Below are 106,811 nucleotides of genomic sequence, written 5' to 3'. Positions count from 1 at the left end.
TCCCTACTGCTGCCTCCCGTAGGAGTCTGGGCCGTGTCTCAGTCCCAGTGTGGCCGTTCACCCTCTCAGGTCGGCTACGCATCGTCGCCTTGGTGGGCCGTTACCCCACCAACTAGCTAATGCGCCGCAGGCCCATCCCTTAGTGACAGATTGCTCCGCCTTTCATTCTCCCGCCATGCAGCAGAAGAAATTATCCGGTATTAGCTACCGTTTCCGGTAGTTATCCCAGTCCAAGGGGCAGGTTGCCTACGTGTTACTCACCCGTCCGCCGCTAAGCTAATCAGGAGCAAGCTCCCTCATAACTCCGCTCGACTTGCATGTATTAGGCACGCCGCCAGCGTTCGTCCTGAGCCAGGATCAAACTCTCCAATAAGGTATTGAAAGAGCGATAGCTCATTTTGAAACTGACGAGAATAAATTCTCATTTTTGGAATCACCGAGGTGATTTCCGATACTCACTCGTTGTTCAGTTTTCAAAGATCAACCTTCGTAATCTTTCATGGCCGTTTAGCGACCAGAATTAGATTATATCTCATTTCTTTCGGTGTGGCAAGAACTATTTTTTTCCTTAAGTTCTTCCTTCTGAATCGAAACTTCGTTTCATCCAAACCGCTTCAATGCGGCCGGAATAATAATATATCACGTATTCAAATTATGATGCAAGCTATAAATATTACCATCCGTCGTTTTATTTATTTCAACGACCGGACAGTTAATATATCATGTTGCTCAACAATTGTGCAATATATAAGTTTTTCCATAACAAACCTTGTTTCATTCATGATTGATCTTCTGTGTTTCCACGTGTTGCTGATTTCAATTCTATTTGATTGTACTATCCATCTTCAAGCGATTCGCTTATATCGTCTTAGGTCTCATGAAAATCGTCCGATACAATTGCTTTAAAATAGCTCTCCCTAAAAGGCATGTCACTTATATGTTCTCGAGCGTATTTTAGTTTCCCTTCAATTGTAAGCTTCTTCATCACTATCAAAGAAAAGCTTCTCCTTTATTCATAAATTATTTAGCATCCTAAACAAATCATTTGCCGGAGCACTCTCTCAACAATTAAACAATAATAAGGATGACATCCTCATTGCTTCAAATGCTCCTCCTTCTCATCAATTTAACCTGAAGAATTCACGGTACCAGTTTCCCTATCTTCATAATGTATACTTTTCCATAAAAATAACCTATAGGAATAAGACACTGAGGCCTCATTTCCTACAGGTTATTATCTCTAAGCCCTTTATTTATCGCTTCGCCTTATAAAATTCATGATACCGCTTCATGAGCGACCTTTTCTCCATGCGCGACCACATAACTGCGGCTAATCCCCAGCTCCTTTCGTCTCCCTCTATGACAATATCGCTCTCGGAGCCAACTGTAGACGCACCATGTAGATTTATAGCTTTGACTCTGTTGACTCAACAGCATATTTTTGGCAACACTCAAGTTATTTATAGTTATTATATTATTAAAACTGACTCTTCCAAACATTTAGAAAATTCATTATTTTAAACAATTTAATAAATCCATCATTAAATCTTGATCAGATATTTTTATTGAATTGCACTTGTCAATAATTTTGTGTATTAAGCGGTTATCATAAGTAAGATTATATTTTATAGCCAAATTTCGTAATATAATTGAATTTTTAATTATCACATCATTTCTTTCCTTCAATTCGAGAATTACTTTATTATCAAAAATATTTAATTTAAATAAATAACCCAAGCGAATCCTCATCATGACCTTCTGATCATATATTATATGAAAAGGCCTTAAGTCAAGTTTATTCTCCTTGCAAAAAACATCAATAATATAATCATAAAAATTTAAGCCATATAAATTATCTCTATTATAACTTGCACATGAAAATTCAAACTTCTTTAAACTATCTCTGCAATTTATATAATCCTCAATAAACGTTTTCAATAGATTAATATTGAAAATATAATTAAAATCTTGATATTTATAAAGATTGATTAGATAATCAATGCCCTCAATACTTTTATTAATCTCTTCATAGCTTGCTGTTTCCCTTACATATTTACCGTTATCATAAAAATCTGAAATATATATCAATTCTTTTTCGTTATCAAAACCATATATAAATGTTGTATGTATAAAATGTTCTTTTTCGAAACTCAAGGAACATCTTAAGTAGAAATTGTCAAGGCACGCATCTAAATAATATCCCTGGTTTATTTGATATTCTATATAATCTGTAAATTTAACAAAATGTGCTGTAGTTTGGTTGTTTCTTAACCAGCCAAAAAATGGACAAGAGTACCCAGGAATAATGTAATTATCTGTATCCGCCTGTTCATAAAAATCTGCCCGTGTCATAGGATGATATGGCCTAATTGTTAATTGTAAATATCGATCGCATAGCCAGGGGAGTACTTTATCCTCATTTACCCATAAAAAAGACAATATGTTAGCGATATGTGGGAATGATGTTATTGGAGGATATGTAACTGGGAGAATAGTTTTCATAGTCTACTTCCTTTACTTAAGAGTAGTCATCCTAAAATTAATATCGCAATAACAAAGCGCTCAATGTTTTTCCTGAAAAATAGGGGCTCCTCCAAATAATAAAAATCGTGAATATTTCATCTTGCACATCCCCCAAAACTGAAAACAACAACTATAACAAAGTTTCAGCATCATCCTTTTCTAGATTTATTTTTTTACCTGATAAGCTTCGTGTTCTTGCAAATCCTGATATAAACGCAAGGCTAAACTTACAAATCAGTAATATAGTACCACAAGAATGTCAAGACATATTGTCGAATCATGGATATGATTGCATTTATTTCATCCTATCAACTACCTCTTGGCGAGATAGATATATATTGTTCTTTAGTTTATTACTAAAAAAAACGAGGATTCTCCTTTAATTTGAGAGTATTAAGTTCCTAAAGTCCAATGCTATAATCCGGGCTAGAAGGAGGTGAGTGTCTAGCAAATATGTAAGCGCTTTATAACAAAACTCGCTGAAGGAGATGTATTAATGAGGAAATCGTTTAAGCAGGTTGTTTCCGGGTTACTCGCAACGGCCTTGCTTCTTCCGATCGGCTTGATGGCTCCGGCAGTCAACGCAGCAGATCTGGCGGCAGCTAACTCGAAAACTGTATATCAGGAAACATTTAAGGATGTACAATCGCTAAATGACGACACAGATATAACCCAATCAGGCAGTCCAAACCTGACGATTGTAAATGGCAAGACGTTTGATGGAAATAGCGATGGAGCAGCTTTATATGTAAATACCCGCTCCAATCAATGGGATGGCGTAGATATCGCCTTCGGAGATATGGGCTTGAAAGTTGGCCAGGAGTATACTGTAACCGCTTCCGTATATGTTGATGATAATGCTAACCCGCCAGCAGCCGGCAAAGCCGTCCTGGAAGTTGTAAGCAATAAAGGTTCAACGGACCCTGACAAAAAAGAGAGTTACACCGGAATCGGCTCCTCTGATTTCAAAGCGGGGCAAGGCATCACACTATCCGCCGCTCTTTCCGTTACCAGTGTTGAGCACACAGCGCTGCGAATCAAGTCTGATGATGCAGGTAACAAGGTTCCCTTCTACATTGGAGAAATCACTGTCACCCAGGCAGAAGCACCTGCCCAGACTACTGAAGTCCTTAATCAAAGTTTTGAGGACGGAAACACCGGTGGTTGGAGTAAGCTGGGTTGGGGATCCAACGGTATCACTTCGGTCGTTGACGAACTAGCCTCCCATGGCACGAAATCATTAAAGTTTTCCAATCGGGCCGATGAAAAAGCAGTTCCTGCTCTCGTGCTGACTGACAAGATGAAATCCGACCGTAAGTACGACATTTCCCTTAAGGTTAGACTCGGTTCAGGTGAAGGCATTTTCCATCTTGGTTCCAAGATTGATTCCGATTTAGCAACCAACAAGTATCCTTGGATCATCGGCGACCATAAAGTAAACGCTTCAGATTGGACGTTATTTGAAACGAAAGGCTATGAAATTCCATCTCAAACCAAGGAAGTCATTATTTTTGTTGAACCATCGGGCAATACTTTGACCTCGGACATATACATTGATGAAGTCATCATCACCGATGTGACCCCTGGCCAAACCTCACCGGAGGTTGTAGATAAGACAGGCATCTCTGCAGACTTTGAGAATGGCTTAGATGGCTTCGTTCCCCGGAATGGCAAAGAAACTGTGAAGCTTTCCCCAGATGCTAACCATACGCCTAACGGAAAACAAGGCTTGATTGTTACTACTACTGCACAATATGATGCAGCCTTAGTTAGTGCTACCGGAAAAATGGCAAAGAATCACGAATATGAGCTGTCAGCTTGGGTGAAAATGGCGCCTGGTGAAGCGCCTACAACGCTTCGCATTAGTGTTCAGTATGCTGACAGCGGTTTTGCGAACGTTTCACAAAATGCAACCGTTACCAATTCAGAATGGGTAGAGCTCAAAGGCAAATATACACTCACCACTACTCCAACGGTACTCAATGCTTATATTGAGACAGCAAACGACGACGGCGGCAATCGTACCTTCTACTTAGATGACTTTGTTCTGAAATATTTGGGGCCAGTAGCTGCGGCACCTCCAATTCAAGAAAATCTCCCTAACCTCAAAGACCTTTATAAGGATGAATTCCTGATCGGTAACATTGTTAACCCGGCTACCTTTGACGAGACCAGACTCAAGCTTCTGACGAAGCACCACAATGTCGTTACGTTCGAGAATGATATGAAGCCGGATTATGCTTATGATACCAACAGACAATTTGATTTCACCGCAGAAGATGCTCTGGTTAAACGGGTACAGGACGCAAACCTGGACCTTGTCGGTCACGTACTTGTCTGGCATGCACAGTCACCTTCATGGCTGCATACCGCTGCTGATGGTAAACCATTGAGTCGCGAAGAAGCTCTGGTTAATCTGAGAACACATGTCAAAACCGTAGTAGAGCACTTCGGTGACCAAGTCATTTCCTGGGACGTTGTCAACGAAGCCATGAACGACAACCCGGCTAACCCGACAGACTGGAAGAATGCTCTCCGCAATTCCGGCTGGTTACAGGCTATTGGCCCTGACTTCATTGAGGAAGCATTCCTTGCGGCAAAGGAAGTCATTGACAGTAACGGCTGGGATATCAAGCTTTACTATAACGATTACAACGATGACAACCAGAATAAATCTACAGCCATCTACAGCATGGTGAAAGAAATCAATGAGAAGTACGCCGCAGCTCATCCGGGTAAAAAGCTCATTGACGGAATCGGCATGCAGTCCCACTACAATTTGGGTACTAGACTGGACAATGTAAAATCGTCGCTCGAGCGTTTCATTTCTTTGGGTGTAGAAATCAGTGTTACAGAATTGGATATCATGGCAGGCACCAACTCTACAATCACAGCAAAAGAAGCGAAGCAGCAGGCATATCTATTTGCCCAATTGATGGATCTCTACAAGAAGAACAGCGAGCATATTGCGCGTGTCACCTACTGGGGATTAAATGACAGCACCAGTTGGAGAGCCGAGCAGAATCCAACCTTGTTCGACAAGGATTTTCAAGCAAAAGAGGCGTTCTACGCGGTCACTGACCCTGAAAAGTTCATAGCGGAAAACCCGCCGAAAGAGCTTGAATACAAGCAATCCAGCGCTTATTATGGAACACCTGCAATCGACGGCTCCGTAGACAGCGTATGGAGCAACGCTCCTGAAATGAAACTGGAGACGAAGCAAATCGCCTGGTCAGGCGCTACTGGAACCGCCAAAGCACTCTGGGATGACAACAATCTGTATGTGTTGGTGCAAGTCAAAGACGATAAGCTCGATAAATCCAACCCGAATGCCTGGGAGCAGGATTCCGTCGAAGTGTTCGTCGATGAAAACAATGGGAAAACCTCTTCTTTCCAAGACGATGATGGGCAATATAGAGTGAATTTCGAGAACGCGGCTTCCTTTAATCCTGAGGAAATTGCTGCAGGCTTCGAATCAAAAGTCTCTGTTTCCGGTACCAACTACACGGTTGAAATGAAAATCCCTTTCAAAAAAGCTAAACCTGCGAACAACGCCAAAATTGGCTTCGACGCGCAAATCAATGATGCTAAAGACGGCAGCCGGATCAGTGCAAACGCATGGAACGATGCATCCGGTCAAGGATACCAAGACCCTTCCGTATTCGGAGAATTAACTCTGACTGGCAAACCTTCTCCAGGCAATAACAATGGCGGAGACAGCGGCGGAACCGGTACTCCGCCATCTGGCACGGTCCAGAATAACAACGGTGTGGTATCCATTCAGCCTGCTGTAAAATTCGAGAACGGAACAGCTACAGCAACCGTTTCGAGCGCCAGCCTGAATAAAGCGATCGACCAGACTTCTCCAGGTGCGAATGGCAAAAAACAGGTTGCAATCGAGATACCGAAGCAAGTAAATGCGCAATCCTATGTAGTACAATTGCCTGCTTCACACCTGCAAAGCAACAGCAATATCGAGTTTATACTTAAGACGGACAATGCTGAACTTATTATTCCGTCGAATATGCTGTCTAATATGACAGGGCAAGCAGATCAAGTATCCATTCAGATGAACAAAATCCCGGGGGATAGCTTGAATACAGAAGTTCGCGGAAAAGTGGGCAGCCGTCCGATTATCGAACTTAGTGTAAAAGCCGGCGACAAAGTTATTGCTTGGAATAACCCTGCGGCCCCTGTAACAGTATCCATTCCGTATACAGCTGCGGCACAGGAGCTTGCCAATGCAGATCAAATCGTGATCCTAACCATTGACAGCCAAGGGCAGGCAACAGCTGTACCAAGCGGACGCTATGATGCGAAGAGCGGTTCGGTTGTATTCAAAACAACTCATTTCAGCACCTATGCTGTAGCCTACGTAACCCCTTCCTTTACTGACATGCAAAATATACAGTGGGCGAAACAAGCCGTTGAAGCAATGGCTGCACGCGGCGTAATCACGGGAATCTCTGAGGATAGCTTCGCACCCGCGGCTTCTATCACGAGAGCAGACTTTATTACCTTGCTTGTCAGAGCGCTTGAATTGAAAGGTTCCAGCACGAATGCGGCTACCTTCAGTGATGTACAGCCTACGGCTTACTATGCGCAAGCTGTAGCTATTGCACGGGAGCTCGGAATTGCATCAGGATTTGAGGACAATACCTTCAAACCGGGCAGCAGCATTACCCGTCAAGATATGATGGTTCTTACAGCAAAAGCCCTGAAAGCAGCCGGTAAGCCATCTGCCGGAAGCGGAAATCTGGCTTCTTATTCCGATGCAGCAAGCCTTTCCACTTACGCCATAGACAGTGCAGCTTTCCTTATAGGAAGCGGAATCGTCAATGGCAAGAACGATAAAATTGCACCAGCCGATTCATTGACCCGCGCTGAAGCAGCAATGATTCTTTATCGGATCTGGAAGATGTAGAAATGAAATATTAAACAGCTGATACAAAAGACTGCCTCCGTCATAAGCAGACGGAGGCAGTTTCTCTTTACATATAACAATCTCCCGCTGAGTCCGCTCTTCAGCGCCGGTATCGAGCCCGAACCGTCCAACAACGAATTCCTTCACCCGGTCATCCAATATTTGCTTGGTTTCTTTGGGTTACCACTAATCCTTATCAGTGTCTTTATTTTGAACAAAGTTCGAGAGATTTTGAGTTTCTAAACAAAAAAATAAATAACCTGCAGGATCGAGACATTTAATGTCTCATTCCTGCAAGCAAATGTCCTACTCACCGCTTCGCCTTATAAAACTCATGATAAAGCTTCATCAGCGCCCTTTTCTCAATCCGCGACACGTAGCTCCGCGAAATCCCCAGTTCCTTCGCAATCTCTCGCTGCGTCCGCTCCTCTCCGCCGGTGTCCAGGCCGAAGCGGCCGATCACCACCTCTTTTTCCCGGTCATCGAGGATATCAAGGTTGCGGTAAATCTTGCTCTTCTCGATCTTCAGATCGACTTCCTTTATGACATCATCCGTCTCGGAGCCAAGGATATCGATCAGGGTAATTTCATTACCTTCCTTGTCTGTCCCAATCGGATCGTGGAGAGACACGTCTTTCCGGGTTTTTTTTAGGCTGCGTAAATGCATCAGGATTTCGTTTTCGATACATCGGGCCGCGAAAGTGGCGAGCTTCGTGCCCTTGTTCGGGCGATAGCTCTCGATCGCCTTGATCAGCCCGATGGTGCCGATGGAGATGAGGTCCTCCATGTCTTCGCCGGTGTTGTCGAATTTTTTGACTATGTGCGCGACTAAGCGGAGATTATGCTCAATCAGCAAATTACGGGCTTTGGCATCCCCCTCAGCCATCAGCTCTAAGTATTTGCTTTCATCTTGTTCGGACAGAGGCTGGGGAAAAGCATTGTTTCTGACATACGATACGAGCAGCGTAAGCTCCTTGATTAACAACGCAATGGTGCTAATGATTCCCGGCAATTGGCGACACCTCCCGCACATGTACAATGAAACCGGCCAGTAATGAGAACTACGGGTTCATGGTCCTTTTATTGTATGTAGGCGATCGCCCTGAAGTGCTTGGACGCCGGAAATAGGTACAAACCCATGAGGTTTTTATCCTCTGCTCCCAGGCAACACAAATCCCCGGCAGCCCTCCACAACTCGTGGAACGGCTCGCCGGGGATATGTTTATCTATACAGCTGTTCAGCTATACGCAAGCTGTTCCGGATTAACGGAACTGGCCTGCATCAATAGCGGCTTGCTTTTCGTCGAGAATTTCCTGATAGCCTGCATCCAGGAAGGTCTGCTTGGCTTCCTGATAAGTAGCGTCGAATTCAGCTTCCGGAGCCAGTACAGTCTTCACGTACAGATCCTGGAACAGGGAGTTCAGGTCGGCTTTGTACTCGTTGACCTTCTCCAGCACGGTAGTGAACATGGCGTCAGGTGTACGGAATTCAGCGGTCTCATTGTAGTACTTCACCATATCATCAGCCAGATATTCATAGCCCGCCGGTGACCAGTTGCGCAGGTTGGCTTTGAGTGTCTTGTCGGCATCCGGATACTGTGCAATCTCCGTTACGAGTGCCCAGTAGTCTTTGTTGTTGTTCAGGGCCAGGACAGACTCGCCTTTATAGTCAGGGTTCTTAACAGCGATGCCTTCTGCATCAAGCGTGTAGTTCTCGCCTTCCACACCGTTCTGGAATTTGAACAGGTTCTCCGGCTGGCTCAGCCATTCGAGGTACATCCATACCGCAGCGCGCTCTTCGGCAGAAGTCTCATAGTTGATGCCCATGATGAAGCCAAACGGCCAGTAGGCGCGTCCTTGCGGCTTGTTGCCTTCCGGAACCAGAGCGTAAGGAGGCATTACGGCAAATTCAGCATCCGGATTGTTAGCCAGTGTTGCTGCGAAGACATCTGTATTGTTGGTCAGATAGAATCCGTAGTTGCCTGTTTTGCCGGCGACGAACTCTGCCTTGATCTTGTTGTCATCGCTGCGCAGATAGAATTCTTTATCCACAATGCCGTTGTTGTACTGATAGTTCAGGTTGCGCAGGAAGCGTTCGGAATCTGCAGTGGTGAAATCGGCAACGCTTAGATCGGAGTAAAGTGCACGGTACTCCGCATCAATAGGCCATTCACGGAAAGCATACGTATAGTTGAAGCTGTCTTTGATCAGGTTGCCGCCGGTTACACCGAGTCCGGCTTCCTTCCATTTCAGCAGCATTTCATTATACTTCTCCAGGGAAGTCAGGTCTTCCATCTTCATGCCGACCTTCTCCACCCAGTCTTTACGGATGATGTTCACGAAATTATCCGCTTCCGGACGTGCAGCAAAGAAGAAGATGTTCTCATCGTCGACCGTACCGTACTGCTTGATCGTTTCACCCATATTTGCCCAGTAAGTTGGAGCATAATTTTCTATTTCTGCATAGTTAAGCGGCTGCATAACATCTTCACCGTAATAAGTAAGCGCTTGAGGCATGTCGTAGTGGAAAATAATATCCGGTGCCTTATGCGACGCCAGCAGCTGCTCATAGTCCGTCACTTCGCTGGTGCGGGTAATCGGCACATAGTTGACTTCGATGTTGTATTTGTCCCCGAATTCGGACTGCACCCAGCGGGTGTAATAGTTGTCGGTTACATTCCAGCCCTCGAACGCACGCTCATAGACCGGAATATCAATCTTCACCTTCTCTTTGAAGCCCTGCGAATAATCGGCGAAGCCGCCTTCAGCCGTCTGGTTGTTGTTTGCTGCAGGCGTGTTCGAATTTGCCGCCTCTTTATTGTTGTTGCCGCCGGAGCATCCGGCCAGCATGCCGGCCGTCATGACCGAGGCCATCATTAATGAAACAAAACCCTTTTTGTTCATTGTAATTCCCCCATTTTTTTAATTTTCGGAGATAGTAATGCTGCTTGCAGAACCTGGACTATTCTTTGACTGCCCCGAGCATTACGCCCTGAACAAAGTATTTCTGGACGAATGGATAGATGCAGAGAATAGGCAGAGTGGCAAATACGACAACGGATGCTTTTAATACCTCAGGGTTACTCAGTTGAACTGTGGTGGCTTCCATCTGGAAGCTTTCCGTCGCCTGGATAACCAGGTAATACAGCTTAAGCTGCAGCGGCCGAAGCTCGGTCGCATGCTTGATATAGAACAAGGCATCCTGATAAGCATTCCAGCGGCCAACCGCGTAGAAGAGCGACAGGGTGGCGATAATCGGTTTGGAGAGCGGAATAACGATGCTCCACAGAATCCGGAAATGTCCTGCGCCGTCAATGCGTGCAGATTCTTCCAGACTCACCGGAATACTGCTTGTCAGTGAAGTCTTCATAATCAGCAGGTTAAAGACACTGAACGAGAGCGGCAGAACGAGTGACCATATGGTATCGAGCAGCCCTAGATTGTTAATGTTCATATAGTCCGGGATGATCCCGCCACTGAAGTACATCGTGAACAGGAAGATAAAGGTGATGACTCTCCGGCCCTTGAACTGCGCTCTGGACAACGGATAAGCTGCACAGATGGTCAGAATCATACCCAGAATGGTGAACAGCACGGTCACGATAACTGATACGTAGAGCGAACGGAGAATACTGGCATCCGCAAAAATTTTCTTATAGGCTTCAATCGTAAAGCCTTCCGGCCACAGAAACACCTTATTGGCGATAACAAAGGAGTCCGAGCTTAATGATTTCGCCACGACATGCAGGAAGGGCAGCAAGCAAATCAGCGAGAATATCACAATAACAATGCGGATCAGCAATTCCCAAATATCCGGACGATTCTTACTTAATGCGGCAGAGTTGCCGGTTGATGCTTTCATGGTTTCGCTCCTTTCTAAAGTATTCCATCCTCGCCGAGCTTTTTAGCCACGCGATCCGCCGTTATTACAAGAATTATACCGATAACGGATTGGAATAACCCCACCGCCGTCGCCCGGCTAAAGTTGCCGGATTCAATCCCCCAGCGGTATACCAGAACCGGTATGGTCGTTGTAAATTCTGTAGTGGCTTTGTTCTGCAAGGCATAGATACGTTCGAAGGAGCCCTCCATGATTTTGCCCAGGTTCATAATCAGCAGCGTGACAATCGTCGCACGGATCGAAGGCAGCGTAATATTCCATACCTTTCTCCAGCGTCCGGCTCCGTCTACGGTGGCCGCTTCATATAGTTCAGGGTTGATACCGCTCATAGCTGCCAGATAGATAATCGTTCCCCAGCCCATACTGTTCCACACGCCGATGGCCAGATAACTGATCAGCCAGTTGGTATCCTCTTGAAGGAACGGTATCCTGTTGCCGCCCATTAATTCAATGACATTATTGACTACACCGCTTCCTTCACTAAGAAGCTGGTAGGCAATCGCCCCGATAATGACCCAGGACAAGAAGTGCGGCAGATACAGCAGGGTTTGATTCGCTCGTTTGAATTTGACACTCTTAACTTCATTCAGCATCAAGGCCAGGATGATTGGCATCGTGAAGCTGAATATGAGATCAAGAACGTTGAGCAGCAGCGTATTGCGGATTGCCCGGGTGAAATCAGGCTTGGAGAAAATCTCCTGAAACATTTGGAACCCGACCCATTCGCTGCCCCAGAAGCCTCTGGCAATTTTGTAATCCTTAAAAGCGATTACAAGTCCGGTCATCGGCAAGTATTTGAATACGATTACAAAAGCCAGCGGAATAGCTACCAGCAAATACAGTTGCCAGTCCCGCTTTAAAAAGTACAGTGGCCCCTCTTGCTTTCTTAATAGAGCATTGTGATTGGTCTTTGAAGCGTTTGCAACTTTCATAATCTCACCTCCTACACCACTAAGTTTCTCGGTGCCGATTGCGTCAACCGGCTTGAGTTCTATGCTATCCGGAGTGGGAGATTTTGAAAACCATGAGTAATGCTGCTCTCTATCAAAACTGACAAGAATGCGGTTTCATAGGCTTTTTAAGCAACTCAATGATCATTTCTGATAGGTGAAAACGTTTTATTTAATAGTTAAGCACTACCGCAGCCCGGTCATGAGCAGATCTAAGCATTCTTACTCTTGGCTGTTTTGTAACCACTCGGGGGCATCCCCTCATATTTGCGGAAGAAGCGGTTAAAGCTCTGCACATTATAATAACCAACCTCGGCGGCAATTTGTTTAATCGTCAGATCGGTATCCAGCAGCAGTTCCTTGGCTTTCTCAATACGCAGCTGATTGAGGTAATCAATCATGCTTTTTCCGGTCAGCTCATATACGACCTTACGCATATAAGAGTAGCTGATGCCAAATTCCTGGGACATATCCTTGAGCACAATTTCCTCTCGGTAATGATCCTTCAGATATTGAATGATTCGTTCGCCATGATTGATCTCGGTGGTGCTATGATCCAGATTCTGCACAATTTCCCGGAAAATATTGCGCAGGTACTCCTCCAGCTCATCCAGCGTATCCATTCCGGCCAAAATGGTGTATATATCGCCTTTGCCCATAATCATTCTGCCAGTGGCAATGTGGTTCTCGCGCAGATGCTTAATGGTCGCCCCCATCAGCTGATGATAAATAAACATAATATTATCGTAGGAAATATTCTTCTCCACGCTGATCAGGCAGCGGATCGTCTCAAGCTCCTTATAAATTCCGTCCAGATCACCGGCATCGAGAAAGTTCAGAATCCGCCGCTCGTTGCTCTCAGTATCGATATATTTACGGCTGTGCTCTTCTTCATCCCGCCAGTACATAATGCTTCCCGCACCATTGATAATCCGCTGTTTGATTAATTCCATGGCTTCGAACAGCCGCTCGGCAACCATTTCAGGTGCATCCGCCACATCGCTGACTCCAATGGTGACTGTGTGTTCAAGGAGTGCATAAGACTCATCCCGGATTTTTTCCAGCGCCTGATGAATCAGCTCATGCTTATCTTCCTGCTCCTCCTGGACAAAATTCAGCACAATGACCATACAACCGTCGGTATGGTAGACAGAATGGGCTATAATTCCCTCTGGAAAGAGACTTTCGTATTTCGTGTTCAGCAGATACCGGTGATAGCTGCGTGTTTCCACATTGGTATTGCCGACATATCTTCTGTACTGGTCAATGGAGACAACAACAACTCTGTAATACATCTCCGGAAACATCTCTGCTAGCCGGGGCGGAATCTCCCCGCGCAGCAGACGGTGCACAGCAAAGCTCCGGGTATCCTGTTCGCGCTCCTGCAGCAGCTGGAACAAGCCTTCCTCTTCTTCCTGCATCCGTTTAAACGCTGAGTTCAGGAAGGCAAGCTCATTTTTACCCGCCACGTCCAAGTTGCTCTTTGAACGTATCGTCTGCACCAGCTGCCGGAGCGGTCTGGACAGCCAGGTCGCAAGAATAACAGCGAGTACAGTTCCCAGCAGAATAATGGCTCCGGTAAGCAAAATAATGTTCCCCTGCATTTCCCTGGATTCGCTCATCAGCTCATCCATCGAGCTCCAGCTGACATTCCACCAGCCGGACAATGCCGAGCGGCTCCAAGCGTAGACCATCCGTTTGCCGTCCAGCTCATGGAATACATAGCCCTCATCTGCTCCCTGGGTCAGCAATTCCTTGACGTAGGGCAGCTTAAAGCCGTCCGTAAGCAGCAGCGACTTGTCACTGTATGAAATCACTTTACCGTCCGGGCCCAAAAGCAGGGACCTGCTGTCCGCAACCTCTGCGGTATCCAAATATTTACCGACCTGACTCTCTTCCATATTAACAACGATTAATCCGCTTGTCGGAGACGAAAGGCGGTTCAGCGGATAGACATAGGATACGACATGCTCACCCGTCTCCAGCATGCGGGGGACCCATACCCCGCTGATCCCTCTCTGGTCGGCGAGCGCCTCCGTGGTCCATTCGATGGGCTCATACCGTTCCAGCGTAGTGACCCCATTATTTGTAGAAATGACATAATCCGAATCATTCAGATAAAAGTATGAGGAATTGACGCCATCCACCCGGCGGTTCAGGTTCCTCAGCTCATCCAGTACAGACAGAGCCTTGCTGACATTGTTGTAGCTGGAGTTCAGTTCGTTGTAGGTCTCGAAGCTGCGGATGCTTTCGAACACATTGGTTGCCGCCAGACGCGCTGTATCCTGCGCGAGGTTTGCAAGCGCATTCTCATTTAACTTGCGGTTGGCGTTCAGTCCGGCCAGCGAGGACTCTCCGATCGCCTTCTCCGAGTTCTCAATGATCTGCGCACCGCTGTACCACGTCAGAATGGCAGTCGGTATGGCCATGATACAGAACAGGATCAAGGCCAGCTGTAGCATCATCGGTATTTTCTTCATGGTTCTCCCCCTATTGTCTCTGTAAACGTTACCAACATAAACAGAGAAGCCGCGCACGCAGCGGGCTTCTCTAGGAATAACCTTCAAAAATCACTGAAGAGTAACTTGCTGCGCGTGTTGTGTGTATCTATGAAAGTGTAGGTCTATATATGTTGAACCTCTGAAATTCACATAAGCTTTGGTCGTACTGCGGGGAATGTTTGGACTTTCGGCCGCTGTTGTCCCCAGATTTCATAATTCAAACCGCTTTTAGCGGTTGAAATCCGGTGACAAAGGCGGACGCTATCGCTCCTGCAGTTCCAAACTCCCCCTCCGCACTCCCATCTTTTTGTGTGGTTCTTCTGTTCAACTTATATAGGTTGAGGGAATGTTCGGGACGGCCCATCGTCCGCCCCCGCTTGTTGTTATAATAACATAAATTATAGTTGTCAGTCCTGTCATTTGCTCACATTTTGTCGAACATCGCATGTAATGCCTCACAACCCTGTGCGGCGGGAATAAAGGATTCACCACAGTGTCACAGGAGCAAGAACATTTATGTAGTAAATTTTTCCTAGAGCTGCTAGACTGTAATCTGTCATTTATTATCAGTTTGTTAGATTCGGAGGAAAATATGAAAACAGCCAAATGGATCGTCGTGCTAATGATCCCTTTTCTGCTGGCCGGCTGCGTCTCACAAGGAAAGTATGATGCACTGGAGAAGGAGAAGGCCGATCTTTCCGCCAAACTTGCCACAGCAACGGCGGATCTGGACAGCACAAAGAAGAAGGCGGAGGAACAGGCCGCGCAATTAGCCGAGCTTACTCAACTACGTACTGAAAACGAGCAGCTAAAAGAGAATCTGGACTTGTACCGGAAGGAAGCAAGCCCGGCTGCGGCAGACACAAGCAATTATAATACAACAGCCGAGGAGGAATACATCAGCAACCTGATTGAGGTGTATGACTTCCAGGCCAAGTATTACGATTCGCTCCTGGACGGCAAGGTGCCGGGCGTCACCTTCAAAATCAAAAATAAAGGAAACAAGAGTCTCGGGGAAATTGAGTTGACCGTATATTTCAAGGATGCGAATGGCAACAACATCGCCGAGGAGAGCTATACCCCGGTAAACGAGATGGATTTCGATTATCCGGAACTGAAGCCGAACTATACGTTCCAGCTCGATAACGACCGGTTTTATACTGCCAAAACGGTGCCAAAGGAATGGAAAGCAGGCGCAGCCGAAATTAAAGTGACCTCTATCAAGTTCAAAGACGAATAACGATCAGACTGCCATTAATACACTGGGGGATTTTATAATGAAGAAAACATTGGCGCTGCTGCTCACAGCGCTCCTGCTTGTAACGGGAGTATTCTTGCCATATGGAACGGGACAGGCAGCAGCCGCAAAGGCACCCGTTTACACAGAGCTGGCGACTTTTATCGACGGAAAGCTTCAAACTTCACCTGTCAAATCACTGCTTGCGAACGGCTCCACCTATATTCCGGTAAAGCTCGCACAGCAGATCCCGGGAATCACCGCCGACACTTCGGCAGGTGTCACCTTAACCGGCGGCAAGGGAGCCGCCAAGCTGGATGCAACCAATTCGATCCTCTACAAGAACTCGAATTATGTGTCCTTCAAGACACTGCTGAAGATCGGTAATCTGGAAGGCAAATACGCGTCAAGCGCTGAAGCGATATTCTTGTGGACGACCGAAGAAGGCAAGACCAAGAGCAACGCTACACTGTCCAGCATCAGCAAGCTGCCGGGAACGATGGGCCTTGCCGTAGGGAAGAAGGTATATGTGTTCGGCTTCCCGGATTACAGCTGGGTTCTTGATGTGGACTATGACGGAGGGTCCACCATGGTGTTTACACTTCAGCATATGGACGGCACCATCTGGACGCTGGATGATCCGGTGTATGGTACAGAGTCTCTTTATACGGATGCTTACCTGCAAGGCCTGAAGAGCACTTATTACGGCCTCACGGCTTGGGTCAACAATTCGATTATTGAAGACAGCCCGTTCACGAACATGGAGAAGGTAACCCTTCTCAACGTGTTGCCGGATCCGGATCACAGTGCTGTGAAAGTTCAGGTTCGCCGGGCCAACGGCGAGGAATTTTATATGACAACCGATCCAGAGGGCGATATTGAAGAAGAGATCGACCAGTACTTCTATTTCAAGAATCCCCGGACCGTATATAAAATCAGCGACAAGATGTGGAAAGCGATTCAGGAGGAGCGCGTCGTGGTAGGAATGAGCTTTGAGGAAGTATACTTTGCCTGGGGCGAGCCGGACCGCACCAACGATTCACTGGGCCTCGTTGTGTACGGCAATACCTATTTGTACTTCCGGAATGACAAGCTGGCTACTATTCTGTAAAGAATGAAGGGCATGTCCCAAAATAGTTGTTGACACTGCCTTGGACAGCTCACCGGGAAGAAATGCATATAGAATAACCAGAGCAGCGGCTCTCCGGTCAATGGAGGACCGCTGTTTTGCTCTTTTCGACTACCGCAGATTGCTTTAGCAGATTGTGGGCAAGGGTTCGGTCATATGTCCCAGCCAAGGGCTGATTCGTCAAGCGTTGAGTTACTACGAGTACTCTAGATAAAAATGGGAAATAGAGGCCGCTGAGTCCGTTAAAGTACGTATCGGCGGGTTTTTATCTCCGGAACTTTAAATGAGGCCCTCCGCAGCATGCTACTCCATTTTTCTTGCAATTAGATGGCTAAACACCGCAATCTCCCTGTACGGGCTTCGACTGCCCAATCCGAACTCCAGATCCTTCATCTGTTCATGCCAAGCTTCATCCTGCTTAAGCTCATTGTCCGTGATATATCCGTATACATTATGTATGCCGTAATGCCCGGTGACCTCATACCCCGCCTCCCGCAGCCATTCTGTCAGCCGGTCACAGGAATACACCGTGATATCCGTGCCGATAATGCCGCTGTACTCTTTGCCACTGTCCATACCGGCCAGTGCTTCAGCCGGTTGCTTAAGCACAACGGCTCTCTTCAGCACCTTGGCCGCCGGATTGTGGGCGATCAGGGACAAGTAGCCTCCGGCTTCCTGACAGCTGCCGATCAAGCGGATAAAGGCTGCCGGGTCATCCACATACTCCAGAATGTTATGGCTGAAGATCCAGTCGTAAGTCTCTAGCTCTTCTGCCGCCGCTTCCAGGGATGCGTTAATATAGCGGACGGACTGCCCACCCGCCGCAGCATGCTCCAGCAGGTCCGCCGTTGGTTCAAGGCCCGTTACCCGGTGCCCCCGTCTACTGTACTCATTGCTGGAAATCCCGAACCCGCAGCCTGCATCGAGCAAGGTCCCCCCCGTGTCATTCATTACTTCGTCAATCTGGTGCCACGCCGTCTCGTAGAACAGGCGCCCCCAGGGCATCCGGGTGTAATGTAAATAAGCTGCCTGTGAATTGGAAAATGCGGCGATACGGTCCATGCTATTCAGCCCTTTCTTCTCTGCTTTCAAGATACTTCCAGTATAAGGCTAATGCTGAACCGTACCAGGGATTCATATCACCAAAGAATGGACAGATGTGACTATTCAGCCCAATCTGCTAAATCTACTCTATGTTCACACCCGTCATTCCAACCGGCTGCTTCCGCTTGCCGAACAGGTTCCACATGCTCCAGACCGAAATCCGGTTCATCTTCGAGACCGCTTCGACAATGGGTATATCCATCGGGCAGACCTCCTGGCAGGCCAACGATTTAGAGCAGCCTTCGTAGACCCGCTTGGTGTACTGCTTCTTGTAGGCTTTGTTCTCGCTCATTAAAGTCAGGTTAAGCGCCGACATCGCCGTCGGCATGCCTGTGAAGGCCTCGCCCAGGCTATAATTCGCGCAGGCCTCCAGACAGCTGCCGCACATCAGGCACTGCGATACTTCATATTGCAGCGGCAGATTGACGGGACGGACCTTGGCCGGGGCTTCCAGCCACAACTTCATCTCCTTCATCGCCTCGAACATCTCACTGCGGTCCACGACTAGATCGCAAACAACCGGGAATTTGCTGAGCGCCTGAATGCGGATCTCGGGCTGCTCCTGCACCAGCTCATCGCAGAACATCTGGCAGGACAAGCCCGGCCGGTCATTGACCACCATGGCGCAGGCTCCGCATAGCCCCTGCTCACAGCTGCATTCCCACTCAATGGGGCGCTCGCCCCCTTTCGCGGAAGCCGCTATGTCCCCGTTGATGGCATCGATCATTGTTGCGACGGACACATGCCTTTCTCCGCTATATTCAAAGCTCTGCCAGTACGGCTCTTTATCGGCATTCTCCTGCCGCCTGATGTTCACTTTGATACTCACTGCCCACCGGCCCCTCTCTTTGGTAGCATGACATTCTGAATTTGTATGGCATTAGTGAACGTATTCACCATTATCCAAAATCCACCGCAATCCCGCCGCCCGCAACCCGTGCATTGGTCGGCTTCTTGAACTGGCGGTCGTTCTTCTCGCTGTAATCGGTACGCTGGTGTGCGCCACGGCTCTCCTTGCGCTCCAGTGCGCTCTCCACCATCGCCTTGGCCAGCAGCAGATTGGCATACAGCGTGCGGTCCTCGTAATAACTGTAGGGATGCCGCGCCTCCGCAGCACGCTGCTCCAGCTCAGCAATCCGCTTGCGGGCAGCCAGCAGCTCCCGTTCCTTGCGGTAAATGCCCATGGACCCGTACATCAGGCTGGACAGCTCGCGGCGGACTGCCGTGTAATCGGACAGCGGCGAAGGCGCCGTCCCCTTCCAGCGCTCCAGTTCGCCCGCCGCAGCCGCAAGTGCTCTACGTCCGGCTACATCCGCCACTGCACTGCCGATCCCGGTTACCGCCCCGGCGCTTTGCGCCGCTACCACTCCGCCGCACACTGCGCCAAGCAGCGAATTGCCGCCCAGCCGGTTCGCGCCGTGATACTGGGCCGAGCATTCGCCCGCAGCGAACAGCCTGGCGATATTCGTCCGGTGGTGCTTATCCGTCTTGATGCCGCCCATGAAGTAGTGAATACCCGGGGCAACCGGAATGGGCTCTTCATACGGATTAAGGTTCAGATACGTCCGGCAAATACTGACTACCTCATCCAGCTGCGAATCAATGACCGCCTTCGGCAAATGGGAAATATCCAGATACACCGTCTGTCCGCCGTTAATCCCAAGCTTCAGCTCATTGCAGACCTTGTAGATGCTCTGGCTGACGACATCCCGAGGCATCAGTGCACCGCGTTCCGGATACCACTCCTCCATAAAGTACCAGGGCTGCCCGTCCCTTAACACATATAGTCTGCCGCCCACGCCGCGGGCCGCCTCTGTAATGAGCATCTGCTTCGTAGCGGTATGAACAGTGGTCGGATGATACTGGATCATCTCCAGATTGGCGAACTCCACACCTTGCGACAGCAGGGCTCCGGCGGCATAACCGTCATTGAGGCGGGAGCCCGTTGTATGGCCGAAGACCCCGTTGGGTCCGCCCACCGCCATAATGACGGCATCCGCCGTAATGCTGCGCAGAGCCTGGGTGCGCTCCTCGATGATGACGGCGCCGGCGCACTGCGCCCCTTCCAGGATCAAGGAATGGAAGCGCCAGCCGGTCAGCCGCTCGATCGTGCCGTCTGCTTCATATTTGCGGCAGCCGGCAATCACCGCCGCCATAATCTGCTTGCCGGTGCGCGCGCCGGCATAAGCCGTGCGCTTCTTCTTTTGCCCGCCGAAATTCCGCAGGTCGACCCGGCCCGCTTCGTCCCGGGTGAAGTTCACACCGAGCTCCGCCAGCCAGTGGACAAGCTCCGGGGCCATCCGCACCAGATTGTCGGCTGCCTCGGGATCATTCAGATAACTTCCGCCCTGCATCGTGTCCACAAAATGCTGCTCAACCGAGTCATCCTCGCCCTTCGTATTCAGAGCGGCGTTGATGCCGCCCATAGCCATAACAGACTGGGAGCGCTCGGCATACGCGGGCGAGACCAGCGTTACCGCAGCCCCCTGCATCGCCAGCTTCAAAGCAGCCGTCAACCCGGACAGCCCGCTGCCGAGGATTACAATCTTGTTCATGAAATGTTAACACTCCTCTCGTTGTTCGTTTCCCTTCAGGCCTCCGGATTACGCTGTCCAGAATACGATCTGGGATACCATGTAGACCACCAGAATCAAACCCAGAACAATGTGCGTGCGGCGCATCAGCTTCGGATAATTCTCGCGCTTCTTGACCGCTCCCATCGAGATGAAGTGCTTCGGTACACTGACCGCCATATGCAGGCCGACGATCAGTACGAAGCCGAACTCCACCGCCACATAAAGGATGCTGAAGAGCGTGCCCTGAAACGTCTGGGATTTATCCAGCTCGATGACGAGGATGTGAAACAACAGAAAGATGCCGGTAAAGATGCCGGAAGCCGACTGGAGAACCAGGCTCATGTTGAGCTGCGGATACTGCTTGGCCTTCTTGTCCCGTTGACGGTTCTTCACCATCAGCGTGAGTGCGAATACCATATGGATCGACATCGTGATCGACAGAACGCCGCCGATAGTCATATGAATAAAGCTGTAAGGCATCAGTCCAAGGTAATAAATGCAGGCCACAATTAAATGGGCCAGAAACAGCACCGTGCTGAGTGCGCCGAAGATGGCGACGATTTTCTTCATAATGCCGACTCCTTAGTGAGTGAGAATTGAGCCCTAGCCGCTCTCCCTGTCGATATGCACAATGATTTCATGCAGCGATAGCTGCTGCAGCCTTACCGGGACCGGCCGGCCGGTACAGACCGCCAGCTTGTATTGCTCCCGGATGTGGCAGCGCTGAAAGTAAGGGGAGACGCTGTCCTTGGCGTTAAGCGTAACGGAGGGCCCGTCGATGCTGAAGTAAAAAGAATTGAGCGGCATGTAAAGCCCCACTCCGAGATATTTGACATAGCTCTCTTTCAAGGTCCAGAAATCATACAGAGCGTTCATCCGCTGGCCGAACTCGCGTGAGAGAATATAGCTGTACTCCCGGATATGAAAAAATTGCTCCGCCAGCACCATGTCGATATTCTGCACCTGCTCCACGTCGATTCCGATGGCCTGGCGGTCCAGGCCGCAGGCAACCAGGCTGCCGGAATGCGAGACATTGTAATGCAAGTCCCCGTCCCCCTGCACAAAAGGCTTGCCGTAGGGGTTCCGGCCGATTTCAATATCCCGCATCCGCATGCCGGTGCGCTTCGCAATCATATACCGTGACAGCGCCTCGCCGTAGACGGTCCTGCGGCGGTCGGCCTCGCGTACATATTGTTCCGCCTCTTCCCGCTTGCCGGGAGCGCAGGCCCCAAGAAGCTTCTCATACAGGTCTCCGCCGGTCTCTTCATTAATATCCATATAGTAAACATCAATCATCAGCCGCTTTCCGTCCTTTAGCCGTGATGTCAGGCAAGATTGCGGAATTTCTTCTCGCGCTTGCTCGTAATCCAGATGGCGGCCAGGAGAATGACCACCGCCATGACGCCCAGCAGAACCGTCTTGCCCGAGATGCTGGCCAGGCTCATCCCCTGCTGCAAATCCAGAATGCAGGCCATCGCCCAACGGGCAGGCGAGATGTAGGAGATCGCATTGATCACCTTCGGGAACAGCTCCACCTGAATGAAGCAGCCGCCGAGAATGACAATCAGCAGATTGGCGAAATTGGAGATCATCGAGGCCGCATCCGCCTCTTCCGTAATCGACACATAGAAGGTGCCCAGCGCTACAGCGACCATGGCCGTCAGGAACAGAATCAGGAACAGCACGCCGGGCTGGATGCCGATGGAGGTATCCGTCAAATATTCCATGCCGAGCACGGCCACCAGAATCTGAAAAGCGGCGATGCCCAGATTGCACAGCACGTTGGACAAGTAATACATCCACACCTTGGCCGGGGTCAGGAAAATGCGCGCGTAAACATTGCGTTCCCTGTCCGTGTTGATGACATTGGCGATCATTGATGAATTAAAGAAGACGAACAGGATCAGGAAGCCGACAAATATATTCGAGTTGTTATACTCCGTATACAAATCATTAAGAGAAGTCTTCTCGACATATTCCGAAGTCGCAATATAATTGTCTACCGAATTCTCGAATACCCCGGGGTCGCCGGACGAGACCTTGCCCAGGTTGCGCAGGTTCAGCAGATGATTCTTGAGAATGGCCTGCAGCAGCGTGTAGACATTCTGCTCCTCGTTGCCGATGACGCGGATCTTCTCAATCTCGTTGCCGAGCAGCCCTTGCTGGAAACCTCCTTCAATGACCAGGGCTACGTTGATCTTGTTGCTCTGGAAGCCTGCCTCTACTTCATCCTCATTCATATAAAAGACTTCAATGCCCTCCAGCCCGCCGACGATCTGCGTAATGGCTTCGGAAGCCCGGCTCTTATCGCTGTCGGCGATACCGACATTGACGAAGCTGCTGGAGTAGCTGACGACCTGGCTGGCAATCAGCAGCACGATAATAGGCGCGATTGTCATCAGCACGAAGGATATCGGCTTGTGCAGAATGGAGATTCTGAGATTATTTTTGATCAGTGCCACAAAAGCTTTCATGCCTTCAGCTCCTCCCTCTTGTCCTTGACGATGATCACCAGCAGGCACAGCACCGTCAGCAAAGCGAAGGCGGCCGCACTTAAGATCAGCACCCCGTTGTCATCTGCGTAAATGCTGCGGAAGATGCCGATATTGGCCCAGCGCAGCGGTGACACAAGCAGCACCTTGGCGAAGGTACCTTCCATATCATAAGGAAACGGCGTATAGGAGCCGCCCAGGAACGAGAAGATCGGAATAATGAGCACCGAGAGCAGCACATCGACCTTGCCGCGGGTCTTCAGCAGCTTGGCAATCAGCATCCCGAGCGCAGCGTTGAAGATGGCGAAGAGCACAATGTACAGATACATCAGCGGCGGGTAAGCGCCCCAGTTCACATCGAGATAGGTGATCGAGAATATAAATGCCGGAATGAATACAACAAGGCCAATCAGCGAGTAAGCGATCAATGAAGCCGCATAATACTTGCCACGGCTCAGGCCGGTCAGCATGATCCGGTCCTTCACCTTCGTCCGCTTATCCGTGAACAGGTCTCCGAGCGGAATCAGCATCAGATACAGCACCATCAGCGTCAGCTCCGCCACACCATAATAATCGTAGGAGCTCAGTGCATTCTCGGAAGGGATCATCTCTACCGCCACCTCATAATTGGCGTTGTCCGTCCCGATCAGCTGCAGCGCGTTCTCCCCGTCGATTTTATAGGCTTCCTTGACCGTCTGGATACTGCAGGCGACGCTGCGGAACAAGGCGACGACCCGGGCCGTATTCAGCGGCTCCGACTCATTGCCGTACACCTGCATCCTGTCTTTATTCATGTGCACGAATACTTTCTTGTTCACGCGGGCCTCCCGCTTGCCGTCCTCAACCGTATCCGTGTAGTTGATCCGGATACCGTAATCCTCTTCAATCGACACCGAAGCCGAGCTCAGCGCATCCAGCACCTCGGCGGAAATACCCTCGGACTGATTGAGCAGCGCGACATCGACCATCGTCAGATTGGATTTATCGGAGAAGGCCCCGCTCAGAATCGAACCGATCAGCACCATCAGGAAGATGGGGAATATGAGCAGAAACAGAAACCACTTGGGATTGCGGATCTGATTGCGGATAATTTTCTTGATTATCTGAAACATAGGATCGCCCTTTCCGGTTAACTTCTGCGTCAGTCGCGCAGTTTGCGGCCTGTCAAGGTCAGGAAGACGGTTTCCAGTGTGACATCCCGGAAGCCGATATCGCGGACCTTCACCTGTCTGCTGCTGACATATTCCATGATCGCATGCAGGTTGTCGACTTCCTTCAGCGACTCTACCTGAACCTCGTTGTCTCCGATCTCAACATTGACGACTCCTTCAATCTGGGCCAGCTCCTCCTTGCTCAGCTCAAAAGCATTGTCCACGGTGAAATGCAGCGATTTCTTGTCGTCGATCAGCGCCGTCAGCTCCTTCTTGGTGCCGGAGGCGATCACCTGGCCCTGGTCGATAATGGCGATGCGGTTGCAGAGCGTCTCGACTTCTTCCATGTAGTGGGTGGTGTACACGACAGTGACCCCCTTCTCGTTGAGGCGCTGCACCGATTTCAGGATATGATTGCGCGACTGCGGGTCGATCCCGACCGTAGGCTCATCCATAATGATGAGCTGCGGGTTATGTACCAGAGCGGCGGCGATATTCAGCCGTCTCAGCATCCCGCCGGAGAAGGTCTTCGCCTTCTTGCGCCGCACATCGCTGAGGCCGGTGAATTCCAGCGCCTCGTCGATCCCGCTCTCCAGCTCCTTGCCCCGCAGACCGTACAGCTCGCCGAAGAATTTGACGTTCTCGTAAGCGGTGAAATTATCGTAGAGGGCGATGTTCTGCGGAACAAAGCCCAGCTTGCTCTTCTCCGCATCCGCTTGTTTGCCAAACAGCTTGACTGAACCCGAAGTTGCGTGCAGCAAGCCACAGACCAGATTGATCGTGGTGCTTTTACCTGCGCCGTTCGGTCCGAGAAGACCGAAGACCTCGCCCTGCTCGATGGACAGGCTTAGCCCGTTCACGGCGGTATGGTCGCCGAATTTTTTTACCAGATTGTCGATTTCAATAACCTTCATCCTTCACCCTCCGCTCTTATATTGCGACTTACGAATGGGCCCTGCCTGTCAGCTGTGCCCTGCTAATGTCGATCAGCTTGTTGCGAAGATGGAACAGAACTACCTGAGGATGATCGGCGAAATAAAAATGTCCGCCCTGGAACAGCGTCAGCGTAAAGTTCCCTTCCGTGTACGCCCTCCACCCTTCCAGCTCCTCTCTGGTCGCAATGCTGTCCCTGTTACCGCCGTATATTTCAAATGAAACCGGCACCGTTTGCGCATCGTCCGGGTTATAGGTCTCACACAGTTTCATATCTTGTCTGAAGGTAGGGAGAATGAGCTGCAGAAATTCCCTGTTCTGAATCAAGGCATCCGGAATGCCGCCCAGGCCGATAATCGTATCGATGAAATCGTCGTTGCTCTTCAGATACAATTTGTCGCCGGCGTCGGCAGTCAGGCTCTCGGTGAACTTGTCCATGTAACACGGAGCCTTCATGCTGGAAATAATAACCATTTCCGGGAGACGCATACCCCGCTGATGGAGCTTCTGAACCAGCTCGTAGGCGAGCAGTCCGCCCATGCTGTGCCCGAACAGGACATAAGGCAAGTCGGTATAAGCTGCGATTTCATCGGCCAGTACCTCCGTCAAGGCCTCCGCCCGGTCGAACGCCGGTTCCGCAAGTCTTGCGCCCCTGCCGGGAAGCCGCACCAGGGCAAGCTCAACATCGCCCGGCAGCTCCTCTTCCCAGTGCAGATAAGTGGACACATCGCCTCCCGCCGGAGGGAGCATGAACAATCGTAGGGTAATTGCGGATTTGTCCGCTGTCCGTTTAAAGAAAAACCAGGGCTTGACCTCTTGTCTCATCGTTTCCTCCATTTTGCCTGAATTAGGGTCTGCCTCCCGGGGTGAACCGGCCGCATACTGCTCCAATGAAAGCTTGGCCGGCCACCCGAAGGGAAGCGGTTGTCACCCGAAGTCTCCTTGACTTTTGAATAAATTTAAAATATTTACATTCAATAAAATGACGAGGCCCTTATGCCGAATATTTCTCGAGACGCTCCGGCTCCAGCAGCGTGGGAATTGAAGCTTCAAAGGCTGCTTTATTCTTCTTCATATCGAAGAACATCCAAATGTGGTACACCGCACCGGCAATGCCGCCCAGCAGCGCGGTAATCTGCATGACGGTCATTTGGCCGCCCTCGAAGTAGATGATAGTATCCGTCATCGCGAACACCATGGTCAGCACCAGATCCAGCCCGACAAGGATGCCGAGAATATTCAGCTTGCGGGAGAAGATGCCGCTGTCCTTGGCCAGCAGCGAGGTGACGAGATACCATAAGCCGAAGCCGCCGAACATCCACAGGAAATCGGGATCGACCGGGAAGGCTGCAACCTCAAGCGCTGTCCGGTACATTTCGTTGCCGCTGGAATACAGAGTCATGACCTTCATGATAAAAATTTCGCGCATCCACTCGATGCAGAGCATGGCCGCGCCGCCATAGCCGAGAATGGTCACCCAGCGGTACAGTCCTTCCCATTTATAGCTCTTGGTGCGCACAACGCTAACTGCTGTATTGATCCAGTACAGAGACAAGAAGCCGATGACGACAAAGATATAACGCCAGAAATGCGGAATGAACGGATGGGCGGCAATTTGCTCATAGAATTCCGTTCCGCGGTATTTCTCCGCCGGGTCGAGCGGCATCAGAATGCCGATACCTGTATAGAGCAGGCCTATAATCAGGGACACCCACATTCCGCCGGTATAAATACTCATTTTCTTCGCCTTGACCACATCAAGCCTTTCCTTCATCTTCGTTCCTCCTAAATTCAATATGAGTATAACGCGGGCCCTGCCATGTTCTCAGTGATTTAATTGAAAATATTGGGTTTCTACAAAATAATCGAGATATTTTCTAAAAATCTCCGCTTCTACTGGCGGACAAGCGATTCCGGTACCCTGCAATCCTCTGTCACGGTTGGCGGTATCATAGACCACTTCCACGTCCCATTCGCCCATATCCTCCGGGATGAAGGGCAGCATGGCCTTGACGGTGTTCATCTCCGGATGGTTCGCGGCCCTCTCCACCAGCTCGTCCTTCCAGCGGTCATAAGACATCTTCTCCACCTGGAACCCGTAGCTGCTCATCCATTCGTAGACCTGCTGCAGGTTGTTCATTCCGTTGCCCGTGATATGGAAATTCGTGTTCCGGGACGATTCCTGCACCGACAGCGCCACAATGGAGCGGCTGACATAGTCGACGGGAATAAATTCGATGTTGACGTTCTCTTCGAACAGAATCCCGGCCTCCACACAGCATTTGATCATCAGCCACATAATGTCCTTCGTCTGGCAGGCACCGCTCACGCTGGAGCCGGAAATGCGCCCCACCCGGTAGATGCTTACGGGAATGCCGCGCTGCTTGGCGATGGCAAGAATCTGCTCGGCCACCCATTTGCTCTGCTGATAACCGAGCACCAGCACCTCGTCATCCGTCGGGACGTCATCCTCATAAGCAACGAAGCCGTGCCCGTGTGACAGATTCGAGAAGACATAATGGGTGGAGACGTAATGCACCGGCTTCAGCCGTCCAGCCGCCGCCAGCCGCAGGATTTCCTGCGTTCCCTGAACATTGACATCCTTGATCATCCGGTACGGCTCCAGGAAGTTGGTGATGGCTCCGGCATGGTAAATTACGTCGATTGTAACTGCCAGGCGGTTAAACTGCTGAAGCCCCAACCCCAGCAGCGGCCGGGAGAGGTCACCTGCCACGATATCAATCCGCTCGTTATAGGCCTCGTTCCAGAGCCCGTATTGCCGCATATTGGCGACCGCCTTGGCCCGGCCGTCCTGAACCGATGCCGCGCGCACCAGAAGTACAATCCGGTAGTCGGTCACTTCCAGCAGCTCCTGCAGCAGGAAGGCGCCCAGGAAGCCGGTGCCGCCTGTGAGCAGCGCGGTCTGCAGGGCCGGGGCGGTGCCGGACGCTCCGTATACACCACCGCTCTCGGCGACATGGCCGAACTGCTGGCCGGTGGATACGGCGCTGCTCCCGGCGACATGGCCGGGCTGCAGACCGGTGGATACGGCGCTGCTCCCGGCGACATGGCCGGGCTGCAGACCGGTGAATACGGCGCTGCTCCCGGCGGCTTGTACGTACTCCCGCGGCTGGCCAATTAACGCAGTCCCCGTTCCGGCATTGGGGGATGCCGCTATTCCGGTAATGCTCTCGTCAAGCCACACCTCGCTGCGCAGGAATTCCCGGGTCTTGTAGCGGAAATTGCTGACCGCAGATTCGTTCAGTTCCTCCTTGTCCTGCTCAGCGCGGATGGCGTCGATATAGAGCGCCATCTGCTCCACAGAGGAATTGTCGAAGAAGATGCGCACCGGCAGCTTGATGCCGAAGGCATTCTTGAACTTCACGATTAACTGGGCGGCCATCAGCGAGGTGCCGCCGAGACCGAAGAAGTTATCCAGTACGCCTACCTGGTCCAGGTTCAGAATGTCGGCCCACAGGCCGGCAATGCTTCGCTCCGTGTCGGTCCGCGGCTCGATATAATCGGCCTGCAGGCCCACCCTTGTCCGGGCCTTGGACTGGAATATAGCCTGCATGATTTCAGCGACCGGCGGAGTGCTGCTGCGCAGAGCTTCCAGCTGTTCCCGGCCGGCTGGGTCCAGACGGTTCCACCTGCCGGCGATGAACGCGTACGGGTCGAAGCCAACCGCAGTCGGTTCTGCTACCTTAGCCACGGCCTTGGCCGCTTCCTTCGGCAGCAGTGCTTCGTCCGCATATTCTGCAAGCAGCCTGCAGTCGACCACCGCCGTTTCTCCGGCCAGGATCTGCGGCAGTCCGGTGCGGGTAAGCTTCGCGAGGAACCGGGCGGCCATTTCATTGCGGCCGTTCGGCTCATAACGCAGCTTCACCTGACCGTACCCGGCGGCCTGCAGCGTCTCGGCCAGCTGCTTGACCAGAATGTACTCGGCATTCTTCCCGAGTACCCGGCAGTTCAGCAGCAGATTGTCTACGGTGAAGCCGGCTTGGCTGAACGTGCCGATCACCGCGCCGGCAATGCCGTAGTCCCCGAAACGGTCCGCCACCTTGACGGCATAGACCGCTGCATTCTGCTCTTCCATAAGCGTAAGCAGGTCTGCGGAAGAGAACGTCCGCCCGGTCAGATTGAAATCCTTCGTGCCATGCAGCAAATGCTCGAGGCTGCCGGCCTGAGCTGCGTCCGCCGGACGCAGCGATACCTCCAGCGCAATGGATTGCAGGAATTGCTCCAGATTCACCTCTCCCGGGGCATCCTCCTCTGCGTGCCCTGCGCCCGCATCCTCATAGAACTCCGCACCGTCCGGAATGAAATCCAGTACGCCGGAGGCTTCAACGGTCTGCATCCACAGCGCCGGATCCTCCGGCAACCGCACCTGGCTGCCTTCCGCAAGCCCCAGCTCCCTGGTGTCGAGCACAACGATCTGCTCCCGCACCAGGCCATATTGCTTCTCCAGCCGGTTCATAGCTTCTGCGATTGAACCGCATTCTGCGCAAATATATGTAAAATCCTCCTGCCCCGGCAGCACGCTGTCCTGCGCCAGAATCCGCTGCACCTGCGCAGTGCCGGACTTCGTGCAGAGCGCCAGCTCCGCGCCCCAGGCCCGCAGCTCCTGCAGGTACGCATGGAACATCCGGTAGGCGTCGTCGTCGGCGAGCAGCTGCCCGTCGATCTCCTGCAGCATCCCCGCCGGACCTTGCTCTGCCTGCTCCTCCGGCTCCTCATCCGATTCGCACAGCAGCACACCGGCGTCCAGCAGCAGGACACGTCGCTCCGTCCGCCGGCTAAGCGCGATCAGCCGGCGGAATTGTCCCGCAGCCTCTTTGAAGATGCGGTTAACATACGGAATCTTCGCAAAGGCGTACATGCCCATATTAGCGCTGCGCTCTGCGCCGTAGCGGCGGATGATGTCTTCCGCATCGGCCAGTAAGACCCCTGGAACGGAGCGCAGCCGCTCCAGCATATAAGCCCGCAGCAGCAGCGAGGTCTCCATCGCCCCGCGGGCCACCTGGTAATCTCCGGCGCCGAGCGGCCGGTTCTCCAGCATGGCCGGAAGCATGAAGATCACCTGCATATCCAGCCGCTGTTTGGCATACAGCACAGCGTCCAGCAGCATGGAGATCTCCTGCTTGCAGCGGGTCAGGCTCCCGGGGCGGTAGAAATCCCTGGTGCTCAGAATATCCTCCAGCCGCGTCCAGACCAGCAGTACCTCAGGCTGTTTGCGGTACAGGGCACTCTCTTCGTCCATGCACTGGGAGATGATCTGATTGTATGGACCCGTGCTGATCCGCAGCGGTATCCCGGCTTCCTGCAGCTCGCCCGCCAGAAAAGTCTCCAACAAATTGGCCGTAAAGCTGGCCAATACAACAATCTCCTGCGTATTGCCGCTCAATATCCTTCCTCCTTCTTCCGCTTCTGTAATCGGGCAGTGCCTGCTTTAGGCCGGAAGAGCAGCCCCGAAATGCTCCAGCCGTTCCTTCAGCCGGGTCAGGAAGGCTACCGCATAGAAGCCGTTGACCACTCTGTGGTCATAGGCCAGCCCCAGATGCAGATAGCTCCGCTCGCTAACCTCCCCGTCCTTCAGTGCCAGCTCCTTCATTACACCGCCCACGGAGAGCATCCCGGTCTGGCCCGGCAGAATGATGGGCAGCACGCTTACGACATCCGGACTGGTGTTCAGGCTGACAGTGATGCAGCCGTCCGCCAGATCCTTCCCTTCGAAGCTGCCGCGCAGCGCCTTGTACTTGTATTCCGCCATAACTTCGGTTACACGCTCGATGCTGGCGAGATCCGCCTGGCGGATGACCGGAATATAGAGCCCCGTTCCAGCATCCAGCGTCACGCCGACATTGACCTCGGCCGCCGGAACGAAGGTCTCCTCATCCCGCAGGCTTCCGTACAGGAACGGGAACTCGTCCCGCAGCTCCGCCAGCAGGCCCGGCAGCACCTCGCCGAAGCCGACGAATTCATCCAGCCTGGCTCCCAGCTCCCGCATGCCGGCCAGCGCCTGGTCGCAGTACACCTTCATGAGCAGGAACGCCCGCGGGATCGTCTGGTACGATGCGGTCACCGTTCGGGCGACCTGCTTCTGATTCTTGGACAGCGGCATATGCTCCGGCGCCGCAAGCTCCCGCTGTTCCAGCAGTCCGGCCAGATCGCTGAGCTTGATCACCTTCTTGTTCAGGGAGGACAGCTCCTCCGCCGTGAACTGGTGAAGCTCTGCGAATGCTTTGGCCTGGTTGGAGAGCGTATACAGCGAAGCTGCGGACAGTACAGCGGCTTCGGCAGCGGCTGATTCGGCAGCCGCCGTTTCCTTGAACGCGTGCAGCTCCTCCAGGCTGGCGAAGATCAGGGCCAGCGTCTCACCGGTCTTCAATTCACTTTGCGCCTTGGCCAGCGGGTAGAAATAACCTGCCTCCTCAGCCTCGACATCAATGACCGCCTTGGAGGTCTCCAGGGTTGCCAGCAGATCTCCCGCCTTGACGGCGGTCTCCGCCGGGCAATGGATGTCCTGGACCGTACACTCCCCGTCATTGGCATTCAATTGCGGTATAATGACCTTTTGCACATGGAATCCCCCTTCACCGTACGGGCTGCGGCTTCATCAGCTCCCGCACGTTCTCAATGATATCCCGCTCTTCGATCAGCACATGCTGCTCATGATGAACCGAAGCCGGGATAATGCTGGTCTTCGAATGAAGCAGCCGGATGTCGCCGCCGCTTCCTCCAAGAAGATGAGGATACAATTGGACAGCCACTCCTTCGCCCCAGCTGCCTCCGCAGGTTCCTTCTTCGACAATCAGAATCCTGCCGGCCTGCACCGCATCCTCCAGAATGTCCTCGATCCTGCAAGGATACAGCTTTGAAGGAACGGCGATCTTGACCTCAATTTCATCTTCCAGGATCAGCTTCTCGGCAGCAGCCACGCACATGGCGGCCAGTCCGCCCGGACAAAGAATCAGCACCTCTGCCGCAGCCGTTTCCTCGATGGCGGCCAGCGCCCAGTTGTTCTCCTCCCCCTTCCAGGTGAAGCCGAACAGCTCACTGACGGTGCCATTCCTGTACATGTAATGGGAATAAATCATCTTTTCCTCGAAGAACATGCACGGCTGCTTCTCCTCCAGCATCCGCCGCAGCACGGCGTAATTATCGTGGAACGGAGACAGCTCGTAGACGCTCAGATTGGGAATGCCCATGAAATATTTCTGCATGCTCTGGCTGTGCGTCGCCCCGTAGCCCCGGTATCCGCCGTTGGCGCATCTGACGATCATCGGGAGCTCCAGCCTTCTGCCATACATCGTGACGGATTTGGAGGCGAAATTCAGCAAGGGATCAAACGCCAGCGCCGTGAAGTCGGAGAACATCATGTCCACGACCGGCTTTAGTCCCATCAGCGACATGCCGCTGGCCATGTTGACGAAGCCCTCCTCGCTGATTGGCGTGGCCAGCACACGCTCCGGGTATTCGGCAGACAGGCCCTTCGTAATCTTGAAGGCGCCGCCGTAAGGCTCATTCACATCCTCGCCGAGCACAATTACAGCTTCGTCCTCGGCCATCAGGCGGCGGAGGGCGCCGCGCAGATTGTCATTGATCCGCTCCTTGTCAGACATCGCTCCATACCGCCTCCTCTCTGCCCATGACATCATCCCGCAGTGACCGCATCCGCCCCCGGACCGCCTGCTCCAGCTCCAGAAACCGCTGGCCGCCGGCCGCCTTCATCCGGTTGTACCAATAGCGTTCCTGTACAGCCGCCAGCTCCTCAGCGGTGCGGGTGTCATCCCCTTTGCTGTGCGAAGCCACCCGGTCGGTGATAAACTCCAGCACCAGAGGCTTGCATGTCTTGCGTGCCTGAAGAATGCTCTCACCCACCTGTACCCGGACCGTTCCCGGGTCCCGGCTCTCAACGCGCATATAGTCAATGCCGAAGCCCCGCACACGGCCTTCGATGCTGCCGGCCATAGCACAGCTTTGCGGCGTGGACAAGGCGATGCCGTTATTCTCGACCACAATGATCAGCGGCAGCTGCCACAGGCCGGCGAAATTCAGGGCTTCATAAACACAGCCCCGGCCGAAGGTCCCTTCTCCGATGTACACGAATACAGCCTGCTCCTGCTTCTTATGCTTGTAGCTCCAGGCGATGCCGGCGCCCACCGCGATGCCTTCCGCTTGGACTCCTGTGGACAGGAACCGCTCCCGGTGGATATGCTGGCTGCCGCCGACGCCGCCGCATACGGCGCCCCGCCGGCCCGTCACTTCCGCCAGCAGTCCTTCAGCATCCTGATAGCGGGCCAGATAATGCCCGTGTCCACGGTGGTTGCTGACGACGTAATCCCCGTCAGTGATGAACGGATTTAAGGCAACCGGGATATACTCCTGCCCGATGCAGGTATGGGCGGTCCCTTTAATCAGCCCCTCCGCGAACAGCTCCAGCACCGTCAGCTCATATTCACGGATCAATAGCATGAGCTCCAGATCCTCATCGCTGGCCGCTTCGAACGGCAGTGCCTCCGCCATAGCCTTACTCAAAGGCTTCATCCCCCGTCCCTTTGCCCCTGAGGATCTGTTCGAAGGCGGCGTAGCTTCTGAGGCTCTTCATTTCCTTCATCGTGAACTTGATCTGGTACGCTTCCTCAACGCTTGTGATTAGCTCCACCTGCTTCAGGCTGGTCCATTCCGGCGCATTCTGCGGAGACAATTGTCCGTCGATTTCTCCCGCCGGAAGCTTCAGCACCTCCGCAACAATCTGCTTCAGTCTCATTTCCTCCGCCACCTCTTTCATGATCAGGAGGAAGCCTGCAGGCTCCGCTCCAGCATATTCAGGGCCAGCTCAGTACCCAGCGCGGTAAAATACTCCCGCAAGTAGGGGACATGTCCTTCCTCGTCCCCCAAGCCGTCGTTATACTCCGCCAGCCCGTATTTACGGGCAATGTCTTCGCCCTGCAGCACGGTGATATAGCGATTGCCGGCTGCCTTGCCTTCAATCTGCGCTTCCAGCCGGCCCACCTGCGCGCTAAGCTCCGGGTGGCCAAGCACCCGCGCAGAGGCCGGACACAGCACCAGCAGCAGCCGGGAACGGTGCTTGTTCACATGGCCGAGCAGACTGGAAATGAACCGGCCGGTATTCTCGGCAAGTACGGCCTCCAGACGCTGCGGCTGGAAGTCCATTCCCTGTATCCAGTCCTCCAGCCGCAGCAGCACAATTCCGATGCCGCCGCGCCGCTGCGCCAAGAGACTGCTCCCGTCGATCAGCTGCTGGAATACCTGGCTGTATGGCGCGAATTGCAGCTTCACGGGAACCGCAAATTGATCCATCCAATACTCCAGCGCTTCGGCGACCGGCTCGGATTCGAAAGAGGATACGAGGGTCAGTGCAAGCTTCTTGGGACTCAGCAGGCCGACCAGCTCTCCGATGCTGCGTTCCGGACCCGCAACAACACTCTCCAGGAGCAGCCGGAAATCCTCGATCATCCGGAGAATGGTCTCCCGGCTGAACAAATCGGTATTGTACTCGAAGCCGGCAGATATCCCCTCCCGCATTACTGTGGCATACAGCGAGAGATCGAATTGTGCCGTCTCTGCCGTGACCGGGATGACCTCGACGCTAATGCCGGGAATCGCCACATTCAGCATCGACTCCTCGGTCTGGACATACAGCACCTGGAAGAGCGGCGAATGCTGCATCTGCCGCGGCAAATTCAGGCCGCTCACCACCCGCTCAAAGGGAATCTCCGCATGGTTGAACGCCTCGATGCAGCTCCCCTTCACTTCCTCCAGCAGTCCGGCGAAGCTCATCGCATGCTCCAGCCGGCTGCGGATGACCACCGTGTTAATAAACAAGCCAATCAGCTTCTCCAGCTCCACCCGGCTCCGTCCCGCCACCGGCGTTCCGATGCATACCGTGTCATCCAGGCTGTAAGCATGCAGCAGCAGAGTCAGCACGGACAGCATAAGATGATAGACCGAGCTTTTATACCGCAGGGCGGTCTCGTTAATGGCTTGCGCCGTCTCCCGCTCAATGACGAAGTATTCCGTCCTGCCGCGGTAGGTCTGGACATCGCCGCGTCTGTAGTCATAGGGCAGTGAAATACAGGCCGGGACAGCCTGCAGCTTGCGCAGCCAGTAGTCCAGCTGAGCATCCAGCTCGCCGCTCTCAATCCGCTTGCGCTGCCATTCGGAATAATCGGCATACTGCACGGGAAGCGGACGGATATCCGCCTCCCCCTGCAGCAGTCCGGTGTAGACTTCGGCAATTTCCTGCATGATGACGCCGAAGGACCAGCCGTCGCAGACAATATGGTGCAGCGAGAGTGTCAGCACCACTTCTTCCTCCGACAGCCGGATCATCCGGAAGCGCCATAACGGTCCTACCGTCAAATCAAACGGCCGTCTGGCGATTTCGCGGTTGATCTCCTGGATTTTGTCCCGCTGCTCTCCGCTGTCGTAAGCCTGCAGGTCAGTCAGTTCAACCTGAAACCGCTCATAAGGCTTGAACATCTGGGAAGGAACATAGTCTACAGTATTGAATACCGTGCGGAGACTTTCATGCTTCTCCACCATCCGGTTGAGCGCTTCCTCCAGCAGATCGGTCCGCACCGCACCCTTGAGCAGATAGGATTGCGGAACATTGAATACACCGCCGTTCATCAATTGCTCCATGAACCATTGCCGCTGCTGGGAATAGGACTGGCTGAGGCTGCCCGCAGTCCGGTCAGCCCGCTCAATCGCCTGGCTCTGGGTCTGCTTCTGTCCCTTGGACTTGGCCATCAGCTCCAGCAGCTGTTCTCTGGATAAGGCTTTGATTTTCTCCTTTGTGTTCTCCATCATACGGCTCCTTACGGCTCTTTTATTTCATAAGCTCCTTCAGACGTTTGCGCTTCTCGCGCATGGCTTCCTTCCCGCTCTGCGCCTGCTCGCTGACCGCCGCCACCTCGGCGAAGCTGCCGGACGCCTCCTCCAGCACCTCGCACAGGCTGCGGATGGTCGGATATTTGAACATATCCACCACGGTCAGGCTGGTGCCGAAGCTTTCCCTGATCTGATAGTAGACCTGAAGGACCAGCAGCGAGTGGCCTCCGATATCGAAGAAATTATCGTTGACGCCGATATTGCCTGCGCCCAGAACGGCTTCCCAGATCTGCTTGACCTTCTTTTCCTTGTCGCTCGCGGCATCGGCATATTCAGTCAGCACATTCCGCCGGTTATTCTCCGGCTCGGGCAGCGCCTTGAGATCCAGCTTGCCGCTCGGCAGCAGCGGCATCTGCTCCAGTACAATAAAATGGGCAGGGATCATATAATCCTGCAGCGACTGCCGGACATGCTCGCGGAGGAGCGGAACGTACTCCCGGTTGTTTTTCCATTCCAGCGGATTGGTGAAGTAGAGGCTCTTGTCTCCGCTGAACCGCAGCATATGCGGCACCTCATAATGATAATAAGAGCTCTCGCCTGTGAATCTGTCCTTGCGCAGCAGCAGCAGCTGATAGTCGCCGTTCGCGGTATGACCGTTCCACAGCGGAAGGATGGCATAATCCCCACTATCTTCCGGGGCGCCGATCCATTGGAACAGCTCGTAGGTCTCCTCTCCGGTCCCGCGCCGATTCTTCAACCTGAAGGCTTCCGTATGGGCGGCGGATTCTGCTTCCAGTCGGGCTTTCAGCTCGCCCACAGTAGAGCCGTCCACCGCCGACGCCAGCAGTGCCTCCGCCCGGTTCTCGTATGCCAGCCGTTCAAGCGGGATGTGGTCGAGGAGGATTGCTTCATCATTGCGTCCTTTAAGAAGCTCCGGCAATCCGTATTCCGTCCCAAGCTCCCGGACGTCCAGCCGGACCAGGCTCTCCAGGCGGCGGGCTTCTCCGGTACCGATAACGACCTGATAGCGGAATCTGCTCATTTCATTGCCGTACCGGGTCTTTTTGGGCAGGACGGCAACATGGCGCACCCGCTCCTCGGTCTCCTTGAGACTAAGGAAATATTTAGAATCCACAAGCAGCTCGTTCTCATCGGCAACCGCAGTGCGGATTCGCTCCTGCAGCCCGGATATCGTCAGCTCATCCGAAGCTTTATAAAGCTCAACCGAAGTATGATAGCTCTGCAGCAAGGCCAGCGAGCGCACATCCCCGATAAACAGATGTCCGTCCGGGCTCAGCATACCGAGCAGGTTCTGCATCACCCGGTGCAAATAGTCGCCGTTCGGGAAATATTGAATGACCGAGTTGACGATAATGGTGTCGAACCGTTCCTCCTGCAATTCGTCCAGCTCGTCCGCCGCCTTCTGATAGAGCCGCACGTTCATCGCGTCATCGAGATGGCTTTCGATATAATCGAGGCCCACCCGGGACAGATCGACGCCGACATACTCCTCGCAGAGCGGGGCAATTTTGAACAGAATCATCCCGGTACCGCAGCCGACCTCCAGTACTTTCCGCGGCTTCAGCTCCTTGATGACATCCACGGAATCAGCCAGCCACTCCTCCATTTCCGCATGCGGAATGCTCTCGCCGGTATAGCTGCTGTTCCAGCTGACCGTATTCAGGCTGAAATCCCGGACCTCTTCCTCCTTGTTGTAGGCATGGTCGAAGACCGTCTCCCAGCGGTTCACCTGCTCTTTGCCGCCTTCCTCTGCGGCCTGCAGCTGGTAATGCTCCTCGCGGACAATGTAGGACACGATCCGCACATCATCTCCGCTTTCCCGGGCCAGCACCACGTTGTCCCTGACGGAAGGATGGCTCTGGATCACCTTCTCGATCTCGCCCAGCTCGACCCGCAGCCCTCTGATCTTGACCTGGTTGTCCGCCCGTCCGATAAAGCTGATGTTGCCGTCCGGGAGCAGCGTAACGATATCTCCGGTCTTGTACATCCGGGCGTTGGCGTATTTGCTGAACGGATTCGGGATGAACCGCTCTGCGGTTAACTCCTCCCGTTGGTAGTAGCCCCGGGCCAGATTGACGCCGGCGATGTACAGCTCCCCGCTCACGTTGTACGGCACGGGATTCATGAACCGGTCGAGCACGTACAGCTGCACATTGGCAATCGGCCGGCCAATCGGCACAATCTCCTTGTCCAGCGGCTCGCTGCAATCATAGTGGGACACTTCAACCGACGCTTCGGTCGGCCCGTACAGGTTGTGCATCTCCGCGTTCAATGTAGCGAAGAACTGCTCCTTGAGCCGGTAAGGCAAGGCCTCGCCGCTGCAGAAGACCTTCTTCAGACTGCCTGCCTGTCCCACGCCCGGGTGGTCCAGGAACAGCTTCAGAATGGACGGGACAAAGTGGCAGAAGGTAATCCCTTCATCCCGGATGACCTCAATCAGATAATCGACATCCTTATGCCCCTCTGGCCTTGCAATGACGAGGCAAGCGCCGGCGGTCGGCGCCCAGAAGATTTCGCTGCAGGACACATCGAAGGAGAATGGCGTCTTCTGCAGCTGCCGGTCGCCTTGCTGCATCCCGAACTTCCGCTGGCCCCACTGGATGCGGTTGCGGATGCCGCTGTGTACATTGACCGTACCCTTCGGCTTCCCGGTCGATCCGGAGGTATAGATCATATAAGCCGCATCCTGCCCGTCAACCTTGACGTCCGGGTTCTGGACGCTGTACAGCGCCAACTGCTCCTTATCCCGCAGATCAACCACCGTAATTCCTTCCGGCAGATTAACCTCCCCGGCGCAGGCCAGGACCAGCTTGACCTGTGAATCCTCAAGCACATAATCGACCCGTTCGCGCGGGTAAGTCGGGTCAATCGGTACATAGGCGGCCCCCGCCTTCAGAATGCCGTAGATGGCCGCGACCATCTCGATGGAGCGCTCCGCATAGACGCCCACGAAGTTCTCCCGCCCGATGCCCTGGGCCAGCAAATAGTGGGCAATCCGGTTCACCTGTTCATTCAGCTCCCGGTATGTCAGGCTGTTGCCTTCGAAGCTTACCGCCGGCGCATCCGGCCGCAGGGCCGCTTGCGCCTCGAAGCTTTCATGAATGAATAGGCCGGAGGTCAAAGACTCTTCCGTAGCATTCATGCCGTACAGGACTTCCTGAATCTCATGCTTGTCCATGAAGGTGAACTGCTTGACGTTCTGGGAAGGGTCACTGCACAGGCTGACCAGAATATTCTCCAGATGGCGCATCATCCGCGCCACCGTCTCCCGCTTGTAAATATCCGTGTTGTATTCGCACAGTGCATAGACCCCGTCCTCCAGCTCACGCATGGAGATCCAGAAATCGAACATCGCCGAATGGTTATCCGTCTCAATCCGGGAAATCTTCAGGCCCGGCAGCTGGAAATCCGGCAGCTCCTCGTTCTGCAAGGCGAACATCACCTGGAACAGCGGGTTGCGGCTGAGATCCCGTTCAAGGTCAAGCTCATCCACCAGCATCTCAAACGGCATATCCTGAGCGTCGTAGGATTCCAGCGCCGTCGCCTTGACCCGTTCAATCAGCTCCAGGAAGGAGAGATCGCCGGACAGATCACTCCGCAGCACCAGCGTGTTCACGAAGAACCCGATCGTATGCTCCGTCTCCTTGCGGGTCCGGTTCGCAATCGGCGTACCGATGGCGATATCATCCTGCCCGGTATACCGGGCCAGCAGCACATTGACGGCGGCCAGATAGATCATGAACGGCGTCGCTCCGGTCGTCTCTGCCAATTGGCCGACGCTTCGCATCAGCTCCGGGCTATAGTTGAAGAATTCCTTGCGCCCGTTGTAGGTCTGAATCTTCGGACGGTCGTAATCCGCCGGAATATCCAGGGTGGCCACATCCTGCAGCTTGTTCTTCCAATAGTCGAACTGGCGCTGCTTGACCTCCCCGGTGAACCAGCCCCGCTGCCAGGCAGCATAATCCGCGTATTGCCATTCCACCCGCGGCAGGCTATGCGGTCTTTGCTCCGCCAGCGCCTCATACAGCTGGACAAATTCCTCTACGAACACGCCCATCGACCAGCCGTCCGAGACAATATGATGCATCGTGAGGAAGATGATGTGCTCCTGCTCGGCGAACTTCAAGAGCCGGCAGCGGAGCAGCGGTCCATGCTCAAAGTCAAACCCTGCAGCCACCTCGCCATCCGCCAGCTTCTGCAGCAGCGCTTCCCGTTCCTCCGGCAGCACCGCAGTCAAATCCTGAATAGGAATCTCGACCTCACGGGCCTCATGCAGAATTTGCAGCACCTGTCCTTCCACATTGGCGAAGGTCGTCCGCAGCCCGTCGTGGCGCTTGACGATCTCGGTCACGGCCTGCCGCAGGCAGTCCACATTCAGCTTGCCCTCCAGCCTCACGGCTTCAAGGATGTTGTAAAAAGCACTCTCCTCATCATATTGGCGCAGGAACCATAATCTCTGCTGGGCATAGGATACCGGAATTCCCCGGCGCTTCTCTTCCTCGCCGAGCACTGCGACAGCCTCCTCGCCGACTGGCCCGGCCAGCTCCGCCAGCCGGCCGTCAATCACCCCGGCCAGCTCGCCGATCGTCGGATAATAGAACAGGTCATTGATGGCGAAGGGAACCTCATAGGCTTTTTTGATCCGTGAAACGACCTGCGTCGCCCGCAGGGAATGCCCGCCAAGCTCAAAGAAGTTATCGCCCGTGCCGATCCGCCGGATGCCCAGCACCTCGGACCAGATATCATGAATCACTTGCTCCGTCTCGCTGGCTGCCGCCGAATACCCTGCCTCCTCGTCGCTGTCCAGCGCACCGCTGCCGGAATCCGCCGAATAGACCTTTACCGTGCTAACGGCGCCGTAATCGTCGATCAGGCGGGCATTTTCCAGACGAAGCCCGCTTACCGGACCTTCCTGAAGCGAGATGGCCAGCGTTTCCGCCGCATACAGCTTCTCGGCGATCCGCGGCTTCATCTGCCGGTTATGCTCATCAATTCCGGCATAAATCAAGGCCCCGTCCATCCGGAGGGCCGCTTCGAACAGCAGCAGCCCGTCTTGCTCGCCGATGACATGCTGGCCGATGGATTCGCTCAGGATATTGATCGACTGCAGATTGCCCGCCGTCATCCCGATGTTGTCCCACATCGTCCAGGAGATACACTTGACCGGATAGCCCTCTACCTCGGCCGCATGCTGACAGAACATTTCCAGGAAGCTGTTGGCGGCAGAGTAAGCACTGAAGGTCGCGCTGCCCAGAAAGGAGGTTACCGAGGAAAAAGCGATCATGACCGCGTCTTTTCGCTCCTCAATGATCCGGAACAGGTTCTGTGTTCCATATACCTTCGCATCGAACTCTTCGGCAAAAGCCTCCCTGTCACCGGCGGCAATCCAGTACTTGTCGCGGTCATCCAGATGCCGCTGATAGCTGGAGTTCCCGGCCAGGTGAAGAATGCCGTCAACGGCAGCGCCGATCCGCTCTTCGTAAGCTCCGATTGCCGCCTGCAAAGCGGCAAGATCACAGACATCGGCCGGTGTATAGCTAACGCCCGCACCCAGTCCGGCAAGCTCGCGGTAACTCCGCACCCTGGCATCGTCCTCCGCAAGCAGGTCCAGCTCACTGCGGCCGACAATCAGCAGCTGGGCTGCATAATCCTCTATCAGCTTGCGGCAGATGACCGTGCCGATGCCGCCGAGTCCGCCCGTGACGACATAGTGTCCGCCCTGCTTAAGCTTCACGTTCGACTCGCCCGGCTGCAGCGGCAAATGCTTCAGCAATCCCGCCATCCGCCGGCCCCCCCGGTAGCTGATCTCCCGGCTGCCGGTCTCCCCGTGGCGGATTTCTTCCAGCACACACCGGGCATCCTGGAGCAGATCGCTTCCTTCCAGGTCCACCAGCGTACCGGCGAGACCTGTATTCTCCATCCGCAGCGCAGCCATGAAGCCGATCAGAGATGCATTGTACGCGTGCGTCTCTTTCCCGCTTACTCCCTGGTACACGTTCGAAGCACCCACAACCAGATGCGTAGAAGCGCATAATCCATGCTTCTCCAGAGCCTGAACCAGCGTCAGCAGGCTGTACACGCCGCGCTGGCTCTGTCCCGCAAGCTCCATCCGCCCGGAGGACGCCGGCTCATAGCCGGCCAGATACAGCATATGTCTGGGGGTCCACCCAATCTCGCGCAAATGAGTAAACAGGGCATCGCAGCCGGCCGGACTTGTATAATCGCAGCCAATATCGCCGGAGCTCTCCAGGCTGAACCTCTCCGCGCGGGTAACAGTGATCACCCGGCCCATGGCCTCCTGCCCGGTCAGGCCGGCGAACTCCCGCGCCAATCCGGCATCGTCGGCGAACACAAGGAACGTGGCCGCAGACAAGTCCTGCGGTTCATGCCGGAAGCCGAGCGGCTGCCAGACTCTGCCGAAGGTCCAGGGCTTCACGGTGTTGATATCTCTCAGCAGTTCAACTTGCCGCAATACGGGATCATACTTGCCTTCCAGCAGTGAATCGCGGAGCAGGATGCGCTGGATTTTGCCGATGGCCGTTTTGGGAATATCCTTTTTGGGCAGAGGCACGATGTATTCAATGACCACGCCGATTTTAGCTGTGATGGCCCGCTGCATCTCTTTCATCACCTTGCGGAGCTGCGGAGCATCCATGGAGGACGGATGAAAGAAGACGGCCAATTGTTCCGTCTGCGCACCGGCCGGTTTGACGGTGACCGCAGCGGTATAAGAGACCTCCACCCCGCTGATTTCCTCCAGCACGGCTTCAATGTCGGAGTTGTTGTAATTGACCCCATTGATGATGATGATATCCTTGGCTCTGCCGGTGATGGTCAGGCCGCGGTCCGAAATCATCCCGAGATCGCCCGTATCGAACCAGCCGTCCCGCGTAAATGCTTCCGCATTGGCTTTGGCATTGTTATAGTAGCCGGGTGTAACGGCCAGGCCCCTGATCTGGAACCGCCCTTCCGTATAGAGCGGCAACAGCTCGTCCTGCGCATCCACCACCCGCACCATATGCCCGCCCAGCGGATAACCGACAGACACCCGGGTGTCCTCAGGCTTCACCAGCCCATCTGCAAAATCGCGGGAATAGATGATCCCGGAGCACGTCTCGGACATCCCGAAGCAGGGCTTCATCGCCGCTTTGTCCAGTCCGTACGGCTGCATTAACTCAATGAATTTGAGCGCGGTTCTGGCGACAACCACTTCACCGCCGTTGGTGATCACCCGGAGCCGGGAGAGATCAAGCTGCAGCGACTTCAGTTCATGCTCATGGCTGTTGATCAGGTTATAGGCGAAGTTCGGCGCCCAGGTGTTGGTGACCCGGTATTCGCTCATAATCGTCAGCCAGCGCAGCGGCGATTCCAGAATATAATTGACCGGCGCGAGAATCTCGTTGCAGTGCAGATAGACGTCCCGGACATTGCACATCACTGTGCCGCCGACATGATCCATCGGCATCCAGTTGAAGGTGACCTCCTCCGGTCCGAAGCCGTTGCCGCTCACGCCAGCGATGGTCCGGCAGATCAGGTTGCGGTGCGACTGCATCACCGCTTTGGGCATGCCGGTGCTGCCCGAGGTCAGCAGCAGCAGCGCGAGGTCATCCGGCTTCACCTCGTAAGCCGCATGGCCCGGGTTCAAGGCCGGACTGCTGCGCAGCGCTTCGGCAGCGAATACGTTCAGTTCATCGGCTTCGCCCAGCACGGCGGGCACGCCGCGTACACCGGACGCAAGCCGAGCGTCTGTAACGATGACAGGCCGTTCAAGCATCTTCCAGGCGTTGTACAGCTTGCGCACAGCCGCATTGTCATCGTGATAGGAAGCGGCCACCGTCACGGGAACCCCGATCAATCCGCCCAGCATACAAGCCCAGAAGGTGGTGACATAATTTCGGTTGTCGTCCATCTGGTAGATGACCTTGTCGCCCGGCTTTAGACCCTCTAAACTCAGTCCGGCCAGGATAGCCTGCGCTTCTTCATAAATCTGGCGGTATGGTGCAAAGGTTACGCTTCCGTCATACCCGATAAAGCGGATGCCATATCCTTCGGGAGCGTGCCCGGCCGCACGCTTGATGTAGTGCCCCAGATCAAATACCGTATCCTCCGGGATCGCCAGCTCTTCCCCGGAGATAAGCGACAGCGCGCGCTCATTATCGCCGCTCTCCCATTGCCCGCCCATTTCCGTGTTCTGTATGTTCCCTGCTTGGCCGCTGCCCTTGCCGATGAAGGAATAGTGCTCCGCGAGTTCGGAGATATGCACCTTGTCCCGGTGCGGCTTAACGGCTCTGCGGACAAAACGTGCAGACAGGGAGGCTTCCCCCGCAGCCGTCTCTGTACTCAGCATGCTGCTCCAGCGCCCGAGCAGGTTGTCATTAATGACCTCCAGCTTCAGCAGCTCACCGAGCTTGACCGGTCCGCTTGCAGAATAGGGAATCGCCGACACATGGACGAGATCGGCCAGACCGGTGCAGGTCTCCATGCTGATGTCCAGCCACTCTGCAGTCCGGTTCAGCAGGGCGCTTCTAACCGTCTGAGACCTGTCTTCATAACCGGTCTGCACATCTCCCAGACCGTCAGTCACAGGCTCCACATAATACATGACCAGCCGGGAATCGCCCTCCAGGTTGTAGCGGTGGACCAGCTTTATATCCTCCGCCAGCCCGTCTTCCAGCAGCTGCTGCTCCAGCCTGGTCAGGTCCCGGTCGCTTGCGCCGATTCTCATGCTCGTACTGAGCGTTTCATGGATTTGCAGCGTGCCATCCTGGCGGAGCCGCCCAATATATCCGGTGTCCTGCGCCTCATCCGCTGACGCTTGAACGATCCTGCCGTAGAATCCGTCCGGCAGCGCATGTCCTTCCGTATCTACAATCCGGATGCTCCGGAAATCAGCCGCTGCCAGGTCGCTGCAAGGCTCATTGCGGAGATTCACCACCGCAGTCGCAACTCTATAAACCTCCGCCGATTCTTCTATTAGCGTTACGGCTTGTACAGGCTCAAGAAGCTTATGAATGATTTCCTGAAGCAGCACCAGGTAGCTCTGCTGGAACTGCCCGATGAGCTCGTCGCTGAAGCAGGCGGAATTGTAGACGGTCTCTACGCAGATGCCGTCATCCGGCTTGATGACCCAGGCGAGCGGATAATTGATTTCTTCGCGCAGCTCCAGACCGGTAATGCTGAAATCCGTAATATTCTTATAGGCCTCCGCATTGGCATAGTTCTCGTATACAAACAGACTCTGGAACAGTTGCGGGAGATTGCAGGCACTGCCGATGTCAGCCAGCGAGATGTATTCGTGGCGGCTGCGGCTGACCTGCGCCTCTCTCAGCTGCTCCAGACCATCCAGAAGTGTTACATCGCGCTTCAGCCGGACCCGGACAGGAACCGTGTTTATGAACAGTCCCACTGCTTCTTCAATCCCCGGAATATCCATAGGTCTTCCAGATACTGTCGTGCCGTAGACTACATCGTCCGTTCCGCTATATTTGCCGATCAGCAGGGCGTAGGCCAGATTGTAAATCTGGAAGGAGGTCAAGCCATGCTGTTTGGCCGCCGCCTCGATGTCTGCGTACAGTCCGGCGGACAGCCGCAGCGATTGCTTCCGGTTCTCTCCGCCCTGCTCACCGGGCAGCTCCTCCGTAAGCTGGATCACTTCTTCAAAGCCTTCCAGCTGCTCCTTCCAGTACCTCAGCGTCGCCCGGTGATCCTGCTTCTGCACCCACTGGATGTAGGCTTTGAACGATTGCCGGTTATCCGCAGCCGGAGTCCGGCCTTCGCGGAGTTCCTTGTACTGCTCCAGCATCTTGCCCAGCACCAGCGGCAGCGACCAGCCATCCATCACAATATGATGGAAGCTCCAGACGAAATAACTGCTGCTGTCCGTAATCCGGATCAGGGCAAACCGCATCAGCGGCGCTTCGCCGAGATCAAAGCCGAGACTCCGGTCATTCTCCAAAAAGCTCCGGTAGGACCGCTCCTGCTCCTCCGGCGGCAGATGGCGCCAGTCGTACTGGATATACCGGCAGCCGCATTCCTTAAGCACCACCTGCATCGGCTTTTTGAGCCCTTCCCACATGAAGGCGGTGCGCAGTGCCGGATTGCCGTCAATGACGCGCTGCCAGGCCTGCCAGAAGCAATCGGCGTGAAGCTCTCCGTTCAATATGCAGGAAAACTGCTCAAGATACATGCTGGCACTTGCGCTTTTCAGGCTGTGGAACAGCATGCCTTCCTGCATCGTCGATAATCCGTATATATCTGAAACATTCCCCTTATTCATCTTGTTCCCTCCGGCCTTCAGTTGAACTTCGCCAAAATCATATCCAGATCTTCCATATCCACACCCAAGAAATCAGCGGCGGAAAGGCCGTCGTCCCCGGAATTCAGGCAGTAGTCTACAGCTTCAAGCAGAATCCGCATGAAATCACCGGTCTCCCGGGCAGTCTGCTCTGCCGAGTGCAAAATGCGGTTGTATACCCACTCGAAGGTCAGCTTGCTCTCCAGTACATACGCGTTGACTTCCAGCAGACTGACTCGCCCGTTGCCTGCTCCGCGGGTATGCAGCGTCTCGCCGCCCAATACCCGGAAGCCGGCACCCTTCAGCCGCTCATTGTCAAGAACGCCCATATAGTTGAAGATCACCGGGACCGTTCCCGGAGGGTAATCGCCGAGCAAATACTCGAACTTGCGTTTTCGGGCATCGGCCAAAGCGTCCTTGACTCTTTTGAGCGCAACGCCCAGATCCCCCGGCGGACCCTCCGGCACAATTAACGGATACCACTCGGTGAACCAGCCTGCCGTCCGCGACAGATCTACCTCATCAATCAGCAGATCCCGGCCATGGCTCTCCGTAAAAATAACCTGCCCACCGCCCCGCTTGCGCAGATGCACGGCCAAAGCGGCCATCATCAGCTCGTCGGGCTTGATGCTGAAATGCTTCGGCACCTCCTGAAGCAGCCTGGAGGTGTCCTCGCAGGATAAAGTGAATACCGCGGAAGCAGCCTGCTCTTCGCAGTTAGGCTGCTTCGGGCATTCCAGGATGGCGCGGGCCACTGCCGGATACTCCCGTTTCCATTCGTTCGTCTTCACTGCAGCTTCAAAGCTTCCGGCGTAGGCTGCGGCTGCGGTGCTCCAGGCGGGGAAGGACGCCGTTTTGCGGCGCGGCATCACTTCATCTCCCGCCAGCAGCGTCCGGTAGAAGACGAACAGGTCTTCAATGATGATCCGCAGCGATACCGCATCGCAGACGAGGTGATGTGCGGTCAGTACCAGCCTCTCCCGCGCACCGGGGCTCTGTACCAGCAGCCCCTTGAACACAATGCCTGCTTCAAGGCTCAGCGACTTCTGCAGATCTATGACCGCCTGCGGGAACAGCTTATTATTCAGGCCTTCAACACCTTCCGGAAGTTCCACTGCCTCCAGCCGCCGCATGACAGCCATCGGCAGAATTTCGGCGTAGGGCTTGCCATCCTTGCCATCCTTGCCTTCCTTGCCGTCCTCTCCGGCCCGCATCCGGGTCCGCAGCACGTCATGCTGACGGCACACTTCATTTAGGGCGGCATCGAGTATATCCGGATTACAAGGCTCCTCAAGCTCAAGGCAGACGGACTGGTTCCAGTGGTTGTACTCCGCAAAGCTATTGCCGAAGAACCAGCGCTGAATCGGCGTCAATGGATAGACGCCCGCAATCTCGCCCTGCTCGGAATCCTGCGTCCCGGTCTTCCCGGCATGCAGCGCCATCCGCTCGATACACTTGTCCTCGTAGAAAGACTTAAGCTCGATCTTCAGGCCCTCTCCGGCGGCTCTGGCAATGACCTGCATGCTGATGATGGAGTCTCCGCCGATTTCAAAGAAGGGGTCCTTCACGCTTACCTTCTCCAGGCCAAGCAGTTCGCTCCATATGCGGGCCAGCTTGCGTTCGTTCTCGGTCGTCGGCTCCGCATACCCGCTGCCCGGCTCCAGCTTCCGGGCGCCTGCCGCCAGCCTGGCGGTGTCGGTCTTGCCGCTCAGATTCAGCGGAATGGAATCGACTATATAGTAGCTGGCCGGAATCATGTAGGCCGGCAGCGTCTCGGCCAGGTGCGCCTTGAGCTCCTGAATCGTCACTGCGCTGTCTGTCACCAGATAAGCTGCAAGCGTTGCATTGCCATTGGCATCACTCTGCGCCAGAACAACAGAGTCATTAACCTTGTTATATGAAATCAGCTTACTTTCAATTTCACCCAGCTCAATCCGGTGTCCCCGGATCTTGACCTGCCCGTCCATACGGCCGGTAAAAGCAATATTCCCGTCCTCCAGCCAGCTGGCATAGTCACCGGTGCGGTACAGCCTCCCCGGTCCAAACGGGTTGCCGGTAAATCTCTCCGCCGTCAGCTCCGGACGGTTCATATAGCCCCGGGCCAGACCTACGCCTGCTACGCACAGCTCGCCGACCATTCCGGTGCCGCACAAGGTTTCGCCGTCCATAATATAGATTTGTGTATTGCGGATCGGTCTGCCGATCGGAATCTTATCCGGGACGGCGGAGGTCCGGTCATAGAACCAGTCTGAGGCGCAGACCGTCGTCTCCGACGGGCCATAGGCATTGTAGTAGCTGAGCCCTTCACCCAATCGCTCCACCATAGCGGCGCTTGCTTCCGAGCCGGCTGTAATCAGCAGCCTGAACCCCAGCTTCCGGCCCGCGACTTCATTCCAGAACGGCGGCGGCAGCGTAGCAACAGTGACCCCATGTCTCCGCACCTCCTGCTCGAACCGGTCTGGATCGAGCGCCGTTTCCTTGGTTATAATGCAGAGCTGCGCTCCCGTCAGCAGCCCCATCACCAGCTCCCATACCGAAGCATCGAACACCAGATTGGCGAACTGCAGCACAACATCGTCCCCGGTAATTCCGTACTCTTCGGCAAAATAATCCCGCAAGTTCGCGATGCCAGTATGCTCCACCATCACACCCTTCGGCTGCCCGGTCGTCCCTGAGGTGTAAATAAGATAGGCAAGATTGTCCGGCGTGCTGTGTTCCTCCGGATTCTCGGCAGACTCCGCCAGAATCACCGGATCATCGATGGCTACGGCTGGAATCTCTATCCCTTCCGGAACCGCCGGATCATTGCCGGCTCCCGCCCTGGCACTGGCCGCAATTTCATCCGGAACCGCCGGATCGCCGGTCTCTACGGCTTGAGCCGCGGTCCCCACCGGGCTGCTCCCCGCCGCCGCTGTAATAATCAGTGCGGCTCCGCTGTCGGCCAGCATATACTTGATGCGCTCCGGCGGATAACTCCGGTCCAGCGCCATAAACGCGCCGCCTGCCTTGGTCACGCCAAGCACGGCAATGAGCGCGGCAATGGACTTGTCCAGCAGGATGCCGACAATAGATTCGGGACCAATGCCGCTTTTCCTTAAATAATGGGCCAGCCGGTTGCTTCGGCGGTTGAGTTCTCCGTAAGTGATGCTCTCTTCCCCGCAGACGGCAGCCGGCTCTTCGCTTCGGCGGGCAGCCTGCGCTTCGAACAGGCTCTTCAGGGTCTCCGGCCGGTAGCCGCTTACCGGAGAGTTGAACCGGTGCAGGATCTGCTCCTTCTCTGCAGACGTAATCATCTCTACCGCCCGTACCGGCAGATCGGCATCCTTGGCAATGACTTCAAGAATCTGCAGATAATAGTCTCTAAGACTCTCCATGCGGTGGCGCGAGAACTTGCCTGACTTGTATTCTATCCAGGCACTTAGCCCCTCCGCCGTATCGTTGATCTCCAGCGCCAGATCCACCTTGGCGGTCTTCAGATCCAGCTCGGCAAAATCAATGCCGAAATGAGGCAGCGCAATATCCTTCAGCGCGTCGCTCTCATAGCTGAATACGACCTGATAGACCGGTGTCGAGTACAGGTCCCGTTCTACCTGCAGCTCCTCGACAATGCGGTCGAACGGAATATTCTGATGCGCCAGCGCCGCCAGCACATGGGCCTGCTCTGCTTGAATGTACTGAAACAGTGTCTGCTCCTCACCAAGCTTGCTGCGTACCGGCAGCATGTTCAGGAAGCAGCCCACGATGCCCTGCCATTCCGCTTCATTTCTCCCGGCCACAGGCACTCCGACAATGACATCATCCTGGCGTACAACCTTGTGCAGCATAATCTTGAGCGCACTCAGGTACAGCACAAACGGCGTCACGCCCTGCCGTTTCGCGGCGGCCTCCAGCCGCTGCTTGAGTCCCCGGCCGACAGCGAATTCTACGCGGTCACCACGGTACTCCAGCCCTGTTCCCGCAGGATAATCCGCCGGAATGGCACAGGTCATATTGCTGCCGGCCAGATGCTCCTGCCAGAACCGCAGCTCCTGATCGAAATCGCCGCCCGTGATCCGCTGATTCATATGCACCGCATAATCGTAATATTGAAGGTCCGCGTCACCTGGCGGTACACTGCTGCGCCCCGAGGCCAGACGTTCATAGGATTCCAGCATTTCTTTGATCAGAATACCGCTGGAGTATCCGTCGGATACCATATGATGCCAGACAATTTGTCCGATCCACTCGCCGGGTCCAAACTTGTATACAATCAGCCGGATCAGCCGTCCGGCGGACAGAACGAACGGCCGGAGCCCTTCTTCAATCATCATCGCCCGGAATTCTCCGGAGGCTATGGATAGCCCGGTAGCTTCGCAATCGTAGAACGAATAGCTCTCTTCGCCGGAGTCATCGGTCAATTCCGCCTGAAGCGCTCCCTGCACCTCCGTAAATCTGGAGCGCAGCGCCTCATGGCGGGTAATCAGCTGCTGAAAGGCGGCCTTCAGCAGCTCCGGCTGCAGTTTTCCCTGAAAATGCACATACCCGGACAGATTATAAGCAGTGGACTGGTCGTAGAGCTGCTCTACGTACCAGAACTTTTTCTGCATAAACGTGCAGGGTAACGAAGTCATCCCGGCGGCTCTTTTCCGGGGCTTGGCCAATTCCCGTTCCTGCAAAAGGGCCTTTCTTTTCTGCTCCTGCTGTGCCTTCAGCAGATTGTCCAGCAGCAGCCTTTTGGATTCCGACAACGCCTGGACCCGGGTCGTCAGGTCCTCCTTCTCATGGTCACGCATGGCAGCACACCTCGGTATCAGAACATTTTTTCATGATTATAAGCTTCGGCTTCAGTCCGCGATCATGCTTAAATCCAGACTGGCCGACAGCGCTTCGAGCACAAGCTCGGACACATCCTTCACCGTCGGCGCCTCCATAAACTGCTGCAGCTGCAGCTCCGTTCCGTACAGCTCCTTGATTCGGAGAATGACCTGTGTAATCATCAGCGAGTGGCCTCCGAGCTCGAAGAAATTGTCGTGAATGCCGATCGGCGTAATTCCCATAATCTCCTGCAGCAGCTCCGCAATACTCTCTTCAATGGCATCGGTCGGCGCAGCGTAATCGACGGACAGGTCCGGGCGGTTGTAGTTCGTCTCCTGGGCGGCCCCGGCTTCCGCTATGAAGCTGGAAGTCTCCTCGATCCGTTCCTCCACCGTCCGTTTGCTGCCCGGCATAATCCAGTGGCGTTTCTTCTCGAAGGGGTACGCGGGAAGCGGCACTCTGAACAATACCTCTTCCGCGTAATAATTGGACCAGTTCAGCTCCAGGCCGTTCACCCAGATTTTGCGCACAAAATCCAGCATGAACCTGTTATCGTCTCCCGTATGGTTAACGTCGCGCAGCACCTGGTACAGCTGACAGTCCCCGTAGCCCTGCAGGTTATCCTGCATGAATACCGACAGGGTCTTGCCCGGACCCACCTCGATATAATGCTTGTAGTCCAGGCGGGCAAGCTGGATGGCGGCATCCTTGAACCGGACGGTGCCGGTCATATGCCGGACCCAGTAATTCACATCGGTGGCTTCCTCCGGCTTCAGCCATTCCCCGGTCACATTAGACATCATCGGCAGAGAGGGCGGGTTCAGCCGGACCGTCTTCAGCACGGCAGTCATCGCTTCCACGGCATCGCGCATCATATAGGAATGAAATGCGTGCGAGGTGTGCAGAATCCGGCAATCCGCCTGGTCCTGCACCTGCTCCATCACTTTCTGCAGGGCTTCGCGTTCTCCGGCCAGCACGATCCGCCGCTCCGCATTGACGAGTGCAAGCGAGACTTTGTCGCCGACGTAGGCCATCGCCTCTTGCTCTGTCATATTTACATAGAGCATATCGCCTCTGGGCATAGACTGAATGATTCTGCCGCGCAGCAGCACAACCTTCAGCGCATCCTCCAGGGAGAACACCCCGGCCAGACAAGCGGCCGTGTACTCTCCGATGCTGTGGCCCAGCATGGCTTTGGGGAATATCCCCCAGTGCAGCAGCTGCTTCGCCAGGCAATATTCCACCGCAAAGACAGCGATTTGGGTATGCTGCGTCTCCGCCAGGCGCTCACCGCTCCCGGCAAGCTCCGGATCTGCAAACAGAATATCGCGCAACTCATAGTCATACTGCTGCTTGAGAATGGACAAGCACTTATCCATTTCCCGGCGGAATACGGATTTCGTCCGGTAGAGCTCCTTGGCCATACCGGGATATTGCGCCCCTTGGCCCGGGAACAGGAAGACCGTCTCCTTGACATGCTCCTTCGCGTTTCTGGTGCCGGGCAGACCCTTCTCCAGCTTCGCCATCAGCTCTTCTCTGCTGGTACAGACCAGCCCCCCGCGGTAAGCAAACCGCTTGCGGCCGATATTCAGGGTGTACAGCACATTGCGGAAGTCTTCATCTTCGTGGGTCCGCAGATGCTGCAGCAAATCTGCTGCCTTTTGCTCATAAGCGGCCTGGCTCCGGGCCGACAGCAGCAGCAGATGGGCATCCTCATTACTCCGGGTTTCCCGGGTTTCGACAGCTTCCTCCAGCACGACATGCACATTGGTGCCTCCGATGCCGAACGAGCTGACACCCGCCCGTCTTACCCCGCATTCCGGCTCCCAGCCGGTCAATGCCGTGTTCACATAGAACGGCGAATCTTTCAGCTCAATATTGGGATTAAGCTCGCTGAAATTGATGGAAGGCACCAGCTGCTTGTGCTGGAGCATCAGAGCCGTCTTGATCAGGCCGGCCGCACCGGCCGCGGCATCAAGATGTCCGATGTTGGCTTTCACCGCACCCAGCGCGCAAAAGCCGGTCTTGTCGGTCGCCTTGCGGAACGCTTCGGTCAGCGCCTGCACCTCAATCGGGTCGCCCATCGGCGTTGCCGTTCCATGAGCCTCGATATAGGTGATCGTCTCCTCCTCGACCTCGCTGAGCACCTGCGCGCTCTTGATCGCATTGCGTTCCCCCTTGACGCTCGGGGCGGAATAGCCGACCTTATCGGCCCCGTCGTTGTTGAAGGCCGCCCCTTTGATAACAGCGACAATGTGGTCTCTGTCGGCCACCGCGTCCTCCAGTCTTTTCAGCAGGACCATTCCCACCCCGCTGCCTGCCAGAGTGCCTGTGCCGTTCTTGTCGAACGGGCGGCAGTGCCCGTCCTGCGCCAAGACCTCACCCTGCAAATATAAGTATCCGGTCTCCTGCGGGACTTCCAGCGTGCAGCCCCCGGCAATAGCCATATCGCACTGATAATTGAGCAGCGACTGGCAGGCCAGGGTTACCGCCGTCAGTGAAGTCGAGCAGGCTGTCTGCACATTCAGGCTCGGGCCCTTCAGATTCAATTTGTAGGAGATCATCGTTGAAGCGAAATTGACGTCGTTACCCAGCCAGATCTGTCTGATCTCCGGCGTAGCGTCCAAATCCATGGCAGACATAATATTCTTGAGCAGATACTTGCTGGTGCCCGAGCCAACGTAAGCGCCGATGCTGCCGCCGAAGGTCTCGGGGTTATAGCCTGCGCTTTCCAGGAGCCGCCAGGCGCTCTCCAGCAGCAGCCGCTGCTGCGGGTCCATCAGCGCCGCTTCGCGCGGCGTGAACCCGAAGAAGCCGGCATCGAACTGCTCAATCCCCTTAATGGCGAAGCCCTGCTTCACATAATCGGGATGATGGATCAAGGATTCAGGCACACCGGCCGCCAGCAGCTCCTCGTCCGTGTAATAGGTCAGCGCCTCTACCCCGCCGCACAGGTTGTTCCAGAACTGTGCCACATTGTCTGCACCGGGAACCCGGCAATCCATGCCGATGATGGCGATGTCCAGATCCCGCAGCTCACTACCTTCTGAAATTCTCATTTTCTCTGATCCTTCCCCTCTTATTCGGCGAGCAGCAGGGCTGCCTCTTCCTCGGTCATGTTCTCCAGCCGCTGCAGCAGATCTTCCAGCTCCTCGGCAGATTCCGGAACCACCAGAGCTGAGATATCACCCCAGTACTTCCGGGCCAGCCCGGAAATGCTGGTACCGCCCAATATATCGACAATGGAAATGTTGATTCCGGCCTTCTTGCTGATCTGATTGCGGATTTCCGTCGCAATGATCGAATCGACGCCCACAGCGCTGACCGGCTCGTCCAGGTCCAGACTCTCCTTCTGCGCATGTACTGTATCAGCAATAATGCCGGCGAAGAAATCCTCGACCATGCCCAGTTGCTCCTCCTCACCGGCGGCCCCGGCCAGCATGGCGAACAAATCAACGTCTGCGGCATCGCTGACCGTATCCTTGCTCTCCAGTGCCAAATGGTTGTACAGCGCCGGCTTGCCCGGATAATTCTGCAGCGCCAGCGGCCAGTCCGCCTCGCCGATTACGATATGGCACGGCTTCTGCCCGAATACCCGTTCCAGCGCCTGCATGCCGCTGATCGCATAGATCGGATTCATCCCCCGTTGGTACTTGTAATGGTCGATCAGATTATGCTCCTTCACCATGCCCACGCCCCATGGTCCCCAGCCGAGGCTCAGCGCTGGCAATCCCTTGCTGCGGCGGTAGTAAGCGAGTGTATCCAGGAACGAGTTGCCCGCCGCATAATTCACCTGACCGACCGCAGTAACTACCGAGCCGGTAGAAGAATACATCAGGAAGAAATCGAGATCGGCATCCTCGAACACTTTGCTGAGCGTCCAGGCGCCTTTGGCCTTTGTATCGAACACTTCGTTAAACTCATGCTCTTGCATCTGCATCATCAGCCGGTCTTTAACAACACCGGCAATATGGACAATCCCTCCGACCGGCATTGCTTCTTCCGCCTGCAGATCTGCAGCCAGCTTCCGTACAGCCGCCTCATCGGCAATATCGAGCGCGGCCATCCGCACCGTGCATCCGCCCCGCTCCAACTCGCGGATAAATTGCACACCTTCATACAGGCTGTGCCCCGGCTCAATCCGCCCTCTGCCGGCCTTATCCGGATATGGCGTGCGGCCGATCAGCACGAAATGCCGTGCGCCCTTCTCCGCCATCCATCTGACCGTAATCTGCCCCAGCGATCCCATGGCTCCGGTCACGAGATAGATTTTGTTGCCGTGCAGCTGGACCGGAACATTACCATCCAGGCCGTAAATATGCTCCAGCCGTGCAACATACCGGATACCGTTCCGGTAGGCAAGCTGATCTTCCCGGCTGTAATTGGCCAGGTCCTGCACCAGCAGTTCCAATGCCTCCCGGCCGCCGTCGATGTCAATGCTTGCCCCCCAGCTCCCTGCACATTCGCTGTGGCTGATGACTCTGCACATTCCGATTGCCGCACCCTGCAGCACATCCGCCGGTTCATCCGGCAGGACGCTGACCGCCCCGCGGGTGACCATCCAGGCCCGGTACTTCCGGCCATGCTCATTCAGCGTATTAAGCAGGTAGCGGATACTGTGCAGCGCCTTGGGCTTGGCTGCTTCAATATCGTCTGCATCCATATCGTCCCTGCTGCGGAGATCCAGGCTCCACAGATGAAGCACGCCGTATTCGGTGTCTTTATCCATCTGTCCGATGATCTTCAGGTAATCCTCCGGGTCGCTGCCGTGAATGATACTGCCTGCATCCCTTGCCTCCACAGCTTGATCATCGCGGTAGAACAGCGTACATTCATGTCCCGCAGCTGTCAGTCTGGCGGCAACCTCGTTACCGGTGCCGGAAGCATCGCACAGGATAATCCAGTTCCGGTAGTCGGTCCGGGCCGCAAGCAGCGGCTCGTCGTCCGGCTGCTCCTGCGCCTTCCAGCCGATTCCGTAGAACCATTCATTCAGGGCCTTCTCGCCGAGTACCGCCTGCTCTTCACCCCGCTCCATTGCCCTCGCTACGAAGTTATCCACTTCGGCTACCGTGTTCCCCGAGGCATCGAGAATGAGGATATCCCCGGCGATCAGTTCTGCACTGGACTCCTTAATCGACGAGTGCACATACAGCCTGCCTTCGGGTCTGCCGAATACCCGGACCGCATCGATGGTATCGGGCAGCTTGATATCTGCCCTTCCATACTGCCTCAGCTCGTCGAACTGGTTGGCGAGGAACGACTGGAAGGCTGCATCGAGCAGCACCGGATGCAGGATGCAGTCCTCATCCTGCACTCCCAGCTCTTCCGGGAGACACAGCTCGGCCAGCACTTCCCCGTCCTTGATCCACACTTCCTTCAGGCCCTGGAACATCGGCCCGTAGTTGAAATTCATCCGCTCAAGTAGTTGATAGCACTCCTCCTTCGGCAGATGCTCCCGGGCTGCAGCCTTGAAGGCTCCGATATCGCCCAGCTTGCGGGTCCTGCCGCTCTGTCCGCGGACGAACTCGGCGTGGAAATTATCGGCTGCGGCGGCTGTCTCGCTTCCCTCAGCCGCATTGCCGATTCGGACGGTGCCATGCTCCGGATCGTAGCTGATATTTATCCGTGCCACGTGATTCTCGTCCAGGAACAGGGCCTTTTTGAAGCGGATATGCTGTACTGCGTAAATATCGTCAAGCGCTAATTTTGAAAAATGGCGTATCATTTGGAAAGAAGCCTCGATATAGTGCGCTCCTGCCAGCAATGCCTTGCCATTTACGCAATGATCCTTAACGAATGGAAGCACATAGTCATTGATTTCTGCCTCCCACAGCGGTACGAAGCTGTTCTTACGGTATCCAAGGAAGCGGTGCTCCTTCTGTCCGAGCCGTCTTTTCTGATACTCAGCCGATTCCTTCCAGAAGCGTTCATGCTCCCAGTAGTAGTGAGGCAGCTTAACATACTTGAAGCTTCCCTGATAGACCCGGGACCAGTCGGTTTCCACCCCGGCACAGAGCAATTCAGCGTACGTTCTGTACAATGTGGACACTTCAGGCTCACTCCGGCGCAGCGATGGTGAGATCAGAACCTCCTTGTCCAGCTCAAAGGCCAGCTCTTTAACGGAATTCGCCAGTACGGGATGCGGCCCGACTTCGACAAAGTTGACAATTCCCGCTTCCAGAATTTGCTCCATGGCCTTAGCAAAGTACACGGAGCCGGACACATTCTGCCACCAATATTCATTGTTCAGTTCCGGGCCTTCCGCGAGCTGTCCGTTCGCCGTGGTATACAGCGTGATATCACTGGCCTTGGGCTGAATATCAGCCAGCGCCTCCAGCAGATCGTCCTTGATTTCGTTCATAAATACGCTGTGATAAGGTACCGTCACACGCAGGAACTTGTTGAATACGCCATCGTTGTCAAGCTGCTCATGAATGGCGGTCAGACAAGTCATGTCACCCGATAACGTCACACTTGTATTACTGTTGATTGCAGCAATCGATACCCGGTCCTCGTCTCCGGCAATGAGTTCTTCCGCCTGCCGCTGGGTCAGTCCGACGGCCAGCATTCCGCCTTTGCCGGTCAGTCTCTGCTGCAGCATGCTGCGGTAGTAGGAGATTCTCACTGCATCTTCGAAGCTGTAGACACCTGCCGCGTACAGGCCTGCCACTTCGCCGACACTGTGCCCGATAATCAGGTCCGGAGTAATTCCCATGCTCTGCCACATCTCGTACAATGCCACCTGAACCGCAAAGTTCATCGGCTGGGCTACCTCGGTAAATTGCATCCGCGACTTGTCTTCATCAGTCAGAAACTCATCAAGCAGCGACCAATCCAGGTATTTGGAGAATTCAGCGTGGCAGCGCTCTACCACACCGCGGAACACACGGTTGTTATGGTACAGCTCACGGCCCATCGCATACCACTGCGGACCCATTCCGGTGAATATGAATGCCAGACGCTTGTCCTTTCCTTCATGGCCGAGCACCACATTGACCACTGGCTTACTTTGATTGAAATCGGCCAGACTCTGCCGCAGTTCCTCGACACTATGCCCGTATACTGCGAGCGATCTCGCGAACTTGTCGCGTCTGAACAATGCCGAATGACAGATGTCGGAGAGATGTTCCTCTGTCGTACCCAGGAAATCCTCATATCGCCGGGCCAGTCCCATGAGGGATTCTTCCGACTTGGCTGACAGAGTCAGCACCTGCGGCAGCTCCTCATTCACCTTGCCGCTGTACACCATTTGGTTCGTGACACCCTGCAGAATAACATGCGCATTCGTTCCCCCGAAGCCAAAGGAATTGACGCCGATTAACGCCGGTTTATGGTCATTCGGCCAGTCTTCGTTCTGAAGTGGAATTCTCAGCTTCATCTTCTGCAAATCAATCGCCGGATTCAGCTCTTTCATTCCGATATGCGGCACAATTTCCCTGCGGTCCAGCGTGCGGACTGCCTTAATCATGGATGCTACGCCGGAGGCAGCTTCCAAATGTCCGATGTTCGGCTTCACCGAAGCGATGACACAGCGGTTCTCCTCACTGCGGTTCTCACCGAAGAATCCGCCTACAGCGTCTACCTCTATCGGATCACCGAGTGCCGTTCCTGTTCCGTGCAGCTCGACATACTGCACATCCTCCGCTGCGATTCCCGCCCTTGCATATACCTCTTCCAGCAGCTGACGCTGCGAATCGCCGTTTGGCACTGTAATTCCATTTGTTTTGCCGTCCTGGTTGACTAGGCTGTCCCGGATTACAGCATAGATATAGTCCCCATCCTTAAGTGCCTGCTCCAGATTCTTCAGGACGAGAATCCCCCCGCCCTCACCGCGCACGTAGCCGTTGGCCTCAGCATCGAAGGTTTTGCATTTCCCGTCTTCCGACAAGAATCCTCCTTTGGATTCCGCCACATAATACTCCGGTGCATAAATAAGCTCGATCCCGCCCGCCAGCGCCATTTCACATTCACCGCTCTGCAGACTACGGCAGGCCTCATGAACAGACACCAGTGAGGACGAGCAGGCTGTATCTATCGACAAGGACGGGCCGGTGAAATTGTATATGTACGAAATTCTGTTCGACAGCATCGTCATCATACTGCCCACGGCCGCATGGGTTCCGATCTGGGAGCTGTCTGCAAACTGCAAAATCTTGTAATCCAGCGTAAACCCGCCGATAAATACTCCCGTCTTCGAGCCGCTCAGGCTGGCAGGCCTGATCCCTGCATCCTCCAGCGCTTCCCACACAATCTCCAGCATCTGCCGCTGCTGCGGGTCGATCTGGTCCGCCTCCCGGGCATTGATACCGAAGAATTTGGCATCGAATTTATCAAAATGATCGATAAACCCTCCGGATTTGGAATGGCTTTTTCCCTTGACCTGCTTATTCGGATGATAAAATTCCTCCAGGCTCCACCGGTCTGCCGGAACTTCGGTAATCGCATCCTTGCCCGCTTTCAGCAGCTCCCAGAACTGGTCTGCATTATTTGCGCTTCCCGGGAACCTGCACCCCATCCCTACAATCGCTACAAGCTTGTCTGAACTGTTAACCATAGCCCATACCTCTCCCTTGTGAACTATTATGATTGTTATATGAAGTTAGTTGAATCTTAACAATATATTTCCCACTGTAATTCCTGATTGTGTAAATTACGCATTAAATATTCAACTAAGAGATGTGAATGGAAATTCTTTACGCACAAAAAGACAAATTATGATACATGCGTTGACTGCATAGCTGAAATAAGTGAGTTCCTTACTGGAATTTGGAGGCTGTTTCACCTTGGAACAGATAAAAGGGTAGAATGATAGGATAGAACGAGGATATAGAGTTATTCCAAAATATGACATATTACAGCTCCTGAAATAGGTTTGTGAGAACAGAAAGCATGGTAAATATGAAGCATATTCTAGGGAAGCAGGTTAAAAATACCATACGAAAAAAAATAATCATGTACCATTTATCACAGAAAAATCTATATATATACGATCCATAACATTGTTAACAATTGATGGGATATGCCTTAATAAAGCCCATAATAGATTCAGAGTGTAAATAATTGCAAATGTTTGTCGAACAACAACGAAGGTTATAGCGAACTATGCAGAACTACAGCATAAAGAGACTCCTCAGGAGTCCCTTTACTGGTCCGCCAGCACTATATTAACTTCCATGTTTACAAGTTAAAATTTTTTATTAAACGCTTACAACTCTGTGATAGCACCCAGCACCATATTATTAAAATAGTCGGCATACATGTTTTTGAAGGGCTTCTGGTGATCCAGCTCCACAGACAGATGAACTGTCACCGTCTCATAGACAGGATCTACACAGAGGAATGGTCCTGCAGCTCCCCAGTGGGAATAAGCCTCCGGTGAGAACAGATCGCCGCCGTCGCGCTTGTTTCCGTTGATGGCCCAGCCGTACCCCCAGTAGGCCTCCGGAAAAATTTCATCCCGGTATGCGGAGGATACCCCGGGAATCTGGTTGCGGGTCATCTCCTTGACCGACACTGGCGAAAGCAGCCGGGTCCCGTTATGCTCCCCGCCGTTCAGGAACAGTTGGCCGAATACGGCCAAATCCCGCGCGGTGGAATAGGCGCCTCCGCCCGCCGATACCGAGTTCAGCTGATACTCGCTCTCCACCCACTCTGCACAGGCCGCCTCCGGGGACCGTCTGACGACCCGGTGCCGGAGCTCCGGAGGAACGCGATAGTATGTATCGGACATGCCAAGCGGCCCAAACAGGGCCTCTTCCATATACTGCTCATAGGCTTGTCCGCTGACACGCCGGATGATCTCGCCGAGCACTTCATAGCCGTATCCGCAATAGGACATCACCGTGCCGGGCTGGGCGCTCAGCGGCGCATCGTATCCTCCCCAGAGATAATCGTGGTTATCCGGGTCCTGGCCCGGAGCGCAGGGAGGCCATTCCACTCCGTTCTCCTGCTTCATCTTGCGGTGCTTGTAGAGCGTGTCCTGATCCAGGCCAGAGGTATGCGTCAGTAAATGATGAATGCGGACCGCCGCTTTGCCCTCCCCGGTGAACTCGGGAATATAGTCGCAGACCGGCCGGTTCAGTCCCAGCTTTCCTTGCTCTGCCAGCATCATGATGCCTGTAGCTGTAAACAGCTTCGTAATCGAACAGAGCGGATATAACGCACCGGTGGTCAATGCCGCCGCATCCGGCTCGGGCCCGATAACTCCGTCGGCCTGGTGAACAAGCACCGTCCCCCTTCTTGCTGCGAAGACAACCTGCGCGGGGGTTATTCCGTCCCTGACCATTTGCGCCGCAGCTTCTCCAATCCGCCGGACACCGGCGGGTGATACTCCTGCTTGTTCCAGTTCAATGAATGACAGTGAATTCAACTGTGATCACCTCGTGATTTTATTTACAACAATATTAAATATTTCACATATATATTGAATATTCCTGCTTTGTGCGCAAAAAAAAGAGAGCTGCTCCCGGCACCTCTCTTGCTATTTTGTCCATAGATGATTCATCCCGTCAGACTCAGCTTCCGGCCGCACTTGCCCAGCTCACCGTTAAATGTCCGGCGGCGAAGACCGCCGCAGCGAGCCCCAGCGGCAGCGAATGCCCCCAAATGGCGGCAAACAGCAAGGCACACACCGGAAAGACGGCAAGCGGAATCGGAACGCTCAGGAACGGATTGGTTAAATCCGCTGCATACTGTCCATTGACAATATAACGGACCCAGATGATGTAATACAGCAGCAGACATATCACCGTCAGCACCGCCCAAACATCAATCGGCCGGCCGGAGAAATTGGACTTTGTAAACAAGATCAGCACCAGCAGAATTGCCATTTGTCCAATACGCTCCATGTAGATAAACACCGCATGCACAGACGGTTCCGTCGCCATTCCCCCCTTAGGCGGAAATAAGGAAAAGAACACCATGCTGGGCAGCAAAATCAGAATGCACATGATCAGGCCTATCGGGGAGAACTCCGGCTTCATAGCGTACCTGCCTTTCCCAATCACTGAATAATGAACCGTATCCATATTTTAACTTGGATTCAAAACATTATAGCATAACCTCCGTCAAATAGAAGCGAGATTTCTCCCCTGCCCAACCATGGCGGACAAGAGCCAAGAAAGCCTTATATATAAAAAAGACCCCGCGCGGGGTCTTCACTCGACGATTACTCCTGGAACTGCGCCGCCGGACCAAAGGTTGCCCCGCAGTTCGGACAGAAACGGACATCCGAATCTACGGTGGTGCCGCAGTTTCGGCATTGCTTGGCATCGCCCAACTCGGCGATTTGCTGCAGATTGGTATCGATTTCGGCCTGCAGGATCAGTACACGCTCCATATGGCCGGCATACTCCGACCTCTCCAGCGGCACATTCTGCAGCGTTGTTTCGAACAGCAGCTTACCCATTGCCTGATACAGCTTGTCGATTTCATTTTGCTTGCCGTTATTCTGCAATTTCAACCGGTTGATTTCTACGACGGACTTCGCTTTGTTCCCGGCCTCGGAGACACCGGCTTTAAATTTGTCAAAAAAGCTCATGGGCAGCCCTCCAGTATTATGATGTTCCTAAAGACTCGGCCTACCTAAGGTTAATTCGACAAAAAATGCTGTTTTCCTGCCAAACACCTCCTGCGTTTAAGCGGCGCTTAAGAATATATATTAGTCCGCAGACCTCATATAGACCACTTTGTGGACAGGGATACGGTAAATCGCCGGGCGGCGGCCGTCTTTCTCCTTCGCTTCTGCAGCCACCACATATCGGAGTCCGATCCGCTTAATCTGCAATCCTTCCAGCATTTCACCGTTCTGTAGCTTGATATTAACATCCGCAGGAGCCTCGTCTCTGTCCGCATACAGCCTCAACACCATGGATACATACTGGCCGCCGAAGACAAAGAACAGCAAGGCCATGATGCCCAGCAGCGTGAAAAAAGCGCGCGGCTCCTGCTCATAAACATAATAGGCGATTTCATAATTCCTCGTCATATTCACGTTAAAGGAGCCCACCAAATGCTCCATCAGCATCGTCCCGAACAGCAGGAAGAAGCCGGCCCCCAGCACCAAATGGATCGCAATCCAGCCGTACCGGTAAGTGCTCAGCAGTCTGGGCATCCAGGCCCCGGCGGCAAAGGCGGCCAGAATGAGCACCAGATGGAGCGCCAGCAGCAGCGGGCTGTTCCAGGGACGCAAGCCATTTAGCAGCAAGCCTAAGAGCAGCACAAACAGCAGCAAGGAAGCCAGAATACCCAGTATGGTCACTCTCCAGCTGCGGACGGTCAGCCGTACCGCGGCAGCGGGGACGAGATAATTGGCCGCGATCAGCACCAGCAGCAGTACACTGAGCCAAATCACGATATTCGAGACAGGAAGTAAATGAAGATAACGCACGGACATCCATCCTTCAAATTTTTACCTGTATTGTAGCATAGCCCTTTTGCTTATTAATGTAATATTTCAGATATGGAGTTAACGCAAAAGAGGCCCTAAGCTCCTACTGAGCCAGCGCCTCTTCTGTAATCATGCGGATGTCCACCGGGGAAAGCGTCTCTTCATTCACCATATCCGGCAGAATCTCCGTCAGGAAATAGTCCACGCATTTCAAATCGATATGCTTTATTTTGACCAGCGCATTGCGGTACATTACGACAAATTCCTTCTCCGTGTTCCCTCTTTGCAATTCGGCAAATGCCTCATATACCTGATCCAGCTTGTCGGCGACCTCAAGAATACGCCCTTCCACCGACTCATCCTTGCCTTCCCTTAATTGCTGGTAAAAGATCTCCTTCAGCTCATCCGGTATATGCTCCTTGATGAAGTTATCGACCATGCCCTCCTCCACCTGTTGAATCAGGGAACGGAGCTGCAGCGAAGAATGCTTGACCGGAGTCTTGATATCGCCGATAAAAATCTCTCCGTAGTCATGGCTGCTTGTAATCTCGTAGAGCTTTTTCCAATCGATGGCGGTACCGTGCCGTTCCTCAATGTCGGCCAAGGTTTTGGCATACTGCACAACCTTCCAGGAATGCGCTGCAACACTATGCTCTTCAAATTTGAAGCGCCCGGGACAGCGGATAATCCGTTCCAGATCGCTGAGTGAGCGAAAATATTTGTGAATCCCCATGCGGCAACTCCCCCTTCATAGAAGTGTTTATTTCATCGGCGCGGGCTAAAGCCTGATATGGCAGAAAGAGAGATACCTTCACTATACCCCCCGATTGTAAAATGCAAATGCCCCAGGATGACATTCTATGTAAAAATCGTCCCGCCGCATCGTCCATCCCCGCCTTTCTGCCGGACTCATCCCCGCCTCAGGTCGGGATGCAAGAACCGTCCGCAGGCCGTTTTGCCGAGCCGCTCCCGGGGATACAATGTAACCATGAGATACGGAAATGCAACTGATATGAGAGGATGAGATGCAAATGAAAAAATTGTACCGTTCGGAAAGAGATAAAAAGATCACCGGTTTATGCGGAGGACTCGCCCGCTGGCTGAACATCGATGCCTCGATCATCCGGCTGGTCGCCGTTGCCGCCGTGCTGCTCAGCTTCGGTTCTGTGCTGCTCTTCTATATTCTGGGCAGTCTGATCGTCCCCAAAGAAACCTATGGCGGCTTCAATGACCCCTTCGACCCTTACAGTACCTATTAATCCGAATATAAAGAAGCCGGAAGCCGGGAGTACCACAATTAATTAATCCTAAAGGAGAAATGACCATGCGTAATCAATCGGGTATTCTGCAAAGACTTGCCACACTGACAAAGGCTGCTATCCATGAAGGACTGAATAAACTGGAGGATCCTATTCTCCTGACCGGGCAATACCTGCGTGATCTGGAGGAGAAAATCGAATCCGCCGAGAACAAGCAGCGGCAGCTGCAGGCTTCAGCCAGCGTACTGGAACGGCGCATCGCCGAATATCAGGTGCAGGCTGAGACAAGCGAAGCTGGAGCGGTGAAAGCAATGTCCGAGGGGAACGAAGCCGCTGCCAGAACAGCGGTGCTGGCGAAGCTGCAGTATACGGAGAGCGCGCAGGAAGCCGCTGCCAACCTGGAGCGCACCCGACAGACGCTGACCGCACTGGAAGCGGATCTTGCGAATGCCAAGGAAGAGCATGTGCGCCTGAAAGCAAAGCGGGCTGAACTGGCGGAGCGGGCACGTAAAGCGGAAGAAGCCGTTAAAGCATCCTCCCGGAGCGCGTCTAGCGTCACTTATCCCGGAACACATGCGCCAGTCATCAACGCAGGAGCGGCCTCCCGCGGCTTCGAGCGGATGGAGGACAAGATCAGCGAGTGGGAAGCCCAGGCTGAGCGGACCGGGACATCCGTCTCTCCCGCCCTAGATCCTGCACTGCACAGCGCCGTAGACGCCGAGCTGGCACGTCTGCGCAGCAAAGCCGGCAACTGAGCTTCCGCAAACCTGCTGTAATCGTTCATAAATAAAAAAAGGATACTATCCCTTGAAAAAGGGTGGTATCCTTTTCTTATCTATACAATTACAGGAGAATCTATTAAAGGAGCTTTACAGCCAATGGACTTTACAGCAATAGACTTTGAGACTGCCAATGCCAGCCGCTCCAGCGCCTGCTCTCTGGGCCTTGTCCAGGTCAGGGGCGGCATCATCACAAGGGAGCATGTCTGGCTGATCGACCCGCAGCAGCATTTCTCAGGAATGAACATCGCCATTCACGGCATCACACCGGCAATGGTGAAGGGCCAGCCTACGTTCCGGGAGCTCTGGCCTGTGCTGGCGCCGCTGCTGATGGATGAGATCGTCATCGCCCACAATGCCGCTTTCGACATGAGCGTGCTGCGGTACTGCCTGGATGAAGCGGCGATCGGATATCCTTCCTTCCAATATATGTGTACCTACCTGCTGGGCAAAAAAATGCTGAGTGAGCTGCCCTCCCATAAATTAAATGTGCTCTCCGGGCATTTCGGCATTTCCCTCCGGCACCATGACGCCCTGGAGGATGCCCGGGCCGCGGCCTCGATCCTCCTGAAGCTGATGGAGCGGGAGTCACACACCCAGCCGCTGCAGCTGGCGCAGCACCAGGGTTATCTGCCCGGAACGATGTACGCAGGCGGCTACACGCCGTTCAAAGCTGCACCGAAGCCGAAGGAGAAGCGGCCCAAGGCTAAAGCTTCGTCCGGTAAACCGCCTTATTCTCCAATCCACGGATAAACGGCGTCCATTCCTCGGTCTCCGGCGTTGAATCCAGCGCGTCTTCGACCATTTGCAGCTTCGCGTCCATCGCATCGATATGATGCAGCGCTACGGCCTCGGCCGTCTGCGGCTGGACCGGACTGCCCCATTCCCCCAAATTATGATGCGACAACACCAGGTGCTGCAGGTTCAGCACCTTTTCTGATTCCAGAGGAATTCCGCAGCGGATCGCCGCTTCCGTAATCCAGTTCGCAGCCAGCGAAATATGGCCGATCAGCTTGCCTTGCACGCTGTAATCGGACACAATGCCGAACTCGGAGATCATCTCCTCGGGCTTGGCAATATCATGCAGAATAATGCCCGCTTTCATCAGATCGGGATTCAGGAACGGGCGCTGTCTGCACAGGAATTCGCCAATCTCCAGCATCCGTGCCATATGATAGGCCAGTCCGGCAAAATAAGCATGGTGATGCGTCTTCGCCGCCGGATAATGCATCAGCTTATCCTCCACCTTGCCGATACAGAAATCCACGATCGCGGAGATGTCGCTGTCCACGATGCTGGCCGCCGCCGCCTTGATCGTATGGACAAGATCAACCGGGCGGATCGGCGCCGAACGGATATAATCCGTAAGCGAGACACCGTCCGCGTCACTCGCCAGGCGGATTTTGGTGATTTTGACCTGCAGCTTCTCGCGGTATAAATGAGCGATGCCCCGTACCTTGACCAGTGCCATCGGGAAAAAGGTCTCCTTGTCGGCTGTGCTCACATCCCAGAATTTCGCGCTGAGCTGTCCGCTGGAGTCACCCAGCACAATATCGAAATAATCCTTTGGAGGATTGCCGTTCGTCTGCTTGATCGCCAGCTCTCGTAATAAATAAAAGCCGGTAAATTCATCCTGCGGAGAAAGCTGTTTAATAAGTGTCATGTAGGAGCCTCCTATTTACGGTCAGGCCTGCTGCCTGTGCTGTATATATTAAACTTTAGACATCCACCTCGAAAACCCTTCTAATTACTATACGATAGCTTTCGCAAGTTATGTCTGATGTGTCTTCCGCGAGAAAACACCCTACCATTACTGGGGACCTCGGAGATGCTTTGACAGTATAAAAAGAGGGATATCCCCCGGGCAGAATATTCTGCCGGAAGATACCCCTGAACGGAAAGAACTATTATTTGCCTGCGGATTCCAGTGCAGCCTTGATCGCTTCCACCGCTTTGGCGGAAATGCTCTTCACATCCGCGCTGTCGCCGAATGCCGCCGGTCTATAGCCGTACTTATGCAGACCGTAGCCGTTCGAAGTCGTTTCGATTTCCGTCTTAACCGCCTTCTCGGCAGCCGTCAGCTGCGAGTAGGTCTTCACTTTGCCATCTCTGTCCAGATAGTACACAACCATGTTCACCGGCTCACCGTACTTCACGTTAACCATAACGTTGACCGACTTGTCAGTGCTGACTCCAATGAAGATTCCGTCAAAATATGCATCTTTATCGGCTTCAGAAATTTCAGCCTTGCCGTAAGCTCTGTCCACGGCTGCCTTCAAAGCATCGCTGCTGCTGGTAGCTCCGGATACGGCATCCACCTGCTGCACGCCTTCTCTGGTGCCTGCAGCCATGAAGCTGGCTGTCAGCTGCGGAATGGCTTTAACTACTTCTGCATAGGCAGACTTCCCTCTGTCAACCATATCCATTCCGACACGGAACAGATCAACCTTAACAATCTTGCCGTTGCGCAGCGTTACGTCGGCTCTGTTCGTGCCTTTGTCGTAGGCGTCGCCGAAGGCGGTGAAGGTTCCGTCTTTATAAGCGCCTTGCACTTTGGATGCATTGGTCAGGGCATCGGTCAGAGCCGCTTTGGCAGCGGCGGACACGGCTTCCTGGCCGGCAACGTCTGCTGCCTGCACGCCTTTTGCCAGCAGGCCTTGCGTCAGTTGTTCAACCAGGGTCTTCTGCTCTGCTGTCAGCTTGTCGTCGGCGATCAGCTTGCCGTCCGCTCCGAACAGGCTCAGCTTGATGCCGGTAACTTGATCGGCAGCAATGTCCACGAGAAGCATCACTTTAGACTGGTTATCCACACCCATGAATTTGCCTTCGAAATACTGTCCGGCGGATTTTACTTTCAGCGCTTTCTCATAAGCTCTTTCCACTGCCTGGTTCCAGCCGTGGCTGCTTTCGGTAGCCCCGGAAATGCCGTCTACCGTTTCTTCATAATTCGCGATATATGAACCGTTGACCAGCAGCTTCGCTGTCATTGGCGCATTGGCTTTAACTACATCGGCATAGGCGGTTGCGCCTCTGTCGATCAGGTTGTTGCCCAGTCTGTACAGCTTCACATCCACCAGCTTGCCGTTGCGGATAATGATGTCCGCTCTCTCTACGCCAACGCTTCTGGCAGTGCCATAGGAGGAGTAGAAGCCGTCAATGTAAGCGGAAGTGTTGTTGATGCTGGCGTTTTGCTCGGCATCCCAGAAGGCGTTGATCGCGGCTTTGGTTTCGAGCTCGAAGCCTGTTACAGGCAGCGCTTCCGTACCATGCGCAAGAAGTGCCGGCGTGATGGCTGCAACAAATGCGGTTTGCTCCGCAGTGTAGGTCTTCTCGTCGACAAAGTCGCCGTTTGCCGTTAACGGATACACCTTCACCGCTGTCAGGGCAGCGCCGTCATAGCTGTTGAACACGGCGTATTTGCCTTCAGGGTCAACGCCCATGTGGTCGCCCGGGAAATAAAGGGCATCAGCCGGTTTCTCGGCCAGCGCTCTCTGGAACGCCCGGTCTACCGACAGCTTCCAGCCGTTGCTGGTGCGGGTTGCACCGGATACGGCATCCACTGCAGCAGCGCCGTCTCTGGTCTTGCCGAGAAGTCTGTCCTTCATCAGCTCGTAAGCTTTCCAGATGCCGCTGTAGTTATCGCGGGCATTTCGGTCGATCAGCTTCGGACTGGTTCTGAGCAGCTCGATATCGGCGATCTTGCCGTCTTTAATGGTTACCTTCGCGCCTTCGGTGCCTTTGGAATAGGCATTGCCGTAAGCCGTGTAAACCCCGTCTTTATATACGCTCTCTTTAACGGTCACAGGTTTCGCAGTCGGTTTGGCGGTTGCTGCCGGCTTGGCAGTGGCAGCCGGCTTAGCGGTTGCCTTCGGCGTTGCAGCCGGCTTGGCGGTTGCCTTCGGCGTTGCAGCCGGCTTGGCGGTTGCCTTCGGCGTTGCGGCCGGTTTGGCGGTTGCCTTCGGTGTGGCAGCAGGCTTGGCTGTCGCTTTCGGCGTCGGCTTCGCAGTCGGTTTGGCGGTTGCCTTCGGAGTCGCCGCCGGTTTGGCTGTCGCTGCCGGTGCTTCCTCCGAAGCGGCCGACACTGCATCGACTTTCAAATGAAGCGATGGTGCGTTAATTGTGTACGCAAATGGCGCAAGCAGCAAGGCCGCGCTGACAGTCAAAGTGATTAATTTTTTCAATGCGTATTCTCCTTTACCGTATCCCCAGTAGTATGTAGCTCTTTAAACTGATCTTGCATGCAGTCGCTGCTAATTCTTATGAGGCAACTCCCGTTTCCTCATGAAGATGTTCAACTCCCCCTTTCCGTTCCTGCGCGACCCTTCCCCGTTCCCCAGTAGAGCTAATGGATTTTGATTGGATAAAAGGTGAAAGAATTCACATAAAAAGGTGAATAAATTCACAAAAGTAGAGGACGTTAGTCTATTCGCGGCAATTTCTGGATTGATGGTATCAAAATCGTAATATTATTATCTGTATATAAAATCACATACCCTATAAGAAACATCACTTTTGGGCGGTTTACCTCAAAAAAATATTTGTATCAGCTCGTTCCTCCTCATGTTTTCGCCTGCGTATCCTTCTCGTGTGATTCCAGACACTGTGAGGAAAGGAAGATTCATGATATTTTATAACGATGTCATGATTAGCAAAGGAGCCATTTGTGGATGAAACAACCGCCTATCGGAGTCATACTCGCCCAAATCGGAACCCCGGCAGCCCCTGACGCCAAGGAAGTTCGCCCCTATCTGCGGAGATTTCTCTCTGACCGGCGAATCATTGATTATCCGCCGCTGCTGTGGCAGCCGCTGCTGCGCGGCATTGTTCTGCGCGTCCGGCCCCGCCGCTCCGCCAGATTATATGAACAAATCTGGCTGCCTGAAGGCTCACCGCTGCTGCATCATTCCCGCACCCAGCAGGCCGGCCTGCAGCACCTGCTCGGCAGCCGGTATCAGGTGGAGCTGGGACTAGCCTACAGCGAGCCGGACATGGCCGCGGCGATGAACCGGCTGGAGGCCGCCGGAGCGACGCGGATTATTGTTGTGCCGTTGTTCCCGCAGTACTCGTCCACCACGACAGCCTCGGTCTATGACGCCGCCAGCTTCGCTGCGCTGGGACGCCGCTCGGCGCGGGGGCCGGTCAGCAAGCGATTTGTGCCGGCACTGCGCTTCGTGGATGCCTATTACCGGGCTCCGGGCTATATCGCCGCCCTGAAAGCGCATCTGCTCCGCTGTCTTGAGGGACTCGAAGAAGAGCCGGATCATATCGTGCTGAGCTTTCACGGCATCCCCCGCCGCTATGCGCAGACGGGCGACCCTTACCCGGGCCAGTGCGAGGAGACCTGCCGCCTGCTGGCGGAAGCCATGGACTGGCGGGAAGACCAGTGGAGCCTCACCTACCAATCGCGGTTCGGACGTGAAGAATGGCTCGGCCCCTCTACGGAGGAAGTGTTGAAGGGACTTCACGGACGCGGAATCCGGAGACCGCTGATCTTCTCTCCAGGGCTTGTAACGGATTGCCTTGAGACCCTGCATGAGCTAGCCGTGGAAGGCCGTGAGCATTTCGCTGCCGGCGGCGGCAACGCCGGACAATTACACGCTGCCCCGTGTCTGAATGCGGGCGCCGAGTGGCTGGACTTTCTCGCCCGGCTTGTAGCAGTGAACGCTCAGGGCTGGCTCGAAGACTAAGCCGGGGCACCTGATGAGGACTGTTATAACGTACTACTACGGACGGCTCCTGGAAGATATAATTTCTAATCTCTTAACAAAAAACCGCCTGTCCACACACAACAGTGGACAAGGCGGTTTATATTTCACAGGCTTTTTCCTGCTCACAGGCGTGATTATGCAGTCAATTGCTTATATTTAGCAGTCAATTCCTCGAACCATTGGCGGTCCTGAAGAGTCAAGGCCAGATCAATCAGCTCGGCAATTTCGCCCGGCTGGAGATCAGGCGTATCATTGAAGTGCACCTCGGCCGTCGCGCTAGCTGCTCCATTCGCCCCTTCTGCGAAATCGTAGGAGAACGTCAGCTTAATGTCACTCTCCAGGAACTCGTTGCGGAGAAAATAAAGCACCTCGCACATCAGAACCGGTCTGACATGATTTTCGAATACGCAATCCATTACTTTAGCCCAGTATTGCTGGTTGCTGAGATGCAGCTTGTCATTGGTCAACAGATACTGTTCACCCTGAAAATCGTTGACGAATCTCAGCTCCAGCGGTTCCATTTTGAATATCCCGGTGATCTGCTTCATCGTAATGTCCACAATGGTCTTTGTGTCGAGTCTTATCATCTCATCCACCCCGTTCCTCATATTTGGTCTTTCTATTATTTGCCCGTAAATTATCCTGTTAGACGAGTATTAATGAATTTAACAGTATTATCGTCTATTTCAGAAGGTTTGTTAATGTTTTTTATTAAAATTTTATAAAATTCCGTTTCAAATTGTGATGAATTGGTTAATATTATGCCCATTATGTCAAAACTGTAACCTTTTCAGCATATTTCGGCAGGAAAGCAGCCGGTTTTGTGTGGAAATGCTTGAGGAATCAAGGGAGCTAACCCTGTGGACTGAAGGGGGAAATGACAAATACAATGGGGAACCATATGCGGCTGAAGGATTTTTTTTTAAACATTTAATGATCTTTCACCGGGCATCGGCGTCTTTGCCAACCATAAAGGCCGGATCGTCTATCAGGAGTCGTGGGTAAATGAAGCTATACAGAATCCCGTCCGCATAATAAAGAGTGCCTCCAAGCCGCAACGGCCGAAGGCACTCTTCTTGAATCGTTATAAGCTGCGCCAAATGGTGGGATGCCGGCCAGGCAGCTCAGGCGGAGCGGGCAACTCAGACGGATCTACTATTCAGGCAAATAAGGAAACCAGCTCAATGCCTCCGGCGGAGATCCGCACCAGTCCCTTGTCGGAGATGCGCAAGGCCGGAATGACGGCCAGCGCGAGCAATGACAAGGTCATAAAGGCGTAGTTAAGCGTACAGCCGGCGTCATAGAGTGCCTTGCTGACCGCAGCCGATTGGGCGGCCGCCACCTCGAACGGCTCGGCGGACATCAGCCCGGCGATGGCCAGCGGGAACAGCACCGTGCCGGAGCCGGTGAGGACAGCAACCCCGCCCTGCGCCGTCGCGACAGCTCCCGCCGCCCGGGCCATCAGCTCATCGTCGTTGCCGATAACCAGCACATTGTGGCTGTCATGGGCCACGGTCATGGCAATCGCGGCCGGCTCGCGGAAGCCGATGCCTTCCACTACACCGACAGATTTGTTGCCGGTGGCTTTGTGCCGCTCGAAGACGGCGATTTTGCTCAAGGTGCCCTCAACCACAAGCCGGCCCTCCCGGACCGGCAGCTCCAGAATCAGTTCCTCGGTATCGACATGATTCTCGATGACTTTGATGACGCGGGTGGCTACCGTACCGGAGTCCACGGGAGCAGGAATGATAAAATCCGCAGCGGTCGGCAGCTCACGCAAATGCACGGAGGCCAGCACTTCCTGCGGATACGTATAGGCCGGAAGCTCTGCCGTCATCTGGCCGTTCTCGGCTACGACCACACCTGCGGCAATGGTCATCGCCACTTGGACATCGGCCAGGTTCCCGTCCAGCAGAATGATATCGGCACAGGAGCCTGGCGTAATCGAACCGATGTCGCGGGCGACGCCAAAGCGCTCCGCCGTGTTGATCGTCGCCATCTGGAAGGCCGTCACCGGCTTCACGCCCTGGGCAATGGCATGGCGCACCACGAAGTCCATATGGCCTTCGTCGCGCAGCGATTCCGAGCTGCGGTCGTCGGTCACCAGCAGCATCCGGCGCGTATCCAGGCCATGCTCGGTATGGGCCGTAATCGTCTTGGCCACATCGTGCCAGGCGGAGCCGCGGCGCATCTTGGCATACATGCCGAGCCGTACGCGCTCCATGACATCCTCGGCCGTCACACATTCATGGTCGCCCGTTACACCTGCGGCAGCATAGACCGGCAGGCGCCAATCGTCGGCCGGCCAGGTGAAATGCCCATCCACATAGCGGCCGGCACGCAGCGTCGCCTGAATTTCGCCCAGCATCTTCTCGTCGCCGTACACAACGCCCGGGAAATTCATCACTTCGCCGAGTGCGATAACATCCTCGCCCCAGGTATAGGCCTCGGCCACTTCCTCGGGTCCGATGGACGCGCCGGTCGTCTCGATGTCCGGACCGGCCGAAGGCACGCAGGAAGCCACCTGCATGTAAGCGGCGAGCGGTGTGCCGCGCATCTCTTCCAGCATCAGCCGGATTCCCTTGAGCCCGAATACATTCGCGATCTCATGCGCGTCGAAGAACCCGCCGGTCGTGCCCAGCGGCAGCACGGCGCGGGCGAACTCGCTGACCGTCAGCTGCGTGCTCTCAATGTGGCAGTGCCCGTCAAGCAGACCGGGCGCAATATAACGGCCCGCCGCGTCGATGACCCGGGTGTCCTCCCCGATTGTGTGGGACACATCCTTTCCGACATAGGCAATACGTTCGCCTTGAACCGCAACCGACATGCCCTCCAGAATTTCGCCGGACACTACATTAACCAGTTTCCCCCCGGTGATGACCAGCGTTGCCGGCAGATCGCCGCGCGCAGTGGCGACCAGCGCCGGCACGCAGTCGGACAGCGGTTTTCTTGCAAACTTCATGAATCCCACTCCCCTCGCAGTATCGTGTATAGCTTGTGCGGCAAGATGGCCCGGATAGCTTTGCGTCAGGAATCCTTCATAAGCCGGCCAACCGGCTTGTTACATCCGGGATGCCTGCAGTCGGCACTTTATATTCCTATTTTTTATGGCCGCATATTTAAGAAAAACGGCCCCGCCCCGCAGGGCGCCAGCCGTCTCTCGTTGAACACTGCCGGATTGCCGCCTTCTCCGGATAACACTGGCCTTCCAGCCGCTCCGCTGACTGCCGCATTAACAGCGATTATCTAACGTTTTGCTCATATACGTCAAGTGCAGCCTGCACGCCGGGCCCGCACGGCAGCTTGCAGCCTTGCCGCAGCAGCACCGCTTCAAGCGCCCCGAGCAGGCGCAGCACATTATTCTCGCGGCAGCTGTAGCCCATTGTGCCGATGCGCCAGATTTTGCCTTTGAGCGGACCGAAGGAGCTGGCAATCTCAATGCCGAAATGCTGCAGCAGCATCGTCCGCACCGCTTCACCGTCGATGCCTTCCGGAATCAGTACACAGGTGACCACCGTCAGCTTGCTGGCCGGATCGCCGTACAGCTGCAGCCCCATGGCCGTGAGCCCGGCCACCAGCGCCCGTTCATGCAGTGCGTGTCTTGCATGACGCGCCTCCAGCCCCTCCTCCAGCACCAGCCGCAGGCCTTCGCGCAGCGCATACAGCATGGAGGTCATCTCCGTATGGTGATTAAGACGCTGCGGGCTCCAGTAATCCTGAAGCATTCCGAGATCCAGATAATTGCTGCGCACCACTGGCAGCTCATGAGCTGTATCTTCGGTGCGAAGCCCGCGTTCCACTTGCTTACGCTTCAGCAGCTTTGCCTCGGCCCGGGCATTATAAGTCACAGGTGCCATCCCGGATGGAATAGAGAGACATTTCTGCGTCCCGCCGACCACCGCGTCCAGCATCCAGGCATCCGTCTTCACCGGCACACCGCCTATGGTTGCTACGGCATCGACAATCAAGAGAGCATCAGCTTCCCGGCAAGCCCTGCCGATCTCCGCCAGCGGCTGCACCCGGCCTGTAGAGGTCTCGCCGTGAACAATGGCCACCACATCAGGCTGTACGTTCCTGATCGCGGCAATTACCTCTTCCGGGTCAAAAATGCCGCCCCAGGCCGTCTCAATCGTGAACACCTCGGCGCCGCAGCGCTCGGCAATTTCATGCAGCAAATGGCCGAAGCGGCCAAAGATCGGGACCAGCACCCGGTCGCCCGGGGCAATCAGGCTGACCATCAGCGCCTCAATGCCTGAACGCGAGGTTCCATCCACCGGATAAGCCCACTGATTCTCCGTCACGAACAGCTTACGCAGCATCGCCATGGTTTCATTCATAATATCGGTGAATTCAGGATCAAACTGCCCAAGCACCGGAAAAGACATCGCCCGCAGCACACGCGGATCAACCTCTACCGGCCCCGGGGTCATAATGCACCGCAAGGACGGCGACAAATCTTCGTACCGCTTCATGAATCATCTCTCCCTACAGGTTCAGTTCTACAGATAAGCAAGTTCGTATAATAGCGCGGTCAAAATATTCAGTCCGGCCGCCAGCTCCTCCGGCGAGCTGTATTCCTCCGGGGCATGGCTGACGCCGCCCCGGCTCGGCACAAAGAGCATGGCCGCCGGGCAGCGCGGCGCGAACAGCTGGGCATCATGTCCCGCCCCGCTGACCATGCGGTGGTGGGTAAGGCCCTGCTCGCTGCAGAGCTGCTCCAGGCGCTCGGCCAGTTCCCGGTCCATCGGGGCCGGAGCCGTGGCCAGCGTCTCCTCCAGCGCGAACGTCAGCCCGCGCCGCCGGGCAATTCCGCCACAGGCCGCTGCAGCAGCCTGACAGAACTGCTCCAGCATCCCGGCCTCGCTGTGCCGGATATCCAGGGTGAACCGTACTTCGCCCGGGATGACATTCGGTGTGCCGGGATAGGTCTCAAGCCGGCCGGCCGTGGCTACCAGCGGGTCGCCGGCGTCCTGCGCGGCGCGCTCCAGCCACAGCAGCATCTCCGCCGCTCCGGCCAGCGCGTCGCGCCGCAGGCCCATCGGCGTCGTGCCGGCATGATTGGCAGCGCCCCCGACGCGGGCGGTATACCGGCGCTGACCGGCGATGGCCTGCACCACGCCGATTTGCTGCGCTGCCCGTTCCAGCACGATGCCCTGCTCAATGTGCAGCTCCACGTAAGCGCCGATATCCTCCCGCAGCGCCGCAGCTCCGGAAGCGGGATAACCGCAGGCGGCCATCGCCGCCCGCAGCGTCATGCCGTCACGGTCGGCACAGTCCGCCGCTTCACCGCCGTCATAATGTCCCGTGACATGGCCCGATCCCCAAAATGTCAGCGGAAAGCGGCTTCCCTCCTCCTCGCAGAAGGAGACAGCCTCCAGCGTCCGCCGCGGCTGGCCGCAGGTCTCCCGCAGATACCCAAGCGCGGTAATCGCGGCAGCTACACCATAGGCGCCGTCATATTTACCGCCGTGGACGACAGTATCTATATGCGATCCGGTCAAGATTACTTTATCATGCGCTTCTCTGCCGGGTAACCTGCCATAGACATTCCCCACTCCATCCATCCTGGTCTCCAGGCCGGCCGCAGCCATCTTCTCCTGCAGAAAATGCTGGGCCCCCTTCCACTCCGGCGTGTACAGCAGCCGGGTCACCCCGGGGCCGGGAGCGCTGAAGACCGCCAGTTCCTCGAGCAGCAAGAGCATTTCCGTAGCCGGAGCCTGCAGCTTCACCTTGCTCATAACACCGGCTGCCCTTCGCGCAGCTGCAGCCATTGTCCGCCGCTTCCGTCCAGAATGCCGTCTTCGGCGGTATAGATAAGCTTGCCGCGGCTGATCGTCGCCGTCACCTTGCAGGATAAGGTCAAGCCGGTATATGGACTGTGTTTATGGCGGTAGAGCAAATCTTCTGCCTCTAAGGTATACGAATAGTCCGGATGGAGCAGCACCAGGTCGGCATCAAGTCCGGGGGAGATTGCGCCTTTGCGCCGGTCCAGCCCGAAGCGCCGCGCCGGCTGCTCCGCCAGCAGCGCCGCAATCCGGGTGACCGGAAGCCCGCGCTTACGGACGCCTTCGTGGAACAGCAGCTCCAGACTGCTCTGGGCGCCGGAGATGCCGCCCCAGGCCTCCATGAAGCTGAGGCCGTCCGCCAGCTTCAGCTCGCTCGGACACGGGGAGTGATCGGATGCGACGAAGTCGATTTTGCCTGCCGCCAGCACCTCCCACAGCTTCTCCTGCTCCGCCTTGCTGCGCAGCGGAGGCGCGCATTTGGCCACCGGACCCAGCTCTGCCATGCTGTCCTCAGTCAGCAGCAAATAATGCGGGCAGGTCTCCGCCGTCACATCAAGGCCGCGCAGCCTGGCGGCATGAATCCGCTCGATGGCCTCCGCCGTGCTGATATGCACGAAATGCAGGCGGCAGCCGGTCCGTTCCGCATAGAACAGCGCCCGCTCCACCGCCTCAAGCTCAGCTTCCGGCGGGCGCGAGGCGGCGAAATCCCGCGCGCCGTTCTTCCCGCTGCGCACTGCTTCAGCCGCAAGCGCTGCGGTCATTGCTTCGCTCTCGGCATGCAGGGCGAGGATGCCTCCGAAGGAGGCGATCCGCTTCATCCCTTGATACAGGGTATCGTCATCCACTTCCCGAAACCGTCCTTCTCCCTCCCCGCCGGGGTTTGAGATGAAGGCTTTGAAGCCGATGACACCAGCGGATGCCAGTGCCTCCAGATCGTCCAGATTCCCGGGCACGAGCCCGCCCCACAGCGTATAATCCACGGCCGATTGCCCGGACGCCGCCGCGCTCTTGAGCTCCAGCGCCGCCAGATTCACCGTCGGCGGATTCCCGTTCAGCGGCATATCCGCATAACAGGTGCAGCCGCCGGCCGCAAGCGCCGCCGAACCGCTGCGGAAGCCTTCCCAATGGCCCATGGCCGGTTCATTGAAGTGGACATGCATATCGATCATGCCCGGAAGCACATAGTGTCCGGCTGCATCGATGACGCGGGCAGCCCCCTCTTCCGAAAGCGATGGTTCAAGTGCGGCAATGACGCCGCCGCGCACGCCGATGTCCAGCCTCCGCACTTCACCGGGGAGCACCACATCCCCATTTTTGACAATAAGCTCGTATGAATCCCTCATAGCTCCGCCACCTCCGCCCTTCCACTATTCTTCGTGCTTACTTCCTTCACAAGCCTTCAGCTTCCGCGGTATGTGCTGTACCCGCCCGGAGCCACCAGCAGCGGAACATGATAATGCGCCCCGGAATCCGTAATATGGAAGCGGATCGGTATTTCATCTAGAAACAAGCCCCCGTCTCCGCCGGTCACCCCACCGCACCCGCTGGCGCGAAAATAATCGCCTGCCTGAAACAGCAGTTCATATGCACCCGGTACAACCGCTTCGCCTTCAAGCAGCGGCTGGTCGAGTCTTCCATCGCTGTTGGTCACCGCTGTGAGAAGCAGGCGGCTTGCACCGCCGGAGACGCTCCATAGCTGGACCGCCATACCCGCTGCGGGTATGCCCCGCGCCAAATCCAGCACATGGGTGGTCAGACACCCGCTCATGGCCGGACTCCCTGAATGCTATGGATGAAGCAGCCGTCTGCACTCTGCAGGCCGGCTTCCGCCCTGATCGCGGAGTAACCGGCAGCAGTCAAGGGCCGGGCGATTCCGCCGCTCATCCAGATTGACAGTGCTTGCCCATAATGATTTGCTCGTATGAGCATATCCGGCACCTCCTGTTCTTTTTGTCAAAAATTATGTTGAAGCTTGCGCAAAATTCGTTAATCCTCCCTGACCAAGTCGAACAACCGGAAACGGGTAATCCGGCCGATCTCGGTCAATGCCTGCTCCCGCTCCACTTCATAGGAATGGTTCACTCTTGTGCCGATGGCGGCGATAATATCGTCCTTGGTCTTGCCCCGTACGGCAAGGATAAAGGGAAAGCCGAATTTCCGAGTATACTCTGAATTCATCTCCGTCAGGTACGCGAACTCCTCCGGCGTCAGCCGGTCCAGCCCGGCTCCCTGCTGCTCCGCCGCCGACAGCGGCGTCACCTGCATACGGGTGGCCAGATCGGGATGTGCCCGCAGCAGCTCGGTGATCCGGCTCTCCTCTGCACCGCGCGCCGTATCCAGCATCATCCGGTGCAGCTGCTCCACCGACTCCGCAGGCAAAAGCGCATAAGTGCCTCTGGCAACCCACGGCGAATGCTCGAAGATTCCGCCAAGCGCCGCTGTAAACTGGTCTTCACTCATGGTGTTGAGTTCTTTTAGAGCAATGGTTTGATCACTTGCCGTCATGGCGACACCCCGCTTTCAATCGCTTTGTTTACTGCGCGCATAATGCCACCGTATCCGGTACAGCGGCAAATATTGCCCGATAACGCCTCTTCAATATCTTCCTGGGCCGGCGATGGATTCTCCCGCAGCAGACCGACAACCGAGATGACCATCCCCGGTGTACAATAGCCGCACTGAAAGCCGCCTTCCTCCAGAAAAGCGCGCTGCACCGGATGCAGTCCCGCTTCGCCAAGACCCTCTATAGTCGTAATCTCGGCGCCCCCGCACTGGTAAGCCATGGTGAGGCAGGCGTTAACCGGTCGGCCATCCACCAGCACCATGCAGGCCCCGCAGCGGCCGATCTCGCAGGAGCGCTTCGTGCCGGTCAGCTCCAGATCCTCGCGCAGGATGCTGAGCAGTCGCCGCCCCGGCGGAACCTCCAGGGAGAGTGCTCTGCCGTTGACAGTGCAGTTCAAGGTATACAGGGGCCCGGCAGGAATGTCTGCGCCCGCCATTTCGCCCATTTCTTCAAGCCTGAAGTTATCCGGCATAGCTTCCCACCGCCTTCTGTGTAGTAAAAAATGTCTCCTGCAGCAGCTCCGGCTCGACCGGCAGCTTGTTAACCCGTTTGCGGACCGCCTGGAAGATCGCGGCGGCCACAGCCGGTGCCAGATGCACGGAGCCGATCTCCCCGATGCCGCGGGGACCGTAGGTGTCATGCTCCGGCAGATCCTCGATTGCCTCCACCTGGATACGGCCGTTCATATCAATGAGCGTGGGCACCAGATAGGTATCCATATTCTTGGTAACATAAGCACCGCCCGTCATGACGGCATCCTCTGACAAGGTGAAGCCTACTGCCATGCTGCTGCCGCCTTCAATCTGCCCCAGGTAGCCCTGGGGATTGGCGACCGGGCCGGCGGCGACAGCATGGTACTGGTCGGTAATGCGCACCCGCCCGGTGAGCAGATTCAGCTCTACCCGCACAGCGATGGCAGAGTAGGTATAGAGGAAATGTGCGCCTACTCTCTGCAGCGGTGTAGTCGGATATTGAAATTTCGTCTCGCAGACCAGCGGCTCCTTCAGTCCGCGCGCCAGCTGAGCGTAGGAGATGAGCAGGCTGCAGCCCTTCCAAACGCCGCCGCACCCGAGCTTCAGCTCCCCGGCTGGTTCACCGGTAGTCGCTGCCGCCGTCTCCAGCAGCTGTGCCGTGAACTCCGGCCGCAGCCGCTGCAGTGCCATCCACATCATGCTGGTGGAGCGCGAAGCAGTGCTGGAGCCGCTGTCCGGCACGACATCCGTATCGCCGATAATGATCCGCAGGTCGTCTCCGGCGAAGCCGAACTGCTCGACCAGCATCTGCTCCATCGTGGCGATCAGTCCCTGGCCGAATTCCTCATAGCCGAAGACGGCTTCAATCTTGCCGTCCAGCGCCAGGCTTAGCCGCCCTCCGGCCGGATCAGGGATGCCGTAGCCAAGACCTGCACCGTGCATGGCCAGTGCAGCGCCGGTGCCGGTGACGATCCAGGGGGGCAACTGCCCCTCCGGCTGGCTGTCGCTGCCCTCACCCTCGCAGCCGCCATCCTCCGCCGCCCGCAGCAGCGGGGATGCCTTCAGCGCCTCCCAGACCTGGACTGCTCCATGGGTCTGGGCGATTGGCTGGCCCAGCGGCCCGGGGTCGCCGTACTGCCGCAGATTGCGGCGGCGCAGCTCCCACGGGTCCAGCCCCAGCTGCTGGGCCAGGCGGTCCACCTGCCCCTCCAGGGCAAAGATCGCCTGGTTGCCGCCGAACCCGCGGAACTCGCCGGATACGCCGTTATTGGTGTAAACGGCGAAGCCCTCCACCTCCACATGGGGGATGCGGTAGGGGCCGATGACATGCTCGGTGGCGAAATTCAGCACTTCGGCGCCAAGCGTGGCGTAAGCTCCGGTGTCGGAGATGATCCGCACCCGGTGGGCCACGATCTGCCCCTCGCTGTCGCAGCCCGTCTTCATCGTGATCTTCATCGGATGGCGCTTCAGCCCGGCACGCACCGACTCATAGCGTGAGTTGTGCAGCCGCACCGGCCGCCGCGTCCGCAGGGCCAGAAGCGCCCCGTATGGCTGAACGTTCAGCTCATCCTTGCCGCCGAAGGAGCCGCCGATGGGACTGGAGACCACGCGGATGTCCTCCTCGGGCAGCGCCAGAATGCGCGAGAGCTGCCTGCGGTCCATCAGCCCATGCTGGGTGGCTGAATATACGGTAAGCCGGCCATTGCTCTCCGGGATAAACAGACCGCCTTCCGTTTCCATATAGGTATGCATTTGGCGGGGAGTGAAGTAAGTTTCCTCCACCACATGCGCGCATGCCCCAAAGGCCTCATCGGGATCGCCCCGGCGGTACTCCGTGTGATGCAGCACATTCCCTTCCTCATGCAGCAGGATCGCTTCCGGCTTCATCGCCTCCTCGGCGTCCTCCAGCAGCGGCAGCGGCTCGTATTCCACCTGGATCAGCGACAAGGCGTATTCGGCGATGGCATCGTTCTCGGCTGCGACGGCGGCGATGGCATCACCGGTATAGCGCACACGGTCATAGCAGAACACCGGCTGATGCGGCAGAGCGATGCCGAAGCCGTTCAGGCCCGGCACATCCTCATGGGTAATCACCGCATGTACACCCGGCACCGCCAGCGCCGCTTCGGTACAGATGGACAGAATGCGGGCATGGGCCTGCTGAGCGCGCAGCACCCGTCCGGTCAGCATCCCTTCGGCAGCCATGTCGGTCAAATATTGCAGCTTGCCGGATACTTTATCCTGGCCGTCAGGCCGTATCCGCCAGCGGCTGCCGCTCGACTCCTTGTTCAGCAGCATGTTCCCCACTCCTCCGCTAAAATTCTTAATAATTAGAATTGAAGTATTTTTAGATAAAAAAAGTCCATTCGCTGTATTCAACCCATCTCCTTCTCTGTGCACTGCCTGAATGCCTTTGCCGGTGTCGATGTGCGAACTACATAAAATGGACGTTGGTTTATCATGAATTCCGATGTGAAGCAGTGAGCTTTCTTTACGGGCAGTTATGACCGGGCCTTCAGCTCCAGCGTCTGCCACAGCTCGGAAACGATCAGATTTCCGGCTGTTTTCTTCTTGTATTGCTCGCCCGCGAACGGATCGTCATAGCTGGCAAAACCGTGCTCCACCGCCTCATAGACGGCGCCCAGCAGGCTGCGCGACAGCTCTGCGCCCTCCAGCAGCGCTTCGGCGGCGGCCAGGCGCTGCGGGCGGCCGGAGCCGCCACCGGCCGCAAGCCGCACCCGCCGCAGTGTCCGGGCGGCGGCATCCCAATCCGCCGTCACCGCTATGGTGACCAGCGATGCCGTAAAGGCCTCCCGGCGGCCTACCTTGCGGAAGACCGCCAGACGGGAGCCGCCGCTGCCCTGATCCAGCGGCAGCCTTACGCCGGCGACAAGCTCCGCCGGCGGTATAGCCCCGCTCCAGCGCCGCTCCAGCCACGCTTCCACAGGCTGCACTCTCAGCAGGTTGCCGTCATAGACGGCAAGCTCCGCATCGTGCACCAGCAGCGCCGGCAGAATATCGCCGTAGCCGGAAGCGATGTTGCCGCCCAGCGTTGCGAGATTGCGCACCGCCGGTGCGGCAATCTGCCGTGCGGCTTCCGCCGCAGCCGGGCCGGCAGAGGCCAGGGCCCCGCTGCGGCGGCAGGCAGTCAGCGTAACCAGCGAACCTATAGTGAGATAGTCATCATCCCGGGTGACATCTTCCATCCCCGCGATGTTCCGCAGGTCGATCAGCACCTGCGGCACTGCGGCTGTTCCGGCCTCCCACTGCGTCCTCAGCAGAGTTCCTCCGGAGACATAGACCGCTTGCTCAGCGCAGGCGGACTTCAGCTCCCAGGCCTCGCGGAGACTCCGGGGCTGGCGCAGCGCCGGTGAGAATAACGGCTCATCCTGTAAAGCTCCCACAAGTCTCAGCTCCTCTCATGTGTCAGAACCGCTGCTCGCGGATATACGGCGTACCCAGCGATTCCGGCGTGCCCGAAGGCTTGTTGCGGTTGCGGTACCCGAGATACATCAGCACCAGAATGGTTACGATATATGGAATCATCTTGAGAAAGTACGGCGGAATCGCGCTGCCCAGCAGCTGAATCCGGAAGCCGAGCGAGTCCAGCGCTCCGAAGAAATAGGCGCAGAACAAAGCGCGCAGCGGATTCCATCTGGCGAAGATCACCAGCCCGACGGCGATCCACCCCCGGCCGGCAGTCAGGCCTTCATTCCAGGTCGGTGCATAGGCCAGCACCATATCGGCTCCGGCAAGGCCGATCAATGCGGCACCTGCGGTCACATAGCTGTAGCGGATCATCTGGACGCGGATGCCCATAACGTCGGCAGTGGCAGGATTGTCTCCGACCGCCTTCAAATGCAGTCCCCATGAGGTATGGTGGATCAGCAGATGCAGCGCCGCCACAAGCAGCAGGCTGAACCAGGTCAGAACATCGAGCCTGCCGAAAATATCCCCGATCACCGGGATCGATTTCACCCAGCCCAGATCCAGCTTCGGCGAGGTGCCCGGAAGCGGCAGGCCGCTGATGGATTTGCCCAGGTAGGCGCTCAGTCCGCTGCCGAACAGCGTCATCGCCAGCCCGGACATGGTCTGGTTGGCGCGGAGGGTGACGGTAAGAAACGAATGAATGATGCCGAGCAGCGCGGTGACGGCCAATGTGGCCAGCAGGGCAAGCAGCAGGCTGCCGCTGCGGATATATACGATGCAGGTCGTAACGGCGCCCATGAGCATCAGCCCTTCCGCGCCTAGCTGGATAATGCCTGCCCGTTCATTGAGGATACCGCCCAAGGTAGCCAGCAGCAGCGGGGTTCCGGCGGAGATCGCGGCAATCAATAACTGTGTAGTGAAATCCATAAGTTAAACTCCCTTCCGCAAGACGAAGCTTGCTATGCGCTCCGCCGGATGCGGAACCGGTGAATCATTTCGCCCGCAATCAGGAAGAACAGAATTGCCCCCTGCAGCAGCTCCGAGATGGACGAAGGCAAGCCGATGGTCTGCACGCTGTAGCCGCCGACGATGAGGCCCCCGAAAAGAACGGAGGTGACAATCAGTCCGAGCGGATTCAGCTTGGCAAGCCAGGCAACGATAATTGCAGTGTAGCCGTAGCCCGGAGATATCCCCTGCATCAGCTTGTGCGTGACCCCGGACACCTCCGCCATTCCGGCAATTCCGGCCAGCCCGCCGCTGATCAGCATGACGATAATAATGTGGCGTTTGATATGAATCCCCGCGTATTTGGCTGCGTTCGGGTTCGCACCGATCAGACGCAGCTCGTAGCCCCAGCGGGTGAACTTGATGAGCAGAAAATAAATCAGTACGGCAACCAGACCGAAAACAAGACCGATATGGAGCCGTGTCGTTCCCAGCACAGGCAGCGACTGCGCCGCCGTGAACATCGGCGAGCCCGGGAAATTGAAGCCCTGCGGATCTTTCCAGGGGCCGAACACCACGTAGTCCAGCGCCAGCAGCGCCACATAATTCAGCATCAGGGACGTTATCAGCTCGTTGACGCCGAAATGCGTGCGCGGAATGGCGGTCATGAGTCCCCAAAGCGCACCGGCAGCTATTCCGAACACCAGCATCAGCGAGATTGCCCAGAACGACGGCAGATCAGGAAAATAGATCGTCACCGCCGTAGCCGCCATCGCTCCGACGGTCAATTGGCCTTCGGCGCCGATATTCCAGACGGAAATCCGGTAGGCCACGGCGATGCCGAGTCCGCACAGGAGCAGCGGAATGGCTTTGACGAGCGTTTCCGTGAACCCGTAGGAGGTACCGAAGGCTCCGCGGAACATCTTCTCGTAGACTGTGACCGGGTTCATCCCGTTGGCGGCGATAAACACGGCGCACAGGAGGAGCGCCAGGATAACTGACAGGACCGGGGACCACCATGGCGACCGGTTCCGGCTGGAGTCATACTCCAGCCGCAGGGAGAAACGTTTTCCGGATTTATCCGGTACAGCGGTGGATTCCAGCACGGCGCTGCTGCTCATATTCTTGGGGCTCATACTGCATTTTCCTCTCTATGCCTGATTCCGGCCATCATCAGCCCGATTTCTTCCCTGTCGGCATGCTCATGATCGGTCTCCCCGATAATGGAACCGCCGTAAATGACCAGAATCCGGTCGGACAGCTGCAGCAGCTCATCCAGATCCTCCGAAATCAGCAGCACCCCGCTGCCCGATCCGCGCAGCTCCATCAGCAGCTCGTGGACACCGGCGGTGGCGCCGACATCAAGTCCCTGCGTCGGATGAACGGCTACCATCAGCTTTGGCCGATGGCTGACCTCACGGGCGAACAGCAGCTTCTGCTGATTGCCGCCCGAGAGCTGCTGCACCGGCGTATCGAGCTCCGGCGTCTTGACATTGAAGCGCTGCACCAGCTCCTGCGACCAGGAACGGTTCTTGGCGGCTTTCAGAATGCCGAACCGGGAATGCTCGCTGCTGCGGTAAGACTTGAACAGCAGATTGTCTACCGAGCCGAGCCGTCCGGCCAGGCCGCTCTTCATGCGGTTCTCAGGCACATGGGAGATGCCGGCGTCGATTGCGCCGCGGACCGAAGCGGTCTTGACCGGCTTGCCGTCAAAGACAATCTCGCCGCTCTTCCAGGCTCTAAGCCCGGTAAGAACTTCGGCCAGCTCCTTCTGACCATTGCCGGCCACGCCGGCAATGCCGACAATCTCTCCGGCGCGCACACTCAGCGACAGGCCTTCCAGCGCCTTGCGCCCATGGTCGGCGGTCACTTCCAAATGGTTAACGGTGAGCAGCGGCTTACCCTGGACCGCTTCCCGTTCCTGGCGGGTGATGATTACCTCACGGCCGACCATCAGGCGGGCCAGCTCCAGCTCGCCCGTCTTGGCCGTGTCCAGCGTGGCAATCATCTTCCCTTTGCGCATGACGGATATACGGTCTGAGGAAGCCATCACTTCCTTCATTTTATGCGTGGTCATAATGACCGTCTTGCCTGCCTTCTTCATCACCCGCAGCGTTTCAAAGAGCTGCTCCACTTCCCCCGGCGTCAGCACCGAGGTCGGCTCGTCAAGAATGATGATATCGGCGCCGCGGTACAGCGTCTTGACGATCTCCACACGCTGCTGCTCACCGACGGATAGCTGCCAGATCGGCCGGTCCACCGGAACATGCAGCCCGAACCGCTCGCCCAGCGCCTCGATTTCAGCATGTTTGTTTTTAATCCATTTGCTGCCCCGCCAGAAAGACGACTTTTCGCCAAGCACGATGTTCTCCGCTGCCGTGAGAGTCTGCACCAGCCGGAAGTTCTGGAAGACCATTCCGACGCCAAGCATGGCCGCATCCTTCGGAGAGCGGATTTTGGCTGTCTGGCCGTGAATGAGAATCTCCCCCTCATCCGCCCGGTATACACCCGACAGCATGCTCATGACAGTGCTTTTTCCTGCTCCGTTCTCACCAAGCAGCGCGTGAATCTCACCCGCATTTGCCGAAAAATCGACTTGATCGCTGGCTGTTACCGAACCAAATCTCTTCACAATCCCGCGCATTTCAACTGAATGGTTCTGCATGATGGGACGCTCCTTTCCTTATACTTGTAGTACGGGTGGGGAAGATTCCGCCCGGAACCCACCCCACCCATAGACAATGGCTGTATATTGGATCAATAGTAATCGGCTGAATGTTCTGAACGATAACCTGTTACTTAGGAATAGTGCCTTCTACGCCTTTAGCCAGCCAGTTCATCGAAAGCACCTCTTCAAGCGTCAGCGTCTGGCCTTCCTGCACCACGACATTGCCCTGGTTGTCGGAGATCGGACCGGTGAATACATTTAAATCCCCGCTGATAATCTTCGCTTTGGCGTCTTCCACCAGCTGTCTTACATCCTCCGGCACCTTGTTGCCGAACGGCGCCAGAGCAACCATGCCGTCCGCCATATCACCGGAATACTGCTCGCTCTTCCATGTGCCGTCCATCACCGATTTAACGGCCTTCACGTAGTAAGGGCCCCAGTTCCATACCGGATTGGTCAGATAATTGTCCGGAGCGTATTTGCTCATATCGGAGTCATTGCCGCCCGCGAATGCGCCGCGTTCCTTGGCCGCTTCCAGCGTTGCCGGAGAATCCTGATAGGCCAGCAGTACGTCTGCGCCCTTATCCAGCAAGCTGATTGCCGCCTGGCGCTCGGTAGCCGGATCGTACCAGGTGTTCGTCCAGACCACATCGACCTTGATGTCCGGATTGACGCTTTGCGCTCCCAGTGTAAAGGCATTGAGGTTATAAATAACTTCACTGATCGGGAAGGCGCCGACATACCCCAGATGGTTCTTCGTGGTCATCTTGCCCGCCGCAATCCCGGAAAGATAGCTGGCCTGATAGTTTTTGCCGAAATAGGTTCCCATGTTCTCCGCTGTTTTGTAGCCGGAAGCATGCAGGAACTTCACATTCGGAAACTTCTGCGCCACATTTAAAGTGAAATCCATATATCCGAAACTTGTTGCAAACACGATATCATGCGATTGGGCAAGCTCGGTGATGATCCGTTCGGCATCGGCGCTTTCCGGAACGTTCTCCACAAAATCCGCTTTGATACCCAGCTCCTGTTCCATGTACAGACGGCCCTGATCATGCTGATAAGTATAACCGCCGTCGCCCGGAGGCCCGATGTAGACGAAAGCAACCTTAGGCGCTTCCGCTGCCGGTTCGGCCGATGCCGCCGGTTCCGTCGCTGCCGCTGCGTTCCCCGTTGCCGGTGCTTCTGTCGCATTGGCTGCGGAGTTGTTAGCCGCGTTGTTGCTGCCGCAGCCTGCCAGAACTACCGCCAGCAGAAACATAACTACAAAGCTGAACGAAAATGCCTGACCCCTTTTTTTCATAATTCTCCTCCTCCAGGAAATCTCTTTATCATGGCTGGACCATGATTATCTATACTATACTGAGACACAGTGCTGACGTAAATTTATATAACATAGCTTTGTGCCAGTTCCTAAGAAGGTTCGGGTTTTTTGTGCCTAGTGCACTAGAACGCCTAAAATTAAGCTTAAAATAAGGGATAATTCCTAACATTAATTTGTAATTTGTTTATTAATGTTAACTTTTTTCACTGCGGCGCAGGCTCCACTCGCGGCTGATCGCCCTGAACTCCGTAAACGTATCGGCGTCCATGAAGCTGCGGGCCGAATCTGCCTCCAGCACAGTTCCTTTATATTCACCTGAACGCAGAAGGATTGCTGCGCCCTGGTCCCCGTTCAGCTCCTGCAGCGCAGTGAACATCGAGCGGGAAAAGAGCGCCGGCGGCATGGCCACGCCTTCATTGGCACTCGCCACATAGTCAAGCTCCGGACTCCGTTTATACGTGTCTATCAGACGATTCACCATATGCCTGCTGATAAAAGGCTGATCGGCCAGCGCCACAACCACGGCATCCGGCTGCAGGGGCAGGATGGCATTAAGACCGCAGCGCAGTGAAAAGGACAGCCCCAAATGGGCCGTAAGACAGGTCTCTGTACGTCTGGAGCCGCCTGCCGCTACCGGCGGCAGCCAAGCCAGATTGTCGTCGGCCCGGACTACAACAATGAGCGGGGCAAGCGCGCAGCGTTCCAGCTCACTGAGCGCGACGCTCCCGAGCGCGACCTCCTCCGAGAGCTTCAGCGACACTTTGGAGACGCCCATGCGCCTGCTCTGACCGGCGGCCAGATATATGCCGGCTATCTTCATCAGACTCCACTCCTTTCGGCAGCTTCAGGGATGTTGCACGTTTGATTTGAATTAACTCGGCGACAATGCTGACGGCAATCTCCTCCGGCCCCTCCGCTCCAATCGGCAGACCGACCGGAGCATGCAGCGAGGCCGGACGGTCTATGCCTTCGAGCAGCTGCGTTATGCGCGCCTTGGAGCCAATAATCCCGATATACCGCGGCTCAGCGGACAGCACGTCCAGCAGGAACTGGCGGTCCCGCTGCGTCTGGTGGCTGAGAATCAGTACATAATCCGCCGGAGTGATACGCAGGCGGGCCGCTGCTTCCTGCGGCGGGCAGACCACCTGTTCAGCGTCCGGCAAATGCCTGAGCAGCGGACTTCCCTCGCGCCAGTCGGCGACCGCAAGGCGGAAGCCGCCGCTTTGCGCCAGCTCCGCCACCGGCAGCGCATCCAGTCCGCCGCCGAACAGAATCAGCCGCGGCTTTGGAACGAAATGGGTGCGGAACGGCACAAGCGGTGCAGCCAAGGACGGCCATTCTGCCGCTTCCGCCGCTCCGGGTGCCTGCGCGCATTCAGCCGGTCCCACCGGTCCCCACGTACCGCTCTGCAGCTTATCTCCCTTGAATGGCTCAAGCCTATAGTCGTATCCCTTACCGCCTGCGGCTTCGCGGCTGAGCGTCAGGCTGGCTCCCTGCTCCAAGCGCATATGGATATCCTGCAGCAGCCGCCGCAATTCTCCTTGAACCGGCTCAAGCACCACCGTGATCGTACCTCCGCAGCCCACCGCTTCGCCCCAGGAGAAATCATCGGGCGAAGTCATATCATATTCAATCAACACCGGTAATCCGCTCTCCCATATTTCCTCCGTACGCAGCTCCAGATCGCTTTCCAGGCAACCCGGACTCAGACTGCCCAGTCGACCTCCCGGGTAGAAGAGCATAGCCGCACCCGGTTTGCGGTAGGAATGCCCTTTCGCCGCTATCAGCGTTGCCAGTACGGCGGGAGCCCCGTTCTCATAGACATGCCGCACAATATCCTGTGTACTCATGAAGCTCCCCTCCTTATTCTCGCTGTCTCCCTTCCGCACAAAGCCTCGAATATTATTTATTCGCGCTCCAGCATGCCGCGGAAGATAAATACCAGCTTCAGCCGCATGAGATCATCGATTTTCTTGAAGTCGACCTCCAGCAGCTCGCTGAGCTTCTCAATCCGGTAAGTTGCGGTATTGCGGTGGATGAACAATTTTTTGGCAGTTTCATTGACATGGCCGTCATTCTGCAAATAGACCTCCAGCGTGTGCAGCATCTCCCGGACATACTCCGGCTCCCGGCTGAGCAGTCCGCGCAGCATGCCATTGCAGTATTTCTCCATCGTCTCCGGCGGAATCTGCTCCAGCATCAGATGGAGCTCAAGCTGCCGATAATGCACCACCTGCCCGCAGCCCTTCCGGCGCCGGGTCAGGGCCATACACTCCTTCACTTCGCCAAAAGCCTCTTTCAGGCCCTCGGCTCTCGCCTTAACGCCGCTGACCGCCGCTCTGGGGTAGCAGCCCTTATCCAGTTGCAAACGTTCAAAGCAGCGGCCGACAATATCGCCGAACCTCTCCGGCCCGGGCGTCCCTGCCGGATACAGCGACAGCAGCCCCTCTTCCATAAGAATATGCACGGCCTGCAGACCGCCTAGCTCCGGCGCCTCCAGCAGCTCTTCCTTGATCCGCAGCAGCTCTGCCTGCCGCGCCTCTCCGCTTGCCGCCGTGTCGGTCAGCATGACGAGGAACGGCGAACGGAGCAGCGGAATCTCCAGCCGCTGCGCGGCCTGGGCCAATTCTCCGCAGGTGATTCCTCCGCTAAGGCAGCGCCGCAGCAAGGAACTGAATTCCCGCTGTCCGGCATGCTCGAAATAATCCTCAAATCCGGCATGAATATGATAAGAAATCAGTTCAGCCCCCTGGACGAACAGACTTTCCTCTACAGGGAGCAGCATAGGATCAATAGAGCTGTACAGCAAGTAGCCCGAACACTTCTCGCCCTGGAGCAGCGGAATCCGGTAGCCCGTCTTATTCCCGCAGCGGACACGCTGATTCCGGTTCTGCCACGGCCATCCTTCCAGCAGCTCGCCGCCGGAATACTCCGTGTTGTTATAGATGACATCCCCGCGGGTGCTGATTACCGCCAGCTTACAGCCGATCACTTCGGAGACCGCCTCGAACAGCGGGCGGCTGTGGCCGGAACGGAGGGCGAAGCGCATCAGCTTGCGCTGCTTCTCCAGCATGCTCTGAAGCATGCTGGTGCTACGCGTCAGTTCGGCACGGAACAAGCCGTTCATCTGGTCGGAGAACGTGAATTCAAAGGGCAGCTCGATCAGTGGAAAATTCAGCGTCTCCGCCTCGGCGACCAACTGCTCCGGCACCGCATCCCAGAAGCGGCCCAGCTTGATCCCCAGTGCGGCGGAGCCCCGCCGGTCCAGCTTGCGGAGCAGATCAGAGGCACCCTCCAGGTTATCCTTGATCAAGTAAGCAGTCGTCAGCAGCATTTCCCCTTCTTTGATCCAATCCGAAATATCCGGGGCATCCATCACATTGATCGATTTGACGATCCGGTGCTTCCCCTTGGAGCCGGCAATCAGCCTGGCCTCGGACAGCGGATAAATCGACAGCGCTTCTTCCACGGTAAGATGCATGAGCCGCCCCCCTTTATATACATATTTATATAGTTAGCTCGAACCATATGTTACTTTATGTAACATTATAGTTAAAATGAACGGTATTGGGAAGGGGGATGTGGAAAAATCGCCGTATCATGTGATCAAACATTACATAAGTCACAAAAAATTAACTTTACCGTATTTCAACCGCTGCAAACCGGTTGACTCTGGCGAATTATTCGGTAAAAGAGCGTTCTGTCCAAACCCAAATAACCCCCTGTATTCCACATATGACTGTGAAGTACAGGGGGCTTTGGCCCGGCCGCTACATCCGCATTCGGGCCACCCAGGTGAGCAGCCGCAGATCCTCACCGGGTCCGGCAATAACAGACAAGCCCAGCGGATGTCCGGCAGGGCCGCCCACCGGCAGGGTTACCTGGGGCAACCCAGCCAGGCCGGCGATGCAGCTGAGCATCATCGCGCCGCTGCGGTCGCGTTCCAGCTGCTCCAGATCGCCGCCCCGGCGCGGCGCGGCGCCCGGAACGGTGGGAATGACCAGGAAGCAGCCGGGGCCCAGCAGCCGCTTAAGACGCAGGGCAATGTCTGAGCGCATGGCCTGCGCCCTGCTATGGTCCTGCGCCGCCAGGCTTTCCGCCCATGCCAGGCGGGCGGCAATATCCGGCCCGAAGACCGGCCGCTCCCGGGTAATCCAGGCCCCGTGAGTGGCCCAGATTTCTGCGCCCTGCAGCTCGCGGAACGTATCCATCCAGGCCCGCAGCCCTTCCGGGGCGACGGATGTTTCCACGGACCGTCCCGCTCCGCCCTGCAGCTTCCGCAGGCCGGGCTCCAGGCAGCCGGCAATCTCCGGCTTCAGCAAGGACCAGGCCTCGTCCGCGATATATAACGTATCTATCTCCGGCGACAGGCTATCGCCGCCCTCGCCGGGTATCCGGCCTGAGTCCCTATGCTCCAGCAGCACGCGGCCCACCCGCAGCAGCAGCTCTGCGTTACCCGCCATCCAGCCGACCGTATCAAAGCCGGGCGCGAGCGGAATAACGCCGTCCAAGGCTACGGAGCCATGTGTCGGACGAAAGCCGTAAACGCCGCAGTAGGCCGAAGGCACGCGGACCGAGCCGCCCGTATCGGTGCCCAGTGCGAAGTCGGCAAGACCGGCGGCCACCGCCACCGCCGAGCCGCTGGAGGAGCCGCCCGGAATATGTCCCTCCGCACGCGGATTGACCGGTGTGCCGTAGTGGATATTCTCGCCGCCCAGGCTGTACATCAGCTCGTCGGTATGGGTCGCCCCCCGCAAGGCTGCCCCGGCCTGCAGCAGCCGGGCCACCGCCGCCGCATGCTCCCGTGCCGGCGCATGGCTGCGCAGCCAGTCGGGATTCCCGGCGGAGGATGCGTGTCCCGCGACGGCGAACACATCCTTGACCGCAAAGGTTAGCCCATCCAGTTCCCCGCTTCCCGCCGCAGGAACCTGCAAATCAGGAGCCATGTAAGCACCATATCTATTGTAAGTGTCCATCCTGTCTTCCTCCCTCTCTTTGACGGCCCTTATCCGCCCCGCACATGGTGATCACCATCCGATCGCCGCACCGTCGCAGCGCGGATCGGTTCCGCCGCTGACCGTGCCGTCCCTGCCGATGGCAATGGCATGGGCATGCCCCATAATGCCGTCGTAGGCCCGGACAGGCCGGACCAGATGTCCCGCTTCCGCCAGCGCCGTCAGGACCTGCCGCCCGGCCCGGCGCTCTACCTTCAGCTCCTGCGTCGGTTCGCCCCAGGTCCGCCCCCAGACGAACCGCGGCTCGCTGACCGCCCTCTGCGGGTCCATGCCGTAATGCAGCATCCGGGTCAGCAGCAGTGTCTGTGTCTGAGGCTGCCCTTCCCCGCCCTGGGTACCATACAAATAGACGGGCTTACCATCCCGGCAGGCCATCGCCGGCATGAGCGTGTGGAAGGTGCGCTTATGCGGCTCCAGAGTATTGACATGCCCGGGATCGAGGGAGAAGAACGAGCCTCTGTTCTGCAGCAGAATCCCTGTATCCCCGGCAACAACACCTGATCCAAATTCGAAATACAGGCTCTGGATGAAGGAGACCGCGTTGCCGTCTCCGTCGACCACCGCAGCATAGGCAGTGTCCCGGCCCACCGGCTCACTCCCCAGCACGGCAGCGCTTGCGGGCGATATGGCTGCCGCCAATTCGGCGGCGTAAGCCTTATCCAGCAGCCGCTCCAGCGGCACTGCTGTGAAATCGGGATCGCTCAGCACACGGTCGCGGTCGCGGAAGCTAAGCTTCAGCGCCTCGGTAAGCAGGTGATAATATTCATAGGAGCCATGTTCAATGGAAGCGAAATCGAAGCGCTCCAGCAGGTTCAGCGTCATCAGCGCCGCAAAGCCCTGGGAGTTGGGCGGCGCCTGGTACACCCGCAGCCCGTGGTAATCGGTGAAGACCGGCTCTGTCCATTCTCCGTGATGGTCCTCGAAATCCTCGCGGGTCAGATAGCCGCCTTCCGCCAGCATGAAGCGGCTGATCTCCTCCGCAATCGGCCCCTTGTAGAAGGCGTCGCGTCCGCCTTCCGCCAAGTGCCGCAGCGTGCGGGCCAGCTGCGGCTGAGAGAACCGCTGCCCGGTCTGCGGAACCGCGCCGCCGGGCAGATAGATCCCTGCCGCCGCAGGCGCCAGCGCCGCGCCGGCCAAGAGGCTGCCGGCGCGCTGGTCCGGCGACAGCGGGAACCCCCCGGAGGCATAGCCGATCGCCGGCTCCAGCACCTCCGCCAGAGACAGGCGGCCGTAGCGCTCCAGCACGGCCGCCCAGCTGTCCGCCATTCCCGGCACGGTAATGGCGCTGCGGATGCCCCGGTGAGGGATGGCCCCCTCACCGGCATAGCTGTCCCGGCGGACGGCGTAGGCCGAGCGTCCGCTGCCGTTGTAGACCTGTACGCGCGCTTCCCCCGCGTCGTACGTCAGCCAGAACGCATCGCCGCCGAGCCCGGTCATATGCGGATACACCACGGCCAGCGTGGCGCTGACGGCCACCGCCGCATCAAAGGCGTTGCCGCCCGCCGCCAGAATCCGGGCCCCGGCCGACGAGGCCAGATAATGCGGGCTCACTACCATTGTCTTGGTGCCAATTACCGGTCCGTTTGTCATGACACGAATGGCTCCTTCCCTTAATCCGATTAGTGCCATTTAACTGCACCGGGAAATTCCCTGTCAATCGCGGGAGCCGCTATGAGCAAAAACGCGCCTGATTTTTGTGAGTCATGCACAAAGATTAAGCCGGCCGGTTCCCCCCGTATGGTACCCCGGCTTCAGAATGCATAAAATGGACTCAAAAACCGGGAACTGATCCATCCTATGGAGTAAAGAGAATGGTGTAAAGTCAAAGGAGGTCCGACTTGAAGAACACAAACAATCCTTATGTACAGCTAACCCTGTCCATGGTCCGTACCGGGATCCTCGGCTACGGCGGCGGGCCGTCGGTCATCCCCCTGATCCGTCACGATGCCGTCGCCCGCTACAGCTGGCTGACCGACGAAGAATTCGGAGAGACGCTGGCCATCGCCAACGCTTTGCCCGGACCCATTGCCACCAAGATGGCGGCTTATCTGGGGTATCGGCTCAAAGGCGTCAAGGGCGCATTGCTCTCCGTACTGGCGCATATCCTGCCGAGCTGCGTCGCCATGCTGCTGCTGCTCTCGGCGGTTCACTATTTAGCCGGCTCCAAGGTCGTCGCCGGTATGATTGCCGCCGTCTCGCCCGTCATCGCCGTGATGCTCGGCATTATGGCCTATGAATTTGCCCAGAAAGCGTTCAAGGGGCTTGGCATCGCCGCCGGCATTGCCTTCCTTGCGCTCGCACTGCTGCTGCTGGAAGTGCTGCATGTCCATCCGGCCATAGTGATTGTCCTCTTCCTGGGGTACGGCGCTGTGCATTACCGTATTCTCGCGAAACGCAACAAAGGGGGAACCGCCTGATGGAATGGCTTGAGCTGCTTTACGGCTTTTTCATGGCCAATGTGCTGGGCTACGGCGGCGGTCCCTCCTCCATCCCGCTGATGTATGAGGAAATTGTCCCGCACTACGGCTGGCTGAACGATGAAGAGTTCTCCAATATGCTGGCACTGGGCAACGCCTTACCCGGACCGATTGCCACCAAAATCGCCGCCTATGTCGGCTATGACGTTCTGGGCTGGCTCGGCTTTACTGTCGCCCTGCTCGCTACGGTTCTGCCTTCCGCCGCCGCGCTGATCGTTCTGCTGAATGTGCTGCAGAAATACAAGCAGTCTCCGGTAGTTAAAGGCATGACACTGCTGGTGCAGCCGGTCATCGCCATTATGATGGCTGTACTGACCTTTCAGATGGCCAAGAGTCCGGCCGAATCCATCGGGATCGTTCAGACGCTGGTTATTGCCGCAATCGCATTCGTGGCGATGCAAAAGCTTAAGCTGCATCCTGCATTAGTGATCGTCGCCGCTTTTGTATATGGCGGGCTGGTCCTGCGTTATACCGTATAGCGGGGCACCGGGAGCGGCACCCGCCCGGTGGCCCTCCCCACTGCGGAGCAAGGCCGCCCGGTTTCTCACTCATTCGTATCTCCGGTAAGTTCGTTTACTTTCTCTCTTGCTAAATTCCGGAATATTGGGTACACTAGCAATAACTTTGTGCAGAGGAGGTGTGGGAGAAATGGATCGCAATGTGACCAACAGTATTGGAAGCCGGCTGGTAAATATCATGTCCGGCATCGTTCATGCAAATGCCAACAACGGGAGAAGTCTGTCCATTTACATGAACCCAATACGAACACAACATTGTGAAATGCCTATTCTGCCTGCACCCGGACGGATGTAAGATCCTGACTGAAGTGTATCAAGGCCGCGGGGAATTTCCCTGCGGCCTTTTTGTGTCCGGTTCACCGGCACGGGCCGCGCGGAGGGCATTCTAAAAGGAGAATCCCTATGATTATTTCATGCCAGCATATTCAGAAATACCACGGCGCCCAGCTGGTGCTGAGCGACGTGACCTTCGAGATCCGCCAAGGCGAGATGATCGGCCTGATCGGCCGCAACGGCTGCGGCAAGACCACGCTGCTGCATCTGCTGAGCGGTGAAGACCAGCCGGATCAGGGCCAAATTGCCATCCGCAAAGGCAGCACCGTCGGACTGCTCGCACAGATCCAGGATGCGGATGCCGGCGAGAGTGTATATGCCGTGCTGCAGCGCAGCTTCGCAGAGCCGCTCGGGTGGCAGCGGCGGATGCGGGAGCTGGAGAGCGAAATGGCCGCTCTTGATCCGGCAGCGGATGAAGCTGCCTGGAACCGTCAGCTGCGGGAGTACGGCGCCCTGCAGGAGCAGTTCGAACGCGCCGGCGGCTATGAAATCGAAGCTGCCATCCAGCGTGTAGCCTCCGGCCTCGGCATTCCTCCCGCCCAATTCGGACGCGGGTTCGCTTCGCTCTCGGGCGGCGAGAAGACCAAGGTTGCGCTTGCTGCGCTGCTGCTGCGCGCCCCCGACATCCTGCTGCTCGACGAGCCGACCAATCATCTCGATATGGAAGCCATCGAATGGCTGGAGTCGTTCCTGCAGACCTACAGCGGGACCGTGCTGGTCATCTCGCATGACCGCTATTTCCTTGATGCGGTAGTGAACAAGGTCATCGAAATCGAAGATGGCGAAGCCGTCACTTATCATACGAATTACAGCGGCTATCAGACCGAGAAGGAAGCCCGGCTGCTGCGGCAGTTCGCCGATTACCAGGAGCAGCAGAAGAAAATCAAACAGATGCAGGAAAGCATCAAACGGCTCATTGAATGGGGCAACCGCTCCAATCCGCCGAACCCCTCCTTCCACCGCCGGGCCGCTTCGATGCAGAAGGCGCTGGACCGGATGGAGAAGGTCAAGCGGCCGGTGCTGGAGCGCAAAGCGATGGACCTGCAGCTAAAGCAGGAGGACCGCTCCGGCAATCAGGCGCTTGTTCTCGATGCAGTCGGCAAAGCCTACGGCGGGCGGACGCTCTTCTCGGAAGCGAGCGGGGTGCTGCGCTACGGCGAGACCGCCGCGCTGATCGGCGGCAACGGCGCCGGCAAGAGCACGCTGCTGCGGATCATCCTCGGCCTGGAGGCGCCGGATACCGGAAGCTGCACGCTGGGCTCACGCACTGCTCCGGGCTATCTTGCGCAGGAGGCCGTGCCGGAGGACGGCAGCCTCACCGTGCTGCGCTTCTTCCGCGAGCAGGCAGGCCTGGAGGAAGGCGAGGCCCGCGGCCGGCTGGCCCGCTTCCTCTTCTACGGCGGCGATGTGTTCAAGAGCATCGCTTCACTCTCCGGCGGGGAATGGACCCGCCTGCGGTTCGCCGTGCTGATGCACCGCCGCCCGAACCTGCTGATCCTGGATGAGCCGACCAACCATCTGGATATCGACTCCCGCGAGGCGCTCGAAGAGGCGCTGGAGGAATATCCCGGCACCGTTCTGGCCGTGTCGCATGACCGTTATTTCATCAACCGCTGCTTCGGCAAGCTGTGGACCCTGGCGGACAGCCGGTTCAGCGTATTTAGCGGCAACTATGAATATTACAAAGAGAAGCAGCGCGAGCGGGCTGCAGCAGCGGCCCTGGCTGCGGACAGCAGCGGCTCCGGCTCCACCCGCCCTCAAGAGGCGGGCGTATCCCGTCAGGCCGCCGCTGACGGCGGAGGGGCCCCGGCGCGCACAGGCTCTGCTGCCCGCAAGGGAGGCTCCGCCGCAGACTGGGAGCAGCGCATCGCTGCCGCAGAAACGGCGCTGGCCGGCATCGACGCGGCAATGCTGGAGCCGTCGCTGGCCAGCGACGCCGGACGCCTGGCCGGGCTGCAGCAGGAGCGGGAGACCGCGCAGGCCGAGCTGGACCGGCTGTATGCCGAATGGCTGGAAGCATCGGAAGCACTGTGATTATTGGGCAGGGAAATGACAAGAGGAGAGACTACAATGGACAAACAAGCAGAGATTGCTGCTTACTGGAACAGTTATGTGAAAGAGCATCCGGACACGGCGGATAAATACGACAGTGCCTGGGCCTTCGGCGACAGCCCGCGGCTCGCAGATGAGCTGCTGGCGCTCGTGCTTGCCGGCACCAAGACGGGAACAGCTTCCAACTACGAGCTGTACGCCTTACGGGAGCTGGTGGTCCCCTTCGCAGGGGGCCATTCGGTCCTGCTCGACGGAGAAGGCGTGCCCCGGGCGATTATAGAGACGGTGAGAGTCGACATTGTTCCATTTGACGAGGTTAGTGCAGAGTTCGCTTACAGTGAGGGCGAGGATAACCGCTCTCTGGAATCGTGGCGTTATAACCACGAGCTGTATTTTACCCGCGAGAACAAAGCCTACGGCCGATCCTTCGACCCGCACATGCCGGTCGTCTGCGAGACTTTCCGGGTAGTCGATGTGCGCGGACAAAGTGAATAAAAGCTTCCCAAAAATGATAAAATTCTCTAATACCCAAAAAGGCTGCTTCTTCATCCCGAAGAGGCAGCCTTTACTCATCATCCATATATAGTTCGCGTGAAGCAGCTCCAATTAACGCCAAATGCCCATAATCCAGCCGATGACCGAAATCCAAAGCGGGATGCTGATCAGGATACCCCAGACCAATCCGGCGGCGATATTGCCTTCTGCAGGACGTTCGACCTTCTCCTGCTGCAACGGAAGTCTTAATTCTTCTTGTTCCATGCGATCCCCTCCTAAATTTCTTATCGTCAGCGTAGAGGAAAAAATGTAGACCGCCTGACCCAAAAAGTTGCGCGTCTCACCCTAAATTAGAGCTACAGGATCAGCGGCCATGGTTTGGAAATGCTTTCATAAATATCATTAACCAATTTTTGTCTTAAATAAAACGAAACCGCTTAATTCATATATAGTATGCCGCAAGCTAGTCCAAGATAACCGGCTTTTCGGGATTCCGCAGGAATTCAAACATCGTCCGCAGCTGCTCCGGCGTGTTGCGCTCCTCGGACAGCTCAGGCAGTTCATTCTCGGCAAAAAAAGCGACGCCGCTCGTCTCCACGCCCTCCGCCGCACTGCCGCCGACAATCCGGCACTCGATGAACATCTTATATACATGATACGGTTCGGGCGGATGCTGATGAAATTTCTTGTCCAGTACCGCAAGCAGACGCACGGCCTCCGCTTGAAAGCCTGACTCCTCGGCTATTTCCTTAACCGCCACCTCGCTCGGAGACAGGCCGATATCGGCCCAGCCGCCGGGCAGTGCCCATTTGCCGTCGAGCTTTTCACGCACCAGCAGAATTTTATTTTCCTGAAAAATCACGCCGCGGATATCCGTCTTCGGTGTACAGTAGCCGTCGTCACCCGCAAAGGCCAGCCGGATCTTCTCTTTGCTCTCAAAGGTGTAATTGGCCATAATATCCACGCTTAGCCCGCGCAGCGCCTCATAACGCTCAATATCGTACACATCCCTGGCATACGCGAGCCCCGTCTGGGCAATGGCCTGAATCTCCTTGGCCCAGGTCAACCATTTCTGTTCCATCAGCGCTCAACCTCCTTGAATTCGGCAAACCGGTTCATGTTATCGGCACAGCATCAAATGGCGCGAGAATGAGCCCTTCCAGGCTATGCAGCGGTCAATTATTTCAAATCCTGCTCTCTGGATCATCTCGTCCACTGCTTCAATCGCCACAATCAGCACCCGGTCGGCAATCCGGCGGGTATGATAAAGAATAGCAAACTGCTCCTCCGGGGTAATGCTGGAATACAAATTATAAGGCATGTCCACGATCGCCACATCATAATGCTCCTGGATGTCGGCAATATCGCCCAGGGTTACCTCGGCAGTAAATCCGAAATGGGCGATGTTCGCCCGCGCCCCGGTAGCGATCTGGGGATTGATGTCCCGCCCAACGATGTCGATGCCCATAGACAGTGCCTCAATCATCACGGTTCCGATGCCGCAGCAGGGATCAATGGCTCTAACCCCCTGCGGGTCGGGAACAGCCATATTAACCGCCGCCCGGGCAACGCGCGTGCCAAGCGCAATGGAGTAGCTGCGGGGCTTCTGCATCTGGCGGAACCAGGTGGCGTCGTTCTTGTGATAGGTTCCGAAGTACCAGCGTCCGCCCAGCGTCACAATCCCGTATACGATTTCCGGCCGCTTTACATCCGCCGCGCCTTCAATGCGCAGTCCGATCTCGCGCTCAATGGCTCTGCGTTCATCATATTCGATTTTGGCGGCTCGCGGCAGATCATTGGTCTTTACGAAGATGACCTTGAATGTTCTGTCGCCCACATTAATCTGTTCAGTCTGTATGTATATTTCCTCCAGGCTTTCGGCGGTGTACATTACGTCAATCCGTTCCTTGATAAACGGGCTGCGGCTGGCATCCACCTTGCGTGTGCTGGCAAAAATATCGGGCGGTATCTCCCGGCCGAACAAGCAGCGCAGCTCCATCGCGCATAACGACGCTTCATCCCCTGTAGTGGCATAGGTGTAAATAAATTGATCTGTTGACACGTATATTCGCTCCAATTCACCCGCTTTCCCCAAGCGGCATATTCCTCTGTCAAGCATCAAGTCTATCATGCCCCGCCGTCCTCAATCAACAATCGTACAGCATAGCGCGTATTTCCGGCTGCTTTCGGCATCTGCAGTGCCCACAGGTATTATTTTGAACCGCAGCGTGTTCTCCAGTATAATGAACAAGAGCAACACTCCAAGGAGGTACATATTACGATGTCTTATGAAACTTATTTCCAGACTGAGCGCGAGGCTCAGCTGAACGAATTGAAGGAATGGCTGGCAATCCCGAGTATTTCTGCCCTGTCCGCACACAAGGAAGATGTCCGCTCCGCTGCGGGCTGGTTGATGGACGCGCTGAAGCGCGCCGGTCTCGAGAATATCGAGCTTTTCCCAACTGCGGGTCATCCCGTGGTCTATGCAGACTACCTGCATGCCCCCGGCAAGCCGACTGTGCTTGTCTACGGCCACTATGATGTACAGCCGGTAGATCCGCTGAATCTGTGGACCACGCCTCCATTCGAGCCGGAGATCCGTGATGACAAGCTGTACGCGCGTGGCGCTACGGACGACAAAGGCCAGGTCTTCATGCATATCAAGGCGCTGGAAGCCATCCTCAAGCAGGAAGGCACGCTGCCGGTGAATGTCAAGCTATGCATCGAAGGGGAAGAAGAGATCGGCAGCGTGCATCTGCCCGCTTTCCTTGAACAGTATAAGGACAAGCTGGCGGCGGATGCCGTGCTCGTCTCCGATACAGCGCTGCTGGAGCGCGGGCGCCCGGCACTCTGCACCGGCCTGCGCGGACTCTGCTCGCTGGAGGTCAGCGTAACTACCGCTACCACCGACCTGCATTCCGGTTCTTACGGCGGCGCTGTGCCGAACGCACTGCATGCCCTTGTGTCTCTGCTCAGCTCGCTGCATGACGACAAAGGCCGTGTGTCTGTAGACGGCTTCTATGAGGGTGTACCCGAGCTTTCGCCGCTTCTGCGCGAGGAATTCGCCAAGCAGGGCATCGATGAAGAGAAGATCAAAGCGAAGCTTGGCCTGGATTCCCTGTACGGCGAAGAAGGCTATAGCTTCGTGGAACGCGTCGGGGCCCGCCCGACGCTGGAGCTGAACGGCGTCTACGGCGGCTTCCAGGGGGAAGGCAGCAAGACGGTCATTCCAAAGGAAGCCCATGCCAAGATCACCTGCCGCCTCGTCGGCGACCAGGACCCGCAGCAGGTGCTGGATGCTATTGAGGCCCATCTGAATGCCAATATTCAGACTGGCGCAAGAGTGCATGTGAAGCAGATGGAGAAGGCGCGCGCCTTCAATTGTGATCCGACCGATCCGATGCTGCAAAAGGCGGCCGATGCCTTCGGCAAGGTATATGGCACCCGCGCACTCTTCACGAAGGATGGCGGTTCGATTCCGATCATGGAAAGCTTCTCGCGCATCCTGCAGGCGCCGGTCGTATTGATGGGCTTTGGTCTGGATGACGAGAACCTGCACGCACCTGACGAGCACTTCAATCTTGAGAATTTCGACAAGGGACTGCTGACGATTGTCGAGTTCCTGAAGATGGTGTAAGTTCAAAATACAGCCGCACAACAAACAGGCGGAGCCCCAGGTGATACGGGAGCTCCGCCTGTTCTTTATACTGAATCTGCCCAAGCCAGTGAAATAGGCAGACACACTGACCATCCGCGAATTCACACATACATTAGTGTAGAAGCTCGCAAAGGAGGAATTGAAATGAGTGAATGTTATCCTTCGTTCGCCTTCACTTCAACCACTGTCATTCTTGTACTCTACATTCTCCTGGTCATCGTCTTAGCAACATTCTAGGCCAAGGGAATAACAATCCGGGATAGCCTGCCGATAACGGCAGGCTATATCTTGTCAGGTATAGAGCAGAGTGATAACCAGCAGCTCATACAGCACCAGAGTAAGGATCATCTCATCCTGTCCCCAAGACGGGCTGCCGAACAATCCGCGGCCTCCGCCATGCGGCGGCCGTACAGCCAGCTTCAAGAGCCCCTTCTCGCAGCCGACAATTCTTCCAATCACTACCTGACTGTCCACCGTTTCAATCTTGACATACTGATTCTTGTACTTGTGGCAAATTTGCTGCATTTGATGCCGGATATTCTTGATATAATTCGCGGACTGTGCATCCGCCTGATACAGAACCTGCTCATGGTAAGTAGCCGGGTAGTAGCTCATCCTTGGCTCGCCTCCGTTTTAGTAGTTCCCTTCAGCGTATGCACAACCGGCTGCAGTGTGTTTGCCCAAGCAAGGACTTTTAGCTAAACGCAAAAAAATCCTTGAGCCCAAGGATTTCAACATTTACATATGGAGCGGGTGATGGGAATCGAACCCACGCTATTAGCTTGGAAGGCTAAAGTTCTACCATTGAACTACACCCGCAATGAACAATAATAACTGTAAGCAAGAATTATTTTAACACCGTATTTACCAAAAATCAACCCTTCGCCAGACCCGCCGAGCTTCTCAAAGCCCCAGCCTTAGCACCTGCTTTAGAAAAGAACGCTCGAATTCCGCAGCCTGCAGCGGTTTGCCGAACAGATATCCCTGCGCTTCATGACACTGCTGCTCGCGCAGAAATTGCAGCTGCTCCTTGTTCTCCACGCCTTCGGCCGTTACCTTCAGCTTCAAGTGATGCGCCATAGAGGTAATGGTCGAGACAATGGCTGCATTGTTGCTGTCCTCCATAACCTCGGCGACAAAGGAGCGGTCAATCTTCAAGCGGTCGATCGGCATATTCTTGAGATAATGCAGGGAGCTGTAGCCTGTACCGAAATCGTCGATGCTGATAAATACACCCAGGCCCTTGAGACGGTTCAACTGCTCAAAAGCTGTCTCTTTGTCCAGCGTCATGCTCTCGGTGATCTCCAGATCCACATAACGCGGGTCCAGTCCGATATCCTGAAGAATGGCTGCGATCTTCCCGGAAAGGTTCGGCTGCAGGAACTGGCGCATCGACAGATTGATTGAGACACAGATCGGCCGGTAGCCCGCCGTCTGCCACTGCTTGTTCTGCCGGCAAGCTGTCCGCAGCACCCATTCCCCGATGGGCACAATCAGCCCGCTCTCCTCGGCAACAGGAATGAATTCCACGGGCGATACCTGGCCCCGCTTGGGATGATTCCAGCGCAGCAACGCCTCCATGCCGACGATCTCTTCCGTAGCAAGCTGCACCTGCGGCTGATAGACCAGGTAGAATTCGTCCCGTTCCAGCGCCCGCCGCAGATCGTTCTCCAGCTTGAGTCTTTCCTTCGCTTTCATCTGCATAGCCGGAATGTAGCGCCGGATTTCTACGCCCTGCTCCTTGGCGTTATGTACTGCCGTATCCGCATTCTGAATGAGCTGCTCTGCCGTTTCCCCGTCACCCGGGAAGATGCTTACTCCCAGACTGAGCGAGATATGGTATTCGCCCGATTCCAGGCTTACCGGCGATTCGAACAGGCGCTGCAGCTCCGCGGACCGGAGCATACAGCTCTCTGCTCCGCTGCGGCCGGTCATCAGGAACGCGAACTCATCCGCCCCCATGCTGAATAATTCCTCACCCGCCTGAACTTCTTCACCTATCCGGAGCGCTACCCGCTGCAGCAGCTCGTCTCCGGCAAAATGTCCAAGCGAATCATTGATATTCTTGAAATGATTAATATTCATAATCGCCAGCGCCGAGAACGCGCCTGTCTTGTCTTTCCCGCCGCCTTGCACCATCAGCTCTTCGACACGCTGCATCAGCCGGCGCCGGTTCGGCAGGCCGGTCAGATCATCATGATAGGCCAAATAGTTGATCCGGGCTTCCGCCAGACGGCTCTCATGAAACGGTTCCTCAATGGTCAGGCGGTACACCCCGGTAAGCATCAGATAATAGGCAACTCCGCTACAGAACATTCCCAGCAGATTGTCCAGTTCCCCGACGCTGAACAGATTCATAAAGAACACCTGGCCCAGCGCGAAAAAGATCAAGGCACGGATAATGATCAAGAGAGATGCCGATTTCTCAATCCTTCCGGGATACACGATGATAGCTACGCTGAGCAGATAGATGAACAGCACCGCCATATCGACAATATGCTTGAACGTACTTGCCCACGTATAGTCCGGGCCGCCGGGCAGCACATTTTCACCGAAGAGCAGCACCGCCAAGAAGAGAGTGATCACCAGCAGGGAAATGCTTATGGCTCTCTTTTTACCTTTGACCGATACCGGTTCGTCTTCTCTGCTGAAGATAAACAGAATGCCCAGACTGCTGGCCAGACGGGAGACCGTCAGCACCCACAGCGATTGCTCGGAATTGATGTAAGAAGCGATGTACGAGATTCCGGTAAAGCTTAACGTATGCAGGAAGTCAAATATACATACTCCCAAAAACAGCGCGGAAGTGAACAATCGGGCTTTGGATAATTTGTCGGAAAAGAACAGCCAGCCCTGGGCAAAAATCGCAAAGCTGAACGCAATGTTGCAGCAGCCCGCAATCAGATATAACGCAAGCAGTAACTCCTCGTTCTGGATATTGCCCAGCGGGGTGCGGAAAATCTGAATCAGCAGGAACAGCGCCGCCCCGATGATTGCCGCATGAATAGTCTTTCTCTCTTCTTGTCTCATAGGTCCCTCACACGAAAAATAATATCTATATCAGCGAATGGATATATTTATGTCCTATGTATAAATATCGGCTTGTCCGCTCTTTAAAGTTACATTCAATTCATTATAAAAGAAAAGCACCTTACCCCGAAGCGGGGAAGATGCTTGGCTGCCGATGAAGGCGGTTATTTTTCACCAAAGTTAACTTCAGGTGTGGTGAGCTTGTCGTAAAAGGCCACGGCCTGATCCTTCTCCGCCGAAGCGCGCAGTGCCATTGCCGACCGCGGATGTTCATCCAGCGTCCCGGTGATCATGTAAGGAATGATATATCCCCACTCTTCCTTCTCCCGCAGGGGAATCATCAGCTGCTCCAGGATATCCAGCACAGGACGAAGTGTATACTTCGTATTCTTCAGATGGGTAACCAGCAGTTCAGTCGGACAGTTGCCGGCGGCACGTCCCATTCCGTAGCAGGAGGCATCCAGCAGTTCTACGCCAAGCTCCGATGCGACCAATGTATTGGAGAAGGCGAGCTGCAGATTGTT

71 protein-coding genes, 1 tRNA gene, 1 rRNA gene and 1 pseudogene (1 of these 74 only partly in view) are annotated in these 106,811 nt (G+C 55.7%); 12 read left to right on the top strand and 62 right to left on the bottom strand.

What is annotated here, in order from left to right; translation table 11 throughout:
• The 3 genes and pseudogenes from F1379_RS20140 to F1379_RS20130 form a co-directional block, all read right to left on the bottom strand.
• Positions 1–373, bottom strand: a 16S ribosomal RNA gene (locus F1379_RS20140); the annotation flags it as partial.
• Positions 374–1,253: 880 nt separating this feature from the next.
• Positions 1,254–1,353, bottom strand: a pseudogene (locus F1379_RS30365) (RNA polymerase subunit sigma); the annotation flags it as partial.
• Positions 1,354–1,512: 159 nt separating this feature from the next.
• Complete coding sequence (locus tag F1379_RS20130; protein WP_150273164.1) at positions 1,513–2,502, bottom strand: hypothetical protein; 990 nt, start codon at positions 2,500–2,502, stop codon at positions 1,513–1,515.
• Between the two features lie 517 nt (positions 2,503–3,019).
• Here F1379_RS20130 and F1379_RS20125 point away from each other — a divergent pair.
• Positions 3,020–7,447: an endo-1,4-beta-xylanase gene (locus tag F1379_RS20125; RefSeq protein ID WP_150273162.1), complete on the top strand. Its 4,428-nt coding sequence runs from the start codon at positions 3,020–3,022 to the stop codon at positions 7,445–7,447.
• A 310-nt stretch (positions 7,448–7,757) separates the two neighbouring features.
• Here the strand turns inward: F1379_RS20125 and sigK are convergent, their stop codons facing one another.
• The 5 genes from sigK to F1379_RS20100 all read right to left on the bottom strand — a co-directional run bounded on the left by sigK (position 7,758) and on the right by F1379_RS20100 (position 14,778).
• Positions 7,758–8,459, bottom strand: a complete 702-nt coding sequence (gene sigK / locus F1379_RS20120) for an RNA polymerase sporulation sigma factor SigK (protein ID WP_150273160.1) — start codon at positions 8,457–8,459, stop codon at positions 7,758–7,760.
• 251 nt (positions 8,460–8,710) lie between these two features.
• A complete protein-coding gene (locus tag F1379_RS20115; protein WP_150273158.1) occupies positions 8,711–10,351 on the bottom strand; it encodes a type 2 periplasmic-binding domain-containing protein in 1,641 nt (546 codons plus the stop codon).
• A gap of 58 nt (positions 10,352–10,409) precedes the next feature.
• Entirely contained in the window at positions 10,410–11,309 is a 900-nt protein-coding gene (locus F1379_RS20110; RefSeq protein ID WP_150273156.1) for a carbohydrate ABC transporter permease, read from the bottom strand.
• Positions 11,310–11,323: 14 nt separating this feature from the next.
• Entirely contained in the window at positions 11,324–12,280 is a 957-nt protein-coding gene (locus F1379_RS20105) for an ABC transporter permease (RefSeq protein ID WP_150273153.1), read from the bottom strand.
• A 230-nt stretch (positions 12,281–12,510) separates the two neighbouring features.
• Positions 12,511–14,778 (bottom strand): AraC family transcriptional regulator, encoded by a 2,268-nt coding sequence (locus F1379_RS20100; RefSeq protein WP_150273150.1) that lies wholly within the window; start codon positions 14,776–14,778, stop codon positions 12,511–12,513.
• Between the two features lie 613 nt (positions 14,779–15,391).
• Between F1379_RS20100 and F1379_RS20095 the strand changes: the two genes are divergently transcribed.
• Both F1379_RS20095 and F1379_RS20090 read left to right on the top strand, forming a co-directional pair.
• Positions 15,392–16,039: a hypothetical protein gene (locus F1379_RS20095; RefSeq protein ID WP_150273148.1), complete on the top strand. Its 648-nt coding sequence runs from the start codon at positions 15,392–15,394 to the stop codon at positions 16,037–16,039.
• 37 nt (positions 16,040–16,076) lie between these two features.
• Positions 16,077–17,147 carry a hypothetical protein gene (locus tag F1379_RS20090; RefSeq protein WP_150273146.1) on the top strand — a complete coding sequence of 357 codons (1,071 nt, stop codon included), beginning with the start codon at positions 16,077–16,079 and terminating at the stop codon, positions 17,145–17,147.
• Between the two features lie 321 nt (positions 17,148–17,468).
• On the opposite strand, the gene F1379_RS20085 is transcribed toward F1379_RS20090, so the two are convergent.
• From F1379_RS20085 to F1379_RS19965, 25 genes are all read right to left on the bottom strand, one after another.
• Positions 17,469–18,257 (bottom strand): methyltransferase domain-containing protein, encoded by a 789-nt coding sequence (locus tag F1379_RS20085; protein ID WP_150273143.1) that lies wholly within the window; start codon positions 18,255–18,257, stop codon positions 17,469–17,471.
• Between the two features lie 94 nt (positions 18,258–18,351).
• Positions 18,352–19,098 carry a 2Fe-2S iron-sulfur cluster-binding protein gene (locus F1379_RS20080; RefSeq protein ID WP_150273140.1) on the bottom strand — a complete coding sequence of 249 codons (747 nt, stop codon included), beginning with the start codon at positions 19,096–19,098 and terminating at the stop codon, positions 18,352–18,354.
• 70 nt (positions 19,099–19,168) lie between these two features.
• Positions 19,169–20,824: an FAD-binding protein gene (locus F1379_RS20075; RefSeq protein ID WP_150273138.1), complete on the bottom strand. Its 1,656-nt coding sequence runs from the start codon at positions 20,822–20,824 to the stop codon at positions 19,169–19,171.
• A gap of 48 nt (positions 20,825–20,872) precedes the next feature.
• Complete coding sequence (locus tag F1379_RS20070; protein ID WP_150273135.1) at positions 20,873–21,415, bottom strand: hypothetical protein; 543 nt, start codon at positions 21,413–21,415, stop codon at positions 20,873–20,875.
• A gap of 33 nt (positions 21,416–21,448) precedes the next feature.
• Positions 21,449–22,141, bottom strand: a complete 693-nt coding sequence (locus tag F1379_RS20065) for a 4'-phosphopantetheinyl transferase family protein (RefSeq protein WP_150273133.1) — start codon at positions 22,139–22,141, stop codon at positions 21,449–21,451.
• Between the two features lie 29 nt (positions 22,142–22,170).
• Positions 22,171–23,319 carry an ABC transporter permease gene (locus F1379_RS20060; protein WP_150273131.1) on the bottom strand — a complete coding sequence of 383 codons (1,149 nt, stop codon included), beginning with the start codon at positions 23,317–23,319 and terminating at the stop codon, positions 22,171–22,173.
• Positions 23,316–24,449 (bottom strand): ABC transporter permease, encoded by a 1,134-nt coding sequence (locus tag F1379_RS20055; protein WP_150273129.1) that lies wholly within the window; start codon positions 24,447–24,449, stop codon positions 23,316–23,318. The genes F1379_RS20060 and F1379_RS20055 overlap by 4 nt, the downstream gene beginning before the upstream one ends.
• A gap of 29 nt (positions 24,450–24,478) precedes the next feature.
• Positions 24,479–25,402: an ABC transporter ATP-binding protein gene (locus tag F1379_RS20050; protein ID WP_150273126.1), complete on the bottom strand. Its 924-nt coding sequence runs from the start codon at positions 25,400–25,402 to the stop codon at positions 24,479–24,481.
• 28 nt (positions 25,403–25,430) lie between these two features.
• Entirely contained in the window at positions 25,431–26,246 is an 816-nt protein-coding gene (locus F1379_RS20045; protein ID WP_162551227.1) for a thioesterase II family protein, read from the bottom strand.
• A gap of 169 nt (positions 26,247–26,415) precedes the next feature.
• Entirely contained in the window at positions 26,416–27,195 is a 780-nt protein-coding gene (locus tag F1379_RS20040; protein WP_150273121.1) for a hypothetical protein, read from the bottom strand.
• A gap of 51 nt (positions 27,196–27,246) precedes the next feature.
• Positions 27,247–30,825 (bottom strand): thioester reductase domain-containing protein, encoded by a 3,579-nt coding sequence (locus F1379_RS20035; protein WP_150273119.1) that lies wholly within the window; start codon positions 30,823–30,825, stop codon positions 27,247–27,249.
• Between the two features lie 45 nt (positions 30,826–30,870).
• Positions 30,871–32,001: a 2-oxo acid dehydrogenase subunit E2 gene (locus tag F1379_RS20030; RefSeq protein WP_150273117.1), complete on the bottom strand. Its 1,131-nt coding sequence runs from the start codon at positions 31,999–32,001 to the stop codon at positions 30,871–30,873.
• Between the two features lie 13 nt (positions 32,002–32,014).
• Positions 32,015–33,043, bottom strand: a complete 1,029-nt coding sequence (locus tag F1379_RS20025) for an alpha-ketoacid dehydrogenase subunit beta (protein ID WP_162551226.1) — start codon at positions 33,041–33,043, stop codon at positions 32,015–32,017.
• Positions 33,036–33,959, bottom strand: a complete 924-nt coding sequence (locus F1379_RS20020) for a thiamine pyrophosphate-dependent dehydrogenase E1 component subunit alpha (protein WP_203457142.1) — start codon at positions 33,957–33,959, stop codon at positions 33,036–33,038. The genes F1379_RS20025 and F1379_RS20020 overlap by 8 nt, the downstream gene beginning before the upstream one ends.
• A complete protein-coding gene (locus tag F1379_RS20015) occupies positions 33,952–34,191 on the bottom strand; it encodes an acyl carrier protein (RefSeq protein WP_162551225.1) in 240 nt (79 codons plus the stop codon). The genes F1379_RS20020 and F1379_RS20015 overlap by 8 nt, the downstream gene beginning before the upstream one ends.
• 23 nt (positions 34,192–34,214) lie before the next feature.
• Positions 34,215–36,254: a condensation domain-containing protein gene (locus F1379_RS20010; protein ID WP_162551224.1), complete on the bottom strand. Its 2,040-nt coding sequence runs from the start codon at positions 36,252–36,254 to the stop codon at positions 34,215–34,217.
• A gap of 22 nt (positions 36,255–36,276) precedes the next feature.
• Complete coding sequence (locus F1379_RS20005; RefSeq protein WP_150273107.1) at positions 36,277–46,575, bottom strand: non-ribosomal peptide synthetase; 10,299 nt, start codon at positions 46,573–46,575, stop codon at positions 36,277–36,279.
• A gap of 17 nt (positions 46,576–46,592) precedes the next feature.
• Entirely contained in the window at positions 46,593–51,365 is a 4,773-nt protein-coding gene (locus F1379_RS20000; RefSeq protein ID WP_150273105.1) for a non-ribosomal peptide synthetase, read from the bottom strand.
• 51 nt (positions 51,366–51,416) lie between these two features.
• Complete coding sequence (locus tag F1379_RS19995) at positions 51,417–54,446, bottom strand: type I polyketide synthase (protein ID WP_150273103.1); 3,030 nt, start codon at positions 54,444–54,446, stop codon at positions 51,417–51,419.
• 20 nt (positions 54,447–54,466) lie between these two features.
• Positions 54,467–59,941, bottom strand: coding sequence for a type I polyketide synthase (locus F1379_RS19990; RefSeq protein ID WP_150273101.1), 5,475 nt, complete (start codon positions 59,939–59,941; stop codon positions 54,467–54,469).
• Positions 59,942–60,592: 651 nt separating this feature from the next.
• Positions 60,593–61,756 carry a serine hydrolase domain-containing protein gene (locus tag F1379_RS19985; RefSeq protein ID WP_150273099.1) on the bottom strand — a complete coding sequence of 388 codons (1,164 nt, stop codon included), beginning with the start codon at positions 61,754–61,756 and terminating at the stop codon, positions 60,593–60,595.
• Between the two features lie 145 nt (positions 61,757–61,901).
• A complete protein-coding gene (locus F1379_RS19980; RefSeq protein ID WP_150273097.1) occupies positions 61,902–62,273 on the bottom strand; it encodes a hypothetical protein in 372 nt (123 codons plus the stop codon).
• A gap of 281 nt (positions 62,274–62,554) precedes the next feature.
• The gene (locus tag F1379_RS19975; protein ID WP_150273095.1) at positions 62,555–62,926 is read right to left on the bottom strand and encodes a zinc ribbon domain-containing protein; all 372 of its coding nucleotides are present in this window, start codon (positions 62,924–62,926) and stop codon (positions 62,555–62,557) included.
• Positions 62,927–63,046: 120 nt separating this feature from the next.
• Positions 63,047–63,775: a hypothetical protein gene (locus F1379_RS19970; RefSeq protein ID WP_150273093.1), complete on the bottom strand. Its 729-nt coding sequence runs from the start codon at positions 63,773–63,775 to the stop codon at positions 63,047–63,049.
• A gap of 103 nt (positions 63,776–63,878) precedes the next feature.
• Complete coding sequence (locus tag F1379_RS19965; protein ID WP_150273091.1) at positions 63,879–64,508, bottom strand: YfbR-like 5'-deoxynucleotidase; 630 nt, start codon at positions 64,506–64,508, stop codon at positions 63,879–63,881.
• A 298-nt stretch (positions 64,509–64,806) separates the two neighbouring features.
• On the opposite strand from F1379_RS19965, the gene F1379_RS19960 reads away from it, so the two are divergent.
• The 3 genes from F1379_RS19960 to F1379_RS19950 all read left to right on the top strand — a co-directional run bounded on the left by F1379_RS19960 (position 64,807) and on the right by F1379_RS19950 (position 66,566).
• Positions 64,807–65,034: a PspC domain-containing protein gene (locus F1379_RS19960; RefSeq protein WP_150273089.1), complete on the top strand. Its 228-nt coding sequence runs from the start codon at positions 64,807–64,809 to the stop codon at positions 65,032–65,034.
• Between the two features lie 65 nt (positions 65,035–65,099).
• The gene (locus F1379_RS19955; RefSeq protein WP_162551223.1) at positions 65,100–65,789 is read left to right on the top strand and encodes a PspA/IM30 family protein; all 690 of its coding nucleotides are present in this window, start codon (positions 65,100–65,102) and stop codon (positions 65,787–65,789) included.
• A gap of 123 nt (positions 65,790–65,912) precedes the next feature.
• Complete coding sequence (locus F1379_RS19950) at positions 65,913–66,566, top strand: 3'-5' exonuclease (protein WP_150273084.1); 654 nt, start codon at positions 65,913–65,915, stop codon at positions 66,564–66,566.
• On the opposite strand, the gene F1379_RS19945 is transcribed toward F1379_RS19950, so the two are convergent.
• Together F1379_RS19945 and F1379_RS19940 are read right to left on the bottom strand one after the other, a co-directional pair.
• Positions 66,520–67,476, bottom strand: a complete 957-nt coding sequence (locus F1379_RS19945; protein ID WP_150273082.1) for a 3'-5' exoribonuclease YhaM family protein — start codon at positions 67,474–67,476, stop codon at positions 66,520–66,522. The genes F1379_RS19950 and F1379_RS19945 overlap by 47 nt on opposite strands.
• A gap of 244 nt (positions 67,477–67,720) precedes the next feature.
• Positions 67,721–69,994, bottom strand: a complete 2,274-nt coding sequence (locus F1379_RS19940; protein ID WP_150273080.1) for an FMN-binding protein — start codon at positions 69,992–69,994, stop codon at positions 67,721–67,723.
• Positions 69,995–70,480: 486 nt separating this feature from the next.
• Between F1379_RS19940 and hemH the strand changes: the two genes are divergently transcribed.
• Positions 70,481–71,500 carry a ferrochelatase gene (gene hemH, locus F1379_RS19935; protein WP_150273077.1) on the top strand — a complete coding sequence of 340 codons (1,020 nt, stop codon included), beginning with the start codon at positions 70,481–70,483 and terminating at the stop codon, positions 71,498–71,500.
• A gap of 155 nt (positions 71,501–71,655) precedes the next feature.
• Here hemH and F1379_RS19930 read toward each other — a convergent pair whose 3' ends face one another.
• The 20 genes from F1379_RS19930 to ggt all read right to left on the bottom strand — a co-directional run bounded on the left by F1379_RS19930 (position 71,656) and on the right by ggt (position 95,314).
• Positions 71,656–72,108 carry an IDEAL domain-containing protein gene (locus F1379_RS19930; RefSeq protein ID WP_150273179.1) on the bottom strand — a complete coding sequence of 151 codons (453 nt, stop codon included), beginning with the start codon at positions 72,106–72,108 and terminating at the stop codon, positions 71,656–71,658.
• Between the two features lie 572 nt (positions 72,109–72,680).
• The gene (locus tag F1379_RS19925) at positions 72,681–74,483 is read right to left on the bottom strand and encodes an adenine deaminase (protein ID WP_150273075.1); all 1,803 of its coding nucleotides are present in this window, start codon (positions 74,481–74,483) and stop codon (positions 72,681–72,683) included.
• A 280-nt stretch (positions 74,484–74,763) separates the two neighbouring features.
• Positions 74,764–75,993 (bottom strand): pyridoxal-phosphate-dependent aminotransferase family protein, encoded by a 1,230-nt coding sequence (locus tag F1379_RS19920; RefSeq protein ID WP_150273073.1) that lies wholly within the window; start codon positions 75,991–75,993, stop codon positions 74,764–74,766.
• Positions 75,994–76,020: 27 nt separating this feature from the next.
• Complete coding sequence (locus F1379_RS19915) at positions 76,021–77,259, bottom strand: Zn-dependent hydrolase (protein ID WP_150273071.1); 1,239 nt, start codon at positions 77,257–77,259, stop codon at positions 76,021–76,023.
• On the bottom strand, positions 77,256–78,650 hold the full coding sequence (allB, locus tag F1379_RS19910) for an allantoinase AllB (RefSeq protein ID WP_150273069.1): 1,395 nt from the start codon (positions 78,648–78,650) through the stop codon (positions 77,256–77,258). Before allB ends, F1379_RS19915 begins: the two co-directional genes overlap by 4 nt.
• A 56-nt stretch (positions 78,651–78,706) precedes the next feature.
• Positions 78,707–79,075 carry a hydroxyisourate hydrolase gene (uraH, locus tag F1379_RS19905; RefSeq protein WP_150273067.1) on the bottom strand — a complete coding sequence of 123 codons (369 nt, stop codon included), beginning with the start codon at positions 79,073–79,075 and terminating at the stop codon, positions 78,707–78,709.
• Entirely contained in the window at positions 79,072–79,236 is a 165-nt protein-coding gene (locus F1379_RS29815) for a hypothetical protein (RefSeq protein WP_162551222.1), read from the bottom strand. Before F1379_RS29815 ends, uraH begins: the two co-directional genes overlap by 4 nt.
• 57 nt (positions 79,237–79,293) lie before the next feature.
• Complete coding sequence (gene uraD / locus F1379_RS19900; RefSeq protein WP_150273065.1) at positions 79,294–79,812, bottom strand: 2-oxo-4-hydroxy-4-carboxy-5-ureidoimidazoline decarboxylase; 519 nt, start codon at positions 79,810–79,812, stop codon at positions 79,294–79,296.
• On the bottom strand, positions 79,809–80,306 hold the full coding sequence (locus tag F1379_RS19895) for a (2Fe-2S)-binding protein (RefSeq protein ID WP_420850517.1): 498 nt from the start codon (positions 80,304–80,306) through the stop codon (positions 79,809–79,811). The genes uraD and F1379_RS19895 overlap by 4 nt, the downstream gene beginning before the upstream one ends.
• A gap of 25 nt (positions 80,307–80,331) precedes the next feature.
• On the bottom strand, positions 80,332–82,641 hold the full coding sequence (gene pucD / locus F1379_RS19890) for a xanthine dehydrogenase subunit D (protein ID WP_150273063.1): 2,310 nt from the start codon (positions 82,639–82,641) through the stop codon (positions 80,332–80,334).
• 203 nt (positions 82,642–82,844) lie between these two features.
• The gene (locus F1379_RS19885; protein ID WP_150273061.1) at positions 82,845–83,747 is read right to left on the bottom strand and encodes an FAD binding domain-containing protein; all 903 of its coding nucleotides are present in this window, start codon (positions 83,745–83,747) and stop codon (positions 82,845–82,847) included.
• Between the two features lie 22 nt (positions 83,748–83,769).
• Entirely contained in the window at positions 83,770–84,699 is a 930-nt protein-coding gene (locus tag F1379_RS19880; RefSeq protein WP_150273059.1) for an ABC transporter permease, read from the bottom strand.
• A 32-nt stretch (positions 84,700–84,731) separates the two neighbouring features.
• A complete protein-coding gene (locus F1379_RS19875) occupies positions 84,732–85,853 on the bottom strand; it encodes an ABC transporter permease (RefSeq protein WP_150273057.1) in 1,122 nt (373 codons plus the stop codon).
• Positions 85,850–87,382, bottom strand: coding sequence for an ABC transporter ATP-binding protein (locus tag F1379_RS19870; protein ID WP_150273055.1), 1,533 nt, complete (start codon positions 87,380–87,382; stop codon positions 85,850–85,852). The genes F1379_RS19875 and F1379_RS19870 overlap by 4 nt, the downstream gene beginning before the upstream one ends.
• A gap of 130 nt (positions 87,383–87,512) precedes the next feature.
• The gene (locus tag F1379_RS19865) at positions 87,513–88,688 is read right to left on the bottom strand and encodes a BMP family ABC transporter substrate-binding protein (protein ID WP_150273053.1); all 1,176 of its coding nucleotides are present in this window, start codon (positions 88,686–88,688) and stop codon (positions 87,513–87,515) included.
• Between the two features lie 214 nt (positions 88,689–88,902).
• The gene (locus tag F1379_RS19860; RefSeq protein ID WP_150273050.1) at positions 88,903–89,529 is read right to left on the bottom strand and encodes an NTP transferase domain-containing protein; all 627 of its coding nucleotides are present in this window, start codon (positions 89,527–89,529) and stop codon (positions 88,903–88,905) included.
• Positions 89,417–90,559 (bottom strand): XdhC family protein, encoded by a 1,143-nt coding sequence (locus F1379_RS19855; protein WP_150273048.1) that lies wholly within the window; start codon positions 90,557–90,559, stop codon positions 89,417–89,419. The genes F1379_RS19860 and F1379_RS19855 overlap by 113 nt, the downstream gene beginning before the upstream one ends.
• A gap of 56 nt (positions 90,560–90,615) precedes the next feature.
• The gene (locus tag F1379_RS19850; RefSeq protein ID WP_150273046.1) at positions 90,616–92,190 is read right to left on the bottom strand and encodes a PucR family transcriptional regulator; all 1,575 of its coding nucleotides are present in this window, start codon (positions 92,188–92,190) and stop codon (positions 90,616–90,618) included.
• A gap of 289 nt (positions 92,191–92,479) precedes the next feature.
• On the bottom strand, positions 92,480–93,685 hold the full coding sequence (locus tag F1379_RS19845; protein WP_150273044.1) for an amidase: 1,206 nt from the start codon (positions 93,683–93,685) through the stop codon (positions 92,480–92,482).
• A gap of 51 nt (positions 93,686–93,736) precedes the next feature.
• Complete coding sequence (ggt, locus tag F1379_RS19840) at positions 93,737–95,314, bottom strand: gamma-glutamyltransferase (RefSeq protein ID WP_150273042.1); 1,578 nt, start codon at positions 95,312–95,314, stop codon at positions 93,737–93,739.
• Positions 95,315–95,562: 248 nt separating this feature from the next.
• Between ggt and F1379_RS19835 the strand changes: the two genes are divergently transcribed.
• The 4 genes from F1379_RS19835 to F1379_RS19820 all read left to right on the top strand — a co-directional run bounded on the left by F1379_RS19835 (position 95,563) and on the right by F1379_RS19820 (position 99,599).
• Positions 95,563–96,141, top strand: a complete 579-nt coding sequence (locus tag F1379_RS19835) for a chromate efflux transporter ChrB (protein WP_275262600.1) — start codon at positions 95,563–95,565, stop codon at positions 96,139–96,141.
• On the top strand, positions 96,141–96,680 hold the full coding sequence (locus tag F1379_RS19830) for a chromate efflux transporter ChrA (RefSeq protein ID WP_150273040.1): 540 nt from the start codon (positions 96,141–96,143) through the stop codon (positions 96,678–96,680). The genes F1379_RS19835 and F1379_RS19830 overlap by 1 nt, the downstream gene beginning before the upstream one ends.
• A 441-nt stretch (positions 96,681–97,121) precedes the next feature.
• Complete coding sequence (gene abc-f / locus F1379_RS19825) at positions 97,122–99,086, top strand: ribosomal protection-like ABC-F family protein (RefSeq protein ID WP_150273038.1); 1,965 nt, start codon at positions 97,122–97,124, stop codon at positions 99,084–99,086.
• 36 nt (positions 99,087–99,122) lie between these two features.
• Positions 99,123–99,599: an ASCH domain-containing protein gene (locus F1379_RS19820; RefSeq protein WP_150273036.1), complete on the top strand. Its 477-nt coding sequence runs from the start codon at positions 99,123–99,125 to the stop codon at positions 99,597–99,599.
• A gap of 111 nt (positions 99,600–99,710) precedes the next feature.
• On the opposite strand, the gene F1379_RS30050 is transcribed toward F1379_RS19820, so the two are convergent.
• The 3 genes from F1379_RS30050 to F1379_RS19810 all read right to left on the bottom strand — a co-directional run bounded on the left by F1379_RS30050 (position 99,711) and on the right by F1379_RS19810 (position 101,718).
• Positions 99,711–99,863 (bottom strand): hypothetical protein, encoded by a 153-nt coding sequence (locus F1379_RS30050; RefSeq protein WP_203457141.1) that lies wholly within the window; start codon positions 99,861–99,863, stop codon positions 99,711–99,713.
• Positions 99,864–100,062: 199 nt separating this feature from the next.
• The gene (locus F1379_RS19815) at positions 100,063–100,680 is read right to left on the bottom strand and encodes an NUDIX hydrolase (RefSeq protein ID WP_150273034.1); all 618 of its coding nucleotides are present in this window, start codon (positions 100,678–100,680) and stop codon (positions 100,063–100,065) included.
• A 39-nt stretch (positions 100,681–100,719) separates the two neighbouring features.
• Positions 100,720–101,718 carry a TRM11 family SAM-dependent methyltransferase gene (locus tag F1379_RS19810; RefSeq protein WP_150273174.1) on the bottom strand — a complete coding sequence of 333 codons (999 nt, stop codon included), beginning with the start codon at positions 101,716–101,718 and terminating at the stop codon, positions 100,720–100,722.
• Positions 101,719–101,880: 162 nt separating this feature from the next.
• Between F1379_RS19810 and F1379_RS19805 the strand changes: the two genes are divergently transcribed.
• Positions 101,881–103,236: a dipeptidase gene (locus tag F1379_RS19805; protein WP_150273032.1), complete on the top strand. Its 1,356-nt coding sequence runs from the start codon at positions 101,881–101,883 to the stop codon at positions 103,234–103,236.
• Positions 103,237–103,548: 312 nt separating this feature from the next.
• Here the strand turns inward: F1379_RS19805 and F1379_RS19800 are convergent, their stop codons facing one another.
• The 4 genes from F1379_RS19800 to F1379_RS19785 all read right to left on the bottom strand — a co-directional run.
• The gene (locus F1379_RS19800) at positions 103,549–103,872 is read right to left on the bottom strand and encodes a hypothetical protein (RefSeq protein ID WP_150273030.1); all 324 of its coding nucleotides are present in this window, start codon (positions 103,870–103,872) and stop codon (positions 103,549–103,551) included.
• Positions 103,873–104,002: 130 nt separating this feature from the next.
• Positions 104,003–104,076 (bottom strand) — tRNA-Gly (locus F1379_RS19795).
• An 84-nt stretch (positions 104,077–104,160) separates the two neighbouring features.
• The gene (locus tag F1379_RS19790) at positions 104,161–106,287 is read right to left on the bottom strand and encodes a putative bifunctional diguanylate cyclase/phosphodiesterase (protein ID WP_150273028.1); all 2,127 of its coding nucleotides are present in this window, start codon (positions 106,285–106,287) and stop codon (positions 104,161–104,163) included.
• 164 nt (positions 106,288–106,451) lie between these two features.
• Positions 106,452–106,811 carry the 3' portion of an aldolase catalytic domain-containing protein gene (locus tag F1379_RS19785; protein WP_203457140.1) on the bottom strand. 600 nt of this gene lie beyond the right edge of the window, so 360 of the gene's 960 nt are visible here — the last part of the coding sequence; the start codon falls outside the window, past its right edge; the stop codon is at positions 106,452–106,454.

The organism is Paenibacillus tepidiphilus, assembly GCF_008635795.1.
Classification (GTDB): Bacteria; Bacillota; Bacilli; order Paenibacillales; family Paenibacillaceae; genus Paenibacillus_AQ; species Paenibacillus_AQ tepidiphilus.
This window is presented reverse-complemented; position numbering and strand designations above follow the sequence as displayed.

Coding starts and splice junctions, on each gene's coding strand:
- F1379_RS20060 (WP_150273131.1), bottom strand. CDS start 23,319: ATGAAAGCTTTTGTGGCACTGATCAAAAATAATCTCAGAATCTCCATT.
- F1379_RS19850 (WP_150273046.1), bottom strand. CDS start 92,190: ATGCATCTTACCGTGGAAGAAGCGCTGTCGATTTATCCGCTGTCCGAG.
- F1379_RS19875 (WP_150273057.1), bottom strand. CDS start 85,853: ATGAGCCCCAAGAATATGAGCAGCAGCGCCGTGCTGGAATCCACCGCT.
- F1379_RS19930 (WP_150273179.1), bottom strand. CDS start 72,108: ATGATAAGACTCGACACAAAGACCATTGTGGACATTACGATGAAGCAG.
- F1379_RS20005 (WP_150273107.1), bottom strand. CDS start 46,575: ATGAATAAGGGGAATGTTTCAGATATATACGGATTATCGACGATGCAG.
- F1379_RS19865 (WP_150273053.1), bottom strand. CDS start 88,688: ATGAAAAAAAGGGGTCAGGCATTTTCGTTCAGCTTTGTAGTTATGTTT.
- F1379_RS19980 (WP_150273097.1), bottom strand. CDS start 62,273: ATGGCGACGGAACCGTCTGTGCATGCGGTGTTTATCTACATGGAGCGT.
- F1379_RS19855 (WP_150273048.1), bottom strand. CDS start 90,559: ATGAGTACACAGGATATTGTGCGGCATGTCTATGAGAACGGGGCTCCC.
- F1379_RS20065 (WP_150273133.1), bottom strand. CDS start 22,141: ATGATTGATGTTTACTATATGGATATTAATGAAGAGACCGGCGGAGAC.
- F1379_RS19805 (WP_150273032.1), top strand. CDS start 101,881: ATGTCTTATGAAACTTATTTCCAGACTGAGCGCGAGGCTCAGCTGAAC.
- pucD (WP_150273063.1), bottom strand. CDS start 82,641: ATGCTGCTGAACAAGGAGTCGAGCGGCAGCCGCTGGCGGATACGGCCT.
- F1379_RS20025 (WP_162551226.1), bottom strand. CDS start 33,043: ATGTCTGACAAGGAGCGGATCAATGACAATCTGCGCGGCGCCCTCCGC.
- hemH (WP_150273077.1), top strand. CDS start 70,481: ATGAAACAACCGCCTATCGGAGTCATACTCGCCCAAATCGGAACCCCG.
- F1379_RS20130 (WP_150273164.1), bottom strand. CDS start 2,502: ATGAAAACTATTCTCCCAGTTACATATCCTCCAATAACATCATTCCCA.
- F1379_RS19870 (WP_150273055.1), bottom strand. CDS start 87,382: ATGCAGAACCATTCAGTTGAAATGCGCGGGATTGTGAAGAGATTTGGT.
- ggt (WP_150273042.1), bottom strand. CDS start 95,314: ATGACAAACGGACCGGTAATTGGCACCAAGACAATGGTAGTGAGCCCG.
- F1379_RS19945 (WP_150273082.1), bottom strand. CDS start 67,476: ATGACACTTATTAAACAGCTTTCTCCGCAGGATGAATTTACCGGCTTT.
- F1379_RS20000 (WP_150273105.1), bottom strand. CDS start 51,365: ATGCGTGACCATGAGAAGGAGGACCTGACGACCCGGGTCCAGGCGTTG.
- allB (WP_150273069.1), bottom strand. CDS start 78,650: ATGAGGGATTCATACGAGCTTATTGTCAAAAATGGGGATGTGGTGCTC.
- F1379_RS20100 (WP_150273150.1), bottom strand. CDS start 14,778: ATGAAGAAAATACCGATGATGCTACAGCTGGCCTTGATCCTGTTCTGT.
- F1379_RS20050 (WP_150273126.1), bottom strand. CDS start 25,402: ATGAAGGTTATTGAAATCGACAATCTGGTAAAAAAATTCGGCGACCAT.
- F1379_RS20115 (WP_150273158.1), bottom strand. CDS start 10,351: ATGAACAAAAAGGGTTTTGTTTCATTAATGATGGCCTCGGTCATGACG.
- F1379_RS20090 (WP_150273146.1), top strand. CDS start 16,077: ATGAAGAAAACATTGGCGCTGCTGCTCACAGCGCTCCTGCTTGTAACG.
- F1379_RS19895 (WP_420850517.1), bottom strand. CDS start 80,306: ATGGCGGGCGCAGACATTCCTGCCGGGCCCCTGTATACCTTGAACTGC.
- F1379_RS19845 (WP_150273044.1), bottom strand. CDS start 93,685: ATGGACACTTACAATAGATATGGTGCTTACATGGCTCCTGATTTGCAG.
- F1379_RS19955 (WP_162551223.1), top strand. CDS start 65,100: ATGCGTAATCAATCGGGTATTCTGCAAAGACTTGCCACACTGACAAAG.
- F1379_RS20055 (WP_150273129.1), bottom strand. CDS start 24,449: ATGTTTCAGATAATCAAGAAAATTATCCGCAATCAGATCCGCAATCCC.
- F1379_RS19880 (WP_150273059.1), bottom strand. CDS start 84,699: ATGGATTTCACTACACAGTTATTGATTGCCGCGATCTCCGCCGGAACC.
- F1379_RS19810 (WP_150273174.1), bottom strand. CDS start 101,718: ATGCTTGACAGAGGAATATGCCGCTTGGGGAAAGCGGGTGAATTGGAG.
- F1379_RS19915 (WP_150273071.1), bottom strand. CDS start 77,259: ATGAGCAAGGTGAAGCTGCAGGCTCCGGCTACGGAAATGCTCTTGCTG.
- F1379_RS20010 (WP_162551224.1), bottom strand. CDS start 36,254: ATGGAGAACACAAAGGAGAAAATCAAAGCCTTATCCAGAGAACAGCTG.
- F1379_RS30050 (WP_203457141.1), bottom strand. CDS start 99,863: ATGGAACAAGAAGAATTAAGACTTCCGTTGCAGCAGGAGAAGGTCGAA.
- F1379_RS19990 (WP_150273101.1), bottom strand. CDS start 59,941: ATGGTTAACAGTTCAGACAAGCTTGTAGCGATTGTAGGGATGGGGTGC.
- F1379_RS19960 (WP_150273089.1), top strand. CDS start 64,807: ATGAAAAAATTGTACCGTTCGGAAAGAGATAAAAAGATCACCGGTTTA.
- F1379_RS20125 (WP_150273162.1), top strand. CDS start 3,020: ATGAGGAAATCGTTTAAGCAGGTTGTTTCCGGGTTACTCGCAACGGCC.
- F1379_RS19790 (WP_150273028.1), bottom strand. CDS start 106,287: ATGAGACAAGAAGAGAGAAAGACTATTCATGCGGCAATCATCGGGGCG.
- F1379_RS20045 (WP_162551227.1), bottom strand. CDS start 26,246: ATGAGACAAGAGGTCAAGCCCTGGTTTTTCTTTAAACGGACAGCGGAC.
- F1379_RS29815 (WP_162551222.1), bottom strand. CDS start 79,236: ATGCTCATACGAGCAAATCATTATGGGCAAGCACTGTCAATCTGGATG.
- F1379_RS19950 (WP_150273084.1), top strand. CDS start 65,913: ATGGACTTTACAGCAATAGACTTTGAGACTGCCAATGCCAGCCGCTCC.
- F1379_RS20095 (WP_150273148.1), top strand. CDS start 15,392: ATGAAAACAGCCAAATGGATCGTCGTGCTAATGATCCCTTTTCTGCTG.
- F1379_RS19820 (WP_150273036.1), top strand. CDS start 99,123: ATGGACAAACAAGCAGAGATTGCTGCTTACTGGAACAGTTATGTGAAA.
- F1379_RS19860 (WP_150273050.1), bottom strand. CDS start 89,529: ATGAAGATAGCCGGCATATATCTGGCCGCCGGTCAGAGCAGGCGCATG.
- uraH (WP_150273067.1), bottom strand. CDS start 79,075: ATGAGCGGGTGTCTGACCACCCATGTGCTGGATTTGGCGCGGGGCATA.
- F1379_RS20075 (WP_150273138.1), bottom strand. CDS start 20,824: ATGAACAAGATTGTAATCCTCGGCAGCGGGCTGTCCGGGTTGACGGCT.
- F1379_RS19830 (WP_150273040.1), top strand. CDS start 96,141: ATGGAATGGCTTGAGCTGCTTTACGGCTTTTTCATGGCCAATGTGCTG.
- F1379_RS19800 (WP_150273030.1), bottom strand. CDS start 103,872: ATGAGCTACTACCCGGCTACTTACCATGAGCAGGTTCTGTATCAGGCG.
- F1379_RS20105 (WP_150273153.1), bottom strand. CDS start 12,280: ATGAAAGTTGCAAACGCTTCAAAGACCAATCACAATGCTCTATTAAGA.
- F1379_RS19995 (WP_150273103.1), bottom strand. CDS start 54,446: ATGAGAATTTCAGAAGGTAGTGAGCTGCGGGATCTGGACATCGCCATC.
- F1379_RS19920 (WP_150273073.1), bottom strand. CDS start 75,993: ATGAAGCGGTACGAAGATTTGTCGCCGTCCTTGCGGTGCATTATGACC.
- F1379_RS19975 (WP_150273095.1), bottom strand. CDS start 62,926: ATGAGCTTTTTTGACAAATTTAAAGCCGGTGTCTCCGAGGCCGGGAAC.
- F1379_RS20110 (WP_150273156.1), bottom strand. CDS start 11,309: ATGAAAGCATCAACCGGCAACTCTGCCGCATTAAGTAAGAATCGTCCG.
- F1379_RS20015 (WP_162551225.1), bottom strand. CDS start 34,191: ATGAGACTGAAGCAGATTGTTGCGGAGGTGCTGAAGCTTCCGGCGGGA.
- uraD (WP_150273065.1), bottom strand. CDS start 79,812: ATGACGGCAAGTGATCAAACCATTGCTCTAAAAGAACTCAACACCATG.
- F1379_RS19925 (WP_150273075.1), bottom strand. CDS start 74,483: ATGAAGTTTGCAAGAAAACCGCTGTCCGACTGCGTGCCGGCGCTGGTC.
- F1379_RS19815 (WP_150273034.1), bottom strand. CDS start 100,680: ATGGAACAGAAATGGTTGACCTGGGCCAAGGAGATTCAGGCCATTGCC.
- F1379_RS19965 (WP_150273091.1), bottom strand. CDS start 64,508: ATGGGGATTCACAAATATTTTCGCTCACTCAGCGATCTGGAACGGATT.
- F1379_RS20040 (WP_150273121.1), bottom strand. CDS start 27,195: ATGAAGGAAAGGCTTGATGTGGTCAAGGCGAAGAAAATGAGTATTTAT.
- F1379_RS20070 (WP_150273135.1), bottom strand. CDS start 21,415: ATGAAGAAAATCGTCGCCATCTTCGGCGCACTCAGCACGGTGCTGTTT.
- abc-f (WP_150273038.1), top strand. CDS start 97,122: ATGATTATTTCATGCCAGCATATTCAGAAATACCACGGCGCCCAGCTG.